Below are 98350 nucleotides of genomic sequence, written 5' to 3'. Positions count from 1 at the left end.
CGAAAATATTGGTGACGCTGGAGATGGTCGCGTTGTTGCAACGCACGTTGCCGGGGAATGTGCCGGCCGTAGTGGTCGAATCAAAAATGTACTCAATCGAGTAACCGCCGGACGCGCCGTCAACGCCGTGCGCCCCGGTCGCTCCCGTGCTGCCAGTGGCCCCGGTCGATCCTGTTGGGCCAGTTGCCCCGGTCGGACCTGTGGCGCCCGTGTCGCCCTTTGCCGCCGCGATGTCCCAGTAGGTCGCGTTGGTCGGCAGGTTGCCGGTTGACGCCAGAATGCACGTGTACGTCGAGCCGAGGTAAGAGACGGCATCGGCGGGTGAGTAGGCGGTCGCACCGCTGTACGCGCCCCGCCAGTTCATGGGGGATCCGTTGGTCCCGTTGGTCCCATCGGCGCCATCCACTCCATCGGCCCCATCCGCTCCGGGTGCGCCCGTGGGTCCGACCAGCGAGGCCAGCCAGGCGGTTTCGTCGCCAACGAAGCCGTTATCGACGGCCACTTGATAAGCCGATTCCCCATCCGCGCCGGCCGGTCCCGCCGCTCCGAATTCCTTGTTGCCACCGGCCGTGCCGAGGAAGAGCCTTTCGTTTCCCCCGTCAGTGGTCATCGCCGGCTCGCCGACCGCCAGCGTCGGGATGCCGGCGAAGGGTCCGTGTTTGATCTGAATCGTTCCCGCAAAATCTGTCGACATCACCAAGTCCCTCCGCTGATTACGCCGCCCGTGATTGTGCCGCCGCTGATTTTTGAACCGCTCAAAGTTCCCGAAATGTCCGCAAACGAAATCGCGAGATCCCCGCCGGTGTACAGGCCGTGGACGAAGTTCAGCCCGAACGTCTGGTTGGCTCCGGACACCGGGTCAAATCCGATGGAGCTATCCCCGGCGAAGGTCAGGATCCCGTATTTGACCGAATAGGTTCGAGCGTGGCAGTTTTGGGAGAGCGAGAGGTTGTCCGTCGACAGTAGTGACGTTCCCGACGCGCCATAAACCGCCGTGAAAATCGAAGCGTATGAGCCGCCCGTCCCGCCGTTCGTCAGGAAGTTCCAGCCATATTTTGACCCGTCCGTGTACGCCTTGATTTGGGCGCTCGCACCGACGCCGGAGACGATGCTGGTGAAAGATCCGGTCTGTAACTCGCCGCTGTTGGGCAACCCGGCCGTCTTGCCGGTCACCCACAGTGCGCCGGACGAATTGGTAAATAATGCCCCGTCACTCCGGTCGTAGAGACCAACCCACAACGAATCAACACCCTTTGATCCGTTGCCGAGATGCTGGCCGAGCAGGTTGATAATCCCGGACACATCGTGGGCCGTGTCGGGGATCTGAGGGTTCGGCGAAAGCTCCATCATCACGACGGCCATCTTCACGCCGGTGCCGGACTCCTTCCACAGGATCCGGTGGAAGCCCGTGACTCCGCTCAGCAAGTAAGCGGAACTGGTCGCCGTTGGCGAGGCGTACCCGTGGCTCGCGTCGGTGACGTTGATCTTGCACACGCAAATCCCGGCGATGGTGGCGCGTCCGATTTCACCTGTGGATAAACCCTGCTGGGTGACGCACACGAGATCGGCCGGGCCGGTCGGAGCGAGTCCGGCAAACGCCGGTTCCTCCTGATTGTCAATCGGGTAATCGACCACCGACACCAGCGGATCGCCTAGCTTCAGCACGGCCATTTCCAGGAGCGTGGCGCCGGTGTCGTTGCGAACAATGATTTCGAGGTTGCCGATGAGCGGATCGTTGACGACCGCCGGGGCGCCACTGCGACCGACGCCGTGCGTGCGGAAGTGCCTGGCTGAGCTGAAGACCTGATTCCACATCGCGGCGCGTCGGTCGGGGATCGGATCGCCGGGGGAAACCGGCTGCAGCGGGTCGCTCATGTGCCGATCTCCAACCCGGACAAATCGCCGTACTCGTACACCCGCTCGACGTAGGCAGCCATCGGAATGCGGACTTTTCGGCCCCCGGTGTATTGCTCTGTGTAAGCCACCCAGAGGTATTCCCACCCGTACTTGGCGGGCACCGTGATCTCGTCGCTGATCTTGATGTTCACCTTGTTCGGGCTGACGCCCCATTTGTGCGTGATTGACCAGCCCTCGCCCGTGCCAAACTGGCCGTCAGCGCCGAGGTAAAGAACCTCGCCGGGAGCGCGTCCGTAGAAAGGCGCGATGTTGACGGTGCCAGTCAACTTGAAGAGGGTGTTCAGATATCGAAGCGTCACGGCTCCGCGGTGAATCTCACGACTGAATTCGTTCGTCCGCGAGATAATGTCAACACCCTCGACGGAATCGCGGGTGACCCCAATCGCCTGCTTGTAATCCGGGGGCGTCGTCGGCGGCCCGACCCCGCCAACCGGCGTGCGGCCGGTGGAACTGATCGTCTGCAGGCTTTGGGTGATGTGCTGCGTCCCGCCGCTGGTGGTGAACGAGAAGCCGGATTTCAGCGAATCGTCAGGTTGTGGCGAATCGGGCGGTGGTTGCTCCGATCCGGAGTCTTGCTGCCCCAATGCCTCGCTTGCCGGGATGCTGGCGTACCCCACCGACACGTCCCAATACGGGCCGCCGCGCGGCTTGCAACTCGCCGATTTGCGATACAGCCCGAAGAACGAAAGCGGAGTCTGCTGGAGAACCGCCGCGTACACCGCCTCATGATCGTCCGAACCGACGGCCAAAAACTCGCCCGTGAATGAGCTACTGTCGGTCGAGATTTCGAAGCCGCGAGACTTCACGCTTTCGTAAAGGGTGACGGACATTAGGTGAGCGTCCTTTGCTTCTTGAGTTCATCGGCCAGTGCCTTGGTGTTTTCGTCGATCTTCACCAGTGTCCGGGCTGCGTCGGCCGTCGCCCGGTACGTCTTGTCGGCGAGAGTTCCCTCGCTGAATTGCTGCCGCGCGTCATCGGCCAGACGGAATGCCCCGCGTGTGGCCTGAATCTGCGGGCCGAGCGCGTCAACACTGCGCGGCCGGTTGCCGTTGGCATTGGGATTCGCCTCGGACAGCCTCGACAGTTCGGCCCGAAGTTGGTCGAGGATCGGCTTGTACGTCGCCTGTGTTTCTTCGTCGATCTTGCGAAGGGCGGCGTCGAGCGTGGCCTCGGTCGTGTCGCCGATAAAGTTTTCGGCTCCCTCTTTTAGCTTGTTCCTTTGCGCTTCAATCTCGGCCATTCGTCGATTGAAGGCTACCAATGATTCGCCGTCTTGCTTTTGCTTGGCCTGCACCGCCTGACTTTCAAGATTGTCGGCAATCACGCCACCCGGCAGCGCGCTGATGGCTGCCTTTTTTGCGGACAAACCGAAGCCGTGCAGGCCTATTTCCAAATCCCGAATCCATTCGGCCATTTTTGCGGCAGTATCCGCAAAGAAATCGACGAACGACATGGAGGCCAGTTTTAAGCCCTTGGCGATACTGTTTCCGATGTTGACCATCAGCTTGTCAGTTGACGCCTCAATGCCCTGCATTCCCTCGAAGAAAACAAGCTTGGCCCCGGTCCACATAATCTCAAACAGCCGCGAGAAATCGTTGTCCGCGAACGCGCTCTTGATCCCCTTCCACGCCACCGAAGCATCCTCTCCAAGTCTCGCGATCCCCGGCCCAAACGACTCGGCGACCAACTCCCACGCCCGCAGCAGGGCCGGAAGAATCTCGTAGGCGATGCCGCCCCAGAAGGCCGCGACGACGGCGAAGGAGGCCCCCAGCCCGACAAAGGCCGCCGCCGCAATGCCGATGCCAACCCAAGTGGTCGGGTTGAGGATGATCCCGATGGCGGTCCATAACGTCGCGGCGGCCGTTGTCACGGCGGCAATGGCCGTGCCGACGACGTAGAACCCCGCGCCCAGGCCGACGACGAGAACGGCCGCCTTGGCGATGATCGGAATGAGATCCTTGTGTTCGCTCACGAACTCGCGGATGGAAGCGAGAATCGGCTTCAATGACGTAAGCAGCGGAAGTGTCGCATTCTGCAAGTCGATCCATGTCTTGCGCCATTCGCGATTGACTTCGACGGCATCCTTGATCGTCTGGGTGTCGAGCATCGGCGTTTCAGCCATCACGCCCGCGTAACGTCCGGGGTTATTCATCACGTCGTCGAGAGAGTCGCCGGTCACCTCGGCCGCGTATTGTAACCGTTGCATCTGATTGATGGTGAAACCGAGTTTGCGGGCCATCTGGTCGATGCCCTCGGCGCGGTCCGTGCCGGACTTAAGAAGGGCCGTGATTGGGGCGAGAGCAGAGCCGCCAACGAATGTCAGCCCAGAGCCGATGGACTTCAGCCCCTCCGCGAACGCCTTGACCTTGACGCCCATTCCCCGAAGAGCCTTGTTCAGCCCGGAGTCTTTGGCGTAGATCTCGACGAAAGCGCCGCCGGCGCGAACGTCGTTTGATTTGCCGCCGCCCCCGCCCGATGCCGCCGCCCCCATATGACCGTCCTCATTTGCCGCCCATCAGGCCCTGACGCAGATAGCCCCAGAATTGAGCCTTTTCCGATTCCGCAATCTTTCGCTCGATCACTGGATTCGGACGGCCACCAAATGGGTTCACCCGGTTGACATCCGGACGCGAACCGCCGAAGCCGCCTGCGAATTCAACAATCTGCCAGGCCGCGAGGAAGCCCATCACTCGTTTTCGCTCGTCAGCCATCCACTTCAGTTCCCGGAGCGTCAAATCCCCGGGTTCGATGCCGACGATTCCGGCGAGCCGGTAGCAATATTCGAGGAGATTGTGTTCAGGATCTTTTCCGGCGTCATCTCCATGAACTTCGCCAGACTCTCCCCTGCCCTCGTCATCGCCAGTTGTCGAACTTGCTCGCTCTTGACCCCCAGACTCCGCAAGGTCTCGCGGGTCCGGGGCGGGGAGAAATCCACAAGGGCATCCCAGAAGGCTTGAACGGCCGGTTCGCCAGCGTCCCCGGCGAGTGACTCTTGAAAGTCCTCTTCGGTGATTCCGGACGCCGCGATTTGCGGGCCGCACATACTCGCGAGTACATCCGCGAATAGGACCGGGGAAGCGGTGATCTCCATCAGCAACGCACACTCGTTCTTCAGCAAGTCGCCGAGATTCTTGCCGGTTTTTGTCAGCACTCGCTTGATGACGGGAACATTGATCAGAACCGTCCATTCGCGGTTTTTGCCGTCTTTGAAACTCGCCACGGAATCACCTCTTCACGATGTTTGCGAACTGCGGGGCAAAATTCGGTTGCTCAGCGTTGAGGGCCGGAACCATGAACGGGTGCGGCTTGGCGTTTGCCATGAACACCTTGCCGTCTTTGTGAACCAATACCGAGCCGCCTTGCTCCAAAACTGTCGGCACAAGGTAAGGCTTGGGGGCGGCCTTGCGGAACAGGGCCGGCCCGATCACGACGGATTTATTCTTCTCGTCGAAGGCGAAGTACAGATATTCCTTGAGCGGACTAAACGCCCGGTCGGTCACCGCACCCGTCTTTTTGTTCGTGTGTTCCTTGGTGAACAACTTGTTTTCTGGGTGAACATAAGGCGGTTTGCCGGCCGGCGCCCCCGGAGCCAGCTTGCCCCGTGCCTTTTTGGGGGCATTCCGAAGCGACGACCGGGCTCGCGTCCGGACGTACGCCCCGATCTTCGACAGGGCAGCGCGTTCGCGGCGGTCGATCGATGCAATCACTCTCGGCGTGTCGAAAAACGACGCCCGATTACCGGAAATGGAAACGTCCACAAGGCCCATGACTTACCCCGGCGAGGTCATCGTGAGGGCCGACGACGCGCCAACTGTCACGCACTTGGGCAGGTCGGGGGCGACGCCCGGCTTGAAGTCAAAATTCTTGTACAGGTTGTTGCCGATGGTCTGATCCTGACCTGTTTCGGAGACGTGCAACCACGCCCGATAGCCCTCGGTCCCCTCGCTGGTGATCGGTCCATCGAGGATGAGCAAGTCGAGCATCGCCGCCGAGACCGATGCCCCGGTCAGCGCCTTGTAATTGGTGTCGGCGTTGTCGCAGCGGGCGGTCGCCGTGAGAGCCCAATCTTGCTGGGTCGGCGCGTACAACTTGACGCGGCTGGCCCGCGTGCTGGCATCGCCAAGATCCCACGGCTTCCCGGTGTTCACGTCACGGATGATGTCCATGTCCACCCACGTCGGATCGTCGTATTCATCGGTGTTCAGATAGACCTTGGCCTTCACGGCCGGCTTGACCCCTGCGGTTGCGGACATGGCTCATCCCTCGGTGATTTCCCGAAACTCGAACACGACGGTCGAATAAAACAACTTTTCTTGATTCAACTTGTCCGGGTCGTACATCGTGACATCGTTGGTCTGGGTCGTGATTAGCCGGCCGTCGATCATCAGCAAATCACGGACGAAATCCAAGGCCCCGGAAACGATGTCCTGCACGAACTGCACCCGCTCGGCAATCCACTCCTTCGAGGGAGGCCCGGCCGTGTCGCCGGGGAATCGCTCAACAACGAGGGCGGTTGCCCCGTAAATCCATTCATCCTCGCCGCGAGTCGCCGGGCTGTTGGAATAGTTCAAACCGGGAAACAAGAATACCTTTCGGCCGGTCATCTTGTCATCAATCCCGGTGGCGATGAACACCCACTCAACCAGGTCCGGGGCCGTGACAGTCGCCGGGGCGATGCTGGCGTTCCAGGCGGCCAGCACCTGTTCAACCAAGGCGTCGGCCAGCGAAAGAATCTGGGCGGCCACTAGCTCACCTGCTTCATGTGAATTCGCCATCGGGTATGGCCCGGATCGCTCCAGCGCCAAGCCGGTTCTCCCGTGTTCGTCGGCATCACCTCGAACGTTGTCGTCGCGCCGTCGATGGTCTCAATGACCCGGTCGCCGATGGCAGGCTCTCCGGTGGCCAGGTCAACGGCTTCAATCAGATAATCCCGGTCGCCGAACTCGACCCTCGCCCGGTCTTCTAGGTTGCTGGTGAATACTGTCCGGCCGGGAATCGGCGTCAGCGGCAAGCGAATGCCGGATGATTTCTGAACGTAGACAACCGCCACGCCGGCCGCCTTCTTGGACTGCTCGCCCAGCCACGCTCGAGCCTTGGCGAACAGGTTCACGACAGTTCGCCCGCGATGATGATCCAGTTGTCAGCCCGTTGATGAACCGTCTGATCCGGCCGAAGCCCCTCGGCAGCGGCGAGAAGTTTATCCTGCCGCTCGCAGGCGCCCTTCGCCTTGCCCGTCAAGATGGCCCGGACCAGCCGGACGGGGATCTCAACGTATTGATCCTTCCCCGCCTCTTTGCCGGCGAGGAGTTTGGTCAGTTGTTCTTTCGCCGTGATGACAGCCATTCGATTTTTCCTCACTGTTGAGCGGAACGCACAGAAAGCCGGTCAACCACATACTTCCCGGTGTCGGCCCCGGTCGTCTTTTCAAGGTGCGCCAGAGCGCCAAGCGGGCCAACCGCATTGTCGATTCGGAACGTCGTCGCCGACAGCACACGAACAGCGTTGACGTACACCTTCACGTTTTCCGGTTGCCGGGCATCGATCCAAACCTCTGTCCGGTTGGATGCCCCGCTCCCCGCGGTAAACGTCTTCGTCGTGTCCGTCGCCGCAACCGTTGTGACACCGTCTTTCGATTGCACTTTGATGGCCGTCGAACCGCCGTCAAAGTGAATCAACACATGCTCTGTGATGGCATCGGCGTCTGTTGTCGAAGTCCCGTTTGCCAGACCGATGTTGAAGTCAACCGTGCCGCCTGAACCGTTCGATGTCACGCGAATGATCGCTTCAAGGATCGGGTTCGCAACCACGTCGAACCGATCTACGGACAGCAAATCGACACATTGAGCTTCGGTGGTCGCCGTCAGTTCCAGCGATGACGAACCGCCGACATGCTTGGGAATCCCGAATCCACCGGCGGCAGGCGTCCCCGTTGGCGTCGAAAGGAACGCGTCTTTGCGAAGATCAACGTCGTATCCCGCCTCCGAGACATTCACGTTGACGACGCAAACTGTGTCGGCTGATGCCGCATTCCCAACGATCCGGCCCGCGTAGAAGTCGCGATTTCCCGACCGGCGAAACGAAATCGCATTGTCCGGGAAACTCCAATAAGCCCGCCCGCCGTCCAAGAACTCAATCCCCGTCAGCTTTGGACAAGTGAATTGGCCGCGAGTTTCGTAAGCGGCCTGATCACCGACCGACGCGCCCGACGTCCCTTTGAGAACGCCAAGCGAGCCATCGGCCAATTGATCGACTTCGTTGACCGTCAACGTCGCCTGCGCCGTCTGCCGTATGTCATTCGACGCCCGGAGTGTGTTCGCCTCGCCCATGAGTGTTACGAAGCCTCCGACGATTGCTTGGCTTCGCGCGCCGCCCGGATGGCCTCGATGATCTGGGCTTTGTTTGCCTTGCCGTCCAAGACGATGTTTTCGACCGTGGCCAATTGCTTCAGTTCGGCAACGGTGCTTTCCTCAAGCCCGTCGCCGTCCGGTTCTTCCTCTTCGTCGCCCGCCTCTTCTTCCTCAACTTGCACCGGGGCGGGAGGATTTGCCAGCAACCGGGCGGCGCGGCAAAGATTCGTTGCCTTGACGAAAGCCGGTTCGCCGGGAGACTTTCCATCGATCACCGGGCAACCGGTCGTTTTGAGAATGTCCGCATCGGTCTGAGACAGGGAGACGGTTCCCTCTGATCCCTCCCAAGAGGCGGCCATTTCAATGAGTCGTTTGTGATCCGCGTGCATGGCAAGCCCCCGAATGATCCCCAAGTGAAAGCAATCAACCACTCGTTAACTCGGCAGCAACGGCACGCTATACCAAGTGGTCGCGTCGTAAGCGACCAGAAGAACACTCGTCTTGGCGGCAATGCTGAACGCCGAGTTCACCGCAACCGCGTTGACCGCGTCCCCCGTCGCCGGCCAGATTTTCAAGATGGCATTCGCGACATCCGCGTTCTTGATGATCACCTGTTTCCCCGCCGCCGCTGTCGGAAGTAACACGCCCTTCGTCGCGTCCGCTCCTGTCACCAGCGTGAAGCCCTCGGCGACGGCCGCCGCATCGCCCTGCACCGATCCGGCGGCTGCGACGGTCGCCGTCTGAATGCGCGGCATCGTCCCGAAACTGCTCTTCTGACCAAGCAACCGGACGATCACATAAGAATCACCGCTCGCCGCGTCGGCGATGGCAAAACCCATCTGATAGCCGAGCGCGGCCGAAGCGCCGGCCGCCCCGCTCAGGGCCGTGCCAGTGACCGGAGTTCCATCCGCGTCCCAATAAACGGCGTCCCCGGCGGTAAAAGCATCGGAGTTTTTGGGCACCCTGAAAGCACCATCGCATCGCAAGGCGCCAGTCACCCCGGCCGCGATGTCCAGCGGGGAGATCATCGGGACGGTGCCAACCAAAACCACGTCACCGGATCGGACGGCCGAAACCGGGGTGTAGTCGATGGAATCGCCATCTTGGTAAAACAGGGCCGGTGTCTGGGACATGATCAAAACTCCTAAGCGTTCCAATTGGTTCAAACTCAATCGCAGGGGCCGGACTCGAACCGGCGATTTCGTGGTTATGAGCCACGCGGGATGGCCGCTTCCCCACCCTGCAAACACTCACCAAGAAACTTCAAGTTCCGTTTCATTGATGCCCGTTGAAGCGGATTCGACCGTGAAGCCTTCTCGAACCAAAATTTCCCTTGCCGCCTTTCGGGACGCTTCCGGGATTGGCGTGCGAGGCCGGTCAATTTCGGATTCTCTGACCGAATTGCGACCGGCCTTTGCCGCCTTTTCAATCGCCCGATGCCAACATCCGAGAACTAACTCAGCTTTGCTGGTGTCTTCTTTTTTGGCCTGGGCGGTCAATGCCTTCGCGTCATTCGCATTCATCGAATTAACTCCCAAAATCAGAGACAGGATTTGAACCTGTGGCGCCCTTCCATTGCCCCGGTAACGGGCGGCTGATGGCGTCTTGTTACCGTCACCCTTAAACCACTCAGGCACATCCAATCCAACCGCCAAAAGCTTACGCCCCGGCGTTTTTCTGCACCGCCGCCGGATCTTCCATCCCGATCCCGAAATCGTGATACGCCCGCCACTGATGGCCAAGCGTGTTGAAGTCCGTTTCCGCATCCTCAATCGTCGGCATCTCCTGACCGTTGAGGAACGCAACCGCGATTGCCGCGCGCACCGAAGGATCGGCGAACTGATACCAAGCCGTGTTGCTCTGCCCGCTGATGGCCTTGCCGTCCTGATCCCGGATCGCCGTGTTGTTCAGGTAAGGCGACACCACCGGCCGATAGAGACCGGCGTGAGGATTCACGTAATAGGCCAGTTGGTCGCCATCAGTGACAAGCGTTGTGTCTTTGAACAGCGTTTGCCCCAGAACTCCCAAGGTCGTCGGCAAGAGAATCCGATCCGGCGCCAACAGGATCGGCTTGCCGTTCGGGTCAACCTGATTTTGGAAGGCCGTCGTCGAGGCCGTCAGACCGTCAACGCCAAGAGCGGAGCCGCCGCCGGTGTTCAGGTTTTTGTTCCCGGCCGCGAAGAAGCTCGAAGGATTGCTCAACATCGTGACGTAAGCGGCTTCCTCAATCCGCACGGCCGACATACGGCCCAACCCGGTCGGGATTTCGAGGAACGCGCCGAGGTCATCATTGATTTGCATCTGGCGCGTCAACGCCATGATGGCCCCGTATGTGCTGAGTTGGTTGTTGAACTGCGTTTCGGTCATCCCGACATGCTTCAATTCACCATCCGGCCCAACCTTTTTGAAGGCCCCGGTCATGTCCAGCCGGAAGCGGCTCACGGGCTTGAAGTCTACATGAGACCGCACCGCGCAGAACTCTTTCCAAGTGACTTGTTGCGCTTCGTATGAGGCGACGAGGGCCTTGTTGGCGACGTTGCCAAGCGTGCCGCTCAGGCTGATGGTCGTAAATCCAGCGGAACCGCGAATCATCCGGTCTGATTCGAGGGCTGCGCGAACGAAGTCATCGGTTTTCCGGGAGCCGTGATAGTTCCGACCAGCCGCCCGGATCGTCGAATCCATCAACGCCTGAATACCGAATCCGCGGTACTGCCGGGAAGTGGCTTCGTTCATCACCCGTTCACGCACCTCGGCCGGGAAACTGGCCGCGATGCGAGCCATCTTCATGCCGGCCGTGATGCAAACGGCGGCTTCGACGATTTGAGCCTGAACGCGGTCAGGAACCGCATCGGCCGAAGAGGCCGGATTCGGCCGGGCGGCACGGATCGCATAGAGTTCTGTTTGGTTTGCTGACCAGTTTTGGCCGATGGCATGGGCCGCGAGAGATACCTGGCGATTCCCCGCCTTCACGGTGACGTTCGGGAAATCCTTGGCAATCTGCTGAATCCGCTCAACCCGGATCTGATTGGCCGCGAGCCGCCGGTTTTCCGCGTCAACGGCATTCGGTCGATTCCCGCCGGTCGGAGCCGGACGAGAGGAACAACGAACAGCCGGGGGACGGGCGGCGGCCGTCGTCTGGGCGGGCGGGGTTGTGGCGACTTGGTCGGCAACCGTTCCCGTGCCTTCCGTGCCGTCTTCCTCGGTGTTTTCGTCGGCGTCTTCACCAAACTCGTCGTTGTAAAGCTGCTGAAGATTCGCCCGCTGAATGTCGGTGAATGCGGCCTGAGCATCGGCGTCGAACCCCAACGATGTCAGCCATGTTTCAAAGTCCATCGCCGTCCCCTTGATGCGGGCCGTAACCACCGATGTTCGGCGATCACCTCCCAAGACAACAAAACTCATTTCTCGAAATTTGCACCCGCGCCCGATCAAACACGGGCCGGGATATTCCCGGCCCCAATTGGCAACGCCAACGGCACCGGCCTTGATCTCTTCCACCGTCGAGGGATCTGCCCCAACGGACGCCTGCCACTGGTAACCCGCCTTCGCTTTTGCGAGAACCTTTTTGGCGTAATTGCGTTCCGGCGGCAGGTTCTCGTCAATCGTGAACAGCCCGGCCGCCACAAGTTGCTTGCTGGCAATCGTGAGGCTTTGAACTTGCCCAACGACGTAATCCGAATCGGGGATGTGGTCGTACAAGGCCGGAATCATCGGGAGACTTAAATCAGCCGTCTCCAAATCCACGACAACCGGATCAGACCAATAGCCGATCCGCATTGCCTCGCCGGTGTAAGCGATCATCTCGAACCGGGCGGGAGTTTCGGCGGTCGGAGCTTCGGCCCCCGTGATCGCGACGCGGGCGACAGCATTGATCAGGCCCGATTTTTTACGCTGTTTGGGTCGCGGCACTGGTGGCCCCCTCCGTGGCTGGCGGTTTTGGGGCACTCACCAAGCCATCGACGAAACGGAGAATCAGTTTGTCACTGATCAGCGGGAAGCCCATCTTCACCAAGGCTTTCGCCGAATCGGCGTTGAATGTCCCGGCAGCCAGCCGGTCAGCCAGCCCCAATAGAGAATCGAACTGCGCTCCATTGAGGGCGGTCGCCTGAACGCCGCCGGACGCCGCCGCCTGGCTCGCCGAACTATTGTTCGCGCCATCTTCGCCGTCACCGGCGGGCATTGCTGTTCCAGTGGCGGCAATCATCACAGCGCTCAGTCCGTATTCATTGAGCTTGTCTTGCTCGCGGGCCTTCTGCGCCAGGTGTTCTTCCCAATCAATCCCGCGATTTGCGAGAACTTCGGCGAGCGTCAGCGTGCCGTTCTTCAGCCCGATATCAATGGCCGTCGCGTCTTTCACCGGGTCGATGGATTCAAAGCCCTGCCACTGCCAGACCCATTCCCATTCGCAGACGGGAGGCAGGCCATCTGGCAAATGACCTTCGATCAAAAGGGCCTCTTGAAGCCAAGCCAGAAACAGCCGGTCTAGGATCTCGTCTCCCGACCGATCACGCGTGATTTCGATGGACCGACGATACGGGAGATGGTCGAGACGCGCGGACGAATAGTTGTACTCCGCGCTGCTTTTCGTGCTGACATTCCGGGGCGCGCAAACCGGGGCGCCCGTCTCCGTCAACACCGTGGCTTGATGCTGGGGAAACGTCGTCGTCGGTTGCTTCGCATCCATCTGCGTCAGAGACCAGCCATATGGCAGAGTGACGCCGCCGTTTTGAGGCAGAGGGATTCGGTCAAAGTTCTCGGGAAGATCGTCATCCGGCGGGGTGCCCTCCGGCGGCGGTTGGTCGGTCGTCAGGACGGCCGCATGATTCGCCGCTGTTTCGGCGGCAGCCAGCACGGCGCTACCGTACCGGCGAAGCGTCGCATAAAGTGGCAAGCTGGCGGTCAGGGCAGGAATGCCCCGTCGCTGTCCGGGCCGGTCGGGATCATACCAGTGAACGACGTAACGGCCATCAACCCGGTCGAAGTCCGCGTATCCTCGCGGGTACGGATCTCGCGGATGATACTTGAGAAAATGGAACTCAACCGAATTTCCAAATTCGTCAAATCGGATTCCGTCAACAGCCAGCGGATCAAGCCCGGTGAAGGTTGGCGTCGTGCATTGGTCGGCCTCGACTGCGCGCAAGGTCAGATGAACACGATCCTGAATTTTCGGGTTCGTCACAAACACGCCGAAGACTTCGCCATCCCGGTCGGAACTCTCCTGCATGATCCGCAAGACTTGCGCGATTCCGGCCGCCTTCAGCCACTTCTTGAAGCGTCGCTCCACTTCATGGGCCGCATTCTCCGGTGTCGCCATCTTGGTTTGAAAGTCCGGATCGATCCACGTCGCCGGAAGCGAAAGCTGAAGCCTCGGGCCAATGCCGATCACATCATTCCGGAGAGTTCGCAACAAGCCTTTGCAAAAACCATTGTTCGCGGCTTCGTACCGGCTTCGACGGCGAAGAGTCTGACGCACGCCGGGAAGGTTGGCACTGTTCGGACTGGTGTCGTCGGCATTCGACCAATGACGCTTGTTCTGGTCGTTGGTCTGCGCCGCGTCATAACGCGCACGCATCCAAGTTTTCGATTGCGGCCTCCCGATTTTCCGGGAGACCTCACCGAAGAACTTGGCGGCCATCGTCCTGGCTTTGCCGATCAGGCCCATTAGACGGTCCCCCTCGGCACAAAGACACCTCTTCGCAATGCGTTGAACCCGGAGCGCTGGCCGCCCTTGGGATTGGCGCCGTTAAGCGCAGTCTTGCCGGCAAGGTAGCGGTCGGCTTCGATCAAATCGGGGATTGGCTGAGCCTGCGCTTTGACGCCGTCAGCCTCGGCGCTGGCGGGGTTTGCGGCGGCATCGGCGATTTCGTCGCTGAGATCGGGCATGTCGAGCGTTCCCCGTGTGAGATGAACTCACCTTGGCAAACGCATCAAGGGAATGCAATATGTGAATCGGTAAAATGGAGAGACGTTCCCATTAGTGGGACTATTTCCCGCCGATGAGTCTCACGCGTTCCTCGGTTCGGCTCATGGCACTGCATGCCGGACATTTCCGATAGCGAACAACCAACCCGGCGGTCGGACGTTTTGTGCTGTGAACCCGCATGGGAGAGGCGCACTTTGGGCAGAGAATGCCGCGAGGCTTTTTCATTGCCACTCCTCGAACTTGTCTTTGAATCGCTCGGACCATTTCACTCTCTTGCGTTGTTCTTTCGGCTTCTCCGATTGCCCCGCCGCCGCCGCCGGACTCCAGCGCAAACCCGCGACACCCGCTCCGACACAGCACCCCACGAAACAGTCCCATAAATGCAAATCCCGATTCGGCCTCGCAACCCACTTCTCGTATTCCATTCCCCCCGTCGTCCTCGCGGGCGCGCCAAACTCCCCGCACAGATGATCCGCGAGCATCCGATTGTCGCCGCCGGAGAACAACAACACCGGGGCGTAACCGCCTTGCGGCGTCGTGAGTCGATCCGCGGCGAACGTCTTCCATTCGTCCGCATCGAATATGACCCGCCTTCCCGTAGCGTGTTCGCCCTTCGCATATCCCCAACGCCATGCGGGCGCGCCGGGGGGGCTGACCACTTCGCCGGGAACATTCGCCCACTGACGCACCGCCCGCCCCGTGCTTCCGACCGCGTGCCCCAGCGACGGCCGCAAAATCGCCGCGTGCGGAGACTCCCGACAAACCTTGTGAACCACCTCGGGCTTGTATCCTCGGTCAACAAGACACATTGAAATCCGATGCGCTTCTCCCGTCTCATGCCGCATGTATTCCTGACTCAACAGCGCCGAGGTCAGATCACGCAGACCAGCATAAAGCCGCGCGTCGTCCGTCTGGATTCCCGGATATTGCACCGTGAATCCTGGGCGCGGATCGTCATGCCGGAACGACGCACGATCCTGTTTCGGCCATGTCCCGCTGTCGATGATCGACCCGCCGAACTTCGCATCCCACGCGACGACCATGTACCAGAGGATTTCTTTGTGACAGTCCACGAACGCCGTGAGCGTGGAACAATCGCGAGGCACTTCGAGCCGCGAGACACCCGAAGTCCGTTGAAGCAAGATCGACGCATTGAGTGACCGCATCCCTGGTTGGGCCTCTGTCAATGGCTGATTCTGATACTCGGCCGCGAATGACGCCGGGTTGTCGATCTTGATGTTCATCGCCGCCTGGATCGCGCTCAACTCATTGGTCGCATCGAATCGCGCCGCCCAAGCGACTTTGCACCCGGCGTCCATTTCGGTCTGATTTGCCCGATAGAACTCCGTTGCTTGCTCGCCTTCGCCACCCATGCGGAACGATTCGCGGCGAAGCTCGGCGTATTGGTCCCAAAGATCCATCCGGTTCGGGAACCGGTAGACCATTTTCATTCTCTCGCCCCGAAACGCCGGATTGCGTTTCCGGTCAAGCAATCGGTCGGAAAGGTCATTCACGGCAATGACCGTGCAAGGAACCGCAATCGAAATCGTCTTCCCCGGCCCGGCCAATCCCTTCAGCGCGCCCGTCAACACCCGTTCACGCTTCGCCGTTTGAGTTGGGGACTCGGCCGATTCGTCATCCTGCGCGTCGTCCACGATGACGAAATCCGGCCGGATCGACCGCCCGCCGGCCGTCGCCGCCTTCATCCCGCGCACCCGGCCCATGATCCCCGCCGCCCGGATCACCGACCCGCTTGCCTTGCTGCCCTTGATCGTCGGGAACACGGCCTCCTTCTCCGTCCATCCGATGCGCGTTCGCGTGCCGTCAACCGTCTGTCCGTTCGCCCGCGAGGTTTGCCCTTCCATCTGCCGAATCGGAAAGCACACTTCGGGAAAGTCTTCCGCGAGGAGATCGTTTGTCTCAACCGCCATCTTGATCGATTCAAGCAACTCCAGCGATGCGGGTTCGCTCGCTCCGATCATCACCACGAACCGGCGATGTCCATACAAGATCGCCCACAGCGCGGCCGCCTCACAAAGTGCAGTTTTGCCGCTGCCCCGTGGCATGGCTAAGGCGAACAGACCGCCGATAAGGGCGAGGGTCTGAAGCCGCAGAATTGCGGTTATTTGGTCATCGGACCATGCGAGATCGAAGCGTTCGGAAAGGTACGTTTCGCAGAAGAGTTTTAGCGATAAAGAACAAGCCGCCTTCCGCTCTGGATCAACCACCGGAGGCAGCGGGCCAATCTCACGGCCCGCTGCCGACTTGGCGCGGGACTTCCCGGCCATTGCTTGACGATGCTTCGCGTAAGCGTCTTTACCGGGCTGGTCATTGTCTGAAGTGGCCACGATCCCGCCCGGGTTGGTCAGAAATCAAGCAAACGCATTCAATGTCACGCCGCTTTACTTGTCTTGCGGCAACTTGATCCTTTCCCGGACAGTTTCAACCTTTGGTCTAATCGAATGAAACTGAAGTTCTTGCCTGTTAAACCCCGAATGCGGGAACCATTCGTTGTTTTTCCCGATGCTTGTTGATCCGTCCTCGTAGAGAACCACGTCATCGCCACAGTGCCGGACAATGCCAATCGCACCGCTCACCTGAGTTGGCTCCAAGACACGAACAACAGAGAACCCGCCGCCCAACATTGGCCACTTGCCAACCAAAACCACGCGTTTTTTTCGTTCAAACGGACGCGCTATCACGGTCAGAATCAGGCCGATGATCTTCGCCAACTCGCTCATGATTTGTCCGATCTTGAAATAAACAAACTCGCGGGCAATTGCTGGCTGTTCCCGTTGAGGTCGGCAGTTCAACGACCCCCGGAAGGACCCGTGAAAAATATTCTCGCAGAATCTTGTAACGTGTCAACACGTTACAGTAAAACAGAACGCTCAATCACCGCCCCGTGCGCCTGCTCACCCCCGCGAGGTGAAATCGAGTGCCCCGCAATATTCGATCAGCGATGCGATCATCCCATAGTTTTGCGAGGTCGGTCGGCTTCACGTTCCCGGTGACGATCAAAGGCTTTGACGGGTTCCCGGTTCTCGGATCAAGTAGTTCAAGCATCGTTCTCAGCGCCCATGAACTCGCTTCGCTTCCAACCCCGATCTCATCGAACACAATCAAGGGCGCTTGCTCAATCACCCTGACCAATGAGGCCCTCTGCACCGTGCCCGAATCGCCTTCTCGATACCAAGGGAATTGACCCTTGTCAGCCTCGATCAGCACGCCCAGAGAACGCACGCGGATGAACCCCGCAAACCAGTCTTGGATTACCGGTGCCGTTCGCCATTCAGCAGGCATTCGCCCGAACCTGTCCAGCATCGCCAGTGCCGCCGAAGTCTTGCCCGTGCCTGGAGGTCCGAAGAGATACAGCGGCCATTGTTGCTTGCCTTCCGCGAGTGCTGTGAGTGTATCCCGCAGCGGTTCGGCAATCTGATCCCACGACCGCCGTTCTTCACGGCATGCGCTAATCACCGGCGTGTGTTCCGTCAGCGTTGGTCGTCGTGCCGGTGCAGTCGAAACCCGCGTATTTATCTGGGCTAGCCTCCGCGCGGCCAGGTCTCCCAATGCCGCCGGTTGATCCCGTGTTTGATCTGACTTTGCCAACATGATTTTGTAACTCTCCGGGTGTGGGTTGGTGTCTGACCGGATGCTTGCCGGCCCACGGACAAAGCTCATGAAATCGCTTCCCGAACTGCCTCACTTCGTCGGGCGTGATGGGCGGTTCCTCGCTGAACAAGGCCGCAGAAACTTTGCCGATGATTCCACGGTTCGCGTTCTTGAGCGAACCAGTGACTTCAACAATCGCATCGAAAAGGTCGTCGCGGGGCGTTCTGGCTTTCGGCTTTCTCGGCGGCGGTTGGGCGGGCGGTTTTGTCGGCTCGTCCTGCAAAGGAATTACCGAAGGTAATTCTTTAATAAGAGAAGGAGTAAGAGGGTTGAAAACCCTTGAGCCACCATTGTAGGGTTGGTTGAGGGTCGCTTGTAGGGTTGGTTGAGGGTCGCTCAAGGGTCGCTCAAGGGTTGGTTGAGGGTCGCTAGTAGGGTCGCTTGTAGGGTTGCTTGAGGCCCGAATTGACGCAGATTTAGCCTTGGCAATGCGAGCTTTGGCGCTTGCCTGACCACCGACTTTACCGGATTCTCTTGCCTTTTTGAGCCATTCAATGCGGCCTTCGGTGCCCTTGATCCTGATGCCTTCCTCGGTCACTTCAGCCAGCCCGGCATGAACAATGTTCTCTGTCCCCTTTGGACCCAGACAGATGTTTATCCACAACGAATCAACGATGTAGCTCTCGCGTTCCGTGCAGACCCGCCAGAGGTGAGCCATGCGCCCCAGCGCCTCATACGAGTTGTACCCGGAAAGCATGCCAAGCATTTGAATGCGAGGGTCCCCGAACGCTTCGTTTTCGATTCTGACCGTTGCAGCCATTATTGAGAACCTCGCTTCCCGGCCTCAATGATCTCATCAAGATCGGCCACGGTGATAAATCCACATGGCCCAATCTCATTGGCCATTTCCTCGAATTCCTCGTTTTCGTTCATGTAGATGGCAACATCTTCTTTTGTCACGCCGGCGAATTCCGAGATGCCAAGAGAGTGGACAAACCCCTCTATTTGAGCATCGCCGAGAAGCTCCTGTGTGACCGCGTCAATAGCCTCTTCCGATTTTTTGTTGGCGTACCTCGCGCGGTAGTACTCGCCAAGAAACACCAGCCCCTTGGTGTATCCTGTCACAAGATCCAATGAAAATTGTTCAAGCAGTTTGCCGGTCAGAACCTTGAGATGTTCCAACTGTGTGGTCACAGATGAATGGCAGTCTTCACAAAGGCAGGCCAGTTCGTTGGGCCGATATTCCCAAGGTGCCGCGCCTTTTCGGTAATGCCTGTGATGCACGTTCAGCGTCTTGTCTTTTTTCGCGCATCGTTCGCATTTGAAGTCGGCCGCTTGCATCGCCTCCAAGCGTTTGCGCTGCCATCGTGGATCGCGGAGCAATTCAAAGTAGCTTTTCGCCATGTGTTTTCTCGAATCTGAGTTGGTTGTTGTGGGGGTCCGAAACCATTTTACGATGCCTGCACGCCCGGATCTTTGCGCCAGTCACCGACGTAGAATTGAAGCGCGGGAAGTTTTCCCGCCGTGGTTTTCACGTCACCACCTCCAAGTCATCCGCGTAGAACCAACAATCAGCCCACATCTTCACGTGTTCGGGACGCTCGAACGTCAGCCGGAACATCTGCCGCCCGTTGCTTTCGTGTGTGCGATGCTCACGGACGACACCGACGAACTCGGAACTGTCACCCGCGAACATCGTCCCCGACTTGATGCGCAGCCTTTGTGCGCTCGCCAATGCCTGGCTCATGACCTGCATTCCTCCAGTGCTTTGAGTTTGGTCGGTTCCCAAATCTCGGCCGCAACGTGCGGGCGTTCGTCCGGCGGAAACATCCAACGAATGGTCTCACTGCCGGCGGCAATCAGATCCAGGATCGTCTGTCGAAATTTGCACGCCTTCGCTTCCAATTCCTCTTCCCGCCGATGATGCTCGTCATGATGTTCCAGGCTTGCCATCAAACGCATGTTGTGATCGGGCGTGATTGACTCTTCAACTTCTTGCAATCGGACCATCTCCCGCATTCGTACAGCAACCGATTCAGCGATACTTGATGTGTTGCCCTCGTCTGGGGAAATGGGCGGATGCCCCACCTGATCGCAAATGAGATTAAGCGTTGCACGCCAGTCTTTTGAAAGCTCGCGTTGGCGTTTCGATGTTTGATCATCGAAAGCGCTATCTTTTTCCCCTCGCGTTTTGGCAGCCATTACACCATTGGTCGGCACGTCGGCCGGACGCCAGATCAGCCCGCAATTGTGGCAGAGGTGGCTCTTGTGGGGCGGGTTGGTCCACACCTCACGGAACACACTGCATGATGGTGAGTGCTGTCCGGCCCCTTCGTAGATTGGAATGTGGCAATCGCAATCCGGTTCCGGATCGGGTGCGTCAACGTGGAGCGTGCCGCACTTAGGGCAGGGGAGCACCATGTCGATGGGCTTTCGTTCACCGTCGGGATGTTCTCCCAGCCACGCGCGGGCCAGCGTCATCGCGGCAGTGTGATCGGCAAGGGAGATAAACCGTCCCTTGCCTTGCGAGGGAATCGCATAAGTGGTGATTCCCGTTTCATTGGTTTCATGTCGCAGCCGTTCGGCCGCTGCCTTCAATTCATCTGTCATCTCAGTATCCTTTCCCGCCTTTGCCACGCCGTCCCGGATGTTTCACGACCTGCGACTTGGGCGGCAATTTGCTCATCGCAATCGCCACCGGCGGCTCGGGAATCGGCGCATCGCAACCATTGGCGAAATGCGCGTCAGCCCGACGTTTGCCGGTCAGCGTGCCAGCCACGAATCGAAGCCCGCATATGGGGCAAGTTAGCTCATTGGGTGTCATGATGTTGCCCCGCGTGTGACCTCATCGACGACCTTGTCCCACACCTCAAAGGCAACGCGCGGCCTCTCATCGGGAGGGAACATCCAACTCACCGTCTCGTTCCCGGCCGCGATGAGTTTGGCCTTGTCGGCGTTGACGGTAGCCAATTCTTCAACGAGTGAAAGAACTTCGTTTTTGAGGGTTATTTCGCGTTCGAGTGACGCACCCAAAGCGGCCGTCTTGCATCTGATTTCATTCGTGAAATACTCGATGCTTTCATGGTTGAGGCATTCGTTGTTGGCCTCGACCAACCGTCTCATCTCTTCCGTCATGACGCTGCTACTCCTTGATTGATTAGATTTGCCTCGATGAACGCCCTGATGAAGACCGCCGCGACTTGCGGCACGATTGCATTGCCGTAGCCCCGCAAGAGTCCCACACGGCCGGGAATCCCATGAGCCAGCGGGAATGAGCCGGGTTCAATGCGCCTCGCTTTTCCGTCGCGGCAGGGGATGAGGTCGAAAGTGTCCCAGAAGCCGCCGCCGTGTCTTCCAGCCGACAATTCCCCGGATCGTTCGCCCTCTCGGCATTCCCATGCCCGCCGTTGTTCCCGACTCTCGGAGAGGGCCATCCCGCCATTTGCGCCTGCCGGGGCAATTGGTCCAACCTCGTCCGGATTGATCCGTCCGGGTTCACGCCCGTCGTGGCCATCCCCGGTGAGTCCTTCCAGTCCCGACTGGAAGGACTCACCCAGCCCGCCAAAGCCGCATCCGCTGGCAATGCCCCCCCGGTCTGATTCGGGCCTCCGTTGCTGCCGTCCGTCGCCCGTGGCGTGTTCCAACCCGCCATCGCCGCAGCATCTTGCAAGTTGATTTGCTTCTTCTTGCCACTCGGCCGAACCTTCGCCGTCGGATCGGCCGACGTACCGTGATGGTAATGATCCGGCGTCGGCCATCCCGCAAGTGCCGCTGCGGTTTGAAGCGTGAAGTAATTGCTCGGGTCCGCATTGGGGTTCTCGCCACCAGTTCCGTTTTGCGTCGCGGGCGTGGGCCACCCAGTACAATCGCTGTCGGATGTGCGGCGAGCCGACGCTGTGTGCGCCCAATACGCACGACCCGACGGCGTAACCTTCTCCTTCCAAGTCTGCCGATATTCCATCGAGCCATCCGTGCCCAACAGCGTTTTCAACCTGCTCGCCAAAGATTGTGTCAGGGCGGCACTCTCGGATGAGCCGGAACATTTCGGGCCAGAGGTTGCGTTCGTCGGCGTCGCCTTTGCCTTTGCCGGCCGCCGAATACGGCTGACAGGGGCAACTTCCGGTCCACACGGGAACAGACTCAGGCCATCCGGCGAGACGAAGAGCAAGGGGCCAGCCTCCAATGCCGGCAAAGAAGTGGCATTGCGTGAAACCTTCGAGGTCTTTCGGCCGGACTTCTTTGATTGACCGCTCATCAACTTCCCCCGGTGGCAGTTCTCCCGCCCTGATTAGTTCCCGCGCCCATTCCGCCGCACTGGCATCGAATTCGTTCAAGTAATTACCACCTCCACCGCCAGCAAAACTATCAATGATCAGTTCGTTTTTAGTCATACCTCAAGCCTTGTTTGTTATGTGCGATTAATCTCAAACCGGGATCAACAGATAAGCCTCAGAAGCGGCTTCGGTCCATTGTTTCGCCGCGTCGGTTTCGGCCGGTGTCCGTTCGTGGTAGTACAGCCCCCATCCCGCAGACGTGACGATCCCGAGAACTTCGCGGAGATGCTTGTTTTCGGCCTCGAACCGCAAGACTTGTTGACGCAACCGTTCGGCCTTAGCGTGGATGTCGTCGCCGAGTTCGACCGCCTCTTGTTGTGTGTAAGTCATGATTGCACCAAGTTGAAAACTCTTCGCAATGCTTTCATGTTTGGGATGTCGGCAATGCGAATAACTCCCACCCTTTCCTCATCAGTGTTGGTGTCGTAATAACTAAACCCGTCGCCGAAGCCGCCGTCGAAGTACAGTCCCCATCCCTGTGTACCGCTTCGCCAGATCGACAAATTAGCCGTGAGCGGAAAACTACGGCCAATGACAATGCGAAGTCCCGCTTGACACAAGCGTTCTTCGGTGACGGGCTCATCGTCCTCGGCCGGATGCTCATTAAGCCATGCCTGAGCAAGTAATCGCATGTCAATTCCGGGCATCAGTGATCTATCGTTGATGCCCTTAATGCCGCTGTAGTCGCCGCTCCGGACTCGATAAGCGGCAGCTTTAATCAACTCATTTTGGTTGCTCATATTTCTTGTGCCTTTGTCTCTGGTAAGTTCAACGAATGAACCGGGCCGGGCATCCATCCCGGCCCCGGTTGCCACCACAGCGCGCAATTCGCGGGCATGACCCACGGCGCGTACAACTTCACGATTTCCGTCTGAGTTCCGATGTGCAGAATGCAAAGGATTGCGCGGGCCGGATCGGGATTTGTCATGCTGCGCCGTAGACCTGAGCGGTGATCGGGTTGTCTCCGACTGTTTCGGATGCTTCGGCAGTCAGCACAACAACACCGAACTCCTTCGCATGCCCGACGATCTCCGCGCGAGCCGTGCCGTCAAGCCCCTCCCAAAACTCTTGGGGCAATGCCAGCAAGCCACCACGCCCGACACGCGCCACACCAAGATTAAGGGCGTGCCGCGTCCGTTCCCCCGCAGACAAATTGCCGAAGAAAGTCGCGCCCCGCTTGGTGTCCGTGACAAGTCTTCCGTCTTCAACGCGAAGGCCGGGGGCATTGATTGATTCAGAGACGATGGCATCCGTCCGCTTCGCCACCGCCCGGAGTCGCCTGCCTTCATCCGCGTGGAACTCGGCGGCTTCCCGTTGTTCGCGGGCCTCCTTAATCGCCGCCTCCGCTTCCCGCGCCCGCTCAGCCGCCGAAACCGCCTCCACCGCCTGGCGGGCCTTGCGATCCAGTTCGGCCACGTCCGTTTCACTCGGAAAATCTTCGGCCTTGAAGCTCTCGACGGCTGCCGCCAGTCTGGCCCGCGCGTCATCGCGGGTCTGTATGCGCTTGAATTCCGCGTTGGCGTCCGCGTGTTCGCCTGCAATGCGACCTCGTGCCAACTTCATTGCGTCGAGCGTCCGGCAGAGTGATTCAATTTCGTTGTCAGCCTCGGCGAGCGATGCCGCCCCTTCCTGTACCTTCTTCCACGCCTTGGCGGCGTCGTCGGCACTCCATCCGGTTTCGAGATCGACCCGAGCCAAGTCTTCTTTCGCCCGCTCGAACTTCCGCGCCTGCTCCAGCCCGAACGCTCGCCGGTTCGCTGCCGTGACGAAATCACGCTGCGTCTCGGCGACCACGGCCTTCACCTTCCCGGCGTCCTTCTCGACGGTCAGGTCTGCCCCTTCGGCGCGAAGACGTGCAGACTCAGCGCGGCCGTTGGCGGTCAACGCCGCTTCCTCCCGCTCGCGCGCCCAGTTCTCCAATTGCCGTTTGATGTCCCGCGCCGCTTCGACGATGTCACGCCCGGACAGCGGAACGCGATTCAGCAGTTCGTTAAGTTCGTGTGGGTCAAGTCCAAGGCCCTCGAACAACTGCCGCGTCGGCGCGACTCCGGAAAGCGACGCGAGTGCCTTGATGCGTGCCTTGTCGGCCGCGACGTGGTCAAGAATGCCGGGGTCGATCAGCCCAACCAAGTCAATACGCTGCTCAATCCCCTCGACTTCCAGTGATCCCGATTTGTTGCATCGCTTATTGCTGACGTTGATCGTCACGCCGAACCCTTCGACCGTCCCCTTGAGCGATCCGTCTCGCAGCGAAAGCGACTTTGTGTTGCCAGTCACCAGAGCATCGACCGCGTTAATCGCAGTGGATTTGCCCGCCCCATTGTTCCCCCGGAACACGACAACGCCAGACTCCGGGATCGGGATGTCGATCCGGCCAATTGGCCCGACGTTGGTAATGCTGACCTGCTTTGATTTGCTGCCTTTTCTCGTCTCGGTTGCCATGCTTGTTTCTCAGTGTAAATGTTAATGTTCACCACCCGGCCGGGTCGTTCGCCATCGTCTCCCGGATCTCGATTCCGTGTTCTTCCCGCATCCACTCGGTGTCGTCCGGAAACTCCGGAAGCAACCCAAACCTTTCCTCAAAAGCGTCCGCACGTTTTTTGATGAACGCCACTGCTCTTGCCAGTCCCGCGATCCCATGTCGCTCCGCGAGCCAATCAGCACATTCGGAATCACACTTCGATGAGTTGCATGTCTGACAGCAAGGGACTAGGTTTTCCCAGCCAATCGAGCCGCCGGACACTATTGGATCAAAGTGATCGACGGTGATCTTCTGCGATGCCTCGCCGCAATAAACACACACGCCGTCAGCAAGACTAACAATGAGCATCGTCTGCTCTGCCGTGATTGTTCCCGGACACTTTGCAAGTCTCGCCTTGCGACGAACCGCACTGATCCTTAAAAGCAATCGAACATGCTCCGGGTTCTCGCGCATACGACGCGCGTTGTACTCCTTCATTCGCTTGCGCCTTTTGTCCGCGTTCTTGATGCCACTTCTGCGAACTATCTGTTTGCGTTTTGAGCTATTGCGTGAGGCCCATTCCTTGGCTCTCTGCTTTGATTTCTCACGACTCGACGCAGACGTTGCATAGCGGTGCTTATTAGCGGCGAGGCCGCATTGACGACAGATGTAAGACAAACCATCAGGCGAAGCCCTACGAACCGTGAAGCATGACAAGGGTAGTTCTTTGGTGCATTTCGTGCATGTCTTGCTCATAAGTGAACCCTGATCTCTTGGCCAAACTGCGCCGCAAAATGCCGCGCTTTCCATTTGAACATCGGGGTGATAGTCGCCTTGGATTTAACGTCCTCGTAGACAATCATCCCGTTTTCCACATAGACAAAATCCATCACGATCTTTCCGATCTTCACACCGCCAACCCGCAAAGGGATGCGGACCTGGCGGCTGAGTGATCCGATTTTCCCAGCGAAGAACAGGCGCTTAAGCTCCCTCCACCGTCTCGCCTCTTTCTTGGAATCAAACTTCATCCCGTCGCAAGTAGTTTTGACGTTGTTGAACTTGCTCCGCTTACCACGGGATTTCTTTGGCGTCGTCGCTGGGCTCGCCGTTGCCGGTTGCGCTTCCTTGCTCAACGTCTTCGGCGGGTTTACTGATTGGCACGTCGCTTCCTCCAGCACTTGCAGGTTCACCCCCTGCACCCTCGATGCTTGGGCCATGATCCTTTGCGTCAGTTCGTCGCTTGCGTTCTTCATCGTTTCGTCTCGCCCAGAATGCCGAACAAGCGTCTTGCCATTGCTCCAACTTCTTCGGGCCGAATCCCTTCAGGTCCGTGAGTTGATTGCTCCATCCGGTTGCGTTCGGGTTCGTGTAATCTGTCACCTTCCCTAACGTGTCGAGACCGTTGGTTGAAAGGATCTCAGCGACCTTCGAGGGGAGCCCGTCTTTCTCGACAAGCTCACTCAGGGGGACGGCTTTCCAAGTGTCGTCCGGCTTTTCTGTATCTTGTGTACACGTTACAGACGAAGGCACTTCAGAAGGTTTCCAGTCGTCCGGGCGCCGGTCCCAATCGGGAGAGTCTTCGCCGGCCGCGTGATGGGTTGTCGGATCTGTGATGTCTCGCTGAACTGGCTTCGGCGGCTGTCCGCGCCCTCGTTGCCGTTCGCGGTTCAGTTCGCGGGACGATTCGACGGCAGCTTCAAATGCCTTCTTGCACCGGGCCGCTTCGGCGTGCGCGTCGTCGAAGCGCTCTTCAAGCTCCTGGCATTCTTTCTCAGCCTCGGCCAGAAGCTTTGCTGTTTCGATGTCGTAACGATCAATCGCCTCGGGTGAGTCGTAAGCGAGGGCCGCGTTCAGTCGAACGACCGGCGGCGCGTCCCCGATGGCCACAGCACCCGCATCAGTCAGGCTAACCGTAGCCTCGGCCGTAGTACCCTCTACCTTGACCTCGCCCGTGTCGAGGTTAACCGTCCCCTCGGCGAGCAGTTCGCCAGCCGTGTTGAACGCCTTCACCTCGGCGACAGGATCGAGCGTTCCCGCTTCCCTTGCATCGTTGATAATCTCCCCGACGTTGGGAGGCGACACTTCGCCAGATTGAGCGTTCACCGTAACGTCAATTGTTGGCGCCGGTTGTTCGACAACCTCGGGCGTGGCCTCTGGTGTCGGCTCCGATTTGGCCTTCTTCGGTTTCGTCTTCGTCTTACTCATTAGTCTTTTGCTCCAAGTAAATCGTCATTGAATAAAGTGGCACGATGCCGCCCTTGATTCCTCTGTCTCTTCGCACCCAGCCCATCGCAACCAAGCGGTTGACCGTTTGGAACGCCGCGTTTCTGCTGACGAATCCGAATTCGTCGCAAAGATTCGGGAGCGTCACACGCAGCCCGCTTCCGTGAATTTTGCAAATGGCCGCGAACATCCGAAGCACGGTTCCACTAACTGGCGTGATGTCGGTTTCCGTTGCAGTCACGTTGCACCCACTTTCGGGAATTCACGTACCCGCAAGTCTTCCGGCCATTCGTCTATGTCGCCGCCCTTTTTGTCCTTCAGTCCGAGAACGGTGTAATTGCCGAACCCATCACCGGAGAACTGAACCGGCGAAAGAGGTCCGTCGCCATTCGGCCATCGTTCACCGGATGGCAATCGTGTTGAGGCACTCCCCCCAAGTTGCTTCATGAAGACAGCCACACCAGCGGACTTGCACTGCATGATAATGTCGGTGCCCCACCCGGTCTGAAACTGACGGGCATCATCTCCTGACTCGCCACCAATGATGGCCCAATTCAGAGGCTTCTCTCCCATGCACCGGCAACCGACCTTCTCCGTGCAAAAATCGTGGGCCTCATCAACTTCGCCGGAACCATTGCATTCGGGACAGGCTAGCCATTTGGAAAGATTCAATGGCCCGAGCAGTGGCTCGCACGACAAGAACCTCACAGCCGCCGGGGTTTGGAGCAACGACGGGATACGCTCGCTGGCCCGTTGCTGGTCCTCAACGGAAACGCCAAGCCAGACGTTGGGCAAAGGCTTCGATGGAAAGTCGAGTTCGTCTTTGGCGAGGGCGTCATCTGCTTCTTCGCCTGCATACCCAAGCGTCACGCTGATGAAGCGTTCGATCAACGGTCGGAATTTCTTGCCTTCATTCCATATCCAATCGCCGTCAAGGAATGTTCCAGCTGCCGCTCCGATCCTCTGGTGCAGTGCGTCTGATCCTCCTTCGTGGAAGTGCCCCTCGCCGTGAAAATATTTCAACATCCGTTCAGGGCGTTTCGTCAGCACTTGAAACGTGTGTTGCTTCGCCATCGCCATCACCCCGAACACCCGATCAATGAACTCGTCCGGCACGGACTCATGGAACAGATCGCTGACGCTGTTGACGAACACCCGTTGCGGCTTGCGCCACGAAAGCGGGTCCATCAGCCGGTCAGGGATCAATTGCACTTCCTCGAAAGGCTTCGCGTATTGAAGCGGCATACGCTTGCCTTTGTGGAACGCCTTGTGGCGCAGGTCATGCAGTGTTTTGGCGTAACAGTTCTTGCATCCGGGGCTGACCTTCTGGCATCCCACAACCGGGTTCCAAGTTCGGTCAGTCCATTCAATTCCCGTGACTGACATTACTTCACGCCCTCCATCGGGTTCGCGTTCAAAGCCGCTTTCCGCTTGTCTTTTGCCGCGACGATCTGCGCCCGCGATCCAGCATCTTTGAACGCTTTGCTCGCCGTTTCGACGATTGTTTTGAGTTCGTCGATGTTGATTGCTGTTTCAATTTCATGAAGCAAGTCCGCAAGGTTCGGACCCATGTTGATCACCAGCGGCTTAACGGTGAACGGAGTGCGTTTGCCCTTCGTCGCCGTGAGCTTCGCCGTCACTTCCCGTTCGATGTGGGACGCGTGACTGATCCGAATTCCCCCAACTTCCTCCGCGCCGAATCTCACGGACGGATCGCAATACAACGTGAGCGAGCGGCCTACGTATCGCGTCCCGTCGTCGCCCCAAATGTGGCACAACATTCGACGCATGCTCAGGCATGGCTTATATGGCCTGCCTTCGTCGCCGTCGTAGTTGATCACAATCGGCTGTTCTTTCGAGCCGTTACTAACCCGCGTGATCGTGATGGTTTTCGTCTGACCACCCATGAGCATGTCGGCGTTTAGCTGATCGCTCTTGCCCTTGGTTGTCGCCTTCATGTCAATCATGTCTTGATGTCTCCAAAGGTTCGGCGTTCAGTCTGCACAAGGCGAAATTCCTTGTTTCCCAAACGCCGATAATAGTCGCTGATCACTGACGAAAGCTTCTCATAGAAGTTCCGGGCCGCGTCGATGATCGCCTCTTGAATCTCCTGGTCAGGCAGCACGCGAATCGTCAGCATCGGAAGGCCGCCACAATAACTATTGAAGTCCCACCACTTCCGTTCTGTCACCAGTAACCCCGTCTGAATCTGGATCTTGAATTCGTCTGGCACAATACCGGAGACGATGGTTTCTAATTGATACTTTTGCTTTCGGCTCTTCGTCTCAGCCCCGCCATCCTCGCCCACAAGGAAGTCGGGAGAACAACCGATCACAAAACCCCATTTATCGTTCGTGACAAACCCGACCTGTTCGACCGGGCCGTAAGCCTTCGAGTAGGCTTCGCGGGCAAATGACTCGTCATCGTGTCCCCTGAGCATGTCGTCGCTCTGGAACGAATCCTCGACATGGCCAGTGATGCATTGGGCCGCAAGCTCATGCAGATGAGCGCGGCTTGTCGCGTTGTTGGCGAACTGAAGCTTGGAAGGAGTGATGATTTTTTCCATCTCGCTTGCCGTCAGAAGGCCGCATCGGGCGGCTCGCCATTCCTCGCTTCCTTGGACCAAATCGCGGTGAAATATAGGCATCGATTTTCCCTTGTCACCAGACGATACAACTGTGGGTGAGGTTGCCAATCTTCGGGTGGCTTCCGCGACAAGCAACCTCATCAGGGATGACACATCCCCGAAACCTTCGAGCCACGCATGGGAAGACGGTCACCCTGCGCGCTTGCCAGTCCCCAAAACCATCGCCGGGAGTCGAACCCGGCCCGCGAACGCGGTTCCAACATGCGACGATAAATCAATCTCTTGGATCTAAAACCGACTCGCTTTGTTCGAGTGCCAAGCGCACACGTTTGACGGCTTCATGGTGGTATTCCGGGTAAGTTTCATCGCTGTCCATGAACTTCGCGTAGTCGGACAGCAAGAGCTTCCCAGCCACTTCCAAGGGCGATTCAACCTTGGGCTTGCGGATTAATTCACGCGCGTAAATCAGCGGCCAAACGTGACCAGGCTGATTGGTGACAATGATCAAATTGCCGTAAAGCGTCCACCCGTCATCAAGCCTCTTGCTGACCATCTCTTTCAGGTCTTCAATGTCGCCCGCTTCGAGGGCCAAGTACTCAGTCTTTGTTGCTGCCATGTCTCAACACCTTTGCGAAAAATGAAAAGGAAAAATCACACCCGCTCGACAAGCGAGCGGTCAAAGCCCACGCGCTCGCCGCTGCCGTCGAGGATCAAGTCCACGTAGTCCGCTTTGTTCACCGGGTCGCGTGAGATTTCACACACCCGGCCGCACTGCCCGAAATAGTCGCCTTCCTGAATCACCCGCATTCGATGCCCGATCCGAAGCGGCACGTGCTGACTCATTCGTGCAGCTTCCGTGTTGACGAACTCGGCCGTTGCCGGTGGTCCCATGCTCATCTCTGAATCCCTCACTTGCTGAGTCGCTTGAGTTTTTTTCGATGCTCGCGAACCGCGTCACGATCACCGGTCGATTTGAAAAGGTTGATCTCGTCGAGGAGGTAAAAAACCGGCTTGCCCCGGCCGAATCCGTAAGGCCGGATTTCGGTGAACACGCCCGCGTATGTCCGATTGATCGTGTTTTTGTGACAGTGAAGCAACTCGCCCGCCTCGGCCGGCGTTCGCCATTCTGGATTGTCCACCGCCTTCGCGGTGGTGATTGCTTTTGTGGCCATTGAGTTTCACCCGTTCGAGTGATTTAAGATCGGTAACGTGTACACACAATACGGTATACCGACATCATGTTACTGTCAACTGAATCTAAATGATTCTGGCTAAATGTGTGCAATGCCGAAGCGAACTTGATTATTGTGATCTGTAACAGGTCACGCGGTTACAAAGTACATCCCCACCCCGTGAACAGGACGCAACGCATGGGAACGACAATGGCCAAGAAACGCATCGTGTCGCGTGAAGAAGAGCCTTACAGCCGTCAGATCCGCGCCTATACCGACCTGGCTGACATGCTGAAATGGGTCATTGAATTTGAAAATGCCGACAGGAAAGACGGTGAGCCGCTCGTAACAATGGCCTCTTGGATTGATCCTCTTTTGCGCCCGCAAGTCACGGCAGCCTACAAGCAAATCGCCGCCCGCGCCAAGGTCATCAAAAAGGCCAAGGGCGAGACGGACGCCGCGCCAGACATTTGACCATCACGCCCTGGGAATCACCGGGAAGACAGCCATCGGCACGCGCCCCGGAAGCTTGACCGTCAGGCTCGCGTACTCCGCATCGGGATACGTCCGCTCCAAGAAATGCCTAATATCGTTCAGCAACACATCCAATGCCTTTGGTTGTGTCGGTGCGTCTGCGTGCGCGTCTGCGTGCGCTTCCTCGCGGCTTTCTTGCGTTGCGGCCATCGTGATTTGCTCAGGGTGGGAGATAGTGGACAGGTGAACACTAATCATATATCCCCCTTTGACGAGATGGCAAACGAAAAGTTCTCGCGAATTTCAAAAACCCTCTTGCCGCAACCACTTGAGAATCAAACGATGGCTCATCTGTACAAGCCAAAATACTCCCGGCCGATCCCTTCAGGCGCCGTCATCGTGACCATCAAAGGCATCAGGCACGCGAAATGGACGGGGCGTCAAAAGAGGAAATTTGTCGCGCCGCTGTGCGAAAGCGACCCGTCAAAATGCTTGGTGAAAGTTGATTGCTGGTGGATTGAATACGAAGATCATCTCGGAAAACGCAAGCGGATCAAGGCATCTCTCAGTCGGACGTCCAGCGAGCAAATGAAACTGGACATCGAGCGGAGAATCCGACAGGTCAGGAGCGGCGATCTATCCGAAGGCGTCCATCTCCGGGCCGGAAAGCTGCTCACCGATCTTGTCGAGGAATGGGCCAATTCGCGGCTTGATGAGGACATGCTTCGGGTGACTGTGGTGCTTACGAAGAATCGCGTCTTGGCTGTCATCGCCGAACTTAAAGCATCAAAATTTGTTGACTTGACGCCGAAGAATGTGAATCGCGTTCTGAAGATATTTCGCGAAAGAGAAGACGACCCGATCAGCGCGCAAACCAGCAACCACTACTTGAAAGCCGTGCGTACCTTCACCAAGTGGTGCGTCGATCAGACCTATTTCGAGGCCGATCCGATGCGCGGGGCCAAGATTCTCGATGTCACCGGACGGACGACTTTTGAGCGGCGCGCACTATCGCCCGAAGAAACCGTCAAACTCATCACCACGGCCGGAACACTCAAATTGAATTGCTGCCCGATCTCCCCGCCGAACCGCGTGGCCCTGTACCTCGTCGCGCTTTACACCGGGTTCAGAGTGCAGGAATGCGCGTCCCTGACAAGATCATCGTTCCACCTGGACGATAAGTCGCCTTGGGTTTACTTGGCGCCCGAGGCCGCCAAGAACGGCAAGGAAGCCAAACAACCCATCGCCTCGGGAGTTGCCGCAATGCTTCGCCCTTGGCTCGCATCGCAACCCGCAAGAGGCCCGTTATGGCCCGCCGACTATCTTCACCATGTCGCCGCCAAGATGCTTCGGCGCGATCTGAAGGCGGCCAAAATTGAGATCGAAACCGATGATGGATTGATTGATTTCCACGCCTTGCGAACGACATTTGGCACTTCGCTGGCCCGCGCCGGCGTGCCAATCCAGCATGCTCAGCGCCTTATGCGCCACAGCACGCCAGAGTTGACCATGAAGTACTACACCAAGTTTCAGACCCACGACCTTTCATCGCAGGTCGAACGCCTGCCAGACATCTTCGGCTGAAGAAATCTTAGGGTCAATCTTGGGGGCAGTTTTGCGATTGGTGGCTAATGACTGATGAAACTTGTTGATTCTTTTGATCGTGTTTTACCCGAGAAAACTGGCAAAAATGGAGTTGGCTCCGCAAAACACCGGCAAATCCAGTCGCCGACGATTTGCCATCTAAACAGCTTATGAGACCGTGCTGGAACCGCTCCAGTCCACACCGCAATGGCCAAGGCGGGAGTCGAACCCGCAAACATCAGGCTCTCGACCTGACCGCTCATCCAGTTGGCGTACCCGGCCAAATTCAAACATGGTGATGGTGGGGGTCGAACCCACACCGGGCGGCTTCTGAGACCGCTGCCTCTTCCAATTGGGCCACATCACCGAAATTACAAGGGAGGTTGTCGCCCAACCCCGCTTCTGTTCAATCGTTCGACGTTTCTCGTTTGAATCGCCGATGAGCCAGTTGATTCTCATCAAGTTGCGTATCGTTGATCGCGCCTCCGACGAGTGAAACGTCCCAGTTGCCGGATTCTTCTTCGAATTTTGCTACTCGGCTGACTTTGGCGAAATCGGCCGAGTGTTGGGACATCAGGATTCGCTCACCGTCGCGGATGCGCTTGATGAGCCGGCATTGACGATAGAGATCGTTGCGTTTCATGATGTTCCTTTCCTTTTCTGAAATTCCATTGATGGGCCGGGTTGGAATCGAACCAACCAAGCATCAAGTGCGACGGGATTACAATCCGTCTGGCATCCCAGTGCCTTCCGACCCATTTCCACATGACACGGGTGGGAGTCGAACCCACACTAATCCAAGGTTTGAGCTTGGCCGCTCTTCCGGTTGGCGTACCGTGCCGTCATTCATCAGCGCCCCCGACCGGACTCGAACCGGCGACCTCCACTTTGACAAAGTGGCGAGCTACGCGACTGCTCCACGAGGGCAATAAACAGGCTGGTCCATGGGGGAATCGAACCCCCGTTATCGGCGTGAAAAGCCGGTGTCCTTGGCCACTAGACGAATGGACCGTTTTTGGTGAACCCTTAAACGCCGCAAGGCCGGGGTTCCTGTTGCGGAAGCCCCGGCCTTGCATGTTTCAGATGCAATATGTGCCGTCAGGTGCTTCCGGGGATTGGGCGACTGTCAGCCCGCAATGCGCTCCGCTCACGGGCGGCGTCGCTTTCAAGGCGATCCAGCCGTTCGGACGTCGTTGAATAATCAAGGGCTAACATGGGATTCGCTCAGTCTCGGTTACGTTGTTCTTGGTATCTCAACTCTTGCTTGCCATGATTGACGCCGCAGGCCAAACTAGGTTCACGCGAAATTTTCAGAAACCGGAATCATGACCGATCTCGAACACATGCAGCGGGCTTTGGCCCTGGCCGACCGGGGACGGGGATTTGTCGAACCCAATCCGATGGTCGGCGCCGTCGTCGTCCGGGACGGTCTTGTTGTCGGCGAGGGGTGGCACGAACGATACGGCCAGGCCCATGCCGAGGTGAACGCCCTGCGAATGGCCGGCGAGGCCGCTCGCGGAAGCACGCTATATGTCACGCTCGAACCTTGCTGCCACTTCGGCAAAACTCCCCCTTGCACTGATCTGGTGATCCGCTCGGGGGTTCGCCGGGTCGTCGCCGCGATGCTCGACCCGTTTCCGCAAGTTGCGGGGCAGGGAGCCGCTCGTCTCCGAGAGGCGGGCATCACGTTCGAGGTCGGCGTTGGCGAACTGGCTGCTCGCGGGTTAAACGCGCCTTACCTGAAACGCTTGCGCGGAAAATCATGGGTCGTCGCCAAATGGGCCATGACCCTCGACGGGAAGATTGCCACGGCCTCCGGCGAGTCAAAATGGATCACCGGGGCAATTGCCCGGCAACGGGTTCATGAGATACGGGGCAAGATGGATGCGATTCTCGTGGGTCGAGGAACCCTGATCGCCGACGATCCCCTGCTAACGGCCCGCCCGGCGGGAGCAAGAACACCGGCGAGGATTGTCATGACCACGACGGGCGAAGGGATGGATCGTTCCTTCAAATTGTTGGAAACGATTCAAGAAGCCCCGGTCATGGTGGCGGCCCCGCCCGAGGTTTTTCCCCGCTTGCACAATTGGAAATCGGCCGGAGCCGAGTTGCTTCCCGTGAGAACAGTCATGGAGTTACTTGAATTGCTGGCGACCAAGCGAATGACAAACCTGCTGGTCGAAGGCGGAAGCGGTGTGCTGGGAAGTTTTCTCGCGGCCGATGAGATTGATGAAGTGTTCGCTTTTGTGGCTCCGAAGCTCTTCGGCGGCTTCGCGGCCCCGTCGCCCATTGGGAGGTCTGGCATTTCTTCGATTCAAGATTGTCTGATTCTCACGGACATCAAAACGGAGATCCTCGGGGATGATCTCCTGATTCACGGCCGAAAATCATGACCATCGCTTGCGATCATGGCCGGAATTTCGGAAGATAGTCGTAGCCTACCCACCCGACTCCTCCCTGGCGTTCCATGAAGCACTTTCTCATTTGCTCAGCCTTGTTAATCTCCGGCCCGGCCTCGTTCGGGATGGAAGCCGAATTGGAGTTCTTCGAGAAGAAGGTCCGGCCGCTGCTGGTGACGCATTGCGTGGGCTGCCACGGCGAGAAAAAGCAACAGGGGGGGCTACGGCTCGATTCGCGAGAGGCGGCGCTCAAAGGCGGCGACACCGGCCCGGCGTTTGTCGCCAAGGAACCGGAAAAAAGCCTAATCGTTCAAGCGGTGAACTATCTGGGCGATAACAAGATGCCCCCCAAGGGCAAACTCTCCGATGAAGACATCTCGACACTGAATCAATGGGTGAAAAACGGCGCCGCCTGGCCGGCGGGGGGAGCGGCCGCAGGGAACGGGCCAAAGCCATTCGACTTGAAAGAACGGGCCAAACATTGGTCGTTCCAACCAGTCAAAAAAGTGAGTGTCCCCGTGGTGAACGGGCCGGGGTTTATTTCAACGCCGGTCGATTCGTTCATCCTTGAAAAGCTCTCGCGGCAGGGATTGAAGCCCGCGGCCAAAGCCGACAAGCGAACGCTTCTTCGCCGGGTGACTCTTGACCTGACCGGGTTGCCGCCAACGGCCGAGGAAATTGATCAATTTCTGAAGGATGAATCACCCCTCGCTTGGGAGCGGGTGATCGACCGCTTGCTGGCCTCCAAATCTTACGGGGAGCGTTACGCCCGGCATTGGCTTGACTTGGTTCGCTATGCCGAGACACTGGGCCACGAATTCGATTTTGAATTGTTTGAAGCATGGCGATACCGGGATTACGTCATCCGGGCCTTGAACGCGGATGTCCCCTACGATCAATTTGCGCGGGAACACATCGCCGGCGATCTGTTGCCCAAACCGCGAACCAATCCAATTGATAGTTCCAACGAATCTGTTCAAGGGACGGGTTTTTGGTTTCTCGGTGAGGCGAAACATTCCCCTGTGGATGTTCGGGAAGACCAGGCTGACCGAATGGACAACGAGATTGATGTGTTCGCCAAAACCTTCCTTGGGTTGACGGTGTCATGCGCCCGTTGTCACGATCACAAGTTTGACGCGATCTCGACCAAGGATTACTATTCGCTTTTCGGTATTCTCTCCAGTTCGCGTCACGACAAAGCATTCATCGATTCACCGGAACAACGGGCCAAATGGCTCTCGCCTTTGAAACAAACCACCCATGATTTGGAAGCAAAGGCCATCGCCAGAACCTCGGCTGCCTTGGGCAAACAACTGGCCGAGAAGGGAATCACCGGCTTCCTTGGCGGTTCGCCGACATGGGCTGAGATTGTCGCATTGGCGGGAATGACTCCCGAACAATTCAATCAAAAAATCCCGGCTGTCAGGAAGAAATTCGAGCGTCAAGAAGCCGCTCTGGCGGCGTGGGCCAAACAGACCAATGCCCTCCCCCTGCCCCGAACAGGATGGTTGATGAGCGGAGAGGCATTTTCCACGAACATCCCGAAAGCCACGATGGCCGAGGATGGAAAGATCACCGGCATCCCTCTGCCGGCAATCGCCACGAATACCCTTTCCCCCAAACTAACCGGCTCGCTGCGGTCGCCAACTTTTGTCATTGATCGGGATTTCATTCTCTATCGCGTTCCCGGAAATGATGTCCGTGTCAATCTGATCATTGATAATTATCAATTGATCCAAGACCCGATTTACGGCGGTCTGCGGTTCGGCGCTGCCGGAGATGAAAACCGCTGGCATGTTCAGAATGTGAAACGTTGGAAAGGTCACCGGGCCTATGTGGAATTGCTCGACGACGGGAACGGCCGGGCCAGTTTGCTCGATGTCATTCAGGCCGATCAGCCAAACACGCCGCCCGAGGGGCCGGTCAAACTCTTGCAAGAAACCGTTGGCGCGGAGACGCCAGAACAGTTTGCGAATGAACTCACCAAGCGAGTTTCTGAAGCCCTCGAAAAATGGAATGGCGTTGAATCCCTCACCCCGGATCAGTCCCGTTTGCTGAATCTGCTTCTCGGCGCTTCGGCAAACACACCGACCATCACCGAGGAAGAAAAGAAACTTCGCCTGTTGTTTCGTGAACAAGAAAAGGCGTTGCCCCCCGCCCGTCGCGCGCTGGCCATTGTCGATGGCACCGGGCTGAACGAGCGGGTGTTTATCCGGGGAAGCCACAAGAATCCGGGCGAGGAAGTTCCCCGGCATTTGTTGGAGGCGATTGATCCGACGCCATTCAAGAATGGCAGCGGCCGACTTGAACTGGCTGACAAGCTTACTGACGGAACTAATCCCCTGACCGCCCGCGTTCTCGTCAACCGCATTTGGAAGCATCACTTCGGCGAGGGGATTGTGCGTTCCCCGGATGATTTTGGCTATCAGGGCCAGCGACCGACGCACCCGGAACTCCTTGACTGGCTGGCCGGTTGGTTCGTGGAGAATGGGTGGTCCGTCAAGAAACTTCACAAGTTGATTTTGATGTCCGGGACGTATCAACAGGCAAGCATCGCCGACCAAAAGGAGGATGCCGCAGATCCGAAGAACGAACTATTTCACAAGATGCCCGTCCGGCGTTTGGAGGCCGAAGCCATCCGTGATTCCCTGCTGGCCATCTCGGGTCGCCTTGATCCTGCGATGGAAGGCCCCCCTGTCCCCACCCACCTCACCGCATTCATGCTGGGTCGGGGCCGCCCCGGCGGCAGCGGGCCGCTCGACGGAGCCGGTCGCCGGAGCATCTATCTGCAAGTGCGCCGGAACTTCATGAATCCGTTTTTCATGGCGTTCGATTATCCGGTGCCCTTCACCACCATCGGCCGCCGCTCGTCGTCCAACGTGCCGGCCCAGGCGCTCGCCATGCTAAACAACCCTCTGGTGAACCAGCAAACGGAATTGTGGGCCAAACGGATCATCGCCGTGAAAGAAGCCACCACGGAAGATCGGATTGCACGGATGTATGTGATGGCCTTCGGCCGACCGGCGACAGCCGAAGAACTCGTTGACGGGAAGGCTTTTGTGGAAGCCCAGCTCGCCGAATACGGAGTTGGTCAGGAGGCAAAGGCATGGACGGACTTCGCCCATGTGCTGGTCAACTTGAAGGAATTCATTTACGTCCGGTGACAGATCAGGCGGCGGCCCCGACGGGAGAATCGCCCCCTCCCGCCATTTTGGATTGATAGGCGTCGATCACCTCGTCGCAGGTGCCGGCCAGCTTGACCTGCCCCTGTTCCATCCAAACGGCCGATGTGCAAAGTTCGCGGATCGCATTCATGTCGTGGGAGATCAACACCATGAGCCGGGCCGTGCGAATCAAATCGCGGACCCGTTGCTTGGCCTTGACTTGAAAATTCATGTCCCCGGCGCTCAAGGCCTCATCGATCAGCAGCACTTCCGGGTTCATGGACGAGGCGACCGAAAAAGCCAGACGGACCATCATCCCGGCCGAGTAATATTTCATCGGCATCTCAAGGAATCGGCCGAGTTCGCTAAAGTCCGCGATCTCTTGCATCTTGGCGTTGACAGTCTTTGGCGTTTCGCCAAGCAGGTAGCTGCGAAACCGGATGTTGTCCCAGCCCGACGATTCGATTTCAAAACCCACGTTGATGTCAAACAGCGAACTAATACGACCGATGACTCGTCTGGTGCCTTCGGTGGGCGGATACACACCGGCCATCGTTTTCAGAAGCGTGCTTTTGCCGGCGCCGTTGTGACCGACGATGCCAAGACGGTCCCCTTCTTTTAATCGCATGCTCACGCCCCGAATCGCGTGAACCTCCATCGCAGGGTTGGTGGCTTGCCGAAAGAGCCCATTGATGAGGTACTCTTTCAACGAGACCCTTTTGGCCCGTTTCACATGGAACCGCAGGTGAACGTTCTCAAGCTCGATTTCCGCCGACATGTGACTCTCAAACTGATTACAGGTGGAAAATCAGGGTACGCTCGCACTTGGAAAATGTCGACACCGCCACGCCAAGCATGATCAGTGTGGCGGCAAACGCCTTGGCGAACACCAGCGGGGCCGGGACGATACCCGTCAGCAACGGCTCACGAATTATGTCAAAGAAGACAACGGCCGGGTTGATCTCGGCCAGCCAGCCGACACCACGTTCCTCCAGCATTTCCTTTTTGTAAAGGATCGGCGTGATAAAAAACGCGATGCTGAACCCCACCTCCGCCAAGTGTTGCGTGTCATGAAAATAAATGTTCATGAACGCGCAAATCGCGCCGAATGCCACACAGAAGATGAAAAGGAGCGCCAAGCCCAGCAGAACAACCCACAAGGCTTTTAGCGAAGTCAGATGATAGGGGTCCACGGGATCCAATGCCACGGCCGTCGTGATGATGACCGCCACGGCGATTCCAAAATGAACGGTTGTGCCCAAACTCGTTCTCAAACAATACACGGCGAGCGGAAGCGGGGACTGGCGGATGTACGATTCGTTTCGCACGAATGTCAGCGCGCCTTGCACGGCCGCCTGCTTGATAAAGTCCCAAATCGCGATGCCGGTGAGATAATACGGAGCCGTCACCCGCCAGTCGGTGTTCGGCATCCAAGTGGAAAAGACAACGCAGAAAATCGCTGTCATCAGCAGGGGATTGAGCAGCGACCACCCCAGTCCGAGGATGGACCGGCGGTAGCGAATCCGCAAATCCATCTGGACGAGCGACATCCAGAAATACCGAAATTGCCAGATCGTTTGCAGTCGTTGCATCATGTCCCTGATGTCCCCGCGGGGCTTTCCTGAGATGCGTTGATCGGGTTTAGACGATCACGTTGGAACGAGTGCGGCTCCGATACCATCCGTAGCCCAGCATCCCGATCAAACCGATTCCCCCCATGATCCATGTGGAAGGTTCCGGAACGCTGCTCGGGACCGGCACGACAGTGTCGGTGATATTGTTATTGAAATGCCCGTCGGACTCCTTGTGCGACTGGCCGGTGAAATCGTCCGATTGCTTGTTCGGGTACAAGGAAACCGCGCTGAACTCGCCCAGCAAGGCTTCGCCGCTCAACACGGTTTTCCCGGTATAAGTCCAGGTCAGGTTTGACACGTTCGGGTCGTCATGCGGGCTGAGAAGGTCCGGCGTCGGTCCGACCGGGGAACTGGAAAAGCTGAAATTCGCCGGTTGAGTTTCCGTGCCATCCACGCGGCCGGCGAAATCATAGATCGTGAAATAGTCTCCCGGCTGGAGAACGGACTTGGACTGGAGTTCGACGGAGTACGTGAAGCGATAGGCGCTTGAATCACCCTCCCGCGTCACCACCAAGCCGCCGGGAAGCAGTCCCGCGCGGGATACTTCGATCATGAGCAACAGAACCGGGATTCCAAGCAAATATTTGGTCATGGCTGTTTCTTCCCCGAAGGAGGACCATCATCGACGGGTGTTCCAAACCTTCGTCATCATTGACCGGGAAAGCCCGGCCGGATTGGTCCGCTGTCGGGGACAAGATAAGCCAAGAAGACAGAACCGGTCAAGGCGGCTTTTGCCGTCAGCCCGACCGGAGAAAATGAGCCGTTTTCAGATGAAATGGCGGATTGGGGAAAATGCTCAGCGTTTCAACCATTCTTCCGGGATTCTGATCACCCCGCCCGGCTTGGGGGACAAGAAAGACGGGAATTGATTTGAATGCACCCCGGCCGACAACAGGCTGGCGGTCAGCCCGGCGGTGAAGGCGGTGGCGGGCATCGTGCCCCGAATTTCGATGTCGTCATTCCACTTTGGCAGGTAGTCAGGCGAGAGCAGATTGGGCTTCACGGCCAGTTCCGCAAGCGGGCCCGCCCCGTTGGAACTGGCCGACCGGGCCTTGCCATCGGGACCGGCGGCGCCGACCGTCACCACACTTCGGGCATCGGCGGGAACCGGCACGCCGCCGTTCGGGGAACGATAGTCCATCAATCGCACACGGCCTTTGCCATCGGCTGATTCCACGTACACTCGAGGACGTAACTCCCAACGAATTTGCTGGGCGTCCAGAGTCGGCATTCCGGGCGGACGCAACGATTTGGGAAGCGATCCCTCCACCCGCAAGGCGTAGCGCCCTCCGGCCGGGAGAGTCACTTCCAAGCTGTGTTCGTAGATGCCAAAATTCGGATCAATCTGAAGCCGTTCCGGTGATCCCTCGGATTCGGCGATGAGGTCAATCTCGTCAGAAGCGGACTTTTCACCGAACGGATCACGCTGCCGGACCAATTGAAGTTTCAACGGGGTGATCGGGGCCCGATAATCCGCTTCAGACAAGTCAGGGTCGTGCGGTTCCCGCCATTGAATGCTCACGCGGATCTTGGCGCCAGCCGGAAGATCGGCAAGATCTTTCCCGTCCTGTTCGACGCCGATAAAGTTCAATTCGCGGTTCCAGCGACCCGGCAAAAGAGATTCCGTCGTCGGGGCAAATTCCATCGCCCCGTTGTTGTCCGCATCGGCAAACAGGCCGGTCCAAGTTTGACCCCGCTGATCCCCGGCGGGTTGGAACCACACCGGTGTGGCATCCGGCGTCGGCCGGGTCAGCCGGCGGGTCTTCATCATAGGCTTGGAAACCGCCAGCCAATCGTCAAGAAACCGGCTCATCGGGCTCGCCGCATCCAAGGCAAATCCCGTATTCCAGCTCAACAGGCCGACAACAACATTGGCCCCCTTGAGCATGTTCAACCCAATCTCAATCCGGTCAATCCGGTCCATGCGTCCGTGCAAACCTTTTTCCTCGACGTCCAGTTTTTCCAATGCCTTTTGAGAGTCCACCCGGCGTTTCTCGGCCTTGGGATCTTCATCGAAATTCGTGAAGGCCGCCCGATATTCTTCGTTGGCCTTTTTGCGTCTGTTCTGATATTCCTCAAAATCAGCGGCCAGTTCGTTCCGTCGGGTGTTCAATCCCTCGGAACGGAATTGATCGCCGCGAACATATCGGCCGACATTGATCAATTGATAAGGGGCATCCGCCGGTATCCGCACAAGCGTGATATTTGCCAGCGGAGCGGCAAGGCGAACGGCTAGCGCGGCATTCGTTCCCGAACCGAATTCACCGGGCATCTCATCCGGCATCACGTCCCGTTGCCGTTCAGCCGTGAGGTCCAAAAAGTTCACCTGGCCAAACTTGGGAACGGGCGAGCCGGGTTTGGGCTTCGGAAATCGCTGTTCCCATCCGGCGAAGTCCGTGTCCAAAATCACCACGTGGACCCCCTGCCCCTTGCGGTTGATCGCGTGAAGGCGATCCAACCCGGTGTTTTTCAAAGGGTCGTCGTCCGGCGAGGCTTTGGGAAGTTGAAGTTCATCGGCCGAGATTTGAAGCACCTTCTTCGGATCTTCCGTCTTGAAGGCTTCTTTCTTCGGTTCTTCTTTCTTGGGCTCTTCCTTCTTCGGTTCTTCTTTTTTGGGTTCTCTGACTAAATCGGTGACCACCACACGGGCAGAACGAGGCAGACGAATCGAGACGATCTGTTCTTGGGCCGCCATTTCAAATGCCTTGCCGCCGGTCGGCAGCGTGACGCTGACCACGGAACCGATGCGTCCTTCGATGCTCGCACCTGCCTGAACCAATGGAACACGCCATTCCGTGTCGATTTCCGATGGCTCGGCCGACAAGACAATCTCCACCCTCAACGGGGCGTCCTTCACGCCGTCTTCGGCAAGTTTGCGGCGCAAATCGGATGTTAGCTTCTCCTGAAACTTTTGATCGGGTGCGATCGGCGGCAGTTTCACAATGGCGGGAGGAGCCTCGGCAACGCTCAACACTTCCACCACCCGGACGGGCAATGTGTCCGCAAAGGGTCTGACAAGGTTCGGCGTGCCGGTGCCGTCCGGCAACCGTTGAAGGAGTTCGGCCGGCGGATCAGTCAATACCCAACCGCTCGGCTGCGCGCGGAGATCCCGGATCAATTTGGGAAGTTGAGCGGCGGGAATCGTTCCAATCAACAAAGTGAAGCGTTTGGGGTCGTAACCAATGTCGGCCTCGAATCCAAGAGCCGCCAAAGCTGTTCTTGTTTGTTTGAAAAGCAATAATTGATCTTGATTGGAATTCAACGTGAGACTCACCCGAACCCGTTGCTTGCTGTCTTCGGGAATCTTGAAACCGGCCGGGGCCAGGATGACCGTTTGCACTCGCCGGTCGTCAATCAATTTTCGGGCGTCTTTGGAGGGAATCGTGCCGAGCATCATCTCGGCGTGAACATCGAAGGCCGCGAGGTCATTGTCTTCGTCGAACTTTTCGACAAACCCCAATGAGGCGAAATACTTCGACATTTGCTCGTAAATCAACACTCGCTCGTTGCGATCAGCCAGAATGCGATAGCGGATCTGCGCGTCGTACTTTTCGGGGAGTTTTGGCGTGATGACCTGAGCGGTGGCGGTGGAAAACCCCGCCAGCCACCAAAGGGCCGTGATGAGTCCGATTTGCCCCAGACGCGATGGCATTGTCCAACTCCCGGTGAGATCATCCGCGATGACCATACGCCATCTTGACCGGAAAACCGGGTCTTGCCAAGCGGGTGAATTGGGAAATAAGCCGGTGAAGGGGAATCTTTCCCGGCAAAGTTGGAATTCACCCCGGATGAATGTGCCGTGAGATTGGATTACGCAGATCGCATCGTGTTCATCATCGGTTTGGGGCGGGCGATGGCAATTTCTCAAAACGGAAGTGCCGACTGATCGGCCTACCGAATTGTTGCCCGATTGGGTTGTCGCCAAAGTGTTCAAAAACAAAGGATCACTTGTCGCGGAACCGTCAAAAGGCAAGCGACCGCCAACCTTCGATTTTTTGCTCCGAACCGGCTTCAAAACGGATGATGCTTCACAATGGTTCGGGCTGGTGGTTCACGGTACACTTTCTTTCAACTCCACACGTTCCGGGTTTCGTGCCATGCGGCTCTCCCTTGTCTGCCTTTTCCTGACAGTCCTCGGTGTTCGGGCGGAAGAAAAACCAATTCCGCAGGAATGGGAATATGCCGACGCCATGAAAAAAGTGGCCGCCAAGTTCACGGGCAAACCCGGCGTGGTGTTGCACATCGGCGATTCGATCACTTATGCGAATCCCTACAGTGCGTGGGCCAAAGGGGGCGAGGGAAAATCAGATGCGGACAAGGCGATTTTGAAGTGGCTGCACACCGGGGAGAAGAACAATCTCGACGGCTGGCATCTCGCCTCCTTCGACCATCCGAACGGCGGCCGCTCTTACACGGCATGCAGCGGAATGCGGTTGGACGAATTGTTGGCGGGAGGAAAACAGAAAATGCCTCCCCTCGAAAAACTGCTGACGCAATATTCCCCGCAAGCCGTCGTTTTGATGATCGGCACCAACGACGCAACCGGGGATCGCCGGCCGAAAGACTTTATCGCTGATTTTGCCAAGGCCGTGGATGTCATTTTGGCCAACAACACGGTTCCCATCGTCTCGACCATCCCGCCGCATGTGAACAAGTTTCAAACGGCGAAGGAATACAACGAAGCCATCCGCATCTTGGCGAAGGAAAAACAACTCCCGCTGATTGACTATGAGAAGGAAATTGTGACTCGTCGCCCCGACGAATGGAACGGAACCCTGATGGGCGAAGGCGACGTTCATCCGTCCGGTGATTTTCGGGGAACGAAAGTCAATTCCGAACCGACGGCCCAAAACCTCAAAAACAGCGGGTATTTGCTGCGTGGCTGGCTTTCCGTCAAAAAGATTGCCGAAGTCAAAACCACCGTATTTGACTTGTTGACTTCATCCAAGAAACCAGAGGAGACTCCCAAAGGCAAACCCGTGCGGTTGCCAGTGCTGCGTGACACGTGGATTTCCTCAGTGAACGGTGAGGAAGATGGTTCCAACGGCGGGGCGGGCCGGTTGAAGTTGAAGTCGTATCAGGAGTTTTCCCTCGTTGACATCGATCCGACTCCGCTGAAAGGAAAGAAACTTCACGCAGCCTATTTGCATGTCAAACTGGCCGGTCCGGAACGACTCGGCCGGGTGGGGATCAGTTCCCTCTCGGCCGAGTTTGTCGAAGGGAAAAGCACCGGTTATGCCAAAGAAGCGGGGGCAAGCACTTTTCGACACCGACAGCACCCGGACACGCCTTGGGCCTATCCGGGAAGCGACATCTGTGCCGTGATGTTCGGCGAAGGAGGCTCCATCTGGGGCAATGCGGACGCCAGCGAACCGGATGATGACGGCTGGCATCGCATTCCGGTAAACCTTGATGTGATCCGGGCCAGAACCGCCGGGGCCTCTCATGGATTTGTCTTGTTCGACGACACTGGCTCCGAGTGGTCCCGCGAAGGCGAAAAGGTCAGCTTCAAGCACTTTCCGAATCGTTTCATCCACAGCCGCGAATCCGGGCCAAAAAACGCTCCGTATTTCGAGGTGTTTGTTGGCGAAAATGATCTGGAGTCCGCACCCGCAGTGGAAAACCTGAAAGCATTTTCCAGCGATGAAGACCTTGTTGGCGAAAAGTGGATACGCTGGCGTTTGGCCAAACAACATGATGACCAATTCGTCTCGTTTGATCTGCTTCTTGATGGCAAGTCTGTCCCTCGTTATCTCTGCAGCCCTCCGCTGCGTTCCAAAAGCGTCGAGTCTGTCTTTCAGTTGCGGGACATGAACTTGCGGGCCGGGCAAGAAGTGAGTCTGTCTGTGACAGCCGTTGCTGGTAACGGTTCACGGGGCGAATCAAAAGAGATTCATTTCAAAGTCGGATCTCGCGTTCCAAAACCGTTTCCCGGTCAGTCGGTTGCTTATTCCAAAGTCACCGGCGAACTTCCAAACCTTGGCAAAACTCCGGTGGCCGTGATCGACGAACTGGACAAGGTTGATCCGGTCACCGGGAAGATCATCCCCGATCAGCCCGCCGACTACCTCGCGGCCAATCACCTGTGGAATGCCAAAAACAACCAGATCACATTGCAAGCGGCCAAAGCGGAGATCATTGCCTTTCAGGTGGCGTTTCGCGGGCCGGTCAACAATCTGAAACCCACATTGAGTTTCCCAACCATTCCGAAAGCGGACATCCGTTTCAGCCAATATCAATCGGTGGAGTCAAAAGCCGGTCCTCTGCCCGACCCGATTCTTCCGCTCAACGGTTTCATGTCCGTCCCTTCCTCCGCACTTCGACCCAAAGAACTATACGGAAGTCTGCATGTTGAAGCGTGGACTCCCAGAGACACCAAACCTGGCGTTCATCCGGGAACATTGATCTTGGCGACAGGCGAAGAAAAACTGGAAATCCCGGTCAGTCTCACCGTCTGGGACTTTGAAATGCCGGACAAACTGAGCTTTCTGCCCGAGATGAACGGGTATGGTCTCCCGGCCGATGAACATGGATATTACCGGCTGGCCCATCGACACCGGACGGTCGTGAACATTGTGCCTTATTCGCAGCGCGGCGAGGTCAGCGAGGGATGGGCGCCAAGCGTCATTGATGGCAAACTTGATTTCAAAGAATGGGATGAACGATTCGGCCCCTATTTTGACGGCTCCGCGTTTAAGGATCTTCCCCGTTCCGGCGTGCCGCTGGAGTGCTTTTATTTGCCGCTCCACGAGAACTGGCCCCTGCCCATCAACGAGCATTACAACGGCAGTTATTGGGCCGACGAAGCCTTCACCAAGGAATATCGGGCGGCCTTCGTGTCCGCCAGTCGGCAGTTTGCCTCTCATATTGACGAGAAAAACTGGCAAACCACTCTGTTCCAATGCTTTCTGAATAACAAAGTCGATTACAAACGCAACGGCTGGTCTCGGGCGTCATCCCCCTGGCTGCTTGACGAGCCAGCCGGTTTTCAAGATTTCTGGGCGTTGAAATACTTTTCCGACGCCATGCACGAAGGCCGGGACTTGCCTGGCCGACTCTCACCGAGAAATTTCGTCTTCCGCGCCGACATCTCCCGACCCATGTGGCAACGTGATTCTCTTAACGCCGGTTTGGATTACAACGTCGTGAACGGCGACTGGCGACGATATCGGCGAATGGTTCTGGAACGGCAAAAAGCGAACCAAAAGATTATCGAATACGGCAGCGCCAACGACATTGAATCGTCGAATATGCAGCCGGTGGGATGGTGCATCGACGCTTGGCGGCTTGGCGCAAACGGCGTCCTCCCCTGGCTCGCCATCGGCACCGCTGACGCATGGAAAAAAGCCGAAGCCACCTGTTTGATTTACCCGCCGCGCGCCGGGGAAAAGGAACCGACTCCCTCGATCCGGCTCAAGGCATTTCGGCGCGGTCAACAAGATGTGGAATACCTCTGCGAACTCGCCCGCGTGACGGAACAACCCCCCGAGGAAATTGGAGAACAGATTCCCAAGGAATTACAACTCACCGCAAAGAAAGAAGGAACCGGAGTCTCCGACGAAGATGCCGGTGTTTTCAAATATTCGGGCCTGAAACCGCAGGACGTATGGGCGCTTCGGACGCGGATCGGAAAAGTAATCAGTGACTTGAATGTGAAAAAATGACCGGAAGTTTTGGCCGGTTATTTACAATCCGGCCGCTGTCCGCAATTCATGGACGGCCTTTTGTGTTGCGTTCACGACAGCGGCTTCCCAATTCGTCTCGTCCGGTTTGAAGGGAAACGTGATCCCGCGAGAACTGTTCACGATGGCGCCCAAACCATTCTTGTCAAAAGCGGCGGCCACGTCACTCGCGCTTCCGCCTTGGGCACCGTACCCCGGAACAAGGAACCAGACACCGGGCATCTTTTCACGCAACTCGGCCAATTCCTTCGGCTGAGTCGCCCCGACAACGGCCCCGCAATCGCCGTATCCGTTCGCCGACAGGTTTTCTCCGTTCCACTTGCTCACCTCGTCCGCAACGACTTGGTAGAGTTTCTTGCCGCCGCAATCAAGCTCTTGGAACAACCCGCTGCCGGGGTTGCTCGTTCGCACGAGGATGAACAGCCCCCCGGCCGATTGGCGGGCCGTGCTGATGAACGGTTCCACGGCGTCCCGGCCGAGGTATGGGTTCACCGTGAGTGCGTCCGCGTTCCACACGGGAAGCACTCTCCCCTCATGAGGCGTTCCGGCAAAGGCCGCCTCCGCATAAGCTCCGGCCGTGGAGGCGATGTCCCCGCGTTTTGAGTCCAGAATGACGACAAGACCGAGTTGTTTCGCTTTGGCGATCACCGTTTGCAAAACTGCCAGGCCGGCCGGGCCGCATGCCTCGAAGAAGGCGCTTTGCGGCTTCACCACCGGCGCCAAACCGGCCACCAAGTCGAGAATCTTGAGACAGAATTCCCGATAGGCGGCCGCCACTCCATTCAGCGTGCCATCTTCGTGACGAGTGCGGATCAATCTCGGGAGCGATTCCCAACGCGGGTCCAATCCGACACACAACGGCGTGCGCTTTGATCGGACGGCATCGGCCAGACGTTCGGCAAAAGGGATCATGGGATTTCCATCGTCTTCAAACGAGAAAACCCACCGCATCTACGGTGGGTTCGCATACATCACCTTCCGAAATTACTTGCCGGCGGTGAAACTTTCGAGTTCCAGCGTGGCTTCTTGCGTGCCGAGGCTGAACTTCAATTTCACGATGCCGACATCCTTGGCGAACCAGTATTCCACCGAGGTCTTCGTGCTGCCGATTTCCATGTCTTCGGTCTTCACGTAGAGCGTTTCGTATTCCTTGTCCTTGACTTTCACCTTCGCCTCGTCAACCTTGAAGGTTCCCTTCACGGTCTGGCCGGAAACTTTCGTGTCCACGGTCCACGTGTCGCCCTTTTTGGCGTCAGCCTTCAGGAACAGGATCGGCGTGTCAGCCGTGATGCCGTTGACGACAAAACGTTGAACGCCTTCTTTCGTCACGCCGACCGTTTCGCTGGAGGAGGGCTTGCCACCGACGGAAGTTTCAAGTTTGTAGCAGTTCGTGTCCTTGATCTTTTCCGTCCCGACCACCTTCACCTTCACCGGACCGCCCTGAACGGCATACGACCACTCATTGTCCTTTTTCAGGGGATAGTATGGGTTCGTGACGACGGCGTCCTGGGCCATGCCACTGATGGTGACAATCAGGGTAACCGCCAACGCCAATCCGGTCCAACGCATCATTGTGTGTCTCCAAACTTTCAGTTATTAGTCTTACGTCGCCAGTATAGTCATGGTTTGCCGGGAGCCAACGGGGCAGCCTTTGGACCCGCTTCCCCGATGAGCAGTGTTCCATCCCCCAAGGGAATGAGCAGATGTCGTTCATCAAGCGGAACGGCCCCTCCGGCCACTGCGTGCGGGCCGGGCAGCTTAAAGATGGGTTCTGACAAATCCCCGGTCGTCAGGTTCAGCCGACGAACGTCGCCCGATTGGTCCGTCAGCAGGAATTGATTAGGATTTTCCCGAACCTGCCCAACCACCGGCTTGGCAAACGCCGGGGACTTCCAGACGGGTGTTTCTTGGTCGATCTTCAACGCATAAGCACAACGATTGCCAATCACGACGAATGAAGCCGGTGATCCGGCAGGCAGCGGAATGATCGAATGAATTCGCTCGTTAACCGGCAAAAGAATCTCTTTGCCAGTTACGTGCCAGACACGGCTCGGGGTTAAAGTCGGGCTGAATTGGTCCGCGTCCCAAAGGACCAAGTTCCCGGCGTTGTCGATGGTGATCGCGCGATTCGGCGAACCGGGCAGCGAGAATGGCTTCACGCGGATTTTATCACGCAATGACAGCCGCCCGCGTGATTCAAACCGCTTGTTGGCTGTCGCCCAACGCCAGCGTATGATTGCTTTGTTCCCGTCAGTCGCCAGAAAATCCTCATCGGTCATCGGGGTCAAAAAACAGGTGGTGGAATTCGGAAGCTGGTTGCCCCGCCAAGTTGGCCCCATTTCTAAAGTCCGGCCTTCGCCGATGGTGATTCGATAGAGGCTCCCGTTGTCCATCGGCAACACCAGCGAACGACCCACCACCACCGGTTGACCGGCGAGACGGCCCGGAGCCGGGACCAATTGTTCTGAAACCTTGGCTCCGTCGAACACTCGCAACAAAAACCGCCGAGTCGGCGGAGAATCGCTTTCCATCAGGGTGATGGCCGTGCCATCAGGACCGTCGAGAAAGCCAGTCAACGAGCGGAACCCGGTGGCCGGGGCGGCGATCAACCAGCGATCATTGACATCCACCAGCCAGACTGGCTTGCGATCCTCTATCAAAGATTTGACATCCAATTTGGTCATGCCTCCACCTTGATCGAGCCAGACCAGATCATCCCCGCGTCGGAAGGCTTCTCCCTTCGCCAACAGCCCGAGTTCTCGCTGCCAGAGGAGTTGGCCGGTCACTGAGTCAACGGCCGTGGCCAAGTGCGAACTTCCCTCGTGAGTGAACACGACCATCATGTCCCGGCGGGCATTCAATTGAGGCGATTGGACAGGTTCTCCGACGAACAACCCTTTGCCAACGGGCATCAGCCGCACACCATCCCGGCCGGTGAAGCCGGAACGGAATTGGCGTAATTGATTGTCAAACAACACCCAATAATTCACTTCATCGGCCATCACCAATTGCGCCGCCGACTCGGAGCGAGGTTTGCCAATCTCCGAATTGTTCCCCGGCAGCGGGAACAACGTCAGATCCTTGTTACCAGTCAACCCGAGGCCAAGCAACATTAACTGACGTTGATCGGTGACAAGGGCGATCTTCTCTCCATCGCAATACACCGGGAAACGAGACCAACCGGGGACGGCAATTTCCGTCGGCGGTCCGGAGGAATCGACGCCACCGTTTTCCACATCCACAAAGGGACAGGCCCGAAGCGCCATTTGATCCAGCCCGGTGGTCATGCACGCAAGCAAGTGTCGCGGGCCGGGATTGTCCGGCTCCGGGTTGGCGAAGAACGGAATCCCCTGCAATGTGCCGGGGGCGTGTTTGGTGGAAACGACCCCGATGCGGGCCGGATCAAGATGTTCGCTGTTCGGCCCGCGTCGGTCAACATCGAACACATAGACGCTGGCCGACTCGGCGGGGATGAACAATTGGCTGGTTCCCGGCCGGAGAACAAGCGGGCCGCCGATCATCCGTCCAAGTTGAATTTTCCCCTTCAATTCCCCCGTCGCCGCGACGATTTCCAAAATCGTCCCCTGCCCGTCCGCAAGCGGAACATACAGATCCGGCCCCACGATGACCGGCTGTCCCCCGCACGGGGCCGGAAGCGGTTGATACCACATTGAAAGCCCGTTGCGGAAATGCCGAGCGTGCAACCCGGCTTGGCCGCCTTCCATCGACGGCACCACGGCCAGTTCCGGGGTGGCCTCGGAGCCGGGAACCCGAGTCGCGGGAATGTGACTGTCGATTCCCGTGCGCATGGCCCACAACACATGCCCGTCCGACTCGTCAAGAGCGTACAGGATACCCCGAGCGAGCGCGAAAAACGTCGTCGGCGTTCCCTTGACGGGCACACGAGGCCCGCGATCCAACCGGGGAGCGAATAAAAGACTGGCCATCCCGTCATCCGCCACCGCGACCGGCCGAACCGGCGGGTTGACTGGAATATACACTGCCTTCGCCCGGATCTTCTGCTCGGCCTCGCCGATGATTTTGAGATACCCGTCGTCTTTTTCAATTCCCCTGGCGGTGGCGGCTTGTCTGGCCCTCTGCAAACTCTCGTCATCCGGTTCGGTGAGCAGGCCGTGGATATCCTTCAAAGCGTCGGCCCGGACACGGGAACCATCGATCTTTTGCCGCAAGGCGACGAGTTCCCGCGTGACGCTCTCAGGCTTCGGGGCATCGTCGGGCCGGAAGCGTTCAAGCATGGCTTCGATCCGGGTCGCTTCCTGAAGCCATTTGTCACTGTCAGCCGGATCGTCCCGGTTGAAGACATCATTGCCTTTGGACAACGTGTCTTCAACCAACTTCGTGCCGGTCTGCCAGATGTCGATGCCGAAACGATTTTTCTCGGCAAACGGGGCCAACGCCGGATCGGCAATCAATCCTTGGAACTGATCCCATTGCCCGATGGCCGGGGCCGGATCAGTTTTGTTCATCACCGAGCCGACGGCATTACGCAATCCGGCCAATGGCCCGAAAAACCGGGCTTCGGTTGCTTTGGGATGATCGGGGTATTCCTTCGCCAGTTGATCGAACAGACGCCGGGATTGATCGTAATGGGTGTCGTCGTATTCCTTTTTCCCGGCGGCATACAACCGTTCCGGGGCAAAGTCGAGATACTGCTTGAGGAAGAACCCGCCGACCGCGACACAACAGAGGGTGAAAACAATCAACCCGGCCAAAATCCGGCCACGATGCTTCTTGACCGGTTTTGGGATGGCTTGGCGTGTGTAGTTGGTAGTTGGCGGGGCTGGAAGATCAATTTCACGAGACGGCTCTCGCTTGGCCCCCGGCAATTCCATGTCCGGGGACCATTTCATTTCCGTTGGCCCGTCCGTTGCCAGCGGAAATGTCTCACGGGTCACTTGGTCCGGGTCAGGAGTCCATTTTCGTTCGGTTGGCGCGGATTTTTCGATTTTGCCGACAAGAGGCTTGGCCGATGATCCTTCGACAACTTGCACGAAATCAGAGATTGAACCGCTGCGATAATTCGTTTCAGGAAGATCAGCCCGTGGCCGGGTGTTATTCCCGCCTTCCGGCGGTTTGGCCTCCGGAACGGGTTTAAAGGTGAGTTTGGAGGCGTTGGCGGTCACCACAAAAACGGTTTTGCAGAACGGACAACGCATGGACTGGCCGAGGAGCGATTCCTGCAATTGGAAGCGGTTCTCACACTCGGGGCAGACGGCGTTGATCGGCACGGCCAAGGTCCGGGTTGCGGGAATCCTTCATGAACGATTGTACCGAAGCGGTCGAACTTCGGAACATGGAAACTCATTCGACCGGATGATTTGCCCGACTTCGCCGAAACGGATACGATTGAAGTATCTCCTCCCGTTCGAGAAGGAACAAACTGATGACGCCGTTGGAATGGTTGGCGAAGAACCACGAAGGGATCGTGCGCGGGCTGGCTGATTTGGTGGCCATCCCCAGCATCAGTACGGACGGAGAACACGGCCACGAGATCGAGCGGACAGCCAATCTCACCTGCCAGCAGATGCGGGAGGCCGGCCTCCAAAACGTGGAAGTGTTGAAAGTCGGCGGCTCACTGCCTTACGCCTATGGGGAATGGTGCGACGCGCCCGGCAAACCAACCGTCTTCCTGTACGCCCATCACGACGTTCAACCGATCAACTACCGCGAACAATGGCTATCTGACCCCTGGCACCTCACACGCCGGGACGGCCGGTTATTCGCCCGTGGATCGGCCGACGACAAGGGGGCCATCAGCGCCCAACTGGCGGCCATCGCGGCCTATCTGAAGACCGAAGGTTCCCTGCCGGTCAATGTGAAAATGCTCGTTGAAGGCGAAGAGGAAGTCGGCTCGAAAAACCTGATGGCTTTCTTTGATCGTTACAAGGAAAAACTCAAATCCGATGTGATCGTCGTTTGCGACACCGAGAACATCGAAGTCGGCCTGCCGTGTATCACGTATTCTCTTCGCGGCATCGTTTCCGCAACTGTTGAAGTAAAAAGCGCTGATCTGCCGGTTCATAGTGGCATGGGGGGCGGGGCTTTGCCGGACGCCGCCATCGCGTTGAACGTGATCCTGAGCCGGTTGTTCTGGGACAATGGCCCGTTGCCGATTCCCGGTTATTACGACGAAGTGCGGCCCCTGACCGACAAAGAAAAAGCGGCCGTGCGGAAGTTGCCGGGTGATGAGGCCAAATGGCGAAAGGATTGCGCCGTTCTGCCGAACGCCCGGATGACGATGGAACCGGGGATGACCCCCTACGAGCAAACGTGGCGGCGCCCCGCTGTCACGGTGATCGCCCAGGAAGCGAGTTCGATCAAAGGGGCCTCCAACCAAGTGTTGCCGACGGCCCAAGCCATCGTCAGTTGCCGGATTGTGCCGGACCAACAGCCGAAGAAAGTGTTTGAAGACCTGAAAGCCCACCTGACGAAAGACCCGCCGTGGGGCGTGCAGGTGACGGTGAAGGAAAACAGTAAGCCGGTCGAATGGTGGATGACCGACCCGAACGGCCCCGCGTTTGAGGCGGCCCTCACCGCCTTGCGAAAAGGCTTTGACAAAGAGCCGGTGGCCATTGGTTGCGGGGGGACAATCGGGTTTGTTGGCCCGTTGTCCGAATTGTTCGGCGGCGCTCCGGCTCTGTTGCTCGGCATCGAAGATCCGGCCAGCAATGCCCACGCTCCGAACGAGAGTCTTCATGAGGGGGATTGGAAGAAGTTGATGGCTTCCCTCGTTCACCTCTTCGACAACCTCGGCAAAGTGGCGGGCGGCCGGGTGAAGTAAGCCCGTTCAGTTGGCGCCCAGCCGGGCCAGGGTAATCATCATGACATCGGGAAGCGAGGCGCCTCCCGCTTGCCGAATCATGTTGACGGTCTGGGCCACGGTGTATTGGGCATGGGTGCAGACATGGACGAGAATTTCAGCCCGCTTCGTGCCGAAACGGAGGCCGTGCCCGGAACTGGTGCTGACTTTGAAAACGGTCTCATCAAGTGATGTTTCGGTGAGACCGCTTAAGTAATCATCCCACCGTTTATCCAGAACGCCCCACTTTTGTTCCAATTCGGGAAAGCCTTTGATTCCCCCTTCACCGAGTTGATTTCCCGGCAAACGGCCGGGGATATCACCCGGCAAGGTGGCGTGTTCGTCTCCCTTCAACGCATCAAGCCAGACGTATTCCGCGGCATAGAGATGAAGAAGTGATTGCCAAACGGAACCTTGGCCGATGGCAAAAGGTTGACGGAGTTGCTCCTCCGTCAACGGCCGGACCGCGTTCAATAACCTCGCCGTCACCCATGCCCGGTGACGGTGCATCAGCCGAATCAACTCAGGGGCGTTCATCAAAAAATCTCCCGATCAATCATGAGGCGGTCGCCAGCCATTTGGCGAGAGCATCGGTTCCTTCTTCCAATTCACTGTTGGCGCTGGCATACGACATCCGGACAAATCCCTCGGCGCCGAACGCCGAGCCGGGGACCAAGTTCACATGGGCGTTCTCCAGACAGGCTTTGCTGAATGAGAACGAATCGGTGATCTTGACGCCGGAGATGGTTTTGCCGAAGTAGGAAGACACATCGAAGAAGACGTAAAACGCCCCCTCCGTCTTCGGGAAGGTGACCCCCGGAATCTTGCTCAGCTTGTCATAAACGAGGTTTCGCCGGACCTCGAATTGCTTTCGCATCTCTTCCACGCATTCTTGCGGTCCGTCCAAGGCGGCCAGCAAGGCGTATTGGCTCACGCTGGAGGGACAGCTTGTTTGCTGACTCTGCACGTTGCCCATCGCATCGACGAGAGGTTTCACGGCAATGGCCCAACCCATCCGCCAGCCGGTCATTGCGTAGCTTTTGCTCGCCCCGCTGATCGTGATGGTGCGTTCCCGCAGTTCGGGCTTCAACGCGGCGAAACACGTCGGCTTCGCAGTTCCGTAAACCAGTTGTTCGTAAATTTCATCGCTGAGGACGCTGACGTTCGTTTCGAGAATCACATCCGCGAGGGCGAGCAATTCCTCGCGGGAATAAACGGTTCCCGTCGGGTTGTTCGGCGAGTTAATCATCAGCAACTTGGTGCGGGGCGTGATGGCCGCCTTCAGTTGGGCGGGGGACATCTTGAAGCCGGAGGCGGCCGTCGTGGGGACGATCACCGGGACGGCTCCCGTCATGGCCACCAGGTCGCTATAACTCACCCAATACGGGGCGGGAATCACGACTTCATCGCCGGGATTCAGCGTCGCCGACAGGGTGTTGTGAATCGAGTGCTTGGCCCCGTTGGACACAATCACCATGTCCGGGGTGATGTCGAATTGGTGATACCGCTTGTACCACCGGCAGATGGCGGCCTTCAGTTCGGGGATGCCGTTGACCGGCGTATAGTGCGTGTGGCCGGCGGCCATCGCCTTGTCGGCGGCGTCGCAAATGTGCTGGGGCGTCGGGAAGTCCGGCTCGCCGATGCTGAAGTCAAACACCCGGATGCCGGCGGCTTTCATCTGTTTCGCCTTGGCCCCGGCGGCCAGAGTGGCGGATGGTTGAACGGACGCGGCCAGCTTCGAGATAAGGATCATGGTCCCAACGACTCCAGACAATCAGGGCGGGCGAATGTTGCTCATCGTATGACGCCCGCACCGTCCGAGAAGGTTCACGCATGCGGGTTGCCCAGTTCGTCCACCGATATCCCCCGGCCCGCGGCGGCGCGGAGGCTTGGATCGACCGCCTGAGCCGGGGGCTTGTCTCTCGTGGCGACGATGTCACCGTGTGGACGACGACGGCCATTGATCTGGAGGCGATGTGGAAACGTGGCTTCCGAGAATTACCCTTGGAAGAACGGATGGAGGACGGCGTCCGCGTCCGGCGATACCGGCTGTCGATGCGAATCCCCGGCCGGAAATATCTGCTGAAGGCGATGACCCTGATTCCCCATCGCCCCACCCAATTGAGAAACATCCCCAGTTCGCCGCAATCCCGCCGCATGTGGCAGGCCGTCCGACATGCCTCGACGGATGTTGATGTGATTCATGCTTGCGCGTTTCCCTACGGCGGCATCCTCGCCTCGGCATGGAAACTCGCCCGACGGTTGAACAAACCGCTGGTAATCACCCCGTTTTTGCATCTTGGCGACCCGGATGACCCGGATGATCCCCTCCGGCGGGCTTACACGATTCCAGCTCTGCGTTGGTTGCTCCATGAAGCCGACCATGTGTTGGTGCAAACGCCGACCGAACATCAAGCGGTTCTTGACATCGGCGTGCCAGCCCAACGAGTGACAATCCAAGGACTCGGCGTGGCCGAGATGGAATGCACCGGCGGGGATCGTCGGACAGCGCGCAACAAATGGAAGATTCCGCACTCCGCATTCGTCGTGGGGCATCTGGCCAATCAGAGCGTCGAGAAAGGGACGGTTGATCTTCTACGGGTGTTTCATCAAATCGCCCCCGGCCGGCCGGACATGCACTTGTTACTGGCCGGTTCCCGGATGCCGAACTTTTTGGAGGTGGAAAAGAGCCTTCACACGATTCCGCAAGTCCGGCAGCTTGGTGAGATCGATGAATTCGACAAACGGAATTTTTTTGCCGCGTGCGATGTGTTTTGCATGCCCTCCCGAAGCGACTCCTTCGGGTTGGTGTATCTCGAAGCGTGGGCAAACAAGCTGCCGGTGGTAGGCTACCGGGCTGGCGGTGTCGCCAACCTGATCCGGCATCGGGAAGACGGCTTGCTGGTCGAGTGCGGCGATTTGGATCAATTGGGGGGCGGGCTTATCGAATTGGCCGCCCGCCCGGAACGCCGGAAAAAGTGGGGCGAAAATGGTCACGCACGAATCGATCCCGAATTCCAATGGAGTGAAAAGATCGATCTCGTGCGGAAAACATTTCAGGATGTGATTTCACGCGCGGCCAAGGCTTGAATCTCCCCGACCGGCGTTTCATTCACATCCCGGATCACGACTTGGTTCCGAAACCGCCGGGACTGCTGCCGAACCGAAACCACCCGCAAAGCGAGGGCATTGCATTGGGGACAAGCCACGGATTCCAAGGCCTGCCCCTCGAAGAAATCGATTCGGCTTTGCAGCGGCCAAGTCCATTGGCATTGGGCACAAACAAGATGCGAACGATCCATTGTTCACTCAGTTGAATACTGGTTAATGTCGGGAACCAGCCTGGAAGTTGGCGGGGTTTCCGAAGCCCTGATAGCCCCGGCAAACCCACACATACCACTGAGCCGCCGCCCGATCCCCTTCGTGGTGGGTGACCACAACAGGGGGGTCCACTTGATCGAACGCGCCTTCCAAGGCAAATTCGACTCCGGGGACACCGACGAACACGAACGTCTTCCCTTGGAATTCTTGCGCGTCAGTCAAGGGATTGGGACGCCACCAATCGTACTGACTGTGACGATCACCCATTGCAAGACCTAACGAATAAACAGACGGGTGACCTTCGCAATAAAATCCCATTTCGCCCGGCAAATCCCACCGCAAACCCGCCAAAATCGGATCATCCTGCCCGGATTCCCGAAACTCTCGCCGGATTCGGTCAAGTTCGCCCGCCAGATGCTGCCAGCCTTTGAGGCGCGCAGCCGGGTCAAATTGGCGAATTCGGGTTGGTTTTTCGGGAGAGTCCGGCGGGAGGAATCGGGCAATCTGCCGCGTCATCCACCGGGATTCGTGAATGATAACCGTTCCGAGTCCACCGATAAACAAAAAAGTCCCGAGCAAGCCAAAAACCAATTGCCGACGCCTTCTTCCGGCCAGCGGCAAGGTTCGCCGGAGAAAATCAACCACCAACACTGTCCCGCCCACATAGGCCCCCGCAGGCCAATTCAACTGGATTGGGGCCTTCAGACTGACCACCGTGAACAGCGCCAGCGTGGGGACGCTCATCCACCAAAGGTAACTCAGCGGAGTTTCGACTCTCTGGCCGGGTCGATTGGCCCACATGGCTTGGAGACCAATCACAAACCAATAACCCAGCAACAACGCCGCCTGGCTGCCAACAAATTCAAACGGCCCCGCCCATCGAAGCCCTGCAGTTTGCGGCCCTCCAACCCCGGCCTGGCCAGCCACATGCCTAAATGTGACCCATTCGTGCGAACTGTTCCAAATGAGGATTGGCAAGGCGCTCAATGAGGCCATGAACACCATCAACCAGAAATTCATCGTGAGCAGCAACGAGCGACGAAGGGGATTGACGAGCAAAAACAGAACAAAAGAACCAAGCCAGACAGCCATCGTGTATTTGGCGAGGATGCCAAGGGCCGCCACAAACCCCGCGGCAAGCCACTTCCATCGCCGGTTGTCCCGCATGGCCTCAAAACCAAAAACCATCGCCCAAACCCAGCACGCCAGATACGGGGCGTCGATGGTCATGATGAGTGAAAAGGCGTTGACGGCTGGCATCACGGCCGCCAGGGCGGCACACCAAAATGCCAACCGGCCCGATTCCAAGGTAGATTGAGCAAGCCGGTAAATTCCCAACAAAAACAACCCGCCGCACAACGCCGCCGGGACACGGACGGCCGCCGTCATCGTGCCCTGCGCCGCTAGCGATATCCCGCCGAACAGTTCAACACTGCCGCGAATCAGCCAAGCGACCAATGGTCCCTTGCTGTAGTAGCTCCAGTCGAGATGTCGGGACCAATCCCAGTAATGGGCCTCGTCCGGCGCGAGATCGTAGGGACACCAGAAAAAAATGTAAGCGATGCGAAAGGCCGTCAGTAGTCCGACGAATAGAACGGTGAGCTTCGTGAAATTCCACGGGCGAACTTGCGAATGATGAATTGACGGCGCGATGCCAAAACTTGACAAAACGGTTGGTGACAACATGCCGACGGACTCCGGGATTCAACGAACAACCATCTTGTCGTTGAATCCGGCAATCCGGTCAAGCCCGGTTGGCTGGGCGGTTGGAATCGCCCTCCGTTATCCTAGTCTGCTCAATCGACGCCATAAGCCCCAACCGGGTTACCGTCACCGGCTTTGGCCAATGGATTGTTCTTGTCGTAGGTCAGGAACGGTTTTTTGGCGGGATCAGCCGGCAGATCCACCTCAATCTCGGCGGTCTCGAATAGCTGAACGAATCCCGGATCCATCCCCTTTTTCCGAAAATTCGAATTCGGCTTCCTTACGAAAAAAGCGAGGTTATTCGGATCCCCATCGGCAAACACAACTCTTCCGGAGTTCGCGAAGAAGTTGTATTCGACATTGATCTTGTTCGCCGGTTTTCGGATGGTGGCGGTGTCCGCAATCCGAATGCCCGCGTTCTTCAGCCCATAGAACGTGTTGTTTTTGATGGTGGCCTGCACTTCGACTTCATCGCGGAGTTTATGGAAGAGAATGCCATCGGCGGCTCCCCAAATCCGGTTGTTGTTCAAACTGACGCCGACCATGCTTCCATCAAAAATAATCGCCGCCTCCGCGTATGGCCCGCCAAACTGACAATCGCGAACGGTGATTTCCCGGTTGGCCGGACGGATGGCCGAAGCGGCCTTTGCCTGCGTCGGCGTCGAATCAAACCAGATGGCCGATTTTCCAACACCGCCACCCGATTCAGTGAACCGGCAACCCTTCAGCATGAAGGGTCGATTCGCATCGGCAATGCAATCCCGGAAAAACACATTGGCTGTCGTCGCGTCGGAACACTCGACATCCTCAATCATCCCGCCAACACAACGCCCTGTGATCCGGAGACCGTATTCGACGCGGTTGCCCCCTTGAAACGTGATGCCTGAAATCCGGACACCATCACAATTATGAATGCCCAAAAGGGCGTTTTGCGCGGGCTTCGCGGCGGCCGGAGCTTTCCAAACCACTCGCTTTCCTTCAGCGCTTGAAAGGGTCACATTGGCGGCCCTGTTTAATTCACCCAATTCCTCCCACTCATCATCGGCGATCACGATCTGATCGCCCTTGATTAGGTGAGTGGATGCCTCTTTCAAACTCGTGTAATGAAGCGGCATCCCGTTGGGAGACTTGGTGAGGACGATTTTCCTCGGCCCGCCATCCGGACCGGTGGCAACCGTGGTCGGTTTTGTGCTTCCTCCCCTGAACACGAAGAACAAAATGATCGCGGCGGCCAGCAAAATAACCCCGCCACCGGCGATCAAGGGAATGGGCAGCTTTGGCGGCGGCTTCCTGAGCTTGGTGGACGACTTCGGCTTCACCGGCGGTTTTGATCTGCCGGACGGGGCCGGTTTGTCGATCTTTTTGCCGGAACGGTCCTTTTTCGTGATTTGGGCGGCTTCACCCTTGATGGAATCTTCTGTTTCCGCGCCGATGGATTCCCAAACGGGTGTCCCCGGAACCGAATCAGGAACCGGCTCAATCACCGGCAGGGGCGGCGGTTTCTTCGCTGATTTCTGCGTGTCGGCATCGGCAACCGCCGAGCCGTTGGAACCAGAACCGGAACCTCCGATGGATGCGGTACTGGCGCGAAGCCGGTCACTTCCCGTCCCGGTGGCCGGTGTTCTCGGGGCGCTAGTCACCATCGTGCGGGAAGAGGCGGTGACGGTGGAAGAACCGCCAACGCCATTCATGGCCGCCGCGGAAAGCGTCGGCATCTCCTCATCCGGAGGCGGGCCGATGGGTGTTTGTGTGAACGGAAGAAGGGCGTCGGCCAAAGCCATCGGCGACTCGTAACGGTCATCCGGCTTTTTGGCCATCATCTTTTCGAGCACCCGAACCAGTTCGGGAGCCATGTCCTTGCGGTATTCCGTCACCGGCTTGGGAGAACGGGTCTGGTGCCAGAGCAACTTCTGGGCAACCGAGCCTTCCGCGAACGGGGGTTGCCCGGTCATCATGTAGTAGAAGGTTGCCCCAAGACTGTAGATGTCAGCCCGGCCGTCCACCGAATGGCTGTCGATTGCCTGTTCCGGGGCGAGATAATCGGCCGTTCCCAGTACGTTTTCATCGTACTTCTTGGTCAACATGTCCTGATCGTCGTTGAAGAACCTCGCCAGACCAAGGTCGAGAATCTTGACGACTCCCTGCCGGTCCACAAGGATGTTCGCCGGTTTGATGTCCCGGTGGATCAGGCCGTTTTCATGGGCATTGTGGAGGCCGATGGCCGACCAGTAAATGTAATGGGCCGCCCGCGTGGGGTCCATCGGCCCGGTTTTGCGGATGATGTCGTGGAGGCTGGCGCCGTCCACATATTCCATGACGAGGAAGTGAAGATTGTCGTCTTGGTCAATGTCGTAGGCGCGGACGATGTTTTGATGATCGAGCGCCGCGACCGCACGGGCTTCGCGGTAGAAACGCTCCAGTGACGACGGATCCGTGGCCTTGGCGGTCGGAAGGACCTTCACGGCCACCCGGCGGCGCATCAGCTTGTGTTCGCAGAGGAAGACCTGCCCCATGCCACCGGAACCAAGGCGTTCCAGCACCTTGTACTTTCCGATGTTGAATCGCTTCCAGCGACCCTGGAGGAATTGCTCCGCCTGGAAATAGGTGAGCAGGCCATCACGGACGAACAGTCCGGCGATGGAGTTGAGATCCTTGGAGCCGTCGCCTGATTCCCTCAGCTTTTGAATGTAAGCGGAGACTCGGCTGTCATCCAACACGGCGCTTTTACGGATCAACTCGACGAATTCTTCAACCGTCGTGGGAGCTGGCATCGGCCCACCTACTGTCGGCTGCTACTGTTGCCGAACTAGACTTGACCGCGGAACACGGGGACTGCCACGGAACCAGTTTTTTCAGACGGGAGGCAGTATGTTTGATCACTCTCGTCAAAATCTTATAGTTCACGCACTCCGTTCCGGTGGGAAAGGAGTTGTGAATTTTGGGCAAAGTCTTTTGATTAAAAGCATGACCTAATCCGGCGACACCGGAACATACCCGGCATCTGCATCTGGATTACCATGATACACATCGATTGGCCACGGAAAAATCCCCCGGTTCGAGAACCATCGGAATTCTGGACATCTCACTTGATCGCATTGAACTTGTTTCAAAGACAGTCATAATGACGAAACGGCGAGCATTTCGGAGCATTTCATGATAGCCACCCCGGTCAACAGCCTTCAGATCCGGTTGCGACAGGCTCGGCGACGGTTGGTCACCCAACAATTTCTTCAGACCGCCGGCATCGCCTTCGGCATCGGTTTGGCGTTTTTTATTACCTGGTTGCTGGCCGAGCCGTTCTTGAACATTGCCCAACCGATGGTTTGGCGATGGGTTGTCCTCGGTTCAACCGGGGGAATCGCCATCGCCATCGCCGTTCTGCGGACCTTTCGCTCCGCGCCTTCTTCTTTGGAAACGGCTCTGGCCATTGACCAGCGTTTTGACCTGAAAGAACGCCTGACCACCGCATTTTCGCTGCCGCCGGAACTGGCGGCGAATCCCGTCGGGCTCGCGTTAATCGAAGATGCCCGCACACGGGTTGAGCGGATTGCCGTTCGGGACAAGTTTCCGGTCCAACTCGGCTGGCGGTCGCTGTTCATCCCCGCCCAAGTGGCGGCCATCCTGTTGGTGTGGTTCTTTTACGATCCCGCCCGGATGACCAGTTGGGCCAAGGGAAATCCCAACGACGACAATGCCGAACAGACCGCCGAGACAACCGGGCCGGAAAAGTCCGCCCTGAACACCCGGCCGTTCATCAAACCGCCTGCGGAACGCCCAAACCAATTCAAGGATTCCAAGGAACTTCAGGATCTTCAGGCCGAGTTGGAAAAGCTCTACGCGGACAACAACAAAGAAAAAACCTCCGACAAACCGGAGCAACTCCGCGAGAAGGCCACCGAGATTGCCAAGGCCGAGGAGATGTTAAAGAAGCACGAACAAGTGATGGCCGAAAAGTTTCAGAAATTGCAGCAGCAGCTTGAGGGGCTGACTCAATTGGGCAAAGGGGAAGCCCGCCCCGAGGGTCCGGGAAAGGAATTTGAGGAAGCCCTCGCCAAAGGTGATCTCAAAAAAGCCGAAGAAGAGGCCGACCGGCTCAAGAAGAAAGCCCGCGACAAGAACATGAACGAAAAGGAAGCCGAGCAACTTAAGAAGGAAATCCAGCAAATGGAGGACCGCGTTGACCGGCTAAATCGCGAGCAGAAAAAGAAAGAAGAGCAGCTCAAGGATCTCATCAACAAAGCCAAAAAGGAAAACCGGGACGCGGAATCACTTGAGCGGGAACTGAATAATCTTCAACAGGAAATGGCGCAAACAAAGGAAACACAAAAGCTCGCCGAGGCGATGAAGCAAGCGAAGAAAGCTCTTGAAGAAAAAGACTTCGACGGCGTCGCCGACCAGATGGAGAAAATCGCCGGACAACTTGGGGATCTTCAGGAACAACTGAAGGATTTGGATGATGTCGAGGAACACCTTCAAAACCTGAAAGAACTCAAAAATCGTCTTTGCAAGGAATGCGAGGGAGAAGGAGAAGGCAAGCAGAAAGGCAAAGGGGGAGAAAAGGACAACGCCAAAGGCTATGCCGAGGGAGCCTCCGGCAAACGAGAGGAAAACAAAGACGCCCTGACGAAAAAGGGCGAGGAAAACCAAGTTCGCGGATTCTTCGACCCCAAAGGCAAGAAGCGCTACGGCGGTTCAACCACCGGCCCCGCTTTCAAGCAACAATCCTCGGCCGAAATGGCCGGAGAAATTCAGCAGGCCGTGCAGGAAGCCCCGGAAGCGGTTGAAGTGCAACGCCTTCCCCGAGCCGCGAAGGACATGGTGAAGGAATACTTCGAGAAACTGGGCGGCCAGTCCCCCAAGAAATAACCCGTCAAATCTCTGAAATCATCGCGACCGGCTCATCCCGTATGAGCCGGTTTTTTTACGCACCCATTCCCGCCCGATTTTTCGGTCCAACCCGTTCAACTCCTCCCGTCGCCAATGACGCGGTCATGTAATCCGCATAATCCGCACAGACTCCCATCATTCCGTCGGAACAACCCGTTTAACCCCTCTCATCAGTCCTCATAATTTTGACAACACTTCCCGGCGAATTACGCTTCTTGTGAGAACCGGCACAACCGGAATATTCCCGACCACCTGTTCGGTCTTCGTCATCCGAAGGTCCGGCACGATGGGAAGGTTCGGCGCAACCGTGTTCTTCCGCACACTTGATTCCGCATCCGAGACGGGCAACGGGAGACGCCGACCATGACAGGGAAACAACGATCACGCATCCGGCTCGGTTTGGAATACTTGGAGACACGGGAACAGCCATCGGCCTCCCCCACCCAGCTAAACATCGACACGACAAGTTACGATCCCGACCATGTGATCGTGAAGTGGAAAGACGGGCTGGCCCACGCCAGTTCGATCACCACTGCCTCCGACGCCTTGGGCAACGGACAATTCAACCTCACTCTTGATGCCAACGTGTCGGTCACCACGGCCGTCAACTACTTCAAAGGGCTGTCAACAGTCGAGTTCGCCCAACCCGATTACAAGGTTCAGATCGAAAACCTGCCGAACGACCCGAGTTTCGGCAACCTCTGGGGATTAAACAACACCGGTCAGGACGGCGGGACCGCCAACGCGGACATCAACGCCCCCGAGGCATGGAACACCAACACCGGCTCCGGCAAAATGATCGTCGCCGTCATTGACAGCGGCATCGACTACACCCACCCGGACCTGGCCGCGAACATGTGGAAGAATCCCAAAGAGGTTGCTGGCAACGGCAAAGACGATGATGGTAACGGCTACAAGGATGACATCTACGGTTGGAACTTCGTCAACAACACGCCCAACGTGATGGACGACAACGGCCACGGCACCCACGTCGCCGGAATCATCGGGGCCGTCGGGGACAACGGCATCGGCGTCGCCGGGGTGAACTGGCATGTGCAACTGATGGCCTTGAAATTCCTGGACAAAGACGGCAGCGGCTACATGAGCAACGCCGTGAAGGCCCTCAATTACGCGGTCGCCAACGGGGCCAAGGTGGTGAACAACAGTTATGCCGGCGGCGGGTCCGACCCGGCGATGCAAGCCGCCATCGCCGCCGCCAAGGCGAAGGGCGTGATCTTCGTGGCCGCCGCCGGGAATGACGGAACGAGCGACGACATCAACCCGGTTTACCCGGCGAATTACAACTCGGACAACGTCGTGACCGTCGCCGCCACGGACAGGAACGACAAGCTGGCGAGTTACTCCAATTTTGGCCGGAACACCGTGGAGATTGCCGCCCCCGGATCGAACATTTACAGCACGCTGCCGGGGAACAAATATGGCGTCTACAGCGGCACTTCAATGGCCGCGCCGGAGGTGACCGGGGCGATTGCCCTTGTGTGGGACACTCACCCGACTTGGACATACTCGCAGGTCATCAATGCGATCTTGAAGACGGCTGACATTTTGCCAAGCCTCACCGGGAAAGTGGCCACCGGCCGGCTCGACGTGGGGGCGGCGATCAATTATTCAATCTCCGCGCCGATCACGACCATCACTCCCCTCACCGTCAGTTCGGCGGCTTTCAACGATGGCTCATCGCTGTCCAGCGTGCGAGTCACCTTTAACCAAACCATCGACCCGACAACATTCACGGCCGCCGACATCACCTTCCTCGGACCGGATGGAAAAGCCATTGCCATCAAAGCGGTGACGGCTGTCAGCGGGATGAACAACACCCAATTCGACGTGACATTCGCCGCGCAAAAAACCTTGGGAACTTATCGGCTGACTTTGGGAACCGCGATCAAGAGCAAAGCCGGGAAACTGCTGGACCAAGACGGCGACGGAATTGCCGGGGAAACGACCGATGGCTTCACCGTTTCGACATCGCTGGCCGCCAGTCAATTGGTGACATCTACGGATGTCAACAAATTGATCGCCGATAATGCCAAGACGATTTCGACAATCAAGATCGACGGGAGTTTCACGATCAGTGATGTGAATGTCCAACTTAACATCACCCATCCTCAAGACAAAGATCTCAAAATCTCGCTGCTGGGACCGGACGGAACCCGCGTTTACCTCATCAATCAACGCGGCGGAACCGGCGCCAACCTGACGAACACCGTCTTCGATGACGATGCCAGCCAGAAAATCACGGCCGCCTCGGCTCCCTTCACGGGAACTTACAAGCCGGAAACGGCCCTGAGCCAGTTCAAGGGAAAACTCGCCAAGGGGACATGGCAACTCATCATCGAAGACGTGAACAAAGGCAATTCGGGTCGGCTGAATTCGTGGTCGCTCAACTTTAATTCGACATCAACGGCCTCCGTCACGCCGGTGATTTCCTCGCCCGTCGTCACCAATCAACGCAAGTTTTTAAGCCCGGCTCCGTTGTTGGATGCGTCGTTCGTGCAGGCAGAAAACCAGAGGAAGAATCAGACGACGGGGACATGATCCTGTCCGAACCGCTTGGGGGGAGTTAGAACTATTCTTTGCTTCCTCCTTTCGAGACAGGACCGATGGCCGACAGTTCGACGAGCGCGCTTCCCGACCCGTGGTTCCAATCGTTGTTTGCCCAGCGAATCGGCGGGGCCAATTACGGCAAGGGAACGGAAATCTACAAGTTTGAGAAGATCAAACGGGCCAAACGCAAAGCCTTGGCGGATCATCCCGAACGCCAACTGTTGGATTTCGGCATCGGCGAAAACGACGACATGGCCCCGTCCGTCGTCCGCGAGTCCTTGAAGAAGGAAACGGACAAGGTTGAGAATCGGGGCTACGCGGACAACGGCATCCAGAACTACAAGGAAGCCGCCGCCGAGTTCATGCTTCGCCATTTTGGCGTGAAGCTTGATCCCGTCACGGAAGTGTGTCACTGCATCGGCTCCAAGCCTGCCTATGCCATGCTTCCGGCGGTGTTCATCAATCCCGGCGACATCACGCTGATGACCGTCCCTGGTTATCCCGTAGCCGGAACGCACACGCGGTATTACGGCGGCGAGGTTCATCGGCTGCCGCTATTGGAACAGAACAACTTCTTCCCCGATCTCGACGGCATCCCGGAAGATGTTCGCCGCCGGGCCAAATTGATGGTGCTGAATTACCCGAACAGTCCGACCGGCCGGGTGGCCACGAAGGACTTTTACAAGCGGGTGATCGAGTTCGCCCACAAAAACCAAATCGTGATCGTTCAGGACGCCGCCCACATCATGCTGAGTTACGAGGGGGAACCTCTCAGTTTCCTCCAAATTGACGGGGCGAAGGAAGTCGGCGTGGAAGTGCATTCCATGTCCAAAGGCTTCAACATGATCGGCTGGCGACTCGGCTGGGTCTGCGGCCATCCGAAGATTGTCCAGGCTTACGCGGACGTGAAAGACAACAGCGATAGCGGCCAGTTCATGGCGATCCAAAATGCGGCCGCCACCGCCCTTCGCACCCCGGCCATCCCGGAGCAAGTACGGGAAAAGTATCGCCGTCGGCTCACCAAACTCGTCGCCGCCCTTCAGAAGGTCGGCTTCCAATGCACGATGCCCGGAGGAACATATTTCCTCTACGCCAAATCTCCGACCGGAGCCGTGGGAAGAACCTTTGCGAATGCCGAGGAAGCCTCCCAATATCTGATCCACGAACAATCGGTGTGCTGCGTCCCGTGGGACGACGCAGGCTCTTTCCTGCGGTTCTCGGCGACATACATCGCCGCCGACGAAGCGGCCGAGGATGCCCTGATGGCTGAAACCGTCAGTCGTCTGGGCAAGCTGGCGCTGAAGTTTTGAATCTCAAAACTGGAGAAAACCATGCGTTTGCTCACCGGGCTGACACTGATGTTTTTAGTCGGCACAATCGCCGCCGATGAGGCAACCGCATGGACAAAGATCATCTCGAAGAAGGGAAAGTACGAAGTATCTTTCCCCGGCAAGGTGATTGAGAAAGCCGTTGATGGGAATGGCTTGCAGACCATGCTGGGAGCTATGGACGGCAAGGCTCTTTACATGACCCAAGTCAACTTTTTCTCGGCGACCGTTGATCCTTCCAACAAGGATTGGGTTGACACCAAGTTCAAGACCACCCGAGACGCGTTCGTCAAGACCCTCGGCAATCCCAAGGTGCTGGCTGAAACCAACGGACTGATGGGTGAACTGCCCACCAAGGACGTGGATCTTGAAGTCGTGGGTGGAATCTATCGGGCCAGGTGGATCATTAGCCCGAAGGGGTTTTATCAAATTCTCATCGCCGGCCCGAAGGATTTCGTGGATGGCAAAGATGCGAAAAAGTTCATGGAATCCTTCAAATTGGACACCACGGACTGATATGTGAAACACTTCCACTGATTGAGTGTTTTCATACCTTTCAGTGGGACAACGTCTTTTCCTCGAAGCCACTGGTCAAAGACCTGTGGCTTCTTTCTTGCCGTTATCAATAAGCGGTTCGTGACGATTTCCCCTTTTTCCAAGGACATGCTTGAGTTCCCTTCCGTGATCGGCGACAATCCAACTTCCCATCTCATCCCTTGTTGGATTCATCATGAAGTGGCGAACCTTTCTGTTCGGGCTGGCGGTCGGTGGAACGCTGGCAGGCTGTGGCAAATCGTCCGACAAACCACAGGCGGCGCCAAAAACTGTTCCCGCAGAAACCGTCGCCGAGCCGACCGGACCGGATGTCTCCAAACTGGCGGCCGCCCTCAAGAACACCCGCCCGGAACGGTTGCAAACGGCCATCGACATGGCGATGCAGATCGATGCCCGCGGGGACAATCCCATCCCCACGCTGATTGAAGCCCTGAAAGATCCCAATTCCGGTGGTTTGGGTGAGACCTTGACCGAGAAAGCCAACAGCACGCGCGAGGCCGCTGTGATGGCCCTGCTGAAACTCGGACCGAAGGGAAAAACCGCCCTCATTTCGGACGGGGTCAATTTGTTGAAGGCTGGCTTGAAAGATGCGAAGCCGACCGTGCGGGAACACACCGCCAACGCCTTCATGATGATGGGAATCGACGCCAAACCCTTTGCCGAAGACATCGCGCCGCTGGCCGGGGCCAAGGAAATGGCCGTCCGCGCGGCGGCTTATCGGGCGCTCGAAAAATCAAAAGCTCCCGCCTCGCCGACCATTTTGAAATTGCTCCTCAGCGACGATTCCGGGGTTGCCTCGGACGCGGCCGCTTCCTTGTCGATCAACAAACCGACCGGAGCAGATGCGGTTCCCCATCTGGTCGCCGCCCTGAAACGGACGGCCCCGGAAAGCTTTTCGGGGGACCAACTCAGTTACGTGAAGAACCGGTCGGCCGAGGCTCTGGCGGGCTTGGGGAAAAATGCCGAGGCGGCCATCCCTGATCTTGTGGAATTGCTGCAAAAAGCGACGGTCGATGACATTGAAAAAATTCTAATCAGGAAAGATCCCAACGATCGTTCCCCCCCGGTTCCGGGGCAGGTGTTGGCCCTCCGAAAACTCGGGATGGCGGCCACTCCCCAAGTGTTGCCGCTTTTGAAAAGCGATCAGGCCATTATTCGATACCAAGCCGCTTTGGTGTTCGGCGGCATTCCATTGAATGCCGCGTCGAAGGAGCTATTGCCAGAAGTGCAGACAGCCCTCTTGGCCGAACGTAATCTTCCCTCGGGCCAGATGTACGTCTATGTGGAGTTGATGAAAGCGGCCATCAGGCTTGGAGCCGAGCCGGAGGCGATGATAAAACAACCGTTGGAAATGCTAAAGAGTGAAGATAAAGATGATCGCTCGCGAGGAGTGAGCCTGTTGAGGATTCTGGGACCAAAGGCGGTTTCGGGAGTTCCCGCGTTACGGGAACTTCTGGCTGACCCGGAAATAGGAATCCAACGATCCGCGTTGTCTGTCCTGCGGATCATCGGCCCCGGTGCCAAAGATGCCGCTCCGGAGGTTGCAAAACTGGCTGAATCGAAGGACATGGATGTTTCTCGGGAAGCCGTTCAAACATTGAGAGTGATCGGTTCGACCCAGCCAACGGCTGTTCCAACTCTTATTAAACTGTTGGGCTCCAACGACCGGAACGTGGTGATCGAAACTGCCCAAGCCATTTCTTCCATCGGGCCGGGGGCGGCGGAAGCCGTTGGCCCGTTGGTGAAGTTGCTGAACGAAGCAAACACGCATGCGGAAGAACGAACGGCCATTCTTTCCGCGCTGGGCGGCATCGGCTCGGCCGCGAAAGAAGCCATCCCGGCGGTGACCAAATTTGCGTCCGACAGAGATTCCCCTCAACTGCGTTCGGCGGCGGTCCTGTGCCTGGGGAAGATCGCCCCCTATGACTCGGCCATCGGAAAATTATTGGCCGAACGATTGAAAGACAGCACAACGGGAGTGCGAATCGACACATTGAGGACGTTCGCAGGCTACGGGCCGAAAGCGGCCGCGAGTGCTCCCGACATCAAAGCGATGATGGACTCCACCAAGGCCCCGGATTTGAAAATCTGGTGCGCCGCCGCACTGGTCGTGCTGGGAATCGACGCGGATAAAAATGCGGGCGTGATCTTCGAGAACCTAAAACCCAAGCTCCCGACGGCCACCCGCATGGCGGCAATGGATGGATTGGTGCTGATCGGAGACAAGGCCAAACCAGCCCTCCCCGACTTGTTAGAAGCCCTGAAAGACAAAAACCCCGCCCCGAAGAATGGCGTCTCCATCCGCGAAAAAGCGGTGACCGTATGCGGCCGGCTTCCCCTGCTGACAAAACCGGCGATCTCCCCCATCACGGATTTGCTGAAGGACGCTGACAAGCAGATTCGCAAATCCGCTGCCGAGGCTCTCGGGGCCTATGGTCCGGAGGCCATCGTGGCCGTCCCGAAACTTCGCGAGGCCGCCGATGCGGATGACGTTGTCTTGAGGGAAGCAGCCAGAAAGGCGTTGGAGAGAATTGTGCCGGACAAGAAGATGATGGAAGAAGCGTCGTGAGTTCTCTCACGACTGAAGGAAAATGACTTTGGAGAGGCAGGCCGGAATTTTTCGTCCGACAAGTTCGACGGGATGGAAAATCCAGCCTGCCTCTGCTCACTTCATGAGAAGTGAAAACTTCTGCCATTATGGCTTCTTTTTGCCAAGTTCTTGCTTGAGTTGATCGATCTTTTCCAGCAATTCCTTTCGACTGGTTTCAGCGGCCAATCGCTCTTGCTTCAATTTTTCAACTTCTCGTTTCAGCAATTCCGAATCGGTGGGTTTGATGCCGTTCATCAATTTGCCAACGACTTCAAGTTCTTCCAAGTTATAGACCGCCCCGGTCGGTCCCTGAAAATGAACCATCGATTGCGCTTGGGTGGGCGGGGTCAGTTCCTTGAAGCGTTCTTGAGAGACCATCATCACCACGTTGCCTTGTTTGACCACGCGCAATCCCGCCGCCTCGGCAAGAGACATCGCGGCAGTTTCAAAAGGCACGTTGGAGATCGTCAGATTCACCACGGCGCTGGATTGCGGTCTGGCGCTGGCTGACAGGATGATGTTTCGCCCGCTCCGATCGGCGAGATGTTTGACCGCCTCGGCAAGTGTTTTCTGTTCAAAGCTCAGGGTCATCGTCGGCGTGAGGCGGACTCGTTCGTCGCGGGCCATTGGTTCCATGTCACTTTGGCCGGCGGTGGAAATCGATTGAATCGGATTGGTTTCACCAGTCACAAATTCTTTGGCGGCGGCGTTGGTGATCCGGATATGGTCGCTCTCGATCACGGTCACGACATTGACTTGATCGCAAACATACTTCAATACGGTTTCACCACGAACTTTCTTCATCGCCGGGATGGTGATTTTCCGATTTTCCAAATCCTTCAACGAAGCGGCGGCATCTTCTTCGCCATTCGGAATGAGAGCCTTGACGTCCACGATGATGGTCACGCCCAAGCGTTCCTCAAACATGGCCAACACTTCTTTGAATGGCATCTTGTCAATGCCATTGTCGATATCGAACCGCTCCACAAGCGTTTCCGCAATTTTGACGGAATCGTTGGGAATCGTTTTCTTTTCCGGCAGGGGGGCGGCGTGTGATGACCGTGACAACCCTCCGACAGACAGGCAGGCGGCAAACATCAGCGTGACGCAACACACATGACGCATGGAATTGGCTCCTCGGCGTGAAATGATGCCGACACAACGCGAACAATCGCCCGGCGTTGGCGAAAAGTGTTAGCAAGTTCTCACCAGCCGGCCGACTCCTCCAAAATTCATCCGGCGGCCGGTATACCAGAAACATGCGAGTATTACTGATTGCCGAAGCCTGCAACCCGACTTGGACCAGCGTGCCGCTGGTGGGCCACAACTGGGCCAGAGCGTTGGCCGACCAGCCGGATTTGCAACTTACCATCGTGACGCACATCCGGAACAAAGCGGGCATTGCCCAATCGGATCTCGGCTCGAAGGCCCGCATCGAATACATCGACAACGAATTCATCGCCGCCCCGGCTTACAAACTGGCCAAACTGCTTCGCGGCGGCAATCAACTCAGTTGGACCATCGACACGGCGATGGCCTGGCCGAGTTATGTGGTCTTCGAGAAAATGCTCGCCGCCCGTTTTGGGCGGGCGTTGCAACGCGGCGAGTATGACCTGATCCACCGGGTGACGCCGCTTTCCCCCACGGCCGTCAGTCCCCTAGCCGGCCGCACGAATGTGCCGATGATCGCCGGGCCATTGAACGGCGGCCTGCCGTGGCCGAAGGAATTTCCCGAATTAGTCCGGCGGGAACGTGAATGGCTCGTCCCCCTTCGCAACGGCTACAAACTTCTGCCGTATCACCGTTCCACGTATCGCCATCTCGCGGGAGTGATCGCGGCAAGCCACTCAACGGCCGGTGAAATCCCCCGCTTCTTCCACGGCAAACGGTTCTTTCACCCGGAAAACGGCGTCGACCCGGCCCGGTTTCCGCTGGCGGCCGGCTGGACTCCTCCCAAAGACAAATTCCGATTCGTGACGGCCGGGCGACTTGTTCCCTACAAGGGACTCGGCCTCACCTTGGAAGCCATCCGGCGTTCTCCTCGGTTGCAGCGGGCCGAACTTCGCGTGATCGGCGACGGTCCCGACCGTCTGCAACATGAGGAGTTTGTCCGGCAAAATAACCTCGGGGAATGCGTCAAGTTTCTCGGCCAACTTCCCCAGACGGAACTCGCGCGAGAGTTTCGAGAATCCCAAGCCTTCGTGTTCCCAAGTTTGCGCGAGTTCGGCGGCGGCGTGGTGTTGGAGGCGATGGCCAGCGGATTGCCGAGCCTGATCGTCGATTACGGCGGTCCGAGTGAGTTAATCGACGCGCACACCGGGATCAAACTCCCGATGCGGACGCGAGAACCGCTGATTGAATCGTTGAAGGCCGCGATGGAAAAAATGGCCGAATCGCCCGAAGCGTGCCGGGCAATGGGCGAGGCGGCGGTCGCCACGGTCGCCCGGTTGCACACATGGAGCGCCAAGGCAAAACAAATGACCGGGATCTATCGCGAAGTGTCAGGTTGAGAACCGGGGAGGCGTTTGGGCCGCTTCCCCGCAAGCGATTAACGGAACAAACCAGATTTCTTCCGCATTTTGCCCCCGGTCGCCAGCCACTCGGTCCAAGCCTTCGGATCGGCCGGCAAATCCTGGCCGGTGACGCTCACCAAGGCTTCGTGCGTTCGCCCGAGAACGGCGACATCACGCTCGGTTTCCATCACCGACACCAACACTTGGGCCGCCTTGGGATCGCCTTCGTAATTTCCGAGTGATCGAATCGCGGCCATTCGCACATCCATGCGGTCTGATTCGGTCGGCCCCATGTGTTCCCCGAGGAAACTGGCCTGCTCGACCAGAAGTTTCTTCTTGGGAGTCGGACTCAAAGCCACTTCACAAAGCAGCCTCAACCCTTCCGGATCGCGGTACTTGCCAAGTGATTGCAGAACGGTGCATTGCAAAACCGTGACGGTTTCCGGCGTGAACGTCGAGGTCGGGATTCGCGAGTTCCTTCCCCCGCCTGCCAATGTGATGTCCTGGCCTGGCTCCGGGGGAGCGTCATATGGGGCGTTTTGGTAAGCCGCCAGCAGAATCGGGACGCTGCGTTTGTCGTCAAACTTTGAGATCGCCTCCACAGCCGCCAGCCGACACAAGGGCCGGCGATCCGTCGTGGCGCTCGTTTGCAGGATGCCGACGACTTTATCCTGTTCGGCATCCGAACCGCCATTGCGTTTCGGTTCCTTCAGGTCGCGCATGGCCCGCACGCGCTCGTCACCCTCGGGGTTCGATTCAAGAACCGTCATGGGATCGCTGGATTTGAACATGGTCCCGAACGGGTCCGCCCGGAAACGCTGGCTGGTGACGAGGTCGTATGTCCCCGCGCAGCCGGTCATTCCGAGGGCAAAACAGCCCGCAACGGCCAATAGAAGACGTGAGATTGATCGAATCACCGCAGCCCCCTCGCCTTCCGTGGCGATCCGCGGAATCGTCTGGACACAATTCCTGATCGGCCCGCCATACGACGGGCAAAAAAAATGATCAAGGGCAATTGCTCTCATGATTGCCCTCGACAGCGGTCAGGCAATTTGGGTACATTCCATCCTTCTGACAGACTCGCCCGGGGATGTGGAATATCTTGACACGGATTGTCCATCTCACCGCCAGTACGTTTTTTGGCGGGCCGGAACGTCAAATGCTCGGGTTGGCCGAGCATCTGCGCCCGGATATCGACACCACTTTCGTCAGCTTCTCCGAAAATGGTCGCTGCGAAGACTTTCTTCGCCATGTGCGACAGGCCGAGTTCACGGGCGTCGAACTGGATCATGACAGTCCCGCTTTTCGTCAATCCATCCGGGATATCAGCGTTCATTTGGTTGATGCGGATGTCCTGTTCACCCACGGTTACAAGGCGAGCCTGTTGGGTCGCATCGCCGCGCGCCGGGCGGGTGTTCCCGTCATCGGCGTTTCAAGAGGCTGGACGGCCGAAACATGGAAGGTGCGGCTTTATGAGCGATTGGACCGTTGGAATCTGAAGAGACTCGATCATGTGGTGTGCGTGTCTCGCGGACAGGCCGAGAAGGTTCTTCGCACCGGAGTAAACCCGAGGCAGATGACGGTGATTCACAACTCGGCGAGACTGGCGGACTTTGAGCCACGGCGATCAACCCGCCCCAGAATGACCGTGCTTGCGGCCGGGCGACTCAGCCCGGAGAAGGGTTTTCAACTTCTTCCGGCCATTGCCGAAAAAGTTGGCCGGGTTTGTCCGGAGGTTCGCTTCCAAATGGCAGGCGACGGCCCGCTTCGGGCGAATATTGAAACCGAGGCAAGCAAACGCGGAGTGACCGACCGCATCGAATTCTTGGGGTTTCGTTCGGACATTGATCGACTGATGTCGGAGGCGGATGTCTTGTTGCTCCCCTCCTTCACCGAGGGTCTCCCGAACGTGGTGCTGGAGGCGGCCGCCGCTGGCATTCCCAGCGTTGCCACACGGGTTGGCGGGACGCCGGAGGCAATCATCGACGGGCAAACCGGCTGGCTTGTTCCCTCGGGAGACGTGAACACGATGAGCGAAGCCTTGATCCGGCTGGCGAAAGACCCCGCCCGGCGATCGGCGATGGGTGACGCGGCCCGAGAAAATGCGGAGGCGAATTTCAGTTTCGCCGCCCAGGCATCGGCCTATCGACAACTCATTGACCGGCTTGGTTCCGCTCGCAAATCAAAGGTAATGCAATCATGCGGATGATGCTTCCCAAACTGACGCCATCGAATGTGGTTTCAAGGACATCGGCACCGATCACGGTCTGTTTCGTGATTGATGAATTGAACCAAGCCGGCACGGAAACGCAATTACTTGCGTTGATCCGGGGATTGGATCGTTCCCGCATTCGGCCCGTGCTGTGTCTTCTGAAACGAATGGATGAAACGTTCCGGGCAATGATTCCCGATGATTGCCCGATGATCGTCTTGGGGGTGAATCGGTTGATGGGCCGGCAGGCGTTCTCTGCGGCACTGGATCTTCGCCGATTTTGGAAGACTCATCGGGTTCAAATTGTTCAGACCTACTTTCTGGACAGCACTTACTTTGCCGTGCCGCTCGCCAGATTGTCCGGGATTCGCCGGGTCGTCCGGGTGCGAAACAACGTCGGTTACTGGATGACCCGCAAACATCGCTGGTTGGGGCGGTTGGTCGGAAAAGCCTGTGCGCGAACGCTCACCAACAGTTCCGAGGGCCGTGAAGCGATCATCCAATCCGAACACTTGGCCGAACGAAACGTGTCCGTCATCACCAACGGCGTGGATCTTGATCGCTTCCCCGTCCGGCGATGGCCGGAACTAAATCAACCGGCGGTGAAGTTTGGCATGGTGGGCAACCTTCGCCCCGTGAAGAATGTGGACGGGTTGATCCGGGTCATGGCTCGCGTGATGAAAGACCATCCGAAGATTACGCTTGAGGTGGCTGGCGAAGGGGATCAGCGAGCAAGTTTGGAACGTCTGATCGCGGAGAATAATCTGCAAGGCCGCGTGATTTTGCGAGGTTCGCTGCGGGACATCCCGGCGTTTCTGGAAAGCCTTGATGTGACTGTGCTGCCTTCGCATTCGGAATCGTTGTCGAATGCCGTGCTGGAATACATGGCCGCCGGACGGGCGATCATCGCCACGAATGTCGGCGCGAACGCCACGCTGCTCCGCAATGAGGTTGATGGATTGATTATCCCGGCCGGAGTCGAACCGGCCTTGGAATCGGCCGTCCGGCGAATGTTGCAAGAACCAAACTTGGGCCGGGCGATCAGTCGATCCGCCCGACGACGTGTTGAGGAAAATTATTCGCGTGAACGGATGCTGGAAGAATTCCATCGGTTTTACGAAAGCCTGTTCGATGGCGGAGGAACGGCAGATGGCTGACGCGATGTGGGGTGACATCGTCGGAATCCTCTGCAATAATGGAGTCGAATTCGAGCCGGGTTTGACAGATGCCGAAGTGGCGGCCGTCGAGTCGCGGCATGGGTTCCGGTTCCCGCCGGACCTGCGGGCGTTCCTCCAAGCCGGGTTGCCCGTCGGCGGAGACTTTCCCGACTGGCGAGACGGCGAGGAGGTTGCCCTCCGAAGGTGGCTCGAACTCCCTCGTCGTGGCATCCTGTTCGACATCGAACACAACGGGTTCTGGCTAGACGAATGGGGACCGCGGTCGGCGTCGCTTGGGGAGGCCCAACGGATTGCGGGCGAGTTGGTGTCCGCTGCTCCGAAACTGATCCCGATTTACAAACACCGACTGATGCCATCGGAGCCGCACGCTGCGGGCAACCCGGTGTTTTCCGTCCACCAGACGGACATCATCTACTACGGGGTGGATCTGCGGGACTACCTGATCCACGAGTTCCTGGCCCGTGAGGATGTCGGCGTCTGGCCGATCCCCGAGACAGTGCGGCGTGTTCCGTTCTGGGATATTGAGCGGTTCCTGAGCGTTCGGTGGGCGGGCGGGGCATGTGTGCTTGACAACAGCGCGGGCCAGTTCCCGTAACATAGGCAAGTTGAACCAAGCACTACGGCAGACGGCGGGAGCTTGACTGTTTTTCCAAGCGCATAGCCTCAGCTCTCCGCCGTTGCTGAGCATGATTGATGGAACACAATTGACTTACTTTCGCGGCAGGCGAATCCCAAACAAACTGTCATCAGCCGGGGCGGCCGGCTTGTTGTTGCCGAACGACGGAGGGGCAAACGAACTTTGGCTGTTGGCCGTGGACGACGGGCCGAAGAAATCGCTAGCCGGCCCTTGGGGCGTTGTCAACGGGGCGGGCTTGGCATCCTGCCTGTTGCGAAAGTCTTCGACCCCCTGCTCGACAATCACCGCGCCCTTCTTCACGTCTTGGGTGATCTTTTCCGGATTGATTTCCACATGCACGTTCTGCCGGCCGAGCAAGGGATTGCTGTCAATCTTGTACCAACCGAGATACCAGCCAAGGCCCAAAAATGTGACGGTGACGCCGCCGACAAGAGCCAGAATGTTCCGCATGAGAGTATCCTTCCACTCGGGAGACTTTAACTTGAACAGTTTTCGCAGGCTACTCTATAACTTGGCAAACCAGGCAAGTCTAGAGCGACTCCGCGTCCCATGATACCGGGACAGCCAAGGAATGCACGAAACCCGCCTGCTTGTGTCCGGTATGGTGAAAATGTGGGACGAAAACTCCGGGGATCGGGGTTTTCTGGAGAAGTTGCGGCGAGTCCGCATTCCATTCAATCGGATTGGCCGTTAAAATACTTATAATCAGTCGAACGCCAGACGCGATTCTCCTCTCCCTTAAAAAACCGCGTGCGCGACCCGAACTGAAAACATACCCCGGAAGTCCCACCGGAAGACCGTCGATTCGTTGTGTTCCCCATTGACGGGGATCTTTCCGCCCGCACACAGAACAAGGAGTGACATCCATGGCCAACGGAAATACCTTCCTCGCGGACCTCCGATCCGATCTCGATATCACGGATTATCAGAAACTCCATTGGGAAGGTTCGCTGAGCGATTACCTCGATCTCGTTGTCGAAAATCCCCGCCTGACCCGCACCGCCTACCAGCGCCTCTACGAAATGATCCTCAGCCACGGGACCGAGGACACCTACGAGAACAAAGAAAAGGTCACGCGGTTTAAGTTTTTCACCGACTTCGCCGCCCGGCACGGGGATGCCATCTATGGCATCGACCGCACCATTATGCAATTAGTGAACACTTTCAAATCGGCCGCCCAAGGCTACGGAACCGAAAAACGGGTTCTGCTGCTTCACGGACCGGTGGGTTCCTCCAAAAGCACGATTGCCCGGCTCATCAAGCGAGGGTTGGAAGAATATTCCCGCTCCGAGGCCGGGGCGATCTATTCCTACTCTTGGAAGATGGCGGACGGCACTTATCAAAAGTGCCCGATGCACGAAGACCCGCTGAACCTGATCCCGAAGGAACTGCGTCCACGCTTATTGGCCGAGTTGAACAACAAGAAAAAAGGTGATTTTGAAATCACCATCCGAAGCGAGTCCTGCCCGTTTTGCCGTCAAATGTTTAACGAACGACTGCAAAAATACAACGGTGACTGGCAGCGGGTGCTGGAAGACATCAAGGTTCATCGTTTCCTGCTCTCCGAACAGGACCGGCTCGGAATCGGCACGTTCCAGCCGAAGGACGAAAAGAACCAAGACTCGACGGAACTCACCGGGGACATCAACTACCGCAAAATCGCGGAGTATGGCTCGGACAGCGATCCGCGGGCCTTCAACTTCGACGGCGAACTGAACATTGCCAACCGCGGCCTTGTCGAATTCATCGAAGTGTTGAAGCTCGACGTGGCGTTCCTCTATGACTTGTTGGGGGCGTCGCAAGAACACAAGATCAAGCCGAAGAAATTCGCCCAGACGGACATCGACGAGGTGATTCTCGCCCACACGAACGAACCGGAGTATCGGCGGCTTCAGAACAACGAGTTCATGGAAGCCCTCCGCGACCGGACCGTAAAGATCGACGTTCCGTATGTGACCAAACTGCGTGAAGAAGTCAAGATTTACGAGAAGGACTTCGGCCGGGACCGCGTGAAGGGCAAGCACATCGCCCCGCACACCATTGAGGTGGCCGCGATGTGGGCCGTGCTGACCCGGCTCACACCGCCGAAGCACCATAGCCTGACGCTCATGCAAAAATTGAAGCTCTACAACGGCAAGACGCTGCCGGGCTTCACCGAAGACAATGTGATCGAATTGAAGCGGGAGTCTCCAAGCGAAGGGATGAAGGGGATTTCGCCGCGTTACATTCAGGACAAAATCTCAAATGCCTTGGTGGCTCATCCCGAAGAAGACAACATCAATCCCTTCATGGTCATCAAGGAGTTGGAAGAGGGATTGCGTCATCACGCCCTGATCACCGACGAAGATACTTTGAAGCACTACAAGGAACTTCTCTCGGTCGTCAAAGAAGAGTACGAAGATGTGGTGAAGAACGAGGTGCAACGAGCCATCGCCGCCGACGAGGATGCCCTGTCCCGGCTTTGCTCGAACTATATCGACAATGTGAAGGCGTACACCCAACGGGAGAAGGTGCGCAACCGTTATACCGGGGCCTACGAGGAACCGGACGAACGGCTCATGCGTTCCGTCGAAGAGAAGATTGACATTCCCGACAGCCGAAAAGATGACTTCCGACGGGAAATCATGAACTACATCGGGGCTTTGGCCATTGACGGGAAGAAATTCGATTATAAGACGAACGAACGCCTCCAAAAGGCACTTGAGTTGAAACTGTTCGAGGATCAGAAGGACACGATCAAGCTGACTTCTCTGGTTTCGAATGTTGTGGACAAGGCGACGCAAGAAAAGATCGATATTGTCAAGCAACGCCTGATCCGCAATTATGGGTATAATGAATCAAGTGCGACCGACGTGCTGACCTTCGTGGCGAGTATCTTCGCCCGCGGGCAGACCAAGAAATAAGTCGGTACGGTGTGATGATGGGTGGGGGCCTGACCGACGGGAATGCATGAACCTGGTCAGGCCGGAAGGTGCAGCCATAAGTGTTGTACCGGGCGGCTCAGGGAACCCCCATCCTTCATCACACCGGCCGACCCTCTCTCGACCGAACCCGACCGACCTTCCTTCGTACCTTCTTTGTAAACCCATACCTCCACACGAGGCTATCCACCGTGGGACAGAAGATCGAGCGCGATTTACAACGCTTCCGCAAGATCGTTCGCGGGAAGGTGAAGAGCGATCTGCGCAAATACATCAGCCGCGGGGAGATGATCGGCAAAAAGGGGAACGACCTCGTCAGCATCCCCCTTCCCTCGATTGAGATTCCGCAATTCCGTTACGGAAGCAAAAACTCCGGTGGCGTGGGCGTCGGCGAAGGCCAGCCCGGCCAGCCTCTTTCCAATCCGGAAGGCGAAGGCGAACCCAAGGCCGGCGATCAACCCGGCGGCCACATCCTCGAAGTGGAACTGACGCTCGAAGAATTGGCCGAAATTCTCGGCGAAGAACTGGCCCTTCCCCGGATCGAACCGAGGGGCAAAGCCAATGTCGTCTCGGAAAAGGACAAATACACGAGCATTCGCCGGGTTGGCCCCGAGTCCCTGCGGCACTTTAAGCGGACCTACAAGAACGCCCTCAAGCGGCAGATTTCCTCGGGCACCTATGTCCCGGATGATCCCCGCGTCGTCCCGGTCCGCGAGGACAAACAGTATCGAAGCTGGAAGGTCACTCCCCAGCCAGAATCGGTCGCCTGCATCATCTACATGATGGATGTGTCCGGTTCCATGACGGATGAGCAGAAAGAGATCGTCCGCATCGAATCATTCTGGATCGACACATGGATCAAACGGCACTACAAGGGGATCGAGCGGGCGTACATCGTCCATGATGCCGTGGCCCGCGAGGTGGATGAACACACGTTTTACCACACCCGCGAAAGCGGCGGGACCAAAATCAGCTCGGCCTACGAACTGGCGAACAAGATCATTGACTCCCGGTATCCTCCCAATGATTGGAACGTGTATGCGTTCCACTTCTCGGACGGGGACAACTGGGGCGATGATGTGCCCAAGTGTCTGGAAATCCTGTCGAAGCAGTTGCTTCCAAAAGTGAATTTGTTCGGCTACGGGCAGGTGGAAAGCCCTTACGGCAGCGGCGAGTTCTTCGATCACATCGCCGAACTGGCGGCGGCCGAGGAAAAGATTGTGGTCAGCAAAGTCCCCGACCGGGACGCCATCTTGGGATCAATCAAGGAGTTCCTGAGCACGGGACGTTAATCATCGTCCAAAAAGGAACGGATTCATGAACACGTTTTACCACACCAACCTTCCCCCCCACCTTCGCATCCTCAAGGACGAGATTGAGGGGTATGCCCGTGAATACGGCCTCGATTTCTACGAGACGATCTTTGAGGTCGTCGATGCGGACGACCTGAACGAAATCGCCGCCTATGGGGGATTCCCCACACGGTATCCGCATTGGTCGTTCGGGATGTCCTACGAGGAACTCAAGAAAGGCTACGATTACGGCCTCTCCAAGATTTACGAGATGGTCATCAACAATGACCCGTGTTACGCCTACTTGATGCGGTGCAACCACACCGTCGATCAGAAACTCGTGATGGCCCACGTGTACGGCCACTGCGATTTCTTCAAGAACAATGCGTATTTTTCGCACACCAACCGCAAGATGATGGATGAGATCGCCAACCACGGCGCCAGAATCCGTGGATACGCGGAACGGTTCGGCGAAGACGAAGTCGAGGCGTTTCTCGACCGCTGCATGTCCGTGGACGACTTGATCGACATCCATTCCGTCGCCATCCGACGCCGTGGCGAACATTCCCGGTACGATTTCAATGAGCAATCAGGCGAGGAAGACCCGCACGCCAATCGCTTCAAGAGCAAAGACTACATGGAGGATTACATCAATCCTCCCGAGCGGATGAGGCAGGACGAGGAAACTGCCCGGCACAAACGGGATAGCAAGCCGGATCGCGGCTTCCCGGAGGAACCGGAAAAAGACGTTCTCCTCTTTATGATCGAACACGCCCCGCTCAAGCCCTGGCAGCGGGACATCCTTTCGATCATCCGAGACGAGGCGTACTACTTTTATCCGCAGGCGCAGACGAAGATTTTGAACGAGGGTTGGGCGAGTTTCTGGCACAGCACGATCATGACCCAAAAGGCCCTCGAACCGGCCGAGTTGATCGACTACGCCGACCATCATTCCGGCACAATGGCCACCAGCGGCAAACGACTGAACCCCTACAAGGTGGGCATCGAACTCCTGCGGGATGTGGAGGAACGCTGGAACCGGGGACAATTCGGCCCGGAATACGACGATTGCGATGATCTCGACACCCGCCGGGCTTGGAACAAGAAGCTGGGGATTGGTCGCGAAAAGATCTTTGAGGTTCGTCGTGTTCATAACGACATCACCTTCATCGACACCTTCCTGACGCCCGAGTTTTGTGTCCGACACAAGCTGTTCTCGTTCAATTACCAGAACCAGCAGGGACAGTTTGTGATCGAGTCCCGCGAGTTTCAGATGGTGAAACAACGTCTTTTGTTCAGCCTGACGAACTTTGGAAAACCGTTTATTTACGTGCTGAACGGCAACCACCGGAATCGTGGGGAGTTATTATTAAAGCATGGGCACAACGGGATCGACCTGAAGTTGAACCATGCGCGGGACACGCTTGTCCACCTTCAAAAGATGTGGAGCCGTCCCGTTCACTTGGAAACGATGATTGACGACAAGCCGACCCTCTTGAGCTTTGACGGAACCGACCACACCGCACAAACGATCGGAGAATCCGATGAAAACCGCCGAAACACTCCAGCGAAAACTCGCTGATGGAACAAATTTGAAAGCCAACAACGGCCGTGTCTCCTTCGAGGCCGGTCAATCCACGTGGACTCTGACCGCCGATTCCGAGAGCTTGGACGGCATCGGCGGGCGTTTCCGCAACCTGCGGCTTGACCGCACCGCCGGAACCCCGAACACCCCGCTCAACATCCGGGCGGCCACCATCGCCGGACGGTTGACGGGCATGTTGGAATCCATCCGTCTTGTCGAAGTCGACCAAGGCCGTCAGGTTGCCCAACTTCGCTCGTCCCAACCAACAGTGCGAGGCACGACCCGTCAGTATTACGAGCTTCTGATGGAAGGCGGGGACTCGATCACGTTGGAACGGTTTCAATCTGATGCCGGAACCAACAAACGGGAACAAATTCCCTTCACGCTGACCTACGACGCCCTTGACAAATTGCTTCACGACCTGACGGACGAATAACCTCGTCTTGCGGGATTCTTGCCGGCATGTCATACTCCCATCGCGCGCATGCCCCAAGGACGGGGAACCACGGGAAGGATCCCGATGTCTGTTGTCACTGCTCTGAATCGACGTCATCGCTCATCCACGGACCGGGAGGTTCTCACCCCCCTTGTCTCCGTGGTGATTGTCAATTTTTGCCAATGGGAAAACACCCTCGGCCTCGCCCGGCAACTGACCGAATCAATCTCACACACCACCGGGCTGGCGGAACTCATCATCATCGACAATGGATCGCCGGATTCCCCGGTGGTCGATGAACTGGCCGAACTGGGCGGTTGCCTGGTCCACCGTTTTCGCAACAATCTCGGCTTTGCCCGCGCCGTCAACGAGGCCGCGTTGCGAACAACAGGCGAATGGATTCTCCTGCTCAACCCGGACACCTCCCTGCCGACCGGATTCCTTGACAGTCTTTCGGGCTTGTGCCGAACCATTTCAGATGATTCCCCCCGCACCGGTGTCGTGGGGTTGGGCCTCCTCCACGCGGACGGCTCCCCGCAGGCTTCCAGCGGGCCGATCCCGACGTTTCACCGCACCTTGGGTGGATTGTTCCTGCCTCGACGCATTCGCAAATGTCGGCACCAAACCTCGGGCGGGGAACGAACCTCCGTGGATTGGGTGACCGGGTGCGGCATGTTGATCCGTCGTGATTGCTGGCAAAATCTCAACGGATTCGACCCGAGCTTTTTCCTCTATTACGAAGACGCGGATTTCTGCACACGAGCCCGCGAACACGGCTGGGAAGTGACGCACGAACCCTCGCTCACGTTGAAACACCTCCACCCGCTGCATACCCGGCCGGTGCCCGCCCCGCTTCGATTGATGACCCGGCACGCGCTGCTAAACTTTGCGTTCAAATATTGGAATCGTCGGCACGCGAAAACCCTTGCGGGAATCGTCTGGCTGGAAGCCGTTCTCCGGGGGATGCTCGCGGGATTGTCCGGCAAACCAACCAACGCGCACCGGGAAATCCGGCGGCTGGCCGCCGATTGGTGGCGGGACGATGTGTGCGCCGCCCTTGGCCGGGTGGAAGCGACGGCCGACACGCTTCAGGGAGTCTTCGCCAATGAATCCCCTCAAAGATGATTCTCTGCGATTGTCGGTGGTGATTCCCTCGCACTCACGACCTGATCTGCTCGAACTTTGCCTCAAGAGCCTTCAAGCCCACGCTCCGGCGGAGACCGAAATCATCGTCGTGGATGATGGTTCAACCGGGGAGATCATCTCCCGGACGGCCGCCCTGTTTGCCGGTGTGAAAATTCTCCGGCACCCCAAGCCTCTTGGCTTCTGCCAGGCCGCGAACCACGGAATCATGACCGCGACCGGGGAGGTCGTGGAACTTCTCAACGACGACACTCAAGTGACCGCTCATTGGGCCGAATCGGCCCTGCGACAATTTGCCAACCCACAAATTGGAAGCGTTGCCCCGCTTGTGTTGATCGGTCCCCGTAGCGACACCCCGCCGACCATCGACAGCGCCGGCGATGAATACGACTTGGGGGGATTCGCCCGCAAGCGGGGACATCGAGAATTGTTTGACGGCCGACATGCCGTGGTCTCGGAAGTCTTCGGGGCCAGCGGTTCCAGCGCGTTTTATCGCCGGGAACTGTTGCTACGAATCGGCGGATATCCGAGTCACTTCGGGGCCTATTTCGAGGATGTGGACTTGTCGTGGCGAATCTGCCACGCCGGATATCGCACGGTGTGCGAACCCGCCTCCGTCGTCTGGCATCAGGTGGGGTCGTCGCATCGCAAGCGTCGGCGGCTTTTTGAGCAGCAATCCCGAAATGAAGAGCGTGTGTTCTGGCGCAATGTGCCGAACTTGCGGCGATCATTGCCTCGTCATGCGGCCGTCTTGATGGGCAAATCTCTCCGAAGAATTCGGGAGGGAACATTCTGGCCGTTCGCATTCGGCCGACTGCGGGCGCTGGCTGAACTGCCGGCTCATTTCCGTCATCGCCGGGCGATCAAAATCGCGGGACACTGACGCGGAAACAGGCCCCCACCCCGCCCTCCGCGGCTTGAAGGGATAGGCGGCCGCCGATCAGGCTGGCCCAACGGGTCGCCAAGGCCAGTCCCAATCCCACGCCGCCTGCTTTATGATCGGTGTCCTCCCCCCGTCGGAAGGGCCGGAACACGCTTCGCCGATGCCGTTTGCCAACTCCCGGCCCCCGGTCTTCAACGTCAAAGTGAACAAACTTCTCGGCGAGTTCCGTTCTTAGGATGATCCGGGGATCGGAGGCATCTCGAGAATACTTCTGGGCATTGTCGATCAGATTCCCAATGATCTGCTCCAACAATTGAGCATCGGTTTTCAAGCAAGCATCCGAAGGAACGTGATTCACGATCACCAACTGTTTCCCGGCGGCGACACATCGCTCGGCCCAATTGCGTTCCATTTGGGCGACCAAGTCGGCCACGAACATTTCCCGGCGGCTCACCTGCGGCCGTGATTTTTCCAGTCTGGCAAAGTCCAGCACATTGACGATCAACCGATGCAACCGATCAGACTCGGCGTTCAGAGTGGTCAGATATTCAGCCTTCTGCTTTTCCTCCGTCACCATGCCGCTGGACAGCAAATCGAGATACAACCGCAAGGTGGTCATCGGGGTTCGCAGTTCATGAGTGACCGCCGAGACGAATCGGATGCGACGATCCGAGAGATCCAGCAGCAGCCATCCGCCAATGGCGATGGCCAGCAAGGCGATGATGGCCGCCCCCCAGGCGACTCCCAAACCCAAACGCAACGCAGACGGCCCGCCGGGCAGTTCGTCGTCGCCACCATCGGCCAAAAATTCCGGCAGATTCGGCTCAAATTCGACGGGCAGCGCGGTCATCGTCCGATCCGGGTGGACGGGTTCGCCCGCCGGAATGGCTTTGAAAGTGGCCTCCGGGAACAGGTCGGAGATTTCTTCAAGAATCAGCCCTTGAAGCGAGCTCCAATCAATCAAAATTCCTTGATAAACAGCCCGGCCGCTGACGGTGGCGCCACGAATCAAAATCAAGTGTTCCGGCTTGTCGGAGTTCGGCAACCAGACCGGGCGAAGTTGCCCGAGTTGCACTTCCACCGTTTGCAGCGAGATGCCTGTCTTCCCCGGAAATGTCTGGGTCAGCCCGCCATTGGCCCGGTTGTCATCAAAAATATAAGCCCATTGGCCCTCGCGTCTGGCCCGGTCAATCACAGACATCCGGTTTACATAATCCAATTGTTGCGGCGTGGCCGTGTTTCCAAAATAATTGGGGTTGTTGGTTATGTTCAGTCCGTTGTTGAAATTAAGGTTTTGTTGAATTGGGTTGGCTTCAGGATTTTTGTCGTTGTTTTTTTCATTGCCGCTGTTGCCGCCTCGGGAGATATTCCCGCGTGCCGGCCGGGTGGCTTGCAAGAGTTCATTCATTTCAGCCCATCGCTTGACATCACTCGGGGATTCCGTGGCCGTGACTCCAAGCTCCCGAAAACGTCCCAGAACTGTTTCGATGGGGTATCTTGTCTTCAGGGTCTCCAACAGGCGAGCGCGTTCGTCCGTGACGTTGTTGAGCGCCAGTTCAATGGGCTGCTTTCGCAACAGTTGCTGAAGGTCGGCGGGAACCACCTGCGGGGACACCCAACCGTTGCCCGAATCGATTTGAAAATGGAGGCTCATCCACTCGGGGAGTTCGGCGGTCAGCAGCGGCGAAGGCAAATACACCGAGCCGGGCACGCAAGCCACGCCTTTCGAAGTGAGGGCGGGGAACGGCGAATGCAGGGCAATGTAATGGGGATAAGGCCGCGATTCCTCGCGGGCAAGAGCCGGGGCCAGCCGGGCATCCAGTCGCCACAGGGCCTGACGCATCAGGTCGGCCCGTTCCTTGCTGGCTTGGAAATGCGCCTCGTTTCGACGGGCGGTGAGTTGATCGTCCCGGTGGGTCCGCTCGGCTCGAACGGCCGCCAATGTGGCCCAAGTCAATCCGCCAAGGATCAACAGAGAGATGACCCCGAAGGACAGGAAGGCCCGGAACTTGCCGCGATGCCACATATGCTGCCGACTTCCGGAAGGAAAATCACCCGGCTTGGGTGAGAACGAGCAACGCGGGTCCGGCCATGTAGCCGCGGGCTCTGACGGTGAGAATCGCCTCCTGCTCGTTCGAGCCGGCGACATCCTTGAGTTTGGCCCTCAGCCGGGCAACGTGCATGTCCACCGTGCGGGTTTCCAATCCTTCGGAAGTAATGCCCCAGACCCGTTCGAGCAGTTCCTCACGGGTCACGGCCCGTTCCCGGTGTGACATCAAATAGTGTAGCAGACTGGTTTCCGTCTCGGAGAGTTCGGCCCGGTGATTGGCTCCCCAACGAACTTCCCGCCTTGGGATGTCGATGGTTCCAAGACCAAATTGAATCGTCGTGATTTGCACGGGCAACGGCCCGGATCGCCGCAGAACCGCCTCGACGCGGGCGATGAGTTCACGGGCTGAAAAAGGTTTCACCACGTAATCGTCGGCCCCAAGTTGCAATCCCCGGACACGGTCTTCTTCGGATCCGCGGGCCGTCAGCATGATCACCGGCCGTAGCGGATGGGCTTTGCGGAGATCGGCCAGCACTTGAAGACCGTCCTTGCGAGGCAGCATCACATCCAGCAAAACCAAATCAACATGAGGCTGGGAAGCGGCGATGGACCCGGCGGCCCCGTCGGCCGCCTCGGAGACATCATACCCGCTGAGGCGAAGGGCGTCAGACACGCCCCGGCGAATGGCGGGTTCATCTTCCACAACGACGACACGACCCTTGTGCATGACATCCCCTCATCGCCCCAACATCCGACGCGACGCATGTGAAAGTGAGACGAGACAGACACCCGGTTCGCGTGAATTTTGGTTCAAAATCGGCTGACTCCACGATTTTAACGACTATTGCCGTCCGTGGTGTAACGTTCAAGTAACGCCCGAGAGGGCCTTTTCGTTGCAATGTTTTTGCCGGAAAATGCCCAAACTTATTGACAGCACGTCTTCACACTCGGATTGTGTCATGCCGCAAACCTTCGATGTTGTGTTCCGGGGCGGGGGAATCAAAGGTGTCGGCTTTGTGGGAGCTTTGGCCACTCTCACGGAGGCGAAGCATTTAACCCGGCGATTGATTGGCACGTCAGCCGGGGCCATCTTCGCCACCGCCTGGGCCGCCGGGTATTCGCCCAAGGAAATGCAAGAGCGGATCTCTGCTCGCGCAGATGGCAAACTCATTTTCGCCTCATTTCTGGAAGCCGCTTATCGTCCGGCGGAAATCCCGGAAATCCTTTGGAAACCGCTCACCACGACGGCCGACAACACGCTTCGGCGAATCTCCAAACTGGTCCCCGGCGTGAACGCCGAAAATGGGACGACTTGGGGCGGTAAGTCACTGAGTCTGGTCCTCGGCGGGGCGGTTTGCGACGACACGGCCTTCCGAACTTGGATGAGCGACATGCTGGCCGAAAAGAAATTCGACCCAACGATCACCCTCGCGGATTTTCATCGGGCGATCAACAAAGTCCGGCCGCAACAACTGAGCCTGATCGCCGCCGACATCACCGATCAACGGGTGCTGCTCCTCAACGAGCGGACCTCGCCGAAACTTCCGCTGATCGAAGCTATTCGCATGTCGATGGGCATTCCTTTCGTCTGGAAGGAAGTTAAATGGAAAACTTCCTGGGGCGCTTACCTGGAACAAGACATCGCCGGTCATCAGGTGGTGGATGGCGGTTTGCTCTCCAATTTCCCGATTCGATATTTGCTGGAACCCAAGCACTCGGCCAAGGATGGCGAACTCGGCCCTTTGGAGGGGGAGAATGTCAAGCCGGTTGGATTCATGCTTGATGGCCGCAAGAAAATGCCCGATCTTCCCGACCTCACGGAATCGACCTTCTTGGTGGAACACATGCCGGTCGTCCGTCTGGCCTCCCAACTGCTTGACACGCTCATGGACACTTGGGACCGCGAGGCCCTGCGACAATACGCCCCGGCCGACAAGGAAAAGAAACTCGTCTGCCGCATCGGCACACAGGGGATTGGTTATCTGGACTTCGACCCGCCGCAGGAACATTTGAACGCCTTGGTCAATTCTGGCCGATGCGCCATGAGGGAGTTCTTGGATTTCCAAGCAAAGAACCCGTAAAACATCGGCAAACCATGAAAGAAGGGGCCGAAAGTCATGCCGGTGTCCACGCCGACGCTTCTGGATCGTTTTTGCCGATATGTTCGGATTCACACGGAAGCCGCCGAGGGATCGACGACTTACCCGAGTTCCCCCGGCCAGTGGGATCTTGGCAAATTGCTGCTTGGCGAGTTGAAGGAATTCGGGTTGAAAGACGCGACGCTCGACGAGTTCGGCATCGTGACCGCCACCCTGCCCTCCACCGTCCAACATGCCACGCCGGTGATCGCCTGGTTTGCCCACATGGACACGTCCCCGGAAACCTCCGGCAAGAACGTGAAGCCGGTGCTTCACCCGAATTACGACGGCAAGGACATCGTTCTCCCGGCCGATCCGAACCGGGTCATCAAAGTGAGCGAGTCGCCGGAACTGGCCAATTGTGTCGGCAAAACTGTCATCACCACGGACGGCACGACCCTCCTTGGAGCCGACAACAAAGCCGGGGTGGCCGTCATTATGGAGACGGTGCAGCATCTTCTCAAGAACCCGTCGATCCCGCACGGCCCCGTGAAAATCTGTTTCACTTGCGACGAAGAAATCGGCCACGGGGTCGATCATGTCGATGTGAAAAAACTCGGGGCCGTCGTCGGGTACACGCTGGACGGAGCGGCCCATTCGGAGATCGAAGGGGAGACATTTTCCGGGGACAAGGCAACCGTCGTCATTCGCGGCAAGAATATCCACCCCTCCATCGCCAAAGGCCGGATGACAAACGCGATTCGCCTTGCGGGTTTGTTTATCGAACGGTTGCCGCGAACATCACTCACGCCGGAAACCTCCGAGGGCCGGCAGGGATTTTTGCACCCCTACCGCATCGACGGAGCGGTGGCCGAGGTAACCATCACTTACCTGGTGCGTGATTTCATCACTGCCAAACTCACTGAATACGCCGATGTGTTGCGTTCGGTCGCCAAGACGATCACCGCCGAATACGCGGACGCCAAGATCGAGGTCCGCATCAACGAACAATATCGGAACATGGCCGACGGCATGCAGAACGAACCACGGGCGATGAAACTGGCCGTGGAAGCCACCAAGCGAGCCGGCCTGAATCCGAAGGTGGGCATCATCCGCGGCGGCACGGACGGCAGCATGTTGACCGCCAAGGGATTGCCGACACCGAATCTCTCCACCGGAGAGCATAATCCCCATTCCCCGCTGGAGTGGACGTGTTTGGAGGAAATGGAATCGGCCGTGAAAGTACTGGTCGAACTTGCCCAACTTTGGGGTCAGGAAAAGGCTTGAACCAGCCTCAGATCATTCGCGTGACGGAAGATCGCTCCGTGGAAGCGGAGTTGTCGCCGGAAGCCGTCACAGAGTTGATCGGCTTACCCAACTCCTTATTTGAATTCCGGCCAATGATCACTCCGGGGAAATTTCGGATTATCGCCGGTGGCCGGATCGGCGTTTGGGAAAGTCCATCGCTGAAAGTGCTCGTCGAGCCGAAAATCCGTGACGTGAATCTGCTGGCGATGATTGATCCCGACTCGCCGATTCATTCCCACGGAGCGGAGCCGGAACACAGACCCGAAGAATCATTTTTGGGATTGCTGGCGGTTCGCCTGGGCCGTCTGATGGTCGCCCATGCACGACGCGGATTGCGGCAAGGTTACTCGGCCATCAGCGAAGAATCAGCATTTTTACGGGGAAAGCTGGATATTCCCGCCCAACTGCGAGAGCATCACCCGGCAGCCAGCGCCTTTCACATCGAACATGATTGCCTCACTCGCGACATCTTGGTCAATCAGATTCCCAAGGCCCTTGCGGCACAAATTGCGGATCGGTTTTCCGCGAGCACTGAAGCGGGTGGTTGTCTGTCGGATGCAATCACTTCATACGCTGGTGTCTCCGCCGAGGGACTTGATTTACGAAGAGCCTTCGACGAATTGGATCGGGCTTCGCCAGATGCTTCTGAAAAGGAGCTTATTGACCTTGCCCGTCTGATTTGGGAAGGGTTCGATCCGCGAGAAACCTCCGACAAGCACCACACTTCGCTGCAAATGCTGGATCTCCATTTGGTATTTGAACGTTACGTCGCCGACGGCTTGATGCGGAGCCTGCGTGAATTCGATGTCCAATCGCAACGATCTATTGTGATCGCTGAAGCGTCGCACCGACCGGCGGAATTGACCGCACGTCCGGACGTGTTAATCACCAACGCCGGACAACCGTGGCTGGTTCTCGACACCAAGTGGAAGACATTCGTCGGCGCCCCGGCGGCAGATGACCTTCAGCAAATCATCGCCTATCTGCATGTGACCAAAAGCCCGTTTGGCATGCTGGTCTATCCGGGAACACGTCATGATTTCAACGAGTTTGCGATCAACGGAGGCGGGGTGTTGATCCTCCAACAAATCCAAGTTACAGGAACCTGCGGCGAATGCCGCGATTCATTGAACAGACTGGCTCACGAGATTCACCGTCGAATAAAAACTGATTCTCCACCCGGTCGGGAATGAGGCGTCGGGACTTGGCTTGAATGTACCCGTTACAAGCCGGACACCCCAAGGAATCCGGCTCGTTTCGGGGTGGCAACAGCGTGCGATCATGTTCCCTTAAAGAACAACACTCCCAACGGCGGGATGGTCAGCGTCAGTGAATACGGCCGGCCGTGCCACGGTTCGGCCTCGGCGAGAACGCCACCGGCGTTGCCGATACCGCTGCCCCAATAAACGGTGGCATCGCTGTTGAGAAGTTCTCGCCAGAAATCGCCGTGCGGCACGCCGACGCGATAGTTCTCGCGAGGAACCGGGGTGAAATTGCAAATCACCAAGATGAACCGGCCATCGTCGCCGATTCGCAGGAAACTGAGCGTCGATGACGGGGCATCATCGCAATCAACCCACTCGAATCCGCCCGCCCGGCAATCGCCGTTATGCAAGGCCGGCTCGGCCCGGTAGGTGGTGTTGAGGTCGGTGATCCATCGTTCCATGCCCGCGTGCGGCGGGAACTGGCGCTGATGCCAGTCAAGGGACGTGTCGTGCTGCCATTCCCGCCACTGGCCCCACTCGCAACCTTGGAAGAGCAGTTTTTTGCCGGGCTGGCCGAACATGTAACCGTAGAGGAGCCGCAGGTTGGCAAATTTCTGCCAGTCGTCTCCCGGCATCTTTTCAACCATCGAGCCTTTGCCGTGGACGACTTCGTCATGTGACAACGGCAACACGAAGTTCTCGCTGAACGCATACACCATTCGGAACGTCAGTTCCCCGTGATGATGGCCCCGGTAGATCGGGTCGCGGGCCATGTATTTCAGGGTGTCGTGCATCCACCCCATGTCCCACTTCATCCCGAAACCCAATCCCCCGACATCCGTGGGACGGGATACTGACGACCAGGCGGTGGATTCTTCCGCGATGGTCTGCACATCCGGGAATTCCCGGTAGACGGTCTCGTTGAACCGCCGGATGAAATCGACGGCCTCCAGGTTCTCGTTCCCGCCGTAAATGTTCGGAATCCACTCGCCTGCTTTGCGGGAATAGTCGAGGTACAACATGCTGGCGACGGCATCGACCCGCAGGCCGTCAATGTGATATTTTTCCAACCAGAACAGCGCGCTCGACAGGAGGAACGACCGGACTTCATGGCGACCATAATTGAAGATGGCGCTTCCCCAATCAGGGTGGAAGCCCTGCCGGGGGTCGGCATGTTCAAAAAGGTGGGTGCCGTCGAAATACATCAACCCGTGTTCGTCGGACGGGAAGTGCGAGGGAACCCAGTCGAGGATCACGCCGATGCCCCGCTGATGCAGGTAATCGACGAAATACATCAAATCTTGCGGCGTTCCATAGCGACTGGTCGGGGAAAAGAACCCGGTGGATTGATAGCCCCAAGAGCCATAGAAGGGATGCTCGGTGATCGGCATCAGCTCCACATGGGTGAAGCCGGTGAGCCTCATGTGATCGGCGAGTTTGTGGGCCAATTCCCGATAGGTGAGAAAATTCCCGTCTAGATCCCGCATCCAAGAGCCGAGATGCACTTCGTAAATCGAGATCGGATGGCGGATTCCGTTGAAGCGATAGCGATTCGCCATCCACTCCCCGTCTTCCCATTGATACTCGCCAAGATTGGCCACCACCGAGGCGGTTTTGGGTGGTTCCTCGCTGTAAAAAGCGAAAGGGTCGGCTTTGTCCACCCGGTAGCCACCGGGACAAAGAAGATGGTACTTGTAGACCGTGCCCGGCAAAATTCCGGGCACAAAGGCCATCCAAATCCCTGAACTACCTTGGGCGGCAAGCGGGGTGACTGACTTGTCCCATCCGTTGAAATCACCGAAGACCGTCACTTGCTCGGCAGCCGGCGCCCAAACCGCGAACTGTGTTCCGAGAACGCCGTCCCGTGAGCAGTAATGGGCGCCGAGTTTGTCGAAGAGCCGATAGTGGGAACCCTCGTTGAAGAGGTAGGCATCCTGCTCGCCCAACCGGGCTTTGTCTTCCAAAAGGGATTGGGAAAGGGCATTCTTCATGGGGGTATCACCAAGGCAGACAAGCACTTCCGTTCGACCTGATTATAGAATCAGACCGAACGGAATCACCCGCCCCGACGACATCTTCGGCGGGAATTATCGAATTCCCGTCGTTCCAACCGCAATCTCCGCTGATTGTCGCGGTTACTTTTTTTCCAATACCGGCTCGAATGTGATGAGCACCGGGGTTTTCAGAGGCGGAATTTTCGGTGTGTTGATCTCGTAAATCAGATCAAGGGCTTCCTTGGGGCTTTTCACCGGCAGATCCATCATCGAGTCCGGGAAATTCGCGAGACTGATGATCTCCCCGTTGTTGGCCATGTAGTATGGCGGGGCATTCGCCCGTTCGGGATCTCTGAAGAACTTGCTCCCGGCAAATACCCAGTCATGAGGCATATCCTTCCCCGTCTTTTTATCCTTGATCCATTCTTGGGCGGTCCCCGTCTTCACCTTGCCTTTTTCACAATAGGTCAGGGTCACTTTGATTTTTGTCCCGGTGGCCCCCTCATACTTCGGCACAAATTTCACCGGTGTTCCGGGTTGGGCCCCGGCGGCGATCAAGGCAAAGTGAATCTCTCGGGCGTCGGCGTCCACATGCAGAATCGATTCGTGTTCCTTGGTGTTCAACTTGCACAACAGCACTTCCAACGGACCTTCCCGCAAACAGATCTCGGCCATCAGATGAACCCGGCGCACATCGCCCGCTTTTTCAAAGAACAGGTTTTTCGCCTTGTTCAGCGGTTTGAATGACTCAGGAATCGGGGGGGCCTGCTCCGGCGGGTCTTCTTTCTTCTCCTCTTCCGTGGACGCCGGCTTTTCCACGGTGATTTGTTTCTGTTCGGGAACCTCTTCCGCGGACGCTTTGGGCGTCTCAGAAGGAGTCTGTCCGGCCACTTTCGCGGACTCGCCCTCCCGTTCGGTTGAACGGCGGGCCGTTGTGCGTTCGGCAACAGGTGAGGAAGAAGGTTTCCGTTGCGTGTCGAGTTTCTCGACCGGTTCGCAGCCGATCAGTCCCAGACAGATTCCCAGTATCGCGTATCGCATGAGGGGATAAGCCTTTTGGAGTTGTCTATGTCAAGTTTAACAAAAGCAATCCCGGCGCCGAACGAAAATAGGGGCCTTTTCACGGGTTCCGATCACAAAACCGGCCAATTCTCGCCAGTTCAGAACATAATTTGCCCACTCACTCGGCTGAAAGGCCGAGCGACTTGCGGACCCAGCCACGCCATTGCTCCGGGGGAATCTTGCCAATGATCGCCTTCCACTCCTCGTCGGAAGCCTTGATGGCTTGATCGGCCGGTTCCTTGCCGGAGATAATCCCCTCAAGGTGGGGACGCAAGACCATGCGAAGTTCTCGTTCGTTCGGTGTGCGCAATCGTGTCCGGTAATTTTGCGCCCCCAAACCGAGGTTGTCCCGGAGGGAACCGGTCAGTCGGTCGGTCTCGCTTGTCGTGAGTTGATATCCCAACCAGCGCGGCCGGACACGGGCCTCAATTTGCGAAGCCCGGTAAGGTCCCGCCCCCCAATTCGTGGCGGCGATCAGATCAAGTGATTGATGGTCGGGCATGCCGGCATCGGTCCAGAAATTCCACGCGGCATCCGGCCGGTCGTATTTGGCGGAGACGACGCCAATTCGCCCGCCCCAGCCCAAATAAGGAACTCGGTTGATATTCCCCCCCGGCACAAGTTTGCTTTCCCCTTTGTCGATCGTGCGGGTAACGCCTGGCAAAGGCAGAATCCCGATTCTCCCGGCCACTTCGGAATCCAATCTCGCGAGATCCCGCAAGGTCGCAAAACCAAATGTCGCCCCGTGTTTGTTGAAACTTTCCACCGGGTCCGCGCCCGATGTCATGAGAGGGGTCAGTTGCTGCATCACCTTTCCGGCCTCCAAAAAGGCCGGATCGCCCAACCGGGATTTCCCGGTGGCCGGGTCAAAGTGAAAACTGAAGAAATCGTCATGAACCATCGTTCCCGAGGGAAGACGATTGATGGCGAGCTTGTCGAAACTGGCGGCGAGAGAAAAGAACAAGGCTTCGCGGGCTTCCGCTGTCGCCGGCCAACTGGCCATGCCCTTGTTCGGAGCCACGGCCGCCTGACGGAGAAGTTCATCCCATGTTCGCGGAGGCGTGCCGGGCTGGCCGTTTTTGCCCGTGAAATGATCCGTCCGATACGCAAGCACCATCCCTTCGCCGATCACCGGAACCGCATGGGTTTTGTTCTTCCACCCGCACAATCGCGATGAATTTACGATGAAGATATCATCCCATCGATAAGGGTGGGTGGGGACGAGATATTCGCCCGGAAGTTCCGCGAGTTTTCCGGCCTCGGCCATTCGGGGAAGCTCGGCCGGGGAGATCAAAAACAGGTCGGCCTTCTCGTCATCCAAAATGTCGGAAACGATCACCGTCGCGTGATGACGGTTGGCCCAACTTCTCGCAAGATCCCGCAGAATCGGGAGATCCGAGCTATCGGAAGCAGCCACCCTCAATGTGAGATTTTCATACGGCCGCTCGGGGCTGACATCGATTGTGCTGGGACGATCCGCACAACCTCCCAAGGCAAGCAGCATCAGGATGAAGACCGGAGCAAAGATCTGCGGTCTTGCAAAAACACGGCTGGTTTCCGGCGGATTCTGTTGCATCGCCCTCAAACCTGTGGTTAAATTTCCTGATACGACTCTCGCCACACGTATATTATTACAGCAAGCAGTTTTTGTTTTGCCTTTCTGTCGGCAGTTGAAATTTGAAAAATCGACGATCACAAGTATCTCTCCTGGGGGATTCCATCCACTTGAGAATCTCTTCTCTTTCTTGTGCCACGTCGTCCGACTGCCGTACCAAGGATCTGGTACAAAAATAGCGTTTGGGAGAATCTATGAAGCTGAGTTTGGTGGTCGCTCAGGGCGTACACAGCGGCAAATCGATTCCGATTACCGTTCCGGATTTCGTCATTGGCAGGGATCCCCAATGCCAGCTTCGGCCCGCCTCCCCGGCCGTGAGCAAGCAACATTGCGGCATCGCCCAGCGAGACGGCAAGGTGTTTGTCCGTGATTGCGGCAGCACCAACGGCACCTTCGTTAATGACGAACAAGTTGGCGGGGACCGCGAAGTGCAAAACGGTGACAAGTTAAAGGTCGGCCCGCTGGAGTTTGTGATCCGGCTCGAAGTGTCGGTCACTGTCAAGCCGGCCCCGAAGAAGGCTCCTTCGACCAACGACACCGTGTTGAACGAAGCCACGCTGATCGAAGCCCCGAAACTGGCTCCCAAAACTTCCGAACCTGTCCAGCCGAAAGCGGCCCCCAAAGCGCCCGAACCCGTTCAACCGACGCCGCCCGCCCCGGCTGTCGCCTCTGGTGAATCCGGCGAAGATGAGGATTCGCTGGCCGCCATGATGCTCGGAATGGATGACGGCCCCTCCACGGCGACGCCAACCATCGGCGCTTTCAACCCCGATTCCACGACGGTGATGGAAATGCCGGCTCTCGGGGCCAAACCGGCCGAGGCTGCTCCCAAGGAAGAAAAGAAGAAAGCGAACACCCAAGACAGTTCAAACGCCGCCGCCGAACTGCTTTCCAAGTACATGCGTCGTCCGCGAACCTAATACTCTTCCCATCGTTGGCAATCAATCGCCCC

Annotated in this window: 86 protein-coding genes, 7 tRNA genes, 1 other RNA gene and 1 pseudogene; 27 read left to right on the top strand and 68 right to left on the bottom strand. The window is 57.7% G+C overall.

From position 1 onward, the window contains the following. The 41 genes and pseudogenes from BGIM_RS66035 to BGIM_RS0129830 all read right to left on the bottom strand — a co-directional run. Nucleotides 1–694, bottom strand: a pseudogene (locus BGIM_RS66035) (hypothetical protein); the annotation flags it as partial. Next, nucleotides 694–1875, bottom strand: a complete 1182-nt coding sequence (locus tag BGIM_RS0130045; protein WP_020473389.1) for a hypothetical protein — start codon at nt 1873–1875, stop codon at nt 694–696. The pseudogene BGIM_RS66035 and the gene BGIM_RS0130045, both read right to left, overlap by 1 nt. Then, entirely contained in the window at nt 1872–2747 is an 876-nt protein-coding gene (locus BGIM_RS0130040; protein WP_020473388.1) for a hypothetical protein, read from the bottom strand. Before BGIM_RS0130040 ends, BGIM_RS0130045 begins: the two co-directional genes overlap by 4 nt. Continuing rightward, complete coding sequence (locus BGIM_RS0130035) at nt 2747–4408, bottom strand: hypothetical protein (RefSeq protein WP_020473387.1); 1662 nt, start codon at nt 4406–4408, stop codon at nt 2747–2749. Before BGIM_RS0130035 ends, BGIM_RS0130040 begins: the two co-directional genes overlap by 1 nt. 10 nt (nt 4409–4418) lie before the next feature. Further along, a complete protein-coding gene (locus BGIM_RS0130030; RefSeq protein WP_157369529.1) occupies nt 4419–4628 on the bottom strand; it encodes a hypothetical protein in 210 nt (69 codons plus the stop codon). 20 nt (nt 4629–4648) lie between these two features. Then, on the bottom strand, nt 4649–5137 hold the full coding sequence (locus BGIM_RS0130025; protein WP_020473385.1) for a hypothetical protein: 489 nt from the start codon (nt 5135–5137) through the stop codon (nt 4649–4651). A 4-nt stretch (nt 5138–5141) separates the two neighbouring features. Next, complete coding sequence (locus BGIM_RS0130020; protein WP_020473384.1) at nt 5142–5684, bottom strand: hypothetical protein; 543 nt, start codon at nt 5682–5684, stop codon at nt 5142–5144. Between the two features lie 3 nt (nt 5685–5687). After that, the gene (locus BGIM_RS0130015; RefSeq protein WP_020473383.1) at nt 5688–6170 is read right to left on the bottom strand and encodes a hypothetical protein; all 483 of its coding nucleotides are present in this window, start codon (nt 6168–6170) and stop codon (nt 5688–5690) included. A 3-nt stretch (nt 6171–6173) separates the two neighbouring features. Further along, the gene (locus BGIM_RS0130010) at nt 6174–6692 is read right to left on the bottom strand and encodes a hypothetical protein (protein ID WP_157369528.1); all 519 of its coding nucleotides are present in this window, start codon (nt 6690–6692) and stop codon (nt 6174–6176) included. Continuing rightward, nucleotides 6662–7027 carry a hypothetical protein gene (locus tag BGIM_RS0130005; RefSeq protein WP_020473381.1) on the bottom strand — a complete coding sequence of 122 codons (366 nt, stop codon included), beginning with the start codon at nt 7025–7027 and terminating at the stop codon, nt 6662–6664. The genes BGIM_RS0130010 and BGIM_RS0130005 overlap by 31 nt, the downstream gene beginning before the upstream one ends. Continuing rightward, entirely contained in the window at nt 7024–7260 is a 237-nt protein-coding gene (locus BGIM_RS0130000) for a hypothetical protein (RefSeq protein ID WP_020473380.1), read from the bottom strand. The genes BGIM_RS0130005 and BGIM_RS0130000 overlap by 4 nt, the downstream gene beginning before the upstream one ends. Before the next feature lie 11 nt (nt 7261–7271). Next, nucleotides 7272–8243: a capsid cement protein gene (locus BGIM_RS0129995; RefSeq protein ID WP_020473379.1), complete on the bottom strand. Its 972-nt coding sequence runs from the start codon at nt 8241–8243 to the stop codon at nt 7272–7274. A gap of 5 nt (nt 8244–8248) precedes the next feature. Then, entirely contained in the window at nt 8249–8695 is a 447-nt protein-coding gene (locus BGIM_RS0129990) for a hypothetical protein (protein WP_020473378.1), read from the bottom strand. Nucleotides 8696–8698: 3 nt separating this feature from the next. After that, nucleotides 8699–9397, bottom strand: a complete 699-nt coding sequence (locus tag BGIM_RS59950) for a DUF2190 family protein (protein WP_063607925.1) — start codon at nt 9395–9397, stop codon at nt 8699–8701. A gap of 39 nt (nt 9398–9436) precedes the next feature. Continuing rightward, nucleotides 9437–9509, bottom strand: a tRNA-Met gene (locus BGIM_RS0129980). A 414-nt stretch (nt 9510–9923) separates the two neighbouring features. Continuing rightward, nucleotides 9924–12173, bottom strand: coding sequence for a phage major capsid protein (locus tag BGIM_RS0129970; protein WP_020473376.1), 2250 nt, complete (start codon nt 12171–12173; stop codon nt 9924–9926). Then, entirely contained in the window at nt 12151–13836 is a 1686-nt protein-coding gene (locus tag BGIM_RS0129965; RefSeq protein WP_157369527.1) for a phage portal protein, read from the bottom strand. Before BGIM_RS0129965 ends, BGIM_RS0129970 begins: the two co-directional genes overlap by 23 nt. An 89-nt stretch (nt 13837–13925) precedes the next feature. Beyond that, a complete protein-coding gene (locus BGIM_RS53095) occupies nt 13926–14147 on the bottom strand; it encodes a hypothetical protein (protein ID WP_020473374.1) in 222 nt (73 codons plus the stop codon). A gap of 261 nt (nt 14148–14408) precedes the next feature. After that, nucleotides 14409–16535 (bottom strand): terminase gpA endonuclease subunit, encoded by a 2127-nt coding sequence (locus tag BGIM_RS0129950; RefSeq protein ID WP_040890855.1) that lies wholly within the window; start codon nt 16533–16535, stop codon nt 14409–14411. Nucleotides 16536–16589: 54 nt separating this feature from the next. Then, nucleotides 16590–16928 (bottom strand): hypothetical protein, encoded by a 339-nt coding sequence (locus BGIM_RS0129945; protein ID WP_157369526.1) that lies wholly within the window; start codon nt 16926–16928, stop codon nt 16590–16592. 154 nt (nt 16929–17082) lie between these two features. After that, nucleotides 17083–17664 carry an AAA family ATPase gene (locus tag BGIM_RS0129940; protein ID WP_020473370.1) on the bottom strand — a complete coding sequence of 194 codons (582 nt, stop codon included), beginning with the start codon at nt 17662–17664 and terminating at the stop codon, nt 17083–17085. Next, a complete protein-coding gene (locus BGIM_RS63440; RefSeq protein ID WP_020473369.1) occupies nt 17657–18619 on the bottom strand; it encodes a hypothetical protein in 963 nt (320 codons plus the stop codon). The genes BGIM_RS0129940 and BGIM_RS63440 overlap by 8 nt, the downstream gene beginning before the upstream one ends. Then, nucleotides 18619–19203, bottom strand: coding sequence for an HNH endonuclease (locus BGIM_RS53090; protein WP_020473368.1), 585 nt, complete (start codon nt 19201–19203; stop codon nt 18619–18621). Before BGIM_RS53090 ends, BGIM_RS63440 begins: the two co-directional genes overlap by 1 nt. A 127-nt stretch (nt 19204–19330) precedes the next feature. After that, entirely contained in the window at nt 19331–19546 is a 216-nt protein-coding gene (locus BGIM_RS0129920) for a hypothetical protein (protein WP_157369525.1), read from the bottom strand. Next, nucleotides 19543–20409, bottom strand: coding sequence for a hypothetical protein (locus BGIM_RS66030; protein ID WP_020473366.1), 867 nt, complete (start codon nt 20407–20409; stop codon nt 19543–19545). The genes BGIM_RS0129920 and BGIM_RS66030 overlap by 4 nt, the downstream gene beginning before the upstream one ends. Before the next feature lies 1 nt (nt 20410). Beyond that, the gene (locus tag BGIM_RS63435; protein ID WP_020473365.1) at nt 20411–20623 is read right to left on the bottom strand and encodes a hypothetical protein; all 213 of its coding nucleotides are present in this window, start codon (nt 20621–20623) and stop codon (nt 20411–20413) included. Continuing rightward, nucleotides 20620–20934 carry a hypothetical protein gene (locus tag BGIM_RS0129905; RefSeq protein WP_020473364.1) on the bottom strand — a complete coding sequence of 105 codons (315 nt, stop codon included), beginning with the start codon at nt 20932–20934 and terminating at the stop codon, nt 20620–20622. The genes BGIM_RS63435 and BGIM_RS0129905 overlap by 4 nt, the downstream gene beginning before the upstream one ends. Next, entirely contained in the window at nt 20931–22133 is a 1203-nt protein-coding gene (locus BGIM_RS0129900) for a DNA cytosine methyltransferase (protein ID WP_020473363.1), read from the bottom strand. The genes BGIM_RS0129905 and BGIM_RS0129900 overlap by 4 nt, the downstream gene beginning before the upstream one ends. Before the next feature lie 90 nt (nt 22134–22223). Then, nucleotides 22224–22463 carry a hypothetical protein gene (locus tag BGIM_RS0129895; RefSeq protein WP_020473362.1) on the bottom strand — a complete coding sequence of 80 codons (240 nt, stop codon included), beginning with the start codon at nt 22461–22463 and terminating at the stop codon, nt 22224–22226. Further along, entirely contained in the window at nt 22460–22978 is a 519-nt protein-coding gene (locus BGIM_RS0129890) for a hypothetical protein (protein ID WP_157369524.1), read from the bottom strand. The genes BGIM_RS0129895 and BGIM_RS0129890 overlap by 4 nt, the downstream gene beginning before the upstream one ends. A 79-nt stretch (nt 22979–23057) precedes the next feature. After that, complete coding sequence (locus tag BGIM_RS0129880) at nt 23058–24575, bottom strand: AAA family ATPase (RefSeq protein ID WP_020473359.1); 1518 nt, start codon at nt 24573–24575, stop codon at nt 23058–23060. A 28-nt stretch (nt 24576–24603) separates the two neighbouring features. Then, entirely contained in the window at nt 24604–24963 is a 360-nt protein-coding gene (locus BGIM_RS63430; protein WP_157369523.1) for an HNH endonuclease, read from the bottom strand. A 383-nt stretch (nt 24964–25346) separates the two neighbouring features. Beyond that, nucleotides 25347–25772, bottom strand: a complete 426-nt coding sequence (locus tag BGIM_RS67875) for a DUF1064 domain-containing protein (protein ID WP_261339990.1) — start codon at nt 25770–25772, stop codon at nt 25347–25349. Continuing rightward, nucleotides 25663–26799 (bottom strand): hypothetical protein, encoded by a 1137-nt coding sequence (locus tag BGIM_RS66580; RefSeq protein WP_020473356.1) that lies wholly within the window; start codon nt 26797–26799, stop codon nt 25663–25665. Before BGIM_RS66580 ends, BGIM_RS67875 begins: the two co-directional genes overlap by 110 nt. Continuing rightward, complete coding sequence (locus tag BGIM_RS0129860; protein ID WP_020473355.1) at nt 26792–27058, bottom strand: helix-turn-helix domain-containing protein; 267 nt, start codon at nt 27056–27058, stop codon at nt 26792–26794. Before BGIM_RS0129860 ends, BGIM_RS66580 begins: the two co-directional genes overlap by 8 nt. Next, nucleotides 27055–28203, bottom strand: coding sequence for a DUF5131 family protein (locus BGIM_RS58515; RefSeq protein ID WP_020473354.1), 1149 nt, complete (start codon nt 28201–28203; stop codon nt 27055–27057). Before BGIM_RS58515 ends, BGIM_RS0129860 begins: the two co-directional genes overlap by 4 nt. Further along, nucleotides 28203–28784: a hypothetical protein gene (locus tag BGIM_RS53070; RefSeq protein ID WP_020473353.1), complete on the bottom strand. Its 582-nt coding sequence runs from the start codon at nt 28782–28784 to the stop codon at nt 28203–28205. The genes BGIM_RS58515 and BGIM_RS53070 overlap by 1 nt, the downstream gene beginning before the upstream one ends. Then, the gene (locus BGIM_RS0129845; RefSeq protein ID WP_020473352.1) at nt 28781–29464 is read right to left on the bottom strand and encodes a lambda exonuclease family protein; all 684 of its coding nucleotides are present in this window, start codon (nt 29462–29464) and stop codon (nt 28781–28783) included. The genes BGIM_RS53070 and BGIM_RS0129845 overlap by 4 nt, the downstream gene beginning before the upstream one ends. Nucleotides 29465–29678: 214 nt before the next feature. Beyond that, nucleotides 29679–30020: a DUF1737 domain-containing protein gene (locus tag BGIM_RS0129840; protein ID WP_020473351.1), complete on the bottom strand. Its 342-nt coding sequence runs from the start codon at nt 30018–30020 to the stop codon at nt 29679–29681. 35 nt (nt 30021–30055) lie between these two features. Beyond that, the gene (locus tag BGIM_RS0129835) at nt 30056–30247 is read right to left on the bottom strand and encodes a hypothetical protein (protein ID WP_020473350.1); all 192 of its coding nucleotides are present in this window, start codon (nt 30245–30247) and stop codon (nt 30056–30058) included. 65 nt (nt 30248–30312) lie between these two features. Continuing rightward, nucleotides 30313–30576, bottom strand: coding sequence for a hypothetical protein (locus BGIM_RS0129830; RefSeq protein ID WP_020473349.1), 264 nt, complete (start codon nt 30574–30576; stop codon nt 30313–30315). Nucleotides 30577–30774: 198 nt separating this feature from the next. Between BGIM_RS0129830 and BGIM_RS0129825 the strand changes: the two genes are divergently transcribed. Beyond that, complete coding sequence (locus tag BGIM_RS0129825) at nt 30775–31050, top strand: hypothetical protein (RefSeq protein ID WP_029630840.1); 276 nt, start codon at nt 30775–30777, stop codon at nt 31048–31050. A gap of 3 nt (nt 31051–31053) precedes the next feature. Here BGIM_RS0129825 and BGIM_RS63425 read toward each other — a convergent pair whose 3' ends face one another. Further along, nucleotides 31054–31260, bottom strand: coding sequence for a hypothetical protein (locus BGIM_RS63425; RefSeq protein ID WP_157369522.1), 207 nt, complete (start codon nt 31258–31260; stop codon nt 31054–31056). Nucleotides 31261–31392: 132 nt separating this feature from the next. Between BGIM_RS63425 and BGIM_RS0129815 the strand changes: the two genes are divergently transcribed. After that, nucleotides 31393–32634 carry a tyrosine-type recombinase/integrase gene (locus tag BGIM_RS0129815; protein WP_157369521.1) on the top strand — a complete coding sequence of 414 codons (1242 nt, stop codon included), beginning with the start codon at nt 31393–31395 and terminating at the stop codon, nt 32632–32634. A gap of 208 nt (nt 32635–32842) precedes the next feature. On the opposite strand, the gene BGIM_RS0129805 is transcribed toward BGIM_RS0129815, so the two are convergent. The 7 genes from BGIM_RS0129805 to BGIM_RS0129785 form a co-directional block, all read right to left on the bottom strand. Then, nucleotides 32843–32916, bottom strand: a tRNA-Leu gene (locus BGIM_RS0129805). Nucleotides 32917–32927: 11 nt separating this feature from the next. Further along, nucleotides 32928–33001 (bottom strand) — tRNA-Leu (locus tag BGIM_RS0129800). Between the two features lie 39 nt (nt 33002–33040). Further along, nucleotides 33041–33277: a hypothetical protein gene (locus BGIM_RS0129795; RefSeq protein WP_020473344.1), complete on the bottom strand. Its 237-nt coding sequence runs from the start codon at nt 33275–33277 to the stop codon at nt 33041–33043. A 32-nt stretch (nt 33278–33309) separates the two neighbouring features. Next, nucleotides 33310–33391: transfer RNA gene (locus BGIM_RS63420), tRNA-Tyr, on the bottom strand. A gap of 9 nt (nt 33392–33400) precedes the next feature. Beyond that, nucleotides 33401–33475, bottom strand: a tRNA-Leu gene (locus BGIM_RS63415). Nucleotides 33476–33487: 12 nt separating this feature from the next. Then, nucleotides 33488–33561, bottom strand: a tRNA-Asp gene (locus BGIM_RS0129790). 11 nt (nt 33562–33572) lie between these two features. Next, nucleotides 33573–33645, bottom strand: a tRNA-Glu gene (locus tag BGIM_RS0129785). A 314-nt stretch (nt 33646–33959) separates the two neighbouring features. Here BGIM_RS0129785 and ribD point away from each other — a divergent pair. Both ribD and BGIM_RS66575 read left to right on the top strand, forming a co-directional pair. Beyond that, nucleotides 33960–35027 carry a bifunctional diaminohydroxyphosphoribosylaminopyrimidine deaminase/5-amino-6-(5-phosphoribosylamino)uracil reductase RibD gene (gene ribD / locus BGIM_RS0129780; protein WP_020473343.1) on the top strand — a complete coding sequence of 356 codons (1068 nt, stop codon included), beginning with the start codon at nt 33960–33962 and terminating at the stop codon, nt 35025–35027. A 74-nt stretch (nt 35028–35101) separates the two neighbouring features. Beyond that, the gene (locus tag BGIM_RS66575) at nt 35102–38197 is read left to right on the top strand and encodes a PSD1 and planctomycete cytochrome C domain-containing protein (protein ID WP_020473342.1); all 3096 of its coding nucleotides are present in this window, start codon (nt 35102–35104) and stop codon (nt 38195–38197) included. A 4-nt stretch (nt 38198–38201) separates the two neighbouring features. Here the strand turns inward: BGIM_RS66575 and BGIM_RS0129770 are convergent, their stop codons facing one another. The 4 genes from BGIM_RS0129770 to BGIM_RS0129755 form a co-directional block, all read right to left on the bottom strand. Continuing rightward, a complete protein-coding gene (locus tag BGIM_RS0129770; protein ID WP_020473341.1) occupies nt 38202–38975 on the bottom strand; it encodes an ABC transporter ATP-binding protein in 774 nt (257 codons plus the stop codon). A gap of 16 nt (nt 38976–38991) precedes the next feature. Continuing rightward, nucleotides 38992–39792, bottom strand: a complete 801-nt coding sequence (locus BGIM_RS58510; RefSeq protein ID WP_020473340.1) for an ABC transporter permease — start codon at nt 39790–39792, stop codon at nt 38992–38994. Nucleotides 39793–39838: 46 nt separating this feature from the next. Next, nucleotides 39839–40423, bottom strand: coding sequence for a PEP-CTERM sorting domain-containing protein (locus tag BGIM_RS0129760; protein ID WP_020473339.1), 585 nt, complete (start codon nt 40421–40423; stop codon nt 39839–39841). Between the two features lie 204 nt (nt 40424–40627). Next, nucleotides 40628–43483, bottom strand: a complete 2856-nt coding sequence (locus tag BGIM_RS0129755; RefSeq protein ID WP_157369520.1) for a S8/S53 family peptidase — start codon at nt 43481–43483, stop codon at nt 40628–40630. 445 nt (nt 43484–43928) lie between these two features. On the opposite strand from BGIM_RS0129755, the gene BGIM_RS0129745 reads away from it, so the two are divergent. Next, on the top strand, nt 43929–47495 hold the full coding sequence (locus BGIM_RS0129745; protein ID WP_157369519.1) for a GDSL-type esterase/lipase family protein: 3567 nt from the start codon (nt 43929–43931) through the stop codon (nt 47493–47495). Nucleotides 47496–47516: 21 nt separating this feature from the next. Here the strand turns inward: BGIM_RS0129745 and pyrF are convergent, their stop codons facing one another. The 3 genes from pyrF to BGIM_RS0129730 all read right to left on the bottom strand — a co-directional run bounded on the left by pyrF (nt 47517) and on the right by BGIM_RS0129730 (nt 52762). Continuing rightward, nucleotides 47517–48425 carry an orotidine-5'-phosphate decarboxylase gene (pyrF, locus tag BGIM_RS0129740; protein WP_029630834.1) on the bottom strand — a complete coding sequence of 303 codons (909 nt, stop codon included), beginning with the start codon at nt 48423–48425 and terminating at the stop codon, nt 47517–47519. Nucleotides 48426–48497: 72 nt separating this feature from the next. Continuing rightward, nucleotides 48498–49085, bottom strand: a complete 588-nt coding sequence (locus BGIM_RS0129735; RefSeq protein WP_020473334.1) for a hypothetical protein — start codon at nt 49083–49085, stop codon at nt 48498–48500. Nucleotides 49086–49132: 47 nt separating this feature from the next. Beyond that, complete coding sequence (locus tag BGIM_RS0129730) at nt 49133–52762, bottom strand: PQQ-binding-like beta-propeller repeat protein (protein WP_157369518.1); 3630 nt, start codon at nt 52760–52762, stop codon at nt 49133–49135. A gap of 155 nt (nt 52763–52917) precedes the next feature. On the opposite strand from BGIM_RS0129730, the gene BGIM_RS0129725 reads away from it, so the two are divergent. Continuing rightward, nucleotides 52918–54315 carry a M20/M25/M40 family metallo-hydrolase gene (locus BGIM_RS0129725; protein ID WP_020473332.1) on the top strand — a complete coding sequence of 466 codons (1398 nt, stop codon included), beginning with the start codon at nt 52918–52920 and terminating at the stop codon, nt 54313–54315. 6 nt (nt 54316–54321) lie between these two features. Here the strand turns inward: BGIM_RS0129725 and BGIM_RS0129720 are convergent, their stop codons facing one another. After that, nucleotides 54322–54870 carry a DinB family protein gene (locus BGIM_RS0129720; RefSeq protein WP_020473331.1) on the bottom strand — a complete coding sequence of 183 codons (549 nt, stop codon included), beginning with the start codon at nt 54868–54870 and terminating at the stop codon, nt 54322–54324. Nucleotides 54871–54889: 19 nt separating this feature from the next. After that, nucleotides 54890–56086, bottom strand: coding sequence for a pyridoxal phosphate-dependent aminotransferase (locus BGIM_RS0129715; protein ID WP_020473330.1), 1197 nt, complete (start codon nt 56084–56086; stop codon nt 54890–54892). 80 nt (nt 56087–56166) lie between these two features. Between BGIM_RS0129715 and BGIM_RS0129710 the strand changes: the two genes are divergently transcribed. Beyond that, complete coding sequence (locus BGIM_RS0129710; RefSeq protein ID WP_020473329.1) at nt 56167–57423, top strand: glycosyltransferase family 4 protein; 1257 nt, start codon at nt 56167–56169, stop codon at nt 57421–57423. Nucleotides 57424–57657: 234 nt separating this feature from the next. Here the strand turns inward: BGIM_RS0129710 and BGIM_RS0129700 are convergent, their stop codons facing one another. Together BGIM_RS0129700 and BGIM_RS58505 are read right to left on the bottom strand one after the other, a co-directional pair. Continuing rightward, nucleotides 57658–59340: a glycosyltransferase family 39 protein gene (locus BGIM_RS0129700; RefSeq protein ID WP_020473327.1), complete on the bottom strand. Its 1683-nt coding sequence runs from the start codon at nt 59338–59340 to the stop codon at nt 57658–57660. Nucleotides 59341–59450: 110 nt separating this feature from the next. After that, on the bottom strand, nt 59451–62129 hold the full coding sequence (locus BGIM_RS58505; protein WP_020473326.1) for a serine/threonine protein kinase: 2679 nt from the start codon (nt 62127–62129) through the stop codon (nt 59451–59453). A gap of 382 nt (nt 62130–62511) precedes the next feature. On the opposite strand from BGIM_RS58505, the gene BGIM_RS0129690 reads away from it, so the two are divergent. The 5 genes from BGIM_RS0129690 to BGIM_RS0129665 all read left to right on the top strand — a co-directional run bounded on the left by BGIM_RS0129690 (nt 62512) and on the right by BGIM_RS0129665 (nt 71265). Next, a complete protein-coding gene (locus BGIM_RS0129690) occupies nt 62512–64224 on the top strand; it encodes an ABC transporter permease family protein (protein WP_020473325.1) in 1713 nt (570 codons plus the stop codon). 384 nt (nt 64225–64608) lie between these two features. Continuing rightward, a complete protein-coding gene (locus BGIM_RS0129680; RefSeq protein WP_020473323.1) occupies nt 64609–66804 on the top strand; it encodes a S8 family serine peptidase in 2196 nt (731 codons plus the stop codon). Nucleotides 66805–66869: 65 nt separating this feature from the next. After that, nucleotides 66870–68123 (top strand): LL-diaminopimelate aminotransferase, encoded by a 1254-nt coding sequence (locus tag BGIM_RS0129675; protein WP_020473322.1) that lies wholly within the window; start codon nt 66870–66872, stop codon nt 68121–68123. Between the two features lie 21 nt (nt 68124–68144). After that, a complete protein-coding gene (locus BGIM_RS0129670; RefSeq protein ID WP_020473321.1) occupies nt 68145–68657 on the top strand; it encodes a hypothetical protein in 513 nt (170 codons plus the stop codon). 214 nt (nt 68658–68871) lie between these two features. After that, on the top strand, nt 68872–71265 hold the full coding sequence (locus BGIM_RS0129665; protein WP_020473320.1) for a HEAT repeat domain-containing protein: 2394 nt from the start codon (nt 68872–68874) through the stop codon (nt 71263–71265). Nucleotides 71266–71391: 126 nt separating this feature from the next. On the opposite strand, the gene BGIM_RS0129660 is transcribed toward BGIM_RS0129665, so the two are convergent. After that, on the bottom strand, nt 71392–72411 hold the full coding sequence (locus tag BGIM_RS0129660) for a hypothetical protein (protein ID WP_020473319.1): 1020 nt from the start codon (nt 72409–72411) through the stop codon (nt 71392–71394). A gap of 134 nt (nt 72412–72545) precedes the next feature. Between BGIM_RS0129660 and BGIM_RS0129655 the strand changes: the two genes are divergently transcribed. Beyond that, nucleotides 72546–73796: a glycosyltransferase family 4 protein gene (locus BGIM_RS0129655; protein WP_020473318.1), complete on the top strand. Its 1251-nt coding sequence runs from the start codon at nt 72546–72548 to the stop codon at nt 73794–73796. Between the two features lie 38 nt (nt 73797–73834). Here BGIM_RS0129655 and BGIM_RS0129650 read toward each other — a convergent pair whose 3' ends face one another. Next, nucleotides 73835–74716, bottom strand: coding sequence for a HEAT repeat domain-containing protein (locus BGIM_RS0129650; protein WP_157369517.1), 882 nt, complete (start codon nt 74714–74716; stop codon nt 73835–73837). A gap of 185 nt (nt 74717–74901) precedes the next feature. Between BGIM_RS0129650 and BGIM_RS53055 the strand changes: the two genes are divergently transcribed. Genes BGIM_RS53055 through BGIM_RS53050 form a run of 3 tightly spaced genes read left to right on the top strand, consistent with a single transcriptional unit; the run spans nt 74902 to nt 77784 of the window. Beyond that, nucleotides 74902–76008, top strand: coding sequence for a glycosyltransferase (locus tag BGIM_RS53055; RefSeq protein WP_238537743.1), 1107 nt, complete (start codon nt 74902–74904; stop codon nt 76006–76008). Next, nucleotides 75999–77168 carry a glycosyltransferase gene (locus BGIM_RS0129640; protein WP_020473315.1) on the top strand — a complete coding sequence of 390 codons (1170 nt, stop codon included), beginning with the start codon at nt 75999–76001 and terminating at the stop codon, nt 77166–77168. Before BGIM_RS53055 ends, BGIM_RS0129640 begins: the two co-directional genes overlap by 10 nt. Continuing rightward, nucleotides 77161–77784 carry an SMI1/KNR4 family protein gene (locus BGIM_RS53050; RefSeq protein ID WP_157369516.1) on the top strand — a complete coding sequence of 208 codons (624 nt, stop codon included), beginning with the start codon at nt 77161–77163 and terminating at the stop codon, nt 77782–77784. The genes BGIM_RS0129640 and BGIM_RS53050 overlap by 8 nt, the downstream gene beginning before the upstream one ends. A 114-nt stretch (nt 77785–77898) precedes the next feature. Here the strand turns inward: BGIM_RS53050 and BGIM_RS0129630 are convergent, their stop codons facing one another. Then, a complete protein-coding gene (locus tag BGIM_RS0129630; protein WP_020473313.1) occupies nt 77899–78276 on the bottom strand; it encodes a hypothetical protein in 378 nt (125 codons plus the stop codon). A 416-nt stretch (nt 78277–78692) separates the two neighbouring features. On the opposite strand from BGIM_RS0129630, the gene BGIM_RS0129620 reads away from it, so the two are divergent. The 7 genes from BGIM_RS0129620 to BGIM_RS0129595 all read left to right on the top strand — a co-directional run bounded on the left by BGIM_RS0129620 (nt 78693) and on the right by BGIM_RS0129595 (nt 86086). Next, a complete protein-coding gene (locus tag BGIM_RS0129620; RefSeq protein WP_020473311.1) occupies nt 78693–80729 on the top strand; it encodes a PrkA family serine protein kinase in 2037 nt (678 codons plus the stop codon). Between the two features lie 20 nt (nt 80730–80749). Further along, an RNA gene (ffs, locus tag BGIM_RS59945) (signal recognition particle sRNA small type) lies at nt 80750–80845 on the top strand. A 93-nt stretch (nt 80846–80938) separates the two neighbouring features. Next, nucleotides 80939–82039: a DUF444 family protein gene (locus tag BGIM_RS0129615; RefSeq protein WP_020473310.1), complete on the top strand. Its 1101-nt coding sequence runs from the start codon at nt 80939–80941 to the stop codon at nt 82037–82039. A gap of 25 nt (nt 82040–82064) precedes the next feature. Then, nucleotides 82065–83621, top strand: a complete 1557-nt coding sequence (locus BGIM_RS0129610) for a SpoVR family protein (RefSeq protein ID WP_020473309.1) — start codon at nt 82065–82067, stop codon at nt 83619–83621. Next, the gene (locus BGIM_RS0129605; protein WP_020473308.1) at nt 83584–84060 is read left to right on the top strand and encodes a hypothetical protein; all 477 of its coding nucleotides are present in this window, start codon (nt 83584–83586) and stop codon (nt 84058–84060) included. The genes BGIM_RS0129610 and BGIM_RS0129605 overlap by 38 nt, the downstream gene beginning before the upstream one ends. Before the next feature lie 84 nt (nt 84061–84144). Next, a complete protein-coding gene (locus BGIM_RS0129600; RefSeq protein ID WP_020473307.1) occupies nt 84145–85185 on the top strand; it encodes a glycosyltransferase family 2 protein in 1041 nt (346 codons plus the stop codon). Next, entirely contained in the window at nt 85166–86086 is a 921-nt protein-coding gene (locus BGIM_RS0129595) for a glycosyltransferase family 2 protein (protein ID WP_020473306.1), read from the top strand. The genes BGIM_RS0129600 and BGIM_RS0129595 overlap by 20 nt, the downstream gene beginning before the upstream one ends. Here the strand turns inward: BGIM_RS0129595 and BGIM_RS0129590 are convergent. After that, the gene (locus BGIM_RS0129590) at nt 86067–88112 is read right to left on the bottom strand and encodes a sensor histidine kinase (RefSeq protein WP_020473305.1); all 2046 of its coding nucleotides are present in this window, start codon (nt 88110–88112) and stop codon (nt 86067–86069) included. The genes BGIM_RS0129595 and BGIM_RS0129590 overlap by 20 nt on opposite strands. 25 nt (nt 88113–88137) lie before the next feature. Beyond that, complete coding sequence (locus BGIM_RS0129585; RefSeq protein ID WP_020473304.1) at nt 88138–88863, bottom strand: response regulator transcription factor; 726 nt, start codon at nt 88861–88863, stop codon at nt 88138–88140. A 232-nt stretch (nt 88864–89095) separates the two neighbouring features. Between BGIM_RS0129585 and BGIM_RS0129580 the strand changes: the two genes are divergently transcribed. The 3 genes from BGIM_RS0129580 to BGIM_RS0129570 are packed head-to-tail and all read left to right on the top strand — an operon-like array spanning nt 89096 to nt 92715. Then, on the top strand, nt 89096–90217 hold the full coding sequence (locus BGIM_RS0129580; RefSeq protein ID WP_029630822.1) for a patatin-like phospholipase family protein: 1122 nt from the start codon (nt 89096–89098) through the stop codon (nt 90215–90217). A 36-nt stretch (nt 90218–90253) separates the two neighbouring features. After that, nucleotides 90254–91501, top strand: coding sequence for a peptidase T (gene pepT / locus BGIM_RS0129575; RefSeq protein WP_020473302.1), 1248 nt, complete (start codon nt 90254–90256; stop codon nt 91499–91501). Further along, nucleotides 91498–92715, top strand: coding sequence for an McrC family protein (locus BGIM_RS0129570; RefSeq protein ID WP_020473301.1), 1218 nt, complete (start codon nt 91498–91500; stop codon nt 92713–92715). The genes pepT and BGIM_RS0129570 overlap by 4 nt, the downstream gene beginning before the upstream one ends. An 86-nt stretch (nt 92716–92801) precedes the next feature. Here the strand turns inward: BGIM_RS0129570 and glgB are convergent, their stop codons facing one another. From glgB to BGIM_RS0129555, 3 genes are all read right to left on the bottom strand, one after another. Beyond that, nucleotides 92802–94718 carry a 1,4-alpha-glucan branching protein GlgB gene (gene glgB / locus BGIM_RS0129565; protein WP_020473300.1) on the bottom strand — a complete coding sequence of 639 codons (1917 nt, stop codon included), beginning with the start codon at nt 94716–94718 and terminating at the stop codon, nt 92802–92804. Nucleotides 94719–94862: 144 nt separating this feature from the next. Then, on the bottom strand, nt 94863–95762 hold the full coding sequence (locus tag BGIM_RS53045; protein WP_020473299.1) for a YdjY domain-containing protein: 900 nt from the start codon (nt 95760–95762) through the stop codon (nt 94863–94865). Between the two features lie 139 nt (nt 95763–95901). Then, entirely contained in the window at nt 95902–97359 is a 1458-nt protein-coding gene (locus BGIM_RS0129555; protein ID WP_020473298.1) for an ABC transporter substrate-binding protein, read from the bottom strand. Between the two features lie 233 nt (nt 97360–97592). Here BGIM_RS0129555 and BGIM_RS58500 point away from each other — a divergent pair, with 233 nt between their 5' ends. Next, entirely contained in the window at nt 97593–98318 is a 726-nt protein-coding gene (locus BGIM_RS58500; protein WP_020473297.1) for an FHA domain-containing protein, read from the top strand. The last annotated feature ends 32 nt before the right edge of the window (nt 98319–98350 follow it).

The organism is Zavarzinella formosa DSM 19928 (assembly GCF_000255705.1).
GTDB classification, from domain to species: domain Bacteria; phylum Planctomycetota; class Planctomycetia; order Gemmatales; family Gemmataceae; genus Zavarzinella; species Zavarzinella formosa.
Note: the sequence above shows the minus strand (reverse complement) of the source record. Positions and strands in the feature narration are given on the sequence as shown.

Coding starts and splice junctions, on each gene's coding strand:
- BGIM_RS0129715 (WP_020473330.1), bottom strand. CDS start 56,086: ATGATCCTTATCTCGAAGCTGGCCGCGTCCGTTCAACCATCCGCCACT.
- BGIM_RS0129680 (WP_020473323.1), top strand. CDS start 64,609: ATGACAGGGAAACAACGATCACGCATCCGGCTCGGTTTGGAATACTTG.
- BGIM_RS0129670 (WP_020473321.1), top strand. CDS start 68,145: ATGCGTTTGCTCACCGGGCTGACACTGATGTTTTTAGTCGGCACAATC.
- BGIM_RS0129555 (WP_020473298.1), bottom strand. CDS start 97,359: ATGCAACAGAATCCGCCGGAAACCAGCCGTGTTTTTGCAAGACCGCAG.
- BGIM_RS59950 (WP_063607925.1), bottom strand. CDS start 9,397: ATGTCCCAGACACCGGCCCTGTTTTACCAAGATGGCGATTCCATCGAC.
- BGIM_RS53070 (WP_020473353.1), bottom strand. CDS start 28,784: ATGATTGACATGAAGGCGACAACCAAGGGCAAGAGCGATCAGCTAAAC.
- BGIM_RS0129770 (WP_020473341.1), bottom strand. CDS start 38,975: ATGTCGGCGGAAATCGAGCTTGAGAACGTTCACCTGCGGTTCCATGTG.
- BGIM_RS63440 (WP_020473369.1), bottom strand. CDS start 18,619: ATGGCTGCAACGGTCAGAATCGAAAACGAAGCGTTCGGGGACCCTCGC.
- BGIM_RS63435 (WP_020473365.1), bottom strand. CDS start 20,623: ATGACACCCAATGAGCTAACTTGCCCCATATGCGGGCTTCGATTCGTG.
- BGIM_RS0129735 (WP_020473334.1), bottom strand. CDS start 49,085: ATGATGCGTTGGACCGGATTGGCGTTGGCGGTTACCCTGATTGTCACC.
- BGIM_RS0129830 (WP_020473349.1), bottom strand. CDS start 30,576: ATGGCCACAAAAGCAATCACCACCGCGAAGGCGGTGGACAATCCAGAA.
- BGIM_RS66580 (WP_020473356.1), bottom strand. CDS start 26,799: ATGAGTAAGACGAAGACGAAACCGAAGAAGGCCAAATCGGAGCCGACA.
- BGIM_RS0129760 (WP_020473339.1), bottom strand. CDS start 40,423: ATGACCAAATATTTGCTTGGAATCCCGGTTCTGTTGCTCATGATCGAA.
- BGIM_RS0129590 (WP_020473305.1), bottom strand. CDS start 88,112: ATGTGGCATCGCGGCAAGTTCCGGGCCTTCCTGTCCTTCGGGGTCATC.
- BGIM_RS0129745 (WP_157369519.1), top strand. CDS start 43,929: ATGCGGCTCTCCCTTGTCTGCCTTTTCCTGACAGTCCTCGGTGTTCGG.
- BGIM_RS0130020 (WP_020473384.1), bottom strand. CDS start 5,684: ATGGGCCTTGTGGACGTTTCCATTTCCGGTAATCGGGCGTCGTTTTTC.
- BGIM_RS53095 (WP_020473374.1), bottom strand. CDS start 14,147: ATGCCCGATCTCAGCGACGAAATCGCCGATGCCGCCGCAAACCCCGCC.
- glgB (WP_020473300.1), bottom strand. CDS start 94,718: ATGAAGAATGCCCTTTCCCAATCCCTTTTGGAAGACAAAGCCCGGTTG.
- BGIM_RS0129655 (WP_020473318.1), top strand. CDS start 72,546: ATGCGAGTATTACTGATTGCCGAAGCCTGCAACCCGACTTGGACCAGC.
- BGIM_RS0130010 (WP_157369528.1), bottom strand. CDS start 6,692: ATGGCGAATTCACATGAAGCAGGTGAGCTAGTGGCCGCCCAGATTCTT.
- BGIM_RS0129835 (WP_020473350.1), bottom strand. CDS start 30,247: ATGAGTCAGCACGTGCCGCTTCGGATCGGGCATCGAATGCGGGTGATT.
- BGIM_RS0129755 (WP_157369520.1), bottom strand. CDS start 43,483: ATGCCATCGCGTCTGGGGCAAATCGGACTCATCACGGCCCTTTGGTGG.
- BGIM_RS0129825 (WP_029630840.1), top strand. CDS start 30,775: ATGGGAACGACAATGGCCAAGAAACGCATCGTGTCGCGTGAAGAAGAG.
- BGIM_RS0129725 (WP_020473332.1), top strand. CDS start 52,918: ATGACGCCGTTGGAATGGTTGGCGAAGAACCACGAAGGGATCGTGCGC.
- BGIM_RS0129920 (WP_157369525.1), bottom strand. CDS start 19,546: ATGAGCCAGGCATTGGCGAGCGCACAAAGGCTGCGCATCAAGTCGGGG.
- BGIM_RS58515 (WP_020473354.1), bottom strand. CDS start 28,203: ATGTCAGTCACGGGAATTGAATGGACTGACCGAACTTGGAACCCGGTT.
- BGIM_RS66030 (WP_020473366.1), bottom strand. CDS start 20,409: ATGACAGATGAATTGAAGGCAGCGGCCGAACGGCTGCGACATGAAACC.
- BGIM_RS0129660 (WP_020473319.1), bottom strand. CDS start 72,411: ATGCGTCATGTGTGTTGCGTCACGCTGATGTTTGCCGCCTGCCTGTCT.
- BGIM_RS0129580 (WP_029630822.1), top strand. CDS start 89,096: ATGCCGCAAACCTTCGATGTTGTGTTCCGGGGCGGGGGAATCAAAGGT.
- BGIM_RS0129665 (WP_020473320.1), top strand. CDS start 68,872: ATGAAGTGGCGAACCTTTCTGTTCGGGCTGGCGGTCGGTGGAACGCTG.
- BGIM_RS0129620 (WP_020473311.1), top strand. CDS start 78,693: ATGGCCAACGGAAATACCTTCCTCGCGGACCTCCGATCCGATCTCGAT.
- BGIM_RS0129880 (WP_020473359.1), bottom strand. CDS start 24,575: ATGGCAACCGAGACGAGAAAAGGCAGCAAATCAAAGCAGGTCAGCATT.
- BGIM_RS0129600 (WP_020473307.1), top strand. CDS start 84,145: ATGTCTGTTGTCACTGCTCTGAATCGACGTCATCGCTCATCCACGGAC.
- BGIM_RS63425 (WP_157369522.1), bottom strand. CDS start 31,260: ATGGCCGCAACGCAAGAAAGCCGCGAGGAAGCGCACGCAGACGCGCAC.
- BGIM_RS0129945 (WP_157369526.1), bottom strand. CDS start 16,928: ATGAGCGAGTTGGCGAAGATCATCGGCCTGATTCTGACCGTGATAGCG.
- BGIM_RS0129675 (WP_020473322.1), top strand. CDS start 66,870: ATGGCCGACAGTTCGACGAGCGCGCTTCCCGACCCGTGGTTCCAATCG.
- BGIM_RS0130035 (WP_020473387.1), bottom strand. CDS start 4,408: ATGGGGGCGGCGGCATCGGGCGGGGGCGGCGGCAAATCAAACGACGTT.
- BGIM_RS0129795 (WP_020473344.1), bottom strand. CDS start 33,277: ATGAAACGCAACGATCTCTATCGTCAATGCCGGCTCATCAAGCGCATC.
- BGIM_RS0129630 (WP_020473313.1), bottom strand. CDS start 78,276: ATGCGGAACATTCTGGCTCTTGTCGGCGGCGTCACCGTCACATTTTTG.
- BGIM_RS58510 (WP_020473340.1), bottom strand. CDS start 39,792: ATGATGCAACGACTGCAAACGATCTGGCAATTTCGGTATTTCTGGATG.
- BGIM_RS0129720 (WP_020473331.1), bottom strand. CDS start 54,870: ATGAACGCCCCTGAGTTGATTCGGCTGATGCACCGTCACCGGGCATGG.
- BGIM_RS0130000 (WP_020473380.1), bottom strand. CDS start 7,260: ATGGCTGTCATCACGGCGAAAGAACAACTGACCAAACTCCTCGCCGGC.
- BGIM_RS53050 (WP_157369516.1), top strand. CDS start 77,161: ATGGCTGACGCGATGTGGGGTGACATCGTCGGAATCCTCTGCAATAAT.
- BGIM_RS0129605 (WP_020473308.1), top strand. CDS start 83,584: ATGAAAACCGCCGAAACACTCCAGCGAAAACTCGCTGATGGAACAAAT.
- BGIM_RS0130045 (WP_020473389.1), bottom strand. CDS start 1,875: ATGAGCGACCCGCTGCAGCCGGTTTCCCCCGGCGATCCGATCCCCGAC.
- BGIM_RS0129815 (WP_157369521.1), top strand. CDS start 31,393: ATGGCTCATCTGTACAAGCCAAAATACTCCCGGCCGATCCCTTCAGGC.
- BGIM_RS58500 (WP_020473297.1), top strand. CDS start 97,593: ATGAAGCTGAGTTTGGTGGTCGCTCAGGGCGTACACAGCGGCAAATCG.
- BGIM_RS53045 (WP_020473299.1), bottom strand. CDS start 95,762: ATGCGATACGCGATACTGGGAATCTGTCTGGGACTGATCGGCTGCGAA.
- BGIM_RS63430 (WP_157369523.1), bottom strand. CDS start 24,963: ATGCTCATTGTTAGTCTTGCTGACGGCGTGTGTGTTTATTGCGGCGAG.
- BGIM_RS53090 (WP_020473368.1), bottom strand. CDS start 19,203: ATGGCGAAAAGCTACTTTGAATTGCTCCGCGATCCACGATGGCAGCGC.
- BGIM_RS0129905 (WP_020473364.1), bottom strand. CDS start 20,934: ATGACGGAAGAGATGAGACGGTTGGTCGAGGCCAACAACGAATGCCTC.
- BGIM_RS0130030 (WP_157369529.1), bottom strand. CDS start 4,628: ATGGCTGACGAGCGAAAACGAGTGATGGGCTTCCTCGCGGCCTGGCAG.
- BGIM_RS0129700 (WP_020473327.1), bottom strand. CDS start 59,340: ATGTTGTCACCAACCGTTTTGTCAAGTTTTGGCATCGCGCCGTCAATT.
- pepT (WP_020473302.1), top strand. CDS start 90,254: ATGCCGGTGTCCACGCCGACGCTTCTGGATCGTTTTTGCCGATATGTT.
- BGIM_RS0129610 (WP_020473309.1), top strand. CDS start 82,065: ATGAACACGTTTTACCACACCAACCTTCCCCCCCACCTTCGCATCCTC.
- BGIM_RS0129690 (WP_020473325.1), top strand. CDS start 62,512: ATGATAGCCACCCCGGTCAACAGCCTTCAGATCCGGTTGCGACAGGCT.
- BGIM_RS0130040 (WP_020473388.1), bottom strand. CDS start 2,747: ATGTCCGTCACCCTTTACGAAAGCGTGAAGTCTCGCGGCTTCGAAATC.
- BGIM_RS58505 (WP_020473326.1), bottom strand. CDS start 62,129: ATGCCAGCTCCCACGACGGTTGAAGAATTCGTCGAGTTGATCCGTAAA.
- ribD (WP_020473343.1), top strand. CDS start 33,960: ATGACCGATCTCGAACACATGCAGCGGGCTTTGGCCCTGGCCGACCGG.
- BGIM_RS0129595 (WP_020473306.1), top strand. CDS start 85,166: ATGAATCCCCTCAAAGATGATTCTCTGCGATTGTCGGTGGTGATTCCC.
- BGIM_RS0129845 (WP_020473352.1), bottom strand. CDS start 29,464: ATGCCTATATTTCACCGCGATTTGGTCCAAGGAAGCGAGGAATGGCGA.
- BGIM_RS0130015 (WP_020473383.1), bottom strand. CDS start 6,170: ATGTCCGCAACCGCAGGGGTCAAGCCGGCCGTGAAGGCCAAGGTCTAT.
- BGIM_RS66575 (WP_020473342.1), top strand. CDS start 35,102: ATGAAGCACTTTCTCATTTGCTCAGCCTTGTTAATCTCCGGCCCGGCC.
- pyrF (WP_029630834.1), bottom strand. CDS start 48,425: ATGATCCCTTTTGCCGAACGTCTGGCCGATGCCGTCCGATCAAAGCGC.
- BGIM_RS0129895 (WP_020473362.1), bottom strand. CDS start 22,463: ATGACTTACACACAACAAGAGGCGGTCGAACTCGGCGACGACATCCAC.
- BGIM_RS0129585 (WP_020473304.1), bottom strand. CDS start 88,863: ATGCACAAGGGTCGTGTCGTCGTTGTGGAAGATGAACCCGCCATTCGC.
- BGIM_RS0129710 (WP_020473329.1), top strand. CDS start 56,167: ATGCGGGTTGCCCAGTTCGTCCACCGATATCCCCCGGCCCGCGGCGGC.
- BGIM_RS0129965 (WP_157369527.1), bottom strand. CDS start 13,836: ATGCGTGCGCGTTATGACGCGGCGCAGACCAACGACCAGAACAAGCGT.
- BGIM_RS0129840 (WP_020473351.1), bottom strand. CDS start 30,020: ATGGCAGCAACAAAGACTGAGTACTTGGCCCTCGAAGCGGGCGACATT.
- BGIM_RS0129640 (WP_020473315.1), top strand. CDS start 75,999: ATGCGGATGATGCTTCCCAAACTGACGCCATCGAATGTGGTTTCAAGG.
- BGIM_RS0129995 (WP_020473379.1), bottom strand. CDS start 8,243: ATGGGCGAGGCGAACACACTCCGGGCGTCGAATGACATACGGCAGACG.